The 115,084-nt window shown below is 65.3% G+C and carries 103 protein-coding genes (2 of these 103 only partly in view); 31 read left to right on the top strand and 72 right to left on the bottom strand.

Annotated elements, in window-relative coordinates; translation table 11 throughout:
• From LDO54_RS10875 to gtdA, 6 genes are all read right to left on the bottom strand, one after another.
• Positions 1-585, bottom strand: the 5' portion of a protein-coding gene (locus LDO54_RS10875; protein WP_224010068.1) for a porin. The gene continues 564 nt to the left of window position 1, outside the view; 585 of the gene's 1,149 nt are visible here — the first part of the coding sequence; the start codon lies at positions 583-585; the stop codon falls past the left edge of the window.
• 155 nt (positions 586-740) lie between these two features.
• The gene (locus LDO54_RS10870; RefSeq protein WP_224010066.1) at positions 741-2,099 is read right to left on the bottom strand and encodes an MFS transporter; all 1,359 of its coding nucleotides are present in this window, start codon (positions 2,097-2,099) and stop codon (positions 741-743) included.
• 120 nt (positions 2,100-2,219) lie between these two features.
• The gene (locus LDO54_RS10865) at positions 2,220-3,428 is read right to left on the bottom strand and encodes a 3-hydroxybenzoate 6-monooxygenase (protein WP_224010064.1); all 1,209 of its coding nucleotides are present in this window, start codon (positions 3,426-3,428) and stop codon (positions 2,220-2,222) included.
• A gap of 23 nt (positions 3,429-3,451) precedes the next feature.
• On the bottom strand, positions 3,452-4,102 hold the full coding sequence (maiA, locus tag LDO54_RS10860) for a maleylacetoacetate isomerase (RefSeq protein WP_224010062.1): 651 nt from the start codon (positions 4,100-4,102) through the stop codon (positions 3,452-3,454).
• A gap of 17 nt (positions 4,103-4,119) precedes the next feature.
• Positions 4,120-4,818, bottom strand: a complete 699-nt coding sequence (locus tag LDO54_RS10855; RefSeq protein ID WP_224010060.1) for a fumarylacetoacetate hydrolase family protein — start codon at positions 4,816-4,818, stop codon at positions 4,120-4,122.
• A 44-nt stretch (positions 4,819-4,862) separates the two neighbouring features.
• Positions 4,863-5,909: a gentisate 1,2-dioxygenase gene (gene gtdA / locus LDO54_RS10850; RefSeq protein WP_224010058.1), complete on the bottom strand. Its 1,047-nt coding sequence runs from the start codon at positions 5,907-5,909 to the stop codon at positions 4,863-4,865.
• A 188-nt stretch (positions 5,910-6,097) separates the two neighbouring features.
• Here gtdA and LDO54_RS10845 point away from each other — a divergent pair, with 188 nt between their 5' ends.
• The 5 genes from LDO54_RS10845 to LDO54_RS10825 all read left to right on the top strand — a co-directional run bounded on the left by LDO54_RS10845 (position 6,098) and on the right by LDO54_RS10825 (position 12,430).
• The gene (locus LDO54_RS10845) at positions 6,098-7,012 is read left to right on the top strand and encodes a LysR family transcriptional regulator (protein WP_224010056.1); all 915 of its coding nucleotides are present in this window, start codon (positions 6,098-6,100) and stop codon (positions 7,010-7,012) included.
• A gap of 156 nt (positions 7,013-7,168) precedes the next feature.
• Positions 7,169-7,723 (top strand): sigma-70 family RNA polymerase sigma factor, encoded by a 555-nt coding sequence (locus tag LDO54_RS10840; protein ID WP_224010054.1) that lies wholly within the window; start codon positions 7,169-7,171, stop codon positions 7,721-7,723.
• Complete coding sequence (locus LDO54_RS10835) at positions 7,716-8,867, top strand: FecR family protein (protein ID WP_224010052.1); 1,152 nt, start codon at positions 7,716-7,718, stop codon at positions 8,865-8,867. Before LDO54_RS10840 ends, LDO54_RS10835 begins: the two co-directional genes overlap by 8 nt.
• 252 nt (positions 8,868-9,119) lie before the next feature.
• Positions 9,120-11,432 carry a TonB-dependent siderophore receptor gene (locus LDO54_RS10830; RefSeq protein ID WP_224010050.1) on the top strand — a complete coding sequence of 771 codons (2,313 nt, stop codon included), beginning with the start codon at positions 9,120-9,122 and terminating at the stop codon, positions 11,430-11,432.
• 182 nt (positions 11,433-11,614) lie between these two features.
• A complete protein-coding gene (locus LDO54_RS10825; protein WP_224010049.1) occupies positions 11,615-12,430 on the top strand; it encodes an alpha/beta hydrolase in 816 nt (271 codons plus the stop codon).
• Positions 12,431-12,437: 7 nt separating this feature from the next.
• On the opposite strand, the gene LDO54_RS10820 is transcribed toward LDO54_RS10825, so the two are convergent.
• From LDO54_RS10820 to LDO54_RS10785, 8 genes are all read right to left on the bottom strand, one after another.
• The gene (locus LDO54_RS10820; RefSeq protein ID WP_224010046.1) at positions 12,438-17,279 is read right to left on the bottom strand and encodes an NAD-glutamate dehydrogenase; all 4,842 of its coding nucleotides are present in this window, start codon (positions 17,277-17,279) and stop codon (positions 12,438-12,440) included.
• 189 nt (positions 17,280-17,468) lie between these two features.
• Positions 17,469-18,353, bottom strand: coding sequence for an SMP-30/gluconolactonase/LRE family protein (locus tag LDO54_RS10815; protein WP_224010044.1), 885 nt, complete (start codon positions 18,351-18,353; stop codon positions 17,469-17,471).
• A complete protein-coding gene (locus LDO54_RS10810; protein WP_224010042.1) occupies positions 18,350-19,117 on the bottom strand; it encodes an SDR family NAD(P)-dependent oxidoreductase in 768 nt (255 codons plus the stop codon). Before LDO54_RS10810 ends, LDO54_RS10815 begins: the two co-directional genes overlap by 4 nt.
• Positions 19,118-19,167: 50 nt before the next feature.
• Positions 19,168-21,570 carry a beta-glucosidase family protein gene (locus LDO54_RS10805; RefSeq protein WP_224010040.1) on the bottom strand — a complete coding sequence of 801 codons (2,403 nt, stop codon included), beginning with the start codon at positions 21,568-21,570 and terminating at the stop codon, positions 19,168-19,170.
• Between the two features lie 112 nt (positions 21,571-21,682).
• Positions 21,683-22,813 carry an ABC transporter ATP-binding protein gene (locus LDO54_RS10800; protein ID WP_224010038.1) on the bottom strand — a complete coding sequence of 377 codons (1,131 nt, stop codon included), beginning with the start codon at positions 22,811-22,813 and terminating at the stop codon, positions 21,683-21,685.
• A gap of 37 nt (positions 22,814-22,850) precedes the next feature.
• Entirely contained in the window at positions 22,851-23,702 is an 852-nt protein-coding gene (locus tag LDO54_RS10795) for a carbohydrate ABC transporter permease (protein ID WP_224010036.1), read from the bottom strand.
• A 3-nt stretch (positions 23,703-23,705) separates the two neighbouring features.
• Complete coding sequence (locus tag LDO54_RS10790) at positions 23,706-24,623, bottom strand: carbohydrate ABC transporter permease (protein ID WP_224010034.1); 918 nt, start codon at positions 24,621-24,623, stop codon at positions 23,706-23,708.
• An 80-nt stretch (positions 24,624-24,703) separates the two neighbouring features.
• Positions 24,704-25,984, bottom strand: coding sequence for an extracellular solute-binding protein (locus tag LDO54_RS10785; protein WP_224010032.1), 1,281 nt, complete (start codon positions 25,982-25,984; stop codon positions 24,704-24,706).
• Positions 25,985-26,270: 286 nt separating this feature from the next.
• Here LDO54_RS10785 and LDO54_RS10780 point away from each other — a divergent pair, with 286 nt between their 5' ends.
• Positions 26,271-27,338 carry a LacI family DNA-binding transcriptional regulator gene (locus LDO54_RS10780; protein WP_224010030.1) on the top strand — a complete coding sequence of 356 codons (1,068 nt, stop codon included), beginning with the start codon at positions 26,271-26,273 and terminating at the stop codon, positions 27,336-27,338.
• Positions 27,339-27,456: 118 nt separating this feature from the next.
• Here LDO54_RS10780 and LDO54_RS10775 read toward each other — a convergent pair whose 3' ends face one another.
• The 3 genes from LDO54_RS10775 to LDO54_RS10765 form a co-directional block, all read right to left on the bottom strand.
• Complete coding sequence (locus tag LDO54_RS10775; RefSeq protein ID WP_224010028.1) at positions 27,457-27,846, bottom strand: type II toxin-antitoxin system VapC family toxin; 390 nt, start codon at positions 27,844-27,846, stop codon at positions 27,457-27,459.
• A 9-nt stretch (positions 27,847-27,855) separates the two neighbouring features.
• Positions 27,856-28,236 (bottom strand): type II toxin-antitoxin system Phd/YefM family antitoxin, encoded by a 381-nt coding sequence (locus LDO54_RS39215; RefSeq protein WP_436975547.1) that lies wholly within the window; start codon positions 28,234-28,236, stop codon positions 27,856-27,858.
• A 316-nt stretch (positions 28,237-28,552) separates the two neighbouring features.
• Positions 28,553-29,692, bottom strand: coding sequence for a porin (locus LDO54_RS10765; protein WP_224010026.1), 1,140 nt, complete (start codon positions 29,690-29,692; stop codon positions 28,553-28,555).
• Between the two features lie 463 nt (positions 29,693-30,155).
• Here LDO54_RS10765 and LDO54_RS10760 point away from each other — a divergent pair, with 463 nt between their 5' ends.
• Both LDO54_RS10760 and LDO54_RS10755 read left to right on the top strand, forming a co-directional pair.
• Positions 30,156-30,587: a hypothetical protein gene (locus tag LDO54_RS10760; protein WP_224010024.1), complete on the top strand. Its 432-nt coding sequence runs from the start codon at positions 30,156-30,158 to the stop codon at positions 30,585-30,587.
• A 240-nt stretch (positions 30,588-30,827) separates the two neighbouring features.
• Complete coding sequence (locus LDO54_RS10755) at positions 30,828-31,505, top strand: hypothetical protein (RefSeq protein WP_224010022.1); 678 nt, start codon at positions 30,828-30,830, stop codon at positions 31,503-31,505.
• Between the two features lie 58 nt (positions 31,506-31,563).
• Here the strand turns inward: LDO54_RS10755 and LDO54_RS10750 are convergent, their stop codons facing one another.
• From LDO54_RS10750 to LDO54_RS10695, 12 genes are all read right to left on the bottom strand, one after another.
• Positions 31,564-32,766: a porin gene (locus LDO54_RS10750; RefSeq protein ID WP_224010020.1), complete on the bottom strand. Its 1,203-nt coding sequence runs from the start codon at positions 32,764-32,766 to the stop codon at positions 31,564-31,566.
• A gap of 202 nt (positions 32,767-32,968) precedes the next feature.
• On the bottom strand, positions 32,969-33,970 hold the full coding sequence (gene aroD / locus LDO54_RS10745) for a type I 3-dehydroquinate dehydratase (RefSeq protein ID WP_224010018.1): 1,002 nt from the start codon (positions 33,968-33,970) through the stop codon (positions 32,969-32,971).
• Between the two features lie 191 nt (positions 33,971-34,161).
• Complete coding sequence (locus tag LDO54_RS10740; protein ID WP_224010016.1) at positions 34,162-34,575, bottom strand: DUF4148 domain-containing protein; 414 nt, start codon at positions 34,573-34,575, stop codon at positions 34,162-34,164.
• A gap of 12 nt (positions 34,576-34,587) precedes the next feature.
• Positions 34,588-35,403, bottom strand: a complete 816-nt coding sequence (locus LDO54_RS10735; protein ID WP_224010014.1) for a response regulator transcription factor — start codon at positions 35,401-35,403, stop codon at positions 34,588-34,590.
• Positions 35,321-36,688 carry a sensor histidine kinase gene (locus tag LDO54_RS10730; protein ID WP_224010012.1) on the bottom strand — a complete coding sequence of 456 codons (1,368 nt, stop codon included), beginning with the start codon at positions 36,686-36,688 and terminating at the stop codon, positions 35,321-35,323. The genes LDO54_RS10735 and LDO54_RS10730 overlap by 83 nt, the downstream gene beginning before the upstream one ends.
• Before the next feature lie 5 nt (positions 36,689-36,693).
• Positions 36,694-37,371, bottom strand: coding sequence for a response regulator transcription factor (locus LDO54_RS10725; protein WP_224010134.1), 678 nt, complete (start codon positions 37,369-37,371; stop codon positions 36,694-36,696).
• Positions 37,372-37,715: 344 nt separating this feature from the next.
• Positions 37,716-38,879: a glycoside hydrolase family 53 protein gene (locus LDO54_RS10720; protein ID WP_224010010.1), complete on the bottom strand. Its 1,164-nt coding sequence runs from the start codon at positions 38,877-38,879 to the stop codon at positions 37,716-37,718.
• A gap of 108 nt (positions 38,880-38,987) precedes the next feature.
• Entirely contained in the window at positions 38,988-40,955 is a 1,968-nt protein-coding gene (locus tag LDO54_RS10715) for a beta-galactosidase (protein WP_224010008.1), read from the bottom strand.
• 69 nt (positions 40,956-41,024) lie between these two features.
• Positions 41,025-41,876 carry a carbohydrate ABC transporter permease gene (locus LDO54_RS10710; protein ID WP_224010006.1) on the bottom strand — a complete coding sequence of 284 codons (852 nt, stop codon included), beginning with the start codon at positions 41,874-41,876 and terminating at the stop codon, positions 41,025-41,027.
• Positions 41,877-41,895: 19 nt separating this feature from the next.
• Positions 41,896-42,801 (bottom strand): carbohydrate ABC transporter permease, encoded by a 906-nt coding sequence (locus tag LDO54_RS10705; RefSeq protein WP_224010004.1) that lies wholly within the window; start codon positions 42,799-42,801, stop codon positions 41,896-41,898.
• A 104-nt stretch (positions 42,802-42,905) separates the two neighbouring features.
• Entirely contained in the window at positions 42,906-44,168 is a 1,263-nt protein-coding gene (locus LDO54_RS10700) for an ABC transporter substrate-binding protein (RefSeq protein ID WP_224010001.1), read from the bottom strand.
• A gap of 130 nt (positions 44,169-44,298) precedes the next feature.
• Positions 44,299-45,465: an ABC transporter ATP-binding protein gene (locus tag LDO54_RS10695; RefSeq protein ID WP_224009999.1), complete on the bottom strand. Its 1,167-nt coding sequence runs from the start codon at positions 45,463-45,465 to the stop codon at positions 44,299-44,301.
• Positions 45,466-45,683: 218 nt separating this feature from the next.
• Here LDO54_RS10695 and LDO54_RS10690 point away from each other — a divergent pair, with 218 nt between their 5' ends.
• A complete protein-coding gene (locus tag LDO54_RS10690) occupies positions 45,684-46,718 on the top strand; it encodes a LacI family DNA-binding transcriptional regulator (protein WP_224009997.1) in 1,035 nt (344 codons plus the stop codon).
• Positions 46,719-46,747: 29 nt separating this feature from the next.
• Here LDO54_RS10690 and LDO54_RS10685 read toward each other — a convergent pair whose 3' ends face one another.
• From LDO54_RS10685 to LDO54_RS10665, 5 genes are all read right to left on the bottom strand, one after another.
• Positions 46,748-48,262, bottom strand: coding sequence for an MFS transporter (locus tag LDO54_RS10685; protein ID WP_224009995.1), 1,515 nt, complete (start codon positions 48,260-48,262; stop codon positions 46,748-46,750).
• A 127-nt stretch (positions 48,263-48,389) separates the two neighbouring features.
• The gene (locus LDO54_RS10680; RefSeq protein ID WP_224009993.1) at positions 48,390-49,382 is read right to left on the bottom strand and encodes a porin; all 993 of its coding nucleotides are present in this window, start codon (positions 49,380-49,382) and stop codon (positions 48,390-48,392) included.
• Positions 49,383-49,905: 523 nt separating this feature from the next.
• The gene (locus LDO54_RS10675; protein ID WP_224009991.1) at positions 49,906-52,437 is read right to left on the bottom strand and encodes a glucose/quinate/shikimate family membrane-bound PQQ-dependent dehydrogenase; all 2,532 of its coding nucleotides are present in this window, start codon (positions 52,435-52,437) and stop codon (positions 49,906-49,908) included.
• Between the two features lie 156 nt (positions 52,438-52,593).
• The gene (locus LDO54_RS10670) at positions 52,594-53,697 is read right to left on the bottom strand and encodes a porin (RefSeq protein ID WP_224009989.1); all 1,104 of its coding nucleotides are present in this window, start codon (positions 53,695-53,697) and stop codon (positions 52,594-52,596) included.
• A gap of 553 nt (positions 53,698-54,250) precedes the next feature.
• Positions 54,251-55,186 (bottom strand): LysR family transcriptional regulator, encoded by a 936-nt coding sequence (locus LDO54_RS10665; protein ID WP_224009987.1) that lies wholly within the window; start codon positions 55,184-55,186, stop codon positions 54,251-54,253.
• A 144-nt stretch (positions 55,187-55,330) separates the two neighbouring features.
• Between LDO54_RS10665 and LDO54_RS10660 the strand changes: the two genes are divergently transcribed.
• The 4 genes from LDO54_RS10660 to LDO54_RS10645 all read left to right on the top strand — a co-directional run bounded on the left by LDO54_RS10660 (position 55,331) and on the right by LDO54_RS10645 (position 59,874).
• Positions 55,331-56,551: a M20 aminoacylase family protein gene (locus LDO54_RS10660; protein WP_224009985.1), complete on the top strand. Its 1,221-nt coding sequence runs from the start codon at positions 55,331-55,333 to the stop codon at positions 56,549-56,551.
• A 180-nt stretch (positions 56,552-56,731) separates the two neighbouring features.
• Positions 56,732-57,949 (top strand): porin, encoded by a 1,218-nt coding sequence (locus tag LDO54_RS10655; RefSeq protein WP_224009983.1) that lies wholly within the window; start codon positions 56,732-56,734, stop codon positions 57,947-57,949.
• Between the two features lie 32 nt (positions 57,950-57,981).
• Positions 57,982-58,413 carry a BON domain-containing protein gene (locus tag LDO54_RS10650; RefSeq protein ID WP_224009981.1) on the top strand — a complete coding sequence of 144 codons (432 nt, stop codon included), beginning with the start codon at positions 57,982-57,984 and terminating at the stop codon, positions 58,411-58,413.
• Positions 58,414-58,509: 96 nt separating this feature from the next.
• Positions 58,510-59,874, top strand: coding sequence for an MFS transporter (locus LDO54_RS10645; RefSeq protein ID WP_224009979.1), 1,365 nt, complete (start codon positions 58,510-58,512; stop codon positions 59,872-59,874).
• A 10-nt stretch (positions 59,875-59,884) separates the two neighbouring features.
• Here LDO54_RS10645 and LDO54_RS10640 read toward each other — a convergent pair whose 3' ends face one another.
• The 3 genes from LDO54_RS10640 to LDO54_RS10630 all read right to left on the bottom strand — a co-directional run bounded on the left by LDO54_RS10640 (position 59,885) and on the right by LDO54_RS10630 (position 62,387).
• Entirely contained in the window at positions 59,885-60,562 is a 678-nt protein-coding gene (locus LDO54_RS10640; RefSeq protein WP_224010133.1) for a trimeric intracellular cation channel family protein, read from the bottom strand.
• 32 nt (positions 60,563-60,594) lie between these two features.
• Positions 60,595-61,878, bottom strand: a complete 1,284-nt coding sequence (locus LDO54_RS10635) for a M20 family metallopeptidase (RefSeq protein WP_224009977.1) — start codon at positions 61,876-61,878, stop codon at positions 60,595-60,597.
• Between the two features lie 62 nt (positions 61,879-61,940).
• Positions 61,941-62,387, bottom strand: a complete 447-nt coding sequence (locus tag LDO54_RS10630) for a MarR family winged helix-turn-helix transcriptional regulator (RefSeq protein WP_224009975.1) — start codon at positions 62,385-62,387, stop codon at positions 61,941-61,943.
• A gap of 175 nt (positions 62,388-62,562) precedes the next feature.
• Between LDO54_RS10630 and LDO54_RS10625 the strand changes: the two genes are divergently transcribed.
• On the top strand, positions 62,563-63,024 hold the full coding sequence (locus tag LDO54_RS10625; protein ID WP_224009973.1) for a hypothetical protein: 462 nt from the start codon (positions 62,563-62,565) through the stop codon (positions 63,022-63,024).
• A gap of 22 nt (positions 63,025-63,046) precedes the next feature.
• Here LDO54_RS10625 and benD read toward each other — a convergent pair whose 3' ends face one another.
• The 7 genes from benD to LDO54_RS10590 form a co-directional block, all read right to left on the bottom strand.
• The gene (gene benD, locus LDO54_RS10620) at positions 63,047-63,835 is read right to left on the bottom strand and encodes a benzoate diol dehydrogenase BenD (protein WP_290371072.1); all 789 of its coding nucleotides are present in this window, start codon (positions 63,833-63,835) and stop codon (positions 63,047-63,049) included.
• Positions 63,832-64,881 (bottom strand): benzoate 1,2-dioxygenase electron transfer component BenC, encoded by a 1,050-nt coding sequence (gene benC / locus LDO54_RS10615; RefSeq protein WP_224009969.1) that lies wholly within the window; start codon positions 64,879-64,881, stop codon positions 63,832-63,834. Before benC ends, benD begins: the two co-directional genes overlap by 4 nt.
• Before the next feature lie 40 nt (positions 64,882-64,921).
• The gene (benB, locus tag LDO54_RS10610) at positions 64,922-65,410 is read right to left on the bottom strand and encodes a benzoate 1,2-dioxygenase small subunit (RefSeq protein WP_224009967.1); all 489 of its coding nucleotides are present in this window, start codon (positions 65,408-65,410) and stop codon (positions 64,922-64,924) included.
• Positions 65,407-66,765, bottom strand: a complete 1,359-nt coding sequence (locus LDO54_RS10605) for a Rieske 2Fe-2S domain-containing protein (RefSeq protein ID WP_224009965.1) — start codon at positions 66,763-66,765, stop codon at positions 65,407-65,409. The genes benB and LDO54_RS10605 overlap by 4 nt, the downstream gene beginning before the upstream one ends.
• 116 nt (positions 66,766-66,881) lie before the next feature.
• Positions 66,882-67,817, bottom strand: coding sequence for a catechol 1,2-dioxygenase (catA, locus tag LDO54_RS10600; protein ID WP_224009963.1), 936 nt, complete (start codon positions 67,815-67,817; stop codon positions 66,882-66,884).
• Positions 67,818-67,928: 111 nt separating this feature from the next.
• Positions 67,929-68,219, bottom strand: coding sequence for a muconolactone Delta-isomerase (gene catC, locus LDO54_RS10595; RefSeq protein WP_224009961.1), 291 nt, complete (start codon positions 68,217-68,219; stop codon positions 67,929-67,931).
• 42 nt (positions 68,220-68,261) lie between these two features.
• A complete protein-coding gene (locus tag LDO54_RS10590) occupies positions 68,262-69,398 on the bottom strand; it encodes a muconate/chloromuconate family cycloisomerase (RefSeq protein WP_224010131.1) in 1,137 nt (378 codons plus the stop codon).
• A gap of 197 nt (positions 69,399-69,595) precedes the next feature.
• Between LDO54_RS10590 and LDO54_RS10585 the strand changes: the two genes are divergently transcribed.
• Positions 69,596-70,513, top strand: coding sequence for a LysR family transcriptional regulator (locus LDO54_RS10585; protein ID WP_224009958.1), 918 nt, complete (start codon positions 69,596-69,598; stop codon positions 70,511-70,513).
• Positions 70,514-70,542: 29 nt separating this feature from the next.
• Here the strand turns inward: LDO54_RS10585 and LDO54_RS10580 are convergent, their stop codons facing one another.
• The 4 genes from LDO54_RS10580 to LDO54_RS10565 form a co-directional block, all read right to left on the bottom strand.
• Positions 70,543-71,877: a type II toxin-antitoxin system HipA family toxin gene (locus LDO54_RS10580; RefSeq protein ID WP_224009957.1), complete on the bottom strand. Its 1,335-nt coding sequence runs from the start codon at positions 71,875-71,877 to the stop codon at positions 70,543-70,545.
• 3 nt (positions 71,878-71,880) lie between these two features.
• On the bottom strand, positions 71,881-72,144 hold the full coding sequence (locus tag LDO54_RS10575; protein WP_224009955.1) for a helix-turn-helix domain-containing protein: 264 nt from the start codon (positions 72,142-72,144) through the stop codon (positions 71,881-71,883).
• Between the two features lie 128 nt (positions 72,145-72,272).
• Positions 72,273-73,649, bottom strand: coding sequence for an LLM class flavin-dependent oxidoreductase (locus tag LDO54_RS10570; protein WP_224009953.1), 1,377 nt, complete (start codon positions 73,647-73,649; stop codon positions 72,273-72,275).
• Positions 73,650-73,855: 206 nt separating this feature from the next.
• Positions 73,856-75,403: an MFS transporter gene (locus LDO54_RS10565; protein WP_224009951.1), complete on the bottom strand. Its 1,548-nt coding sequence runs from the start codon at positions 75,401-75,403 to the stop codon at positions 73,856-73,858.
• Positions 75,404-75,694: 291 nt separating this feature from the next.
• Here LDO54_RS10565 and LDO54_RS10560 point away from each other — a divergent pair, with 291 nt between their 5' ends.
• Together LDO54_RS10560 and LDO54_RS10555 are read left to right on the top strand one after the other, a co-directional pair.
• Positions 75,695-76,531: a MetQ/NlpA family lipoprotein gene (locus LDO54_RS10560; protein ID WP_205991658.1), complete on the top strand. Its 837-nt coding sequence runs from the start codon at positions 75,695-75,697 to the stop codon at positions 76,529-76,531.
• Positions 76,532-76,704: 173 nt separating this feature from the next.
• Positions 76,705-77,082 (top strand): DUF427 domain-containing protein, encoded by a 378-nt coding sequence (locus LDO54_RS10555; protein WP_224009949.1) that lies wholly within the window; start codon positions 76,705-76,707, stop codon positions 77,080-77,082.
• Positions 77,083-77,118: 36 nt separating this feature from the next.
• Here LDO54_RS10555 and LDO54_RS10550 read toward each other — a convergent pair whose 3' ends face one another.
• The gene (locus LDO54_RS10550) at positions 77,119-78,489 is read right to left on the bottom strand and encodes an MFS transporter (protein WP_224009947.1); all 1,371 of its coding nucleotides are present in this window, start codon (positions 78,487-78,489) and stop codon (positions 77,119-77,121) included.
• A 400-nt stretch (positions 78,490-78,889) separates the two neighbouring features.
• Entirely contained in the window at positions 78,890-79,888 is a 999-nt protein-coding gene (gene ftrA, locus LDO54_RS10545; protein WP_224009945.1) for a transcriptional regulator FtrA, read from the bottom strand.
• A gap of 99 nt (positions 79,889-79,987) precedes the next feature.
• On the opposite strand from ftrA, the gene LDO54_RS10540 reads away from it, so the two are divergent.
• Positions 79,988-80,431: a rhodanese-like domain-containing protein gene (locus LDO54_RS10540; protein ID WP_224009943.1), complete on the top strand. Its 444-nt coding sequence runs from the start codon at positions 79,988-79,990 to the stop codon at positions 80,429-80,431.
• Here the strand turns inward: LDO54_RS10540 and LDO54_RS10535 are convergent.
• Entirely contained in the window at positions 80,428-80,931 is a 504-nt protein-coding gene (locus tag LDO54_RS10535; RefSeq protein ID WP_224009942.1) for a universal stress protein, read from the bottom strand. The genes LDO54_RS10540 and LDO54_RS10535 overlap by 4 nt on opposite strands.
• Before the next feature lie 202 nt (positions 80,932-81,133).
• Between LDO54_RS10535 and LDO54_RS10530 the strand changes: the two genes are divergently transcribed.
• The gene (locus tag LDO54_RS10530; protein WP_224009940.1) at positions 81,134-81,439 is read left to right on the top strand and encodes an NIPSNAP family protein; all 306 of its coding nucleotides are present in this window, start codon (positions 81,134-81,136) and stop codon (positions 81,437-81,439) included.
• A gap of 95 nt (positions 81,440-81,534) precedes the next feature.
• Positions 81,535-83,055, top strand: a complete 1,521-nt coding sequence (locus LDO54_RS10525; protein WP_436975545.1) for a diguanylate cyclase domain-containing protein — start codon at positions 81,535-81,537, stop codon at positions 83,053-83,055.
• 323 nt (positions 83,056-83,378) lie between these two features.
• Here LDO54_RS10525 and LDO54_RS10520 read toward each other — a convergent pair whose 3' ends face one another.
• From LDO54_RS10520 to LDO54_RS10505, 4 genes are all read right to left on the bottom strand, one after another.
• Positions 83,379-83,690: an HU family DNA-binding protein gene (locus LDO54_RS10520; protein ID WP_161495561.1), complete on the bottom strand. Its 312-nt coding sequence runs from the start codon at positions 83,688-83,690 to the stop codon at positions 83,379-83,381.
• A gap of 143 nt (positions 83,691-83,833) precedes the next feature.
• A complete protein-coding gene (locus LDO54_RS10515; protein ID WP_224010127.1) occupies positions 83,834-85,213 on the bottom strand; it encodes a glutamine synthetase family protein in 1,380 nt (459 codons plus the stop codon).
• A 138-nt stretch (positions 85,214-85,351) separates the two neighbouring features.
• Positions 85,352-85,909, bottom strand: a complete 558-nt coding sequence (locus LDO54_RS10510) for a helix-turn-helix domain-containing protein (RefSeq protein WP_224009938.1) — start codon at positions 85,907-85,909, stop codon at positions 85,352-85,354.
• A gap of 34 nt (positions 85,910-85,943) precedes the next feature.
• Positions 85,944-87,233: an NAD(P)/FAD-dependent oxidoreductase gene (locus tag LDO54_RS10505; RefSeq protein WP_224009936.1), complete on the bottom strand. Its 1,290-nt coding sequence runs from the start codon at positions 87,231-87,233 to the stop codon at positions 85,944-85,946.
• Between the two features lie 76 nt (positions 87,234-87,309).
• Between LDO54_RS10505 and LDO54_RS10500 the strand changes: the two genes are divergently transcribed.
• Positions 87,310-88,164: a LysE family translocator gene (locus tag LDO54_RS10500; RefSeq protein WP_224009934.1), complete on the top strand. Its 855-nt coding sequence runs from the start codon at positions 87,310-87,312 to the stop codon at positions 88,162-88,164.
• Between the two features lie 29 nt (positions 88,165-88,193).
• On the opposite strand, the gene LDO54_RS10495 is transcribed toward LDO54_RS10500, so the two are convergent.
• Positions 88,194-89,078 carry a LysR family transcriptional regulator gene (locus LDO54_RS10495; protein WP_224009931.1) on the bottom strand — a complete coding sequence of 295 codons (885 nt, stop codon included), beginning with the start codon at positions 89,076-89,078 and terminating at the stop codon, positions 88,194-88,196.
• Between the two features lie 157 nt (positions 89,079-89,235).
• On the opposite strand from LDO54_RS10495, the gene LDO54_RS10490 reads away from it, so the two are divergent.
• Together LDO54_RS10490 and LDO54_RS10485 are read left to right on the top strand one after the other, a co-directional pair.
• Positions 89,236-90,777, top strand: a complete 1,542-nt coding sequence (locus tag LDO54_RS10490) for a UbiD family decarboxylase (RefSeq protein ID WP_224009930.1) — start codon at positions 89,236-89,238, stop codon at positions 90,775-90,777.
• Positions 90,770-91,372, top strand: a complete 603-nt coding sequence (locus LDO54_RS10485; protein WP_224009928.1) for a UbiX family flavin prenyltransferase — start codon at positions 90,770-90,772, stop codon at positions 91,370-91,372. Before LDO54_RS10490 ends, LDO54_RS10485 begins: the two co-directional genes overlap by 8 nt.
• A 75-nt stretch (positions 91,373-91,447) precedes the next feature.
• On the opposite strand, the gene LDO54_RS10480 is transcribed toward LDO54_RS10485, so the two are convergent.
• The 6 genes from LDO54_RS10480 to LDO54_RS10455 all read right to left on the bottom strand — a co-directional run bounded on the left by LDO54_RS10480 (position 91,448) and on the right by LDO54_RS10455 (position 96,781).
• Positions 91,448-92,383 carry a dihydrodipicolinate synthase family protein gene (locus LDO54_RS10480; RefSeq protein ID WP_224009926.1) on the bottom strand — a complete coding sequence of 312 codons (936 nt, stop codon included), beginning with the start codon at positions 92,381-92,383 and terminating at the stop codon, positions 91,448-91,450.
• Between the two features lie 102 nt (positions 92,384-92,485).
• Positions 92,486-93,370, bottom strand: a complete 885-nt coding sequence (locus LDO54_RS10475) for a glycosyltransferase family 2 protein (protein ID WP_224009924.1) — start codon at positions 93,368-93,370, stop codon at positions 92,486-92,488.
• Between the two features lie 119 nt (positions 93,371-93,489).
• Entirely contained in the window at positions 93,490-94,212 is a 723-nt protein-coding gene (locus tag LDO54_RS10470) for a GntR family transcriptional regulator (protein WP_224009923.1), read from the bottom strand.
• 134 nt (positions 94,213-94,346) lie between these two features.
• Complete coding sequence (locus LDO54_RS10465) at positions 94,347-95,153, bottom strand: maleate cis-trans isomerase family protein (RefSeq protein WP_224009921.1); 807 nt, start codon at positions 95,151-95,153, stop codon at positions 94,347-94,349.
• The gene (locus tag LDO54_RS10460) at positions 95,150-96,394 is read right to left on the bottom strand and encodes a D-amino acid dehydrogenase (RefSeq protein ID WP_224009919.1); all 1,245 of its coding nucleotides are present in this window, start codon (positions 96,392-96,394) and stop codon (positions 95,150-95,152) included. The genes LDO54_RS10465 and LDO54_RS10460 overlap by 4 nt, the downstream gene beginning before the upstream one ends.
• Before the next feature lie 15 nt (positions 96,395-96,409).
• The gene (locus tag LDO54_RS10455) at positions 96,410-96,781 is read right to left on the bottom strand and encodes a RidA family protein (protein WP_224009917.1); all 372 of its coding nucleotides are present in this window, start codon (positions 96,779-96,781) and stop codon (positions 96,410-96,412) included.
• 352 nt (positions 96,782-97,133) lie between these two features.
• On the opposite strand from LDO54_RS10455, the gene LDO54_RS10450 reads away from it, so the two are divergent.
• Genes LDO54_RS10450 through LDO54_RS10425 form a run of 6 tightly spaced genes read left to right on the top strand, consistent with a single transcriptional unit; the run spans position 97,134 to position 102,913 of the window.
• Positions 97,134-98,228, top strand: a complete 1,095-nt coding sequence (locus LDO54_RS10450; RefSeq protein WP_224009915.1) for an ABC transporter substrate-binding protein — start codon at positions 97,134-97,136, stop codon at positions 98,226-98,228.
• Between the two features lie 31 nt (positions 98,229-98,259).
• Positions 98,260-99,153 carry a branched-chain amino acid ABC transporter permease gene (locus LDO54_RS10445; protein WP_224009913.1) on the top strand — a complete coding sequence of 298 codons (894 nt, stop codon included), beginning with the start codon at positions 98,260-98,262 and terminating at the stop codon, positions 99,151-99,153.
• Positions 99,146-100,033, top strand: a complete 888-nt coding sequence (locus LDO54_RS10440) for a branched-chain amino acid ABC transporter permease (protein WP_224009911.1) — start codon at positions 99,146-99,148, stop codon at positions 100,031-100,033. The genes LDO54_RS10445 and LDO54_RS10440 overlap by 8 nt, the downstream gene beginning before the upstream one ends.
• Positions 100,030-100,812, top strand: a complete 783-nt coding sequence (locus LDO54_RS10435; RefSeq protein WP_224009909.1) for an ABC transporter ATP-binding protein — start codon at positions 100,030-100,032, stop codon at positions 100,810-100,812. The genes LDO54_RS10440 and LDO54_RS10435 overlap by 4 nt, the downstream gene beginning before the upstream one ends.
• On the top strand, positions 100,809-101,528 hold the full coding sequence (locus LDO54_RS10430; RefSeq protein ID WP_224009907.1) for an ABC transporter ATP-binding protein: 720 nt from the start codon (positions 100,809-100,811) through the stop codon (positions 101,526-101,528). Before LDO54_RS10435 ends, LDO54_RS10430 begins: the two co-directional genes overlap by 4 nt.
• The gene (locus LDO54_RS10425) at positions 101,525-102,913 is read left to right on the top strand and encodes an MFS transporter (protein WP_224009906.1); all 1,389 of its coding nucleotides are present in this window, start codon (positions 101,525-101,527) and stop codon (positions 102,911-102,913) included. Before LDO54_RS10430 ends, LDO54_RS10425 begins: the two co-directional genes overlap by 4 nt.
• A gap of 26 nt (positions 102,914-102,939) precedes the next feature.
• On the opposite strand, the gene oxlT is transcribed toward LDO54_RS10425, so the two are convergent.
• The 10 genes from oxlT to LDO54_RS10375 form a co-directional block, all read right to left on the bottom strand.
• Complete coding sequence (oxlT, locus tag LDO54_RS10420) at positions 102,940-104,244, bottom strand: oxalate/formate MFS antiporter (RefSeq protein WP_224009904.1); 1,305 nt, start codon at positions 104,242-104,244, stop codon at positions 102,940-102,942.
• Positions 104,245-104,363: 119 nt separating this feature from the next.
• A complete protein-coding gene (locus tag LDO54_RS10415) occupies positions 104,364-106,013 on the bottom strand; it encodes a gamma-glutamyltransferase family protein (RefSeq protein WP_436975544.1) in 1,650 nt (549 codons plus the stop codon).
• 134 nt (positions 106,014-106,147) lie between these two features.
• A complete protein-coding gene (locus LDO54_RS10410; RefSeq protein WP_224009901.1) occupies positions 106,148-106,930 on the bottom strand; it encodes a GntR family transcriptional regulator in 783 nt (260 codons plus the stop codon).
• An 89-nt stretch (positions 106,931-107,019) separates the two neighbouring features.
• Complete coding sequence (locus tag LDO54_RS10405) at positions 107,020-107,712, bottom strand: pyridoxamine 5'-phosphate oxidase family protein (RefSeq protein ID WP_224009899.1); 693 nt, start codon at positions 107,710-107,712, stop codon at positions 107,020-107,022.
• Positions 107,713-107,833: 121 nt separating this feature from the next.
• Entirely contained in the window at positions 107,834-108,856 is a 1,023-nt protein-coding gene (locus LDO54_RS10400; RefSeq protein ID WP_224009897.1) for a DNA-binding protein, read from the bottom strand.
• A gap of 88 nt (positions 108,857-108,944) precedes the next feature.
• Positions 108,945-110,324, bottom strand: a complete 1,380-nt coding sequence (locus LDO54_RS10395) for an aspartate/glutamate racemase family protein (protein ID WP_224010123.1) — start codon at positions 110,322-110,324, stop codon at positions 108,945-108,947.
• Positions 110,324-111,610, bottom strand: a complete 1,287-nt coding sequence (locus LDO54_RS10390) for a dicarboxylate/amino acid:cation symporter (protein WP_224009895.1) — start codon at positions 111,608-111,610, stop codon at positions 110,324-110,326. The genes LDO54_RS10395 and LDO54_RS10390 overlap by 1 nt, the downstream gene beginning before the upstream one ends.
• Before the next feature lie 141 nt (positions 111,611-111,751).
• Positions 111,752-112,669: a LysR substrate-binding domain-containing protein gene (locus LDO54_RS10385; RefSeq protein ID WP_224009893.1), complete on the bottom strand. Its 918-nt coding sequence runs from the start codon at positions 112,667-112,669 to the stop codon at positions 111,752-111,754.
• 80 nt (positions 112,670-112,749) lie between these two features.
• A complete protein-coding gene (locus LDO54_RS10380) occupies positions 112,750-113,244 on the bottom strand; it encodes a DUF523 domain-containing protein (protein ID WP_224009891.1) in 495 nt (164 codons plus the stop codon).
• Positions 113,245-113,247: 3 nt separating this feature from the next.
• Positions 113,248-113,877 carry a hypothetical protein gene (locus LDO54_RS10375; protein WP_224009888.1) on the bottom strand — a complete coding sequence of 210 codons (630 nt, stop codon included), beginning with the start codon at positions 113,875-113,877 and terminating at the stop codon, positions 113,248-113,250.
• A 191-nt stretch (positions 113,878-114,068) separates the two neighbouring features.
• On the opposite strand from LDO54_RS10375, the gene LDO54_RS10370 reads away from it, so the two are divergent.
• Complete coding sequence (locus tag LDO54_RS10370) at positions 114,069-114,665, top strand: carbonic anhydrase (protein WP_224009886.1); 597 nt, start codon at positions 114,069-114,071, stop codon at positions 114,663-114,665.
• A gap of 109 nt (positions 114,666-114,774) precedes the next feature.
• On the top strand, positions 114,775-115,084 hold the beginning of the coding sequence (locus tag LDO54_RS10365; protein ID WP_224009884.1) for a SulP family inorganic anion transporter. The gene runs 1,268 nt beyond the window's last position; 310 of the gene's 1,578 nt are visible here — the first part of the coding sequence; the start codon lies at positions 114,775-114,777; its stop codon lies beyond the right edge, outside the window.

Genomic DNA, 115,084 nt, shown 5'->3' with positions numbered 1-115,084 from the left:
CAGCGATCCGGCGCAAGTGCCCTGCCCGGGCGAATTGCCGGTGCCCGCCGAATCCCGTCCGCTCGACCAGGTCGCGCCCGCCGTCACGCCCTGCCACGTGCCTTTCCAGGCCACCGTGTTGTCGCTGCGCGCGTTCGGGATGTAGTTGTCGAACGAGCCGGTGCCCGCGTAGATGTCGGGGCCGAGCACGTCGGCATCGGACAAGGCCCAGAAGGTCATCGTGTACTGGCGGCCGAAACTGAGCGTGCCGAGCGGACCTTGCACGCCGACCCAGGCCTGGCGGCCGAACAGGCGGCCGCCTTGCCCCGAATCGCCGCTGCGCACGTTAAAGCCGCTTTCGAGCGTGGACAGCACCGCCCATCCGCCGCCCAGATCTTCGCGGACCCGCACGCCCCAGCGCGAGGGCGCTTCGCCCGTGATGCCGGGCACGCGCACGAGGCTGTCGCCGTTGCGGTTCGCGTGCGTGAGGTATTCCACGCCGGTATCGACAATGCCGTACAGCGTGACGCTGCTTTGCGCGTAACTCGCGCCGCTCGCGGCCACGCCGCAACCTGCCGCGCACAGGGCGGCAACGAACTTCTTCATATCGGATCTTCCAAACGGTGAGGCGACGCGTCTTGCGCGCGTGCGCCGGAAAGAGAGAGCCGCGGCGCGCAGATCGGACATTGCGCGCGCCGCGCATGCTGCACAAATGGCCAGGACTGGCACTGGCCGGTCGGCGCTCGGGTGCGGCCTCCCGCTCAGGACTGCAACGCAGGCGCGGCGGCGACAACCTGCTGCGCGCGCCAGCGGCCCATTGCGACCATGGAGGCGCCCGCGATCACCGCCGGAATCCCGACGAGCATGAACAGCGCCGCCATCGAGAGTCCCATCGAGAGCATCGCGCCGCCCGCCATCGAACCGAGCACCGAGCCCAGGCGGCCGACGCCGTTCGCCCAGCTCACGCCGGTCGCGCGGCAGTCGGTCGGGTAATAGGCGGCGGACAGCGCATTGGCGCCCACCTGCGAGCCCGACACGCAAAAGCCCGCGCAGAACACCGCGACCGCCGCGGCCCACGGCTCGGCCGCGAAGGAGCCGATCAGCGCCGTGAACACGCCCGCCGCCGCGTAGCTCGCGCCGAGCACGTAGTGCGGATTGATGCGGTCCATCAGCCAGCCCAGCGCGATCGCGCCAAGCGTGCCGCCCACCTGGAACATCGCGGTGACGAGCGCCGCCGTGCGCAGCGTCGCGCCCGTGCTGCGCAGCAGCGTCGGCAGCCAGCTAGAGAGCAGATAGATGACGAGCAGGCTCATGAAGAACGCGAGCCACATGAACAGCGTGCCGCGCCGCAGCTCGGGGCGAAACAGCCCGCGCACGGTCGAGCCGCCGAGCGCCGTGGTGGGCGCGGCGATGCGAAACGCGACGCCCGTGAAATCGGTGCCCGGCGCGATCCGGGCGAGCGTGCGGGCGATGCGCGGCGCGTGATTCCCGCGGCTGGCCAGAAAGCGCACCGATTCAGGCAGTTGCCAGGCGAGCAAGGGCAGCAGCGCGAGCGGCGCGATACCGCCCGTGAGCAGCACCGAACGCCAGCCGGCCAGATCGATCAGCGCGGCGGCCGCGAAACCGCCGAGCGCCGAGCCGATCGTGAAGCCGCAGAACATCGTCGTGACGAGAAACGAGCGGCGCGCGGCCGGGCAGTACTCGGACGTGAGCGTGATCGCATTCGGCATCGCGCCGCCGAGCCCGAGACCGGTCAGAAAGCGCAGCGCGAGCAGCCAGGTGAGCGAAGGCGACCACGCCGACGCGAGACTCGCGAGGCCGAACACGGCCACGCAGGCGAGCAGCAGACGCTTGCGCCCCACGCGGTCGCCGAACGGCCCGAACACCAGCGCGCCGAGCATGAGCCCGGCCAGGCCCGCGCCGAACACGGGCGCGAGCTGCGCCGGTTGCAGATTCCATTCGGTATGCAGCGCGGGGGCGATGAAGCCGATCGCCGCGGTATCGAAGCCGTCGATTGCGACGATCAGAAAACACAACACCACGATGAACGCCTGAAACGGCGACACGCGATGATGGTCGATGAACGCCGTCACGTCGACGGCGGACTGGGTTGCTGCCATGATGGGTCTCCTCCAAACCGAAAGCCGTGTTGAACGTGTCGCGCCGCGACACGATCTTTATGTGATGCGAAGCGGCCCGGCACGCCGCCTCGCTGATGCACTGCCCTGAACCGGCCTGCGCTAGATCGCGCCTTGCAGGCAGGTTTCCTCGCGCCAGCCGTAGAGCCACTGCATGGCGTCGTAGAACTGGTCCTGGGTGCGGCCCGCCCACAGCCCGTTGCGCACCAGACGCTCCACGCCCTTGGCGTGATAGATGCGCCCCATTTCGCGCGCGCCCAGCACGACGCGCGCGGTGCGTGCGATCCGCGCCTTTTCGTAGATCGCGAAGGCCTTTTCGAAGTCGCCATCGGCGGCTCGATAGGCCGCGCCGAGCGTGACTGCGTCTTCGAGCGCCTGGCAGGCGCCCTGCGCGAGGTACTGCGTCATCGGATGCGCGGCATCGCCGAGCAGCGTCACGCGGCCGAAGCTCCAGCGCGCGATCGGCTCGCGGTCGGCCGTCGCCCAGCGCCGCCACGAGGTCGGACGGTCGAGCATCTGGCGCGGCTTCGGATGCACGCCCTCGAAGTACGAGAGCACTTCTTCCTTGCTGCCGTCGCGCACGCTCCACTCCTCCTGGTCGCGGCTGTGGAACGTGACGACGAGGTTGTATTGCTTGCCGCCGCGCAGCGGGTAGTGCACGAGGTGGCAATGCGGCCCGGCCCACACCACGGGCGCGTTGATCTGCAGATCCTCGGGCATGTTCTCGACGTCGACGACCGCGCGATAGACCACGTGGCCGGTCACGCGCGGCGCGTCGCCCACGAGCGTCGCGCGGATCACCGAGCGCACGCCGTCGCAGCCGATCACGGCGTCGGCCTGATAACGCTCGCCGTGCTGGTCGGTCAGCGTGACGCCGTGCTCGTCCTGCTCGATCGACTTCACCTGCGTGCTGGTGCGGAACTGGATCAGCGGATTGCGCTGCACCGACTCCAGCACCGACAAATGGATATCCGCGCGATGGATCACCGCGTACGGATTGCCGAAGCGCTCGCGAAAGCGCGCGCCCGTTTCGACGCGCACGATCTCGCTCGCGTCGGTGGCGTCCATCAGATTGAGCCAGTCGGTGTAGACCGCGCGTTTGCGCGAGGCCTCGCCCGCGCCCAGCGAATCGAGCGCGTTGAAGGCGTTCGGGCCGAGCTGGATGCCCGCGCCGATTTCGCCGATCTTCTCGGCCTGTTCGAGCAGCAGCACCTGGACGTTCTGGCGTGCGAGCGCGAGCGCCGCCGCGAGGCCGCCGATGCCGCCGCCCACCACGATGGCGCGCGGTCCGGTTTGACGGGTTGTGTTCATGATCGAGGTCTCCTCTAACTGGCTCAGGCCGTGAAGTCCGGCTGCCGTTGCGGCTGAGCCTGAATGAATGCGGGGTGCTGCTGCGCGTGCGCAGAAATCGCGAGCGCGCGCGGATAGCGGGAAAGATCGCAGCCCATGCGCTGTGCGTTGCCGATCTGCGGAATCAGGCAGCAGTCGGCGAGCGTCGGGTGCGCGCCGAAGCACCATGGGCCGTCGTGCTGCACAGCGGCGCGAACGAGCAGGCGCTCGACGCCCGCCATGCCCTCGGCGATCCAGTGGCGATACCACGCGTCCTTCTGTTGCGGCGACGCCTGCAACTCGTCCTGCAGATAACGCAGCACGCGCAGGTTGTTGACCGGATGCATGTCGCAGGCGATCAGGTAGGACAGTTCGAGCACGCGCGCACGCAGGGGCGCATCGCCGGGAATGAGGCGCGGTTCGGGATGGTGCGAATCGAGCCAGTCGATGATCGCGAGCGACTGGCCCAGATGCATCGCGCCATCCACGAGCGCGGGCACCGCAGCGGACGGATTGACCTCGCCCACGTACTGCTCGCTGCGATGCGCACCGACGCGGATATTCACCGGCAACGTGTCGTAGTCGACGCCCTTGAGCGCCAGCGCGATGCGCACACGCCAGGACGTCGAACTGTTGAAGAAACTGTAGAGCTGCACGGTCGTCGCCCTCCTGGTCAGACCACGCGCACGGTCAGCTCGCCCAGACGTTCGACGCCGACCTTGATGGTGTCGCCGCGCACGACCGGGCCCACGCCTTCGGGCGTGCCAGTGAAAATCACGTCGCCCGGTTCGAGGCGGAAGAACTTCGAGAGATACGCGACGGTTTCGGCCACCGACCAGATCAGATGCGAGACGTCGCTTTTCTGCTTCGTCGCGCCGTTGACGGTCAGCCACAAACCGGCCTCGCCGAAGTGGCCGACCTTGCTGGCGGGATGAATCGGACCGATGGGCGCCGAGCGGTCGAAAGCCTTGCCGATCTCCCACGGACGGCCCATTTCGCGCATCTTCATCTGCAGGTCGCGGCGCGTCATGTCGAGGCCGACCGCATAACCCCAGACGTATTCGAGTGCGTCTTCCACGGCGATGTCCTCGCCGCTCTTGCCGATCACGGCGACGAGTTCCGCTTCGTAGTGGTAATTCGCGGTCTGCGCGGGATACGCGAGGTCGAGCGTTTCGCCATAGGCGACCGGCACGATCGAGTCGCCCGGCTTGCAGAAGAAGAACGGCGGCTCGCGATCGGGATCGAAGCCCATTTCGCGTGCATGCGCGGCGTAATTGCGGCCGACGCAGTACACGCGGCGCACGGCGAACTGGTCGGACGAACCGGCCACGGGAACGGCAACAGGTTGCTCGGGAGGGAAAATGAAGGCCATAGCGGTCGATAGATCCGGAACGTGAAATTAATCAGGAGTACGGCTTAGATGCGCGATTCGCGCAGCAGATTGAGTGCGGCCATGACCGGGCGGTCGGAGTAGCTGAAGAGGACGGTGTCCGCGTCGGCGTCGAGTCGCACCGGCACCCACGAAGGCGCCACGAAGATGTCGTGCGGCGCGAGCGTGAAGGTTTCGTCGCCGACATGCGCCGTGCCCTGGCCTTCGACCACGCAATAGACGGTGGCGTCGGTGCTGCGATACGTCTTGCCGCGGAATCCCTTCGGCAGGAACTGCATGAAGGTCGCGAGGGTGGGCATCGGCCAGCCGCCCGTGGCCGGGTTCACGTAGCGCAGCTTCACGCCGTCCCACGCGTCGAGTTCGCCGTTGCGGTACAGCGTGTCGAGCGCTTCGCGGCTGCGCGCATACGGGTAGCTGAACACCGGCGAGGTCGGGTCGCTGACCGTGTGGCGCACGGGCAGCATGTTGCTGCCGTAGCGCGCGAAACTGTCGCCTTCGGCGCGCGAGATCGGCTGGGTGGCTTCGGGGTAGTTCTCGGCGAAACCGGCGTCCAGGTGCGCGACGAGCGGTATGTCGAGACCGTCGAGCCAGACCACCGGCTCGCCGCCCGCCTCGATCGACGGATTGCCGTGGTCGTGCCACGTCCACGACGGCGTGATGATGAAATCGCCCGGATGCATGGTGGTGCGCTCGCCGTTCACGGCGGTCCAGGCACCCTCGCCCTCCACGATGAAGCGCATGGCCGACTGCGTGTGCCGATGGCTCGGCGCGATCTCGCCCGGCAGGATCAGTTGCAGACCCGCATAGAGATTCGGCGCGACCGCCGACTTGCCGGGCAGGCCCGGATTTTCCATCACGAGCACGCGGCGCACGGCCTCGGCGGCGCTGATCACCGAACCCGCTTCCATGACCAGATCGCGGATGCGCGCGTATTGCCAGAGGGCCGGCACGGCCTTGGGCTTCGGCTCGGGCACCACCAGCGCATGCAGCGATTCCCACAGCGGCGCGAGCCGTTCGCGGGCGATCTGTTCGTAGTACTGAGCGCGATTGGATGTGGACTGAGTCGTGGACATGAGAGGTCTCCGTTTTTTGAGAAGCGCGCCGGCCATCAGGCCAGCCGTCACACCGCAAAGCGCGCTTCGGGCACAGGACAATGTGATCTGGAGCATGGTGTCCCAGCAGACATCGCCTGTAAAATTCTCAATTCATCTCATGTATATGGTTCGGGATATACCTTGATGCAGATCACGAGGGCAGGCGAATGAGCGACTGGACCCAGCGGCTGCGTCTGAGGCATCTCGAATTGCTGATGAAAGTCGGCGAAACCGGCAACCTCAGTCACTCGGCCGCGGCGCTCAACACCACGCAGCCGGCGCTCTCGAAGTGGCTCAAGGAACTGGAAGAAGATATCGGCCTGCCGCTGTTCGAGCGGCACGCGCGCGGGCTGCGCCCCACCTCGTATGGCGAGGCGCTCATGGAGCACGCGCGGCGCATCACCGGCCGGCTCGACAACGCGCGCGACGACATGGCCGCGCAGCGCGAAGGCGGCAGCGGCCTCGTGGCGATCGGCACCTCGGGCGTGGCGGCGGCGGACACCGTGCCCACGGCGGTCGCGCGGCTCGTCAAGGAACTGCCGCGCGCGCAGATCCGGCTCGTGGAAAGCACGATGAACCTGATGATGCCGCAACTGCTGCACGGCGAACTCGACATCGTGGTGGGCCGCTCGTCGAACGAAGCCGTCGATCCGCTCTTGAGCGCGGAGCTGCTGTATCGCGAGCGCATTGCCTTCGTCTGCGGCCTCGATCATCCGCTGGCCGAACGAAGCACGCTCGGCTGGGACGATCTGTTCGCCTGCAACTGGATCGTCTGGCCCGCCGGCACGCCGGTGCGCAAGGCGCTCGAAACCGCACTCGACGCGGCAGGCCGTGGCATGCCGCAGCATTGCATCGAGTCGAATTCGTCGATGCTCAACGTCGCCCTGCTCAATCAGACGCAACTGCTGGGCGTCGCCTCCGGGCGCGCGGCGCAGCGTTTCGCGCAGCTTGGGGCGCTGCGCATCCTGCCGATGACGCTCGAAAGCATCGGCTCGGTCTCGATGTACTGGCGCTCGGACAGCGCGAACCGGCTGGCGGTCGCGCGGGCGCTGGCGCATCTGCGGGGCTGCGCGCAGGGCTGACAGCTGACCGGAGACGGGCGTTTCCCTTTCAGAAGCTTTCCTGCTCAACCATCTTGCATCAAATCCAATAAACGATAATAATTCTCATTCGTAAATTAAACGTAAGTGACATGAAACCGGCCGCCCGCGCGGCACTGGTGCCGTGCAGACCCATCCGTGCAGCCGTCTTCCAGTCTCGCCCACGCCTTCGCCGCGCATTACCGGACGCTCGTCGCGTTCGCCGCGCGCCGCATGCGGTCGGCGGAAGCGGCGGCGGACCTGGTCCACGACGCCTTCGTCAAGGTGGCGTCCCTGCCCGGCACCGCCGAGGTCCGGCAGCCGCGCGCCTTCTTCGTGCGCGTGATCGAGAACCTCATGATCGACCGCTTTCGCGAAAGCCGCGCGTGGTCGCACGCGCGCATCGACGTGACGCCGCTCGACGACGATAATGACGCCTTCGCCGATCTGGCGATCGATCCCGTCGATCCGAGCCAGCTCGCCGAGGCCACGCAGACGGCGCGCGCGCTCGAAAGCGCGGTGAACGCGCTGCCCGCGCGCTGCCGCGAGGTGTTCGTGCTGCGCAAGGTGCATGGGCTCTCGCACGAAGCGATCGCCGAGCGTCTGCAGATCAGCAAGAACATGGTCGAAAAGCATTTGCGGCGCGCCTTGCTGGGTCTCGTCGAGTTCGACCGCGGCGCGCACGGCGACGACGCCCCGCCGGCCCATGACTAAGGAATTCCCGCAACCGGCCATGTCCGTTTCTTCTTCAGCCGACACCCCGAGCGACGCGCGGGCGGCCGCGCATGCGCGCCGCGTGCGCGCCGAGGCCGCCGTCTGGGTCGTGCGGATCGACGCGGGCCGCGCGACGCAGGACGACGCGCGTCTCGCGCGCTGGCGCGCTCGCTCGCCGCTGCATCGCGAGGCTTTCGACGGCGCGCTCGCGCAATGGCGCGGCGCCGATGCGTTGCGCGCCGCGCAGCACGCGCCATTACGTGCTGCTGGCGCCGATCAACGCAATGAACAGCGCAACGATCAACGCAACAGCGAGCACGCCGACAGGCGCAACGATAACCGCAACGATCACCGCCCAATCGAACGCCCCGCCGCGCGTCCGCGTCCGCCTGCGCGTTTCGCCTTCAGCTTTGCCGCGCTATTCACGCCGCCGCGTGCCGCTTTCGCTTCGCTCTGCGTGGCGTTCGGTGTGGGCGCGGCGTGGTATCTGCATGCGCCCGATCTGTCGACATCGGCAGGCGAAGTGCGCACCTTCGCGCTCGACGACGGCAGCATCGTGAAGCTCGACGCCGACTCGGCCATCGACGTCCGCTACGACGCGCACGAGCGCCGCATCGTGCTCGCGCGCGGCCGCGCCGCCTTCGACGTGAAGCACGGCGACGCGCGCCGCTTCGTCGTGCACGCGGGCGACGGCGAGGTCGTAGACATCGGCACCGCGTTTCAGGCGAGCTTGCCCGGCGACGGCACCGGCCACGGCGGCGATGCCGTCGTCACGGTCACGCAAGGACGCGTGGACGTGCGCAACGCGTGGGGCGATCTGGAAGCCGGCGCGGGCCAGAGCGTCGCGTATGGCGATGCGGTGCGCCCGCCCGCGCTCGCCGCCATCGACGCGTATTCGGCCACCGCGTGGCAGCGCGGACGCATGGTGTTCACCGACGCACCGCTCGCCGATGTGGCTGCCGCGCTCAACCGCTACTGGAAAGGCCACTTCATCTACGTGCGTGGCCGCGCGGCGACGCTGCGCGTGTCGGGCAACTTCGCCATCGGTGCGCCCGCGCAGGCGCTCGATACGCTCGCCGAAACGCTGCGTTTGCAGGCCACGCGCATCGCGGGTCGCGTGGTGATTCTGTCCGCGTCGTCGTGAGTCACGTGGAGTAATCCGTCGCGCGAAAATTTTTTTACGCGCGACGTCCGGTTTTTTCTTCGCACAACGTCTATTCCCTCAGTAAGACAAACAATCAGGGGAATGTCGTTGTTTACGCAAGCATCACTTCGTCCGCTCGCGATTAGCGCGGCGGCTGCTGCACTCTTCGGCGCTTCGTTGCCCGCGCTCGCTCAACAAGCCGCGCAATCCACGGGGCAATCCACGAGTCAATCCACTTCAACGGCGGCTGCGATGTCGCGCGATGCACGCATCGACTATCGCATCGCGCCTTCGGATCTCAACACGGCGCTCAACCGTTTCGCCGAAGCGAGCGGCGTGCAGCTCGCCTATGCGAGTTCGCTCGTCGCGGGCAAGCAGTCGCCGGGCTTCACGGGCCGCGCCGATGCCGGCAGCGCGCTCGCCCAGGTATTGCGCGGCACCGGTTTGCGCGCCGTGCGCGGCCAGAACGCGGCCTTCGTGCTCGAAGTCGATCCCGAACCGCCCGGCCCCGACGCGAGCGCCGAAACATCGTTGCCCGCCATGACGATCCGCGCGCAAAGCGAAGCCGATGCACACGATCCGACCGTCGCCACCGCCGCGCTCAAGTCGAGCACGCCGCTCACGCGCACGCCGCAATCGGTGTCGATCATCGAGCGCAAGCAGATGGACGAGCAGAACGTGCAGTCGGTCGCGCAGGCGCTGCGTTACTCGGCGGGCATCGTGCCGGAAACGCGCGGTATCGGCGACCGTTACGACAGTTTGCAGATGCGCGGTTTCGGCGGCTTCGGCGGCAATGCGGTCTACGTGAATTTTCTCGATGGCCTGAATCTCGGACGCGGTCTGTCGTATGCCGTGCCGCAGATCGAGCAATACGGTTTGCAGCGCATCGAAGTGCTGCGCGGCCCGAGTTCGATTCTGTATGGCCAGGCGAATCCGGGCGGCGTGGTGGTGCTCGAAAGCAAGCGTCCCGAAGCCGATCACGTTAACGAGGTGATGCTCGGCGCGGGCACGCATAACCGCTGGGAAGGCGCGTTCGATCTGGGCGGCGCGGTCGATGCGGACAAGCGCGTGCTGTATCGCTTCGTCGGCCTCGCGCGCGATGCGGATACGCAGGTGTCCGGCACGAAGGAGCAACGCATTTACGTGGCGCCCTCGCTCACGCTGCGTCCCGATGCGAACACCGAACTCACGCTGCTCGCGAGCTATCAATACGATCCGAACAACGGCTATTACGGTTTTCTGCCGCGCTACGGCACGGTGTCGTACAACCCGAACGGGCAGATCGGCACCGGCTTCAACGACGGCGAACCCGATTACGATCACTTCCGCCGCGCGCAGGCCAGCGTGGGTTATGCGTTCACGCACCGCTTCAACGACACCTTCACGGTGCGTCAGAACGCGCGCTACATGCATATGTGGAGCGATTACCAGACGGTCTATTCGAGCGGCTACACGAATTCGAGCAACCGTTACCTCAATCGCCTGACCACCGCCTCGCTCGAACATCTCGACGCGCTCTCGACCGACACGCAGCTCGAAGCCGACTTCAACACCGGCGCGGTGCGCCACGCGGTGCTGATGGGCCTCGACTATCAGATGACGATGTCCGACCGCCGCCTTTCGTCGGGCAAGGCGCCTTCGCTCGACATCACGAATCCGGTGTACGGTCAGACGCTGACCGCGCCCAAACTCGCGAGCTACACGCGCCAGCGCACCGACGATCTCGGCCTCTACATGCAGGATCAGATGACGATCGGCAAGTGGTCGTTCGTGCTCGGCGCGCGCGAGGATTACGCGTCGACCAGCGCGAACGAATACGTGAAGCACACGTCGTCGTATCAATTCGATCGCGCGTTCACGTGGCGCGCGGGCGTGCTCTACGCGTTCGACAACGGCATTTCGCCGTTCGCGAGTTTCTCGCGCTCGTTCCAGCCGGTCACCTCGGGCACGACGGCGGATGGCAGTTCGCTCAAGCCGTCGACGGGGCGTCAGTTCGAAGTGGGCGTGAAGTATCAGATTCCGGGCACGACGAGCTTCACGACGCTCTCGCTCTACGATCTGCAGCAGACCAACGTGTCGACGCCCGACCCGAACAATTCGAACTACCGCGTGCAGACCGGCGCAGTGAAAAGCCGTGGCGTCGAAGTGGAAACGCATTTGAATATCACGCGCGATCTCTCGCTGATCGCGGCGTATAGCTACACGAGCGCCTATGTGGCGAGCGCGAACGACAGCTCGCTCGGCCACACGCCCGCCGCCGTGCCGAAGAATACCGCTTCGCTGTGGGCCGATTACACGCTGCATCGCGGCACGTTCAAGGGCCTGGGCATGGGCGCGGGCGTGCGCTATATCGGCAGCACGTATGGCGCCGCCGACGATTCGTTCAAGGTCGGCTCGTTCACGCTCGTCGATCTCGCCGTGCACTACGAGTTGCGCAACTGGCGCTTCGCGCTCAATGCGTCGAATCTGTTCGACCGTCAATATGTGGCCGCGTGCGCGAGCGCGACGCAGTGTTTCTGGGGCGTGCGCCGTGAAGTGATCGGCACCGCGCGCTATCAATGGTGAGGCCGACGATGAAATCTTCACGCGCTTTTGCAAGGCGAACGGTATGTGCAATCGCGGGCTTGTCGATGGCGGCGGCTGCGTGGGCGGCAACGCCTGTCGCTGCCTCGAATGCCGCGATTAATCATTCGGATATCGAAGCATCGAATGACGTAAGCGCCCTGCTTCCCGATACCGAATCGTTCGTGATCGACGCTACGCCGAATGGTCCGCGTTATCGCGTCTGGCTGTATCACCCGAAGGCGACCGCGCCTGGCGCCGCGCCGCCCTTGCTCGTACTGCTCGACGGCAACGCGACCTTCGCGCTCGCGGTGAGCGCGGCGCGATTGCAGGCGAAGCTGATCGGCCCCGTGACGATCGCCGCCATCGCCGCCGACAACGACACGCTGTTCGACGAACACCAGCGCTTCCGCGATTTCACCACGCCCGCGCGCGATGGCTGGGGCGTGCCGCGCGACGCGCAAGGCGCACCGCTCGAAACCGGCGGTGCGCTGGCCTTCGAGACCTTCGTCAACGAGACCTTGCCGCGCGCCATCGAAGCGCGCACGCACGCCGCGCCGCGCTCACGCATGTTGTTCGGGCATTCGCTCGGCGGTTTCTTCGTGCTGAACGACGCGCTTGCGCATCCGCAGGCGTACTCGCGTTACATGGCGGCGAGTCCGTCGATCTGGTGGAATGGCGCTGAGTTACTGGCGAGCGCTCGTGCGAGCGCGCGTTCGGCATCGACAAAGGGCAGCGCGACCCACGCGACCGTTCCGCTCGCGATCCGCGTGGGTGGCGACGAACAGAAACTCGCGCTCAATGCGCCGCCCGCACGCGTCGAACGCGTGACGCACGCGGCGATGCTCGACAACGCGCGCGCAATCGCCGACTTGCTGCACGCAACGCCCACGCTCGGTTTCGACGCCGATTTCCAGATCTACGCGGGGCAGAATCACGTGTCGTATCTGCCCGCCGCGATCAGTGAAGCTGTCGGCCTGGCCGCGCGAAGCTTGCCCTGAGCGACGCTTACGCGCGTTCGAGCGCCGCCATCGCCCGCACGATCACGAGCAGCACCGACATGCTCACACCGCTCGACGCACGCAATTCGGTGAGCAAATGGCCGTAGCGTTCGAGCGCCGCTTCGTGCTGTGCGCACCAGGCATCGACGATGGCTTGTGCATCGGCCGTGTCGGGCGACTGCGCGAGCGCGCTGGTCGTGAGCGCGCGTTTGAGCCTCGCCACCTCGGCGAGCGCCGCCGCGCGCGCCATCGTGTCCCAGTGCGTGGGCGTGGGCAGCGTGGCGGCGCGTTCACTGATCCAGCCGTAATTCAAGCGCGTGCCGAGCGCGAAATACGCCGCCGCGACCAGTTCGAGCGGACGCCCGCACGCCGCCGCCACTTCGGCGATATCGAGCAGCGCCACCGAAATTTCGCCGCTCGACACCCGCAGCGCAAGCGTGCTTTCCACGCCCGCATGCACGAGTTCGCCCTGGCGCACCGAGAGCGCTTCGAGATCGGCTTCGGGTAACAGCGCGGGCAGTTGTGGCGCGAGCCGTTGCGCCGCGTCGCGGCAGCGCGCGAGCAGCGAACCCACGTCATCGCGATCCACCGCGCCCGCTTGCAGATGACGCAGGAACCACAGCGCCGCGCGTTCGAGCAGACGCGCGATATCGACGAACATGCGCGCCTGCACGTCGTCGGGCACGCGATTGTCGAGCGCGTCGATGGCGCGCCAGATCTCGTCGAGATCGAATACGTCGCGCACCATGATGCAGGCGCGCACGATCTCGTCGGGCCGCGCGTCGGTCTCCTCCATGAGCCGGTGAATGAACGCACAACCCACGCGATTGACGAGCGCATTGGTCAAATGCGTCGCGAGAATTTCGCGGCGCAGCGGATGCCGCTGCATCGGTTCGCTGAAGCGCTGCTGCAAAGGCTTCGGGAAATAGTCGATCAGCAAGGCCGCGACGAGCGGATCTTCGGGCACCTCGGAATCGAGCAGCGCATCGTAGAGCCACATCTTGCTATACGCGAGCAGCACCGCGCGCTCGGGCGACGTGAGGCCGAGTTTCGACGCCTGGCGCTCGGCCACTTCCTCGTCGGTCGGCAGGAATTCGATCACGCGATTGAGGCGCCCCGCGCGTTCGAGCCAGCGCATCACGCGCGTTTCCGCATCGAGCAGCGGCACGGCATAGCGGCCCGCGATCGAGAGCGCCTGAGTCTGGTAATAGTTGTCGCTCAGCACGAGCAAGCCGACTTCATCAGTCATTTCGGCCAGCAGCGTATTGCGCTGTTTGGTGGTCATCTCGCCGTCGCCCACCACGAGACCGAGCAGGATCTTTATATTTACTTCGTGATCCGAACAATCGACGCCTGCTGAATTGTCGATGGCATCGGTATTGATGCGGCCGCCGCGCTGCGCGAATTCGATGCGCCCGAGTTGCGTCACGCCGAGATTGCCGCCCTCGCCCACGACCTTGCAGCGCAGGTCCGTGCCATTCACGCGCACCGCGTCGTTGGCGCGGTCGCCCACTTGCGCGTGCGTTTCGCGCGACGCCTTCACATAGGTGCCAATGCCGCCGTTATAAAGCAGATCGACCGGCGCCTGAAGGATCGCGCGAATCAGTTCGTTCGGCGTGAGCGCCACGGCGTCGATGCCCAGCACCTCGCGCACGGCGGGAGAAAGCGGAATCGTCTTGACGGTGCGCGGGAAAATGCCGCCGCCCGCCGAGATCGCGGCCGGATCGTAATCGGCCCAGCTCGATCGATCGAGTGCGAACAGCCGCTGGCGCTCCGCGAAACTGCGCGCCGGATCAGGCGCCGGATCGAGAAACACATGGCGATGATCGAAGGCCGCCACAAGCTTGATATGCGGCGACAGCAGCATGCCGTTGCCGAACACGTCGCCCGACATGTCGCCGACGCCGACCACCGTGAAATCGCTCGCCTGGGTATCCACGCCCATTTCGCGGAAGTGACGTTTTACCGATTCCCACGCGCCGCGCGCGGTGATCGCCATCTTCTTGTGGTCGTAGCCCACCGAGCCGCCCGACGCAAAGGCGTCGTCGAGCCAAAAGCCGTATTCGGCGGAAATGGCGTTCGCGTAATCGGAGAATGTGGCCGTGCCCTTGTCGGCGGCCACGACGAGATACGGGTCGTCGGGATCGTGACGCACGACGTCGGGCGGCGGGACGATGGCGTTGTTCACGAGGTTGTCGGTGAGGTCGAGCAGCCCGCGCAAAAAGGTCTGATAGCAGGCCACGCCTTCGCGCATCCACGCTTCGCGGTCGCTCGGCGGCGGCGGATTCTTCACCACGAAGCCGCCCTTCGAACCCACCGGCACGATCACGACGTTCTTCACCATCTGCGCTTTCATCAGGCCGAGCACTTCGGTGCGGAAATCTTCGCGCCGGTCGGACCAGCGCAGGCCGCCGCGCGCGACGCGTCCGCCTCGCAAATGCACGCCTTCCACGCGCGGCGAATACACCCAGATTTCGAACATCGGTTTCGGCTCGGGCAGCCCTGGTACTTTCGACGGATCGAATTTGAACGACAGCGCCGGACGCAGCGCGCCATTCGGCTCGCGGCGGAAATAATTGGTGCGCACCGTTGCGTTGATTACGCCGAGAAACTGCCGCAGAATGCGGTCCTCGTCGAGATTCGGCACCTGGTCGAGCGCGGCCTCGATCGCTTTGAGCGCGAGCGCCGTGCGTTCCTCGCGCGCCGCTTCCGCGCGCGGATCGAAACGCACAAGGAATAATTCGACCAGTTGCCGCGCAATCGCCGGATTGCCGGTCAACGCGCGTTCGATATAGGCGTCGCTGAATGTCGAGCCCACCTGCCGCAGATATTTCGCATAGGCGCGCAAAATCGTTACTTCGCGCGCGCCCAGATACGCGCGCAATACGAGCCGATTGAAATCGTCGTTCTCGATGCGCGCGCTCCATACGCCTTCGAACGCTTCCTCGAACAGATCTTTCACGCGCTCGATATCGAATTCCGCGTCGTCGGCGAGTTCGAGACCGAAGTCGTGCACCCACGCGGGATCGCAGCCCGGCACCTGAATCACGTAAGGCCGTTCTTCATCCACGCGCACGCCGAGATGTTCGAGCATCGGCAAACTGCGCGAGAGCGCAATGGCTTCGCCCGCGCAATAGACCTTGAAACGAAATGCACGCGGCCCCGATTCGATCGGCCGATACAGATTCATCGCGATGCCCGCCGTACCCTGCACGCGCTCGATCAATTCGATATCGCGAACGGCCGTGCGCGCGGGATAATCGTCGCGATAACCGGCGGGAAACGAATCGGCGTAACGATGCAGCAGGCGCGTGCCCTGCTCCTCGCCGAAAGCGTCGAGCAGCGCGTCGGCGAGATCGTCCTGCCAGCGCCGCGTGACCTGCACAAGCCGCGCTTCCAGTTCGCGCGTGTCCACGTCGGGCATCGTGCCGGGTTCGGCGTGCACGACGAAATGAATGCGCGCAATCGCCGATTCCGAAAGCAGCGGCGTGAATTCCACCGAAATGCCGTTGAAGGCTTCCGCGAGCAGATTTGCGATGCGCCGCCGCAAATCGGTATTGTATTTATCGCGCGACACATAAACGAGGCACGAGACGAATCGATTGAAACGATCGCGCCGCACGAATAGACGCGTGCGCTGATGCTCCTGCAAACGCAATACGCCGAGCGCGATATCGTAAAGCTCGTCTTCGGCGGCCTGGAATAACTCGTCGCGCGGATAGGTTTCGAGCACGGTCACGAGCGATTTGCCGAGATGCCCTTTCGGCAGAAAGCCCGCGCGGCGCACGATATTCGCGCATTTGCGGCGCACGATCGGAATATCGGCGGCGGGGACCATATAGGCCGTCGAAGTATAAAGCCCGACGAAGCGGCGCTCGCCGCAGACCTTGCCGTCCGCGCCCACGAGCTTCACGCCCACATAGTCGAGATAACCGGGCCGGTGCACGGTCGCGCGCGAATTCGCCTTGGTCAGAAAGATCGGCCATGCTCCCGTGACGATGTCGGCGGCCGCGGGCGGCAGCGGCGTGACGTCGGGCGTGCCGGGCGCGCGCAAGGCTTCACGCAGGATGCCGAGGCCCGAGTTGTCCACGCCGCGCAGCGCGAAGCCGTCGCCGTGTTCGACGAGCGCATAGTCGCGCTGGCCGAGAAAGGTGAAATGGTCGGCGACCATCCAGTCGAGAAACGCGCGCGCTTCGATATCTTCCGCGCTCGTTTCGCGCGCCTTCATGCTCTTGATGGTCTCGCGCGCGACGTCGAGTATCTTCGGCCAGTCCTCGACGGCGGCCCGCACGTCGCCGAGCACCTTGGCGATTTCGCGGCGTAGCTCGTCGAGTTTTGCTGCATCGCCGCAGCGGTCGACTTCGAAATGAATAAACGAGGCCAGTTGGGACGGGCCGTCGTCCGCGCCGGCGGCTCCCACGTCGATGCGCTCGATGCCGCCTTCCTTGCCGCGCCAGACGCGAAACACCGGGTGCATGGCCGAATGCAGCGCGAGCCCGAGCTTGTTGACGGCCATCGACACCGAATCGACCAGGAACGGCATGTCGTCGTTGACGATTTCGATGACCGTGTGATCGGAATGCCAGCCGTGCTGTTCGAGAATCGGGTTATAGACCCGCATGCGCTCGGTGCCGGGCACGAAGCGTTGCGCCGTTTGCCAGTGCGCCATGGCGGCGCCATAGAGATCGGCGATGCTGCGGCTGCGCAGATCCTCGGCATCGACGAAATCGTAATAGTGGCGCAGGAACGGTTCGACCGTTTGAAAGGCGGGTTCCGGCAATCGCGCTCGCGCGAATGCCAGAACATCGGAGAGCAGATGGGCGACGAATTCCTCGTTCCTCGCTTGCATGGCGGACTCCTCGACGGATGGCCATCGACTGCATCGGCGGTAAAGCCATTATGCACCGGCGAGGTGATCGAACGATGAATGCGTGCGCGTTCTTTGAATGAAAAGCGGCGAATGAAAAGCGCAGAGGTTTACATGTTTTAAAACGTATTCATGCGAGAAAGTCTGATTAAACGCCGTTAGACAATATCGTCACTCGGGCCACACGATCCGGCACAGCGATTGCGGCTGCCCGGCGGCCGGCGCGCGAAACGAAAACAGCGCGCCTGCGAGCGGCTCGCGGGCGAGCGCGGCTGCGTCGAGTCCTTTGCGCGCCGTGGTCACATACGCCGTGCGCAAATCGTCGCCGCCGAAGGCGAGCTTCGTCACGTTCGAGCAAGGGAACACAACGTGCGCCACGCTCAAGCCGTTGGGCGCGTAGCGCTCGATGCGTGCGCCGCCAAACGTCGCGACCCAGACGAAGCCCTCTGCATCCACGACCAGGCCGTCGGGGTCGCCCGGCGGCGCGTGCGTGGTGAACAGGCGGCGCGCCGAGAGTTCGCCGTCGTCGCCCACATCGAATGCGTAGATGGCGCGGCGCAGCGAATCCACGTGATACAGCGTGCGTGAATCGGGGCTCATCGCCGGGCCGTTCGTGATGATGTAGCCGCTGTCGTGCACGCGCGGCGGCCGGTCGTCTTCGGCGCGCCAGAGCGAGCCGGTCGGCTCCGTTTCCGCGTCGTCCATCGAGCCGAACCATAAGCGGCCTTCGCCATCCACGTGCGCGTCGTTGAGTCGGTTGCCCGGCAGCGCGGTTTCGACCGGCACGCGCAGCACGAAGCGCCCGTCTTCGGGCGTGAAGCGGTGCAAGCCGCCCTGCAATCCACAGACAAAGCCGCCATCCGCGTGCGGCAGGACGAAACCGGTTTGCGCGGGCGCGTCCCAACTGCTGCGCGCGCCGCTTTCCGGCACGTAGCGATGCACGCGCCGCTGCTTGATATCGACGAAGTACAGCGCGCGTTCGCGTTCGACCCACACGGGGCCTTCGCCGAGCAGCGTGCCCACGTTCCATTCGACTTCCGGGATCGTTGTGTTCATGCGCCGTACCATCCGGCATCGACGAAATAATCGCGGCCCGTGCAGCGCGCGGCGTCGTCGGACGCGAGAAAGAGCACCATGCGCGCGACGTGCTCGGGTTCGATGCGCGCGTGCAGACATTGCTGGTCAAGCAATTCCGATTCACTCTCGCTCGACTGCCAGAGTTTCATCTGGCGCGGCGTGCGCACCGCGCCCGGAATCACGCAATTCACGCGTATGCCGTGCTCGCCGAGATCGCGCGCGAGTCCGCGCGTGAGGCCTTCGATGCCCGCTTTGGCCGTCATATAGACGCTGAGATTCGGCGTGGCGAGATGCCAGGAAATCGAACCGAGATTGATGATCGCGCCGCCGCCCTGCTTGCGCATGCCTTCGCTCACGGCTTGCGCGCAAAAGAATTGATGGCGCAGATTCACGGCGAGACGGTCGTCCCAGTAAGCGGCGCTCACGTCGCCAACGCTGTGGCGGTCGTCGTTGGCGGCGTTATTGACGAGGATCTGCGCGTCGCCGGACGCTTGCGCGATGGCGTCGAAACAGCGTTGCAAGGCGTCGATATCGCGCAGATCGCAGCGATGGTAGACGGGTTCGTATTTCGTGTGGCGGCTCGCTTCGACGAGCGCGAGCGACGCTTCGTCGGCCACGTCGAGAAAATGCACGCACGCGCCCTGAGCGCTAAAGGCCGCCACCATCGCGGCGCCGATGCCGGTGCCGCCGCCCGTGATCACGACCACCTTGTCGCTCAGGCTCGGATAAATTGCGTAAGACATGGATAATTTCGCTTTCGGTTCAATCGTTGCGTCAAGGGTCGCGCGGGGGTTTATTCGACGGTCACGTCGCTCGTCATGCGCCAGTCGCGCGGCAGCGTGCGCGTCGCATCGCCGGTGACGGTGAGCGTCGCTTGCAGATGAATATCGCGGCTCGAACTGCCGATCATCAGATCGAAATCGCCGGGCTCGACGATGCGTTCGCCGCGTCCATCGGTGAAATTCAGCATGTCGACAGGCAGGCGAACCTGCACGCGCGCTGCGCCGCCCGCTGCCACCGTCACGCGCGAAAACGCCTTCAATTCACGCACCGGACGCGCACTCGACGCCAGCTTGTCGCGCAGATAAATCTGCACGACTTCCACGCCGTCGCGCGCGCCGATGTTCTTCACCGTGAACGCCAATTCGAACGTGCCGTTTTCGATGGGCGCATCGGACGCGGCGAGTTCGAGCGCCTCGTAAGCGAAGCGCGTATAGCCGAGACCGAAGCCGAACGGGTAGCGCGAACCGAAGTGCCAAGCAACCGGCGTGCCCGCGCTTTTGAGCCGATGGTTGTAGACGTAGGGCACCGCGCCCGCGCTCGTCGCCACGGAAAGCGGCAGGCGTGCGCTGAAATTCTCGCGGCCCGTGAGCAGCGCCGCGAGCGCTTCGCCGCCCTTCTCGCCAGGCGCGAACGCCATCACCTGCGCGGCGACGCGCTCCTCCTGACCGCCGAGGTTGTACGGGCGGCCGCCCGTCATCACGACGACGGTGGGTGTGCCGGTCGCGAGCACGGCGTCGAGCAGCGCCTGCTGCACGCCGGGCAGCGCGAGGCTGTCCGTGTCCGAGCCTTCGCCCACGGTGCCCGACTGGAACAGGCCCGCGAGGTCGCCGACAAACACGATCGCAACATCGGCGGCGCGCGCCGCTTCGACGGCGGCGGCGATGCGCGACGTGTCGGTGCTGATGAGCGCGTCGCGCGTGCCGACTTCGCGCGTATCGAGCGAGACGTCGCCCGGAAATACCGGTGCGCCCGCACGGCGTTCTTCGATGATCGCGCAACCGGGCGCGTAGCTGACGCGCGCTTCGCCGAGCACATCGCGCAGCGCGTGCAGCGGCGTCGTCATCGACGAATGCGCGCTCTCGCCGCTGTTGATCAGATGCACGGGGAAGCTGTAGCCCGCGAGCAGCGCGAGCGGATCGTCGGCGGTCGGGCCGATCACGGCCACGTTCTGCGTGCCGTCGTTCGCGAGCGGCAGCACGCCGTCGTTGCGCAGCAGCACCACCGATTCGAGCGCCACGTCGTAGGCCACATCGCTTGCGGCTTCGCTGCGCACGTTCACGCGCGAGACATCGGCATAGGGCTGCTCGAACAGGCCGATGTCGAACTTCACGCGCAACACGCGCTTCACTGCTGCATCGATGGTCGCTTCGCTGATCTCGCCGCGCGCGAGCGCGTCCTTGAGATGCAGCGCGCACTCGTGGCCCGGCAACTCGATATCGAGCCCCGCGTTGAACGACTGCGCGGCGGCGTCGGCCGCGTCGCGCGCGATGCCGTGATGCGTATAGAGCAGATTCACGGCCGCATAATCCGCGACGATCAGGCCGTCGAAGCCCCATTTATCGCGCAGCACGCCTTGCAGCAAATCGCGGTTCGCGTGGCACGGCACGCCGTCAATGTCGTGATACGCAGGCATGATCGAGCCCGCGTGCGCGAGCTTCACGGCCATCTCGAACGGCAGCAGGAACGTATCGTTGAGTTCGCGCGGGCCGACGTGCACGGGCGCGTGATTGCGCGCGCCTTCGCTGGCCGAGTGCGCCACGAAGTGCTTGAGCGTGGCGAGCACGTCGCGCTTCTCGCCTTGCAGGCCCTGCACGTAGTGACACGCCATCACGCCCACCAGATACGGATCTTCGCCGAAGGTTTCCTCGGTGCGTCCCCAACGCGGATCGCGCGATACATCGAGCACAGGCGCGAGCCCTTGATGACAGCCGATCGAGCGCGCCTGTTCGCCGATCACCTCGCCCACGCGGCCAACCAGCGCAGGATTCCACGTGGCCGCGTAATTGAGCGGCGACGGAAACAGCGTGGCGTCCTTGATCATCAGCCCGACGAGACATTCCTCGTGCGCCATCACCGGAATGCCCAGGCGCGTCTGCTCGATCATCTGCCGTTGCAGCGCGTTGAAGGCCTCCACGCCCTCTTGCGGATCGACCGTATGCGTGCCGAGCGGACGCGTCACCTGACCGAGCCCGTGTCGCAGCAGCGTGTCGAGCGGCACACCCGTATCGCGCTGCGCGAAGTCCTCGGTGCGCCATTCGTGACGGCCATGCGCGCGCAGCTTGAGCCAGACGGCGTGCAGCTGCGCGATCTTTTCGTCGATCGTCATGCGCGCGAGCAGGTCGGCCACGCGCGCTTCGGTGGGCGCGTGAGCGCGGCGGTAAACGGGCACCTCGCTTTGATGGTCAAGCGACATCACAACACTCCTGTTGGGTCGTGTGCAAGGCGCGCGTCGCGTCCCGGCACGTTAGTTATCCTGCTTATTTTTCAAGCGTGTGTTCAGACTGCCGAAGCGCCGCGCGACGTGATTAATGCATGCGCTTGAACGCCATGTCGCGGTCGTCGAACAGATGGCAGGCGTCGGGCGGCAGCGCGAGATGGACGTTCTCGTCGTAGGCCAGCGCGCTGTCGCCGGGCAGCTTGGCGATCAGCGTGGGTGCGTCCGCGTGCTGCTGGCCGATATGCACGTAGCTGTGCTCGCCCATGCGCTCGACGAGGCGCACGCGGCACGCGAGCGTCGGCTCGTTGCGCGCGGCATCGGCGAGACGCAGGTGCTCCGGGCGAATCCCCAGCGTCACCTTCATGCCAGCATTCGCATGGCCCGGCTCGACGCGCGCGAGCACGCGCTCGCCGCTGTCCAGCACCACGTGCACGCCGCCTTCGTCGGCGCCCGTGACCGTACCGGGGAAGAAGTTCATCTTCGGCGAGCCGATGAAACCGGCCACGAAACGGCTCCTGGGATGGTGGTAGAGATCGAGCGGCGCGCCCACCTGTGCGATGCTGCCGTGCCGCTCCATGTCCTTGCCGGCCTGAAGCAGCACGATGCGGTCGGCCAGCGCCATCGCCTCGACCTGATCGTGCGTCACATACACGGCGCTCGCCTCGCGAAACTCGCGATGCAGGCGCGCAATTTCAGTGCGCGTCTGTACGCGCAGCGCGGCGTCGAGATTCGACAGCGGTTCGTCGAAGAGGAACACGCCCGGCTCGCGCACGATCGCACGGCCAATCGCCACGCGCTGACGCTGGCCGCCCGAGAGCGCCGCGGGACGGCGTTCGAGCAGCGCATCGAGTTGCAGCGCGGCGGCGGCGCGGCGCACTTTCGTGTCGATGGCCGCCTTGTCGATCTTCGCCTGGCGCAAGCCGAACGCCATGTTCTCGTACACGCTCATATGCGGATAAAGCGCGTAGTTCTGGAACACCATCGCCACGCGGCGCTTCGCGGGCGCGACGTCGTTCATGCGCTGGCCGTCGATGCGCAATTCGCCGTCGCTGATCGATTCGAGCCCGGCGATCATGCGCAGCAGCGTAGACTTGCCGCAGCCGGACGGCCCGAGAAACACGCAGAACTCGTTCTTGCCGACTTCGAGCTGCGCGTTGCGGATCACCGCCTGACCATTTGCGTAGGACTTCTGTACGTTTGCGAGAGAGATGCTTGCCATGTCGTGATGTCGGTATCAGTGCGGTTTGAAACGTGGCTCAGCCCTTGAGCGAGCCGGCCATCATGCCCTTGATCACGCGCTCCTGACCGAACGCGTAGGCCACGATCAGCGGCAGCGAAGTCAGCGTGACGACCGCAAGCATCGCGGGCACGTTCGACGAATACTGGCCCTGAAAATCCCACACCGCGAGCGGCAGCGTGCGATGCTCGGAGGTCGAGGTGAGCATGTAGGCGAAGATGAATTCGTTCCACAGGCCAATGCCGTTGTAGATCGCCACCGTCGCGAGGCCGGGACCGGACAGCGGAAAAAACACGCGCCAGAAGATGCCGAACGGACCACAGCCGTCGAGTTGCGCGGCCTCTTCGAGTTCGCGCGGAATCTGCCGCATGAATTCCGTGAGAATGAAGATCGACACCGGCAGGCTCAGCGCCACGTACGGTCCGAGCAGCGCGAACGGCGTGTCGTAGAGGCCGAGATTGCGCGTGAGCAGATAGATCGGCACGAGCGTCGCGTGCAGCGGCACGATCATGCCCGCGACCACGAGCGCGAACAGCGTTTTGTTGAAGGTGAAGCGCAGCCGCGCGAATGCGTACGCAGCCATAGCGCTCACGATCACGATCAGCACCACGGACACGCCCACCACGAACAGGCTGTTGCGGAAGTAGGTGAAATACGGGCCTTCGAGCACGGCGGCGTAATTGCCGAAATACAGATGCTTCGGCAAGGCCCAGACCGGCGAGGAAAAGGTTTCGTCCTGCGTTTTGAGGCTCGTGGCCACCACGAAGATGAACGGCACGGTGGTGACGGCCAGCCAGATCAGCGCGAGCAGCGGCACGCCCACGCGGAGCTTGCGCAGGCCGAACCCCGGTTGATGCGGAAGCGTCGACATCGCTCAGACCTCCGTTGCGTAGCGGCGCGTGAAGCGCAGCGAAATAGCCGCCACCGCGCAGACGATGATGAACATCGCCGAGCCGATGGTGCTGCCGTAGCCGAGCTGGAACGAGCTGAACACGGTGCGGTACATATAGGTCGCCATGAGTTCGGACGAGCCTTCGGGACCGCCGCCCGTCATCACGTAGATCAGATCGAAATAGCGCAGCGAGCCGAGAATGGAGAGCAGCACGGCGGTACGCACGGTGCCTTGCAGATGTGGCAGCTTGATGCGCCAGAAAATGGTCCATTCCGATGCGCCGTCGAGGCGCGCGGCTTCGGCGATTTCCTGCGGCAGCGAAGACAGCCCGGCGAGAAACAGGATCATGTAGAACGGCGTGTTCTGCCAGCAGATCACGGCGATGGTCGAGCCGAGCGACAGATGCGGATCGCCGAGCCAGTCCTGTGCGAGCGCATCGAGTCCGAGCGCATGGAGCGCCGCGTTGAGCGGGCCGAAGTTCGGATCGTAGACGTTCTTGAACAGCACGCCGATCGCCACGCTCGACATCAGCAGCGGCAGGAAATAGAGAATCTTCAACAGACGCAAGCCGCGCCCCGCTTTTTCGAGCAGCACGGCGAGCGCGAGCGCGATCGGCAGTTCGACCACGATCGACGCGGCCGCGAGCAGCGCGTTGTTCGCGAGCGATTGCCAGAACACGCCATCGTGCGCGAGCTTTGCCCAGTTGGCGAGCCCCACGAAGCGCGCATTGCTGCCGAGGCCGTTCCAGTCGAGCAAGGAAAGCCGCAGGCTGGAGACGAGCGGATACAGCAGGAACACGGCGAGCAGCAGCACCGCGGGCGCGAGAAAGGTGGCGGCGACGAGCCACTGCGCGGAGAATCGCAAGCGGCGTTCGGGAACGGCGGAAAGTGCGATGTTCACGGATAGGCCTGCCGGCGGCGTCCTCGCGGACGCCCACCGGTCTTGATGAAAAGATTGATCAGGATGGCGAATCGTTTCGATCAGCCGCCCGACTTCGAAGCCGCTTCCATTTGCTGCGCGGCGGCCTGCGGCGTGACCGAGAGGCCGAACAGCGCCTGGGTCGTGTCCTTATGCAGCTCGCCCAGACGCGGCGGCAGCGCCTGGTCGTACCAGAGCTGCACGTTCGGCGCTTGCACGATGAGCGCCTGCAAGCGCTTGAGGAACGGATCGGGAATCGCCACGTCCTTGACCGGCGGCACCTTGTGGTCGGTCACGCGCGCGCGCATCGATTCGTCGTCGGTGAGTGCCTGGATCAGCTTGAATGCCTGGTCCGGGTACTTGCACGCGCTGGAGATGCTCAGGAAGCCGTCGCCGACCGTGCCGATCACGTCGCGCGGATCGCCCTTGCCGCCCGGCACGCTCGGGAACGGGAAGAAGTCGAGTTTGGCCGAGAACGCGGGGTTTTCGTTGGCGATGGTCGAGGCTTCCCAGCCGCCCATCAGTTCCATGGCCGCGCGGCCCGAATACAGCAGACGGCGCGAGGCGCCCACGTCGTAGTCGAGGCCGTTGTAGCCCTGCGCGAACGCGCCGGCCTTCACGAGATCCTGAATGTACTTGCCCGCTTCCACGAAGGCCGGATCGCCGAAGCCCTTGCCGCCGCCCTCCACCGCGCCGCGCACGACCTCAGGGCCGCCGATGCGGTCGACGAGGTACATGTAGTACATCGAGCCCGTCCACTTGTTCTTGTTGGCGAGCGCGAACGGCGCGATGTCGTGCGACTTGAGCACCTGCACCACGTGCATCAGCTCCTCCCAGGTCGCGGGCGGCTTGAGGCCGTACTGCTTGAAGAGGTCCTTGTTATAGAAGATCACGGCGGCCGACGCGTTTTCGGCGGCCACGCCGTAAGTCTTGCCGTCGAAGGTCACGGCCTTCCACGAGGCAGGCAGGAAGCGGTCGCGATACGCGGGGTCCTTCTGCAGATACGGCGTGAGGTCGGCGATCTGCCCGGCCTTCACATATTCGTTGAGCGTGCCGCCACCCCATGACTCGAACACGCACGGCGGCTGGTTCGCACCGAACGCCACCTTCAGCTTGGTCTTGTAGGCGTCGTTGAGGATGTGCGAGTTTTCGACCTTGTAGCCGGGGTTTTTCTGCTCGAAGCGATCGGACGCGTCGCGCAGAATCTTGCTGGAACTGGCATTCGTTTGCTGATCCCACGTCGTGATCACTTTCGCGTCCTGCGCGTGCACCACGCCCGCCGCCGCGAGCGCGGCGAACAGCACCGCCGCGCCCGTCGTTTTCGCTACCGCCGCGTACGCCATCTTGGGTGTCTCCTGTCGTTGGTTTTGTTTGCGACCGTTTAACGTTAGCCTTAACGTTACGAGATCGTAGTCATAACGTTCTACCGTCGCCAGACCGTGTTAACCCTCAAGCTGCCGTCTGCGCGACGTATCCGTACAACGCTTGACAGGCGGCCCGTGCGCGCCTGAATTGTCGGGCTGCGCGGTTCTGTTAGAATGATTTCCACTGTAACGATAGCGTTACCAAGATCTCTCCAGATCGCGGTTCGGGTCGCGCTGCCTCACTCCTTCATAACAAGCTAGTCGCATGACCAAGCAAAATCCCACGCTGGCAGACGTCGCGAGGCTGGCCGGCGTGTCGCAGATGACCGCGTCGCGCGCGCTCAACGGGCGTCCGGGCGTGTCGCGGGAAACGCGCGACGAAGTGCTGCGCATCGCCTCCGACATCGGTTACGTCGTCAATCGCACGGCCCAGAAGCTCTCGGGCGGACGCAACGGCATCATCGGCATCATGACGCCCACGCTCGACACGCAGTTTTCGAGCGAACTGATTCTGGGCGCGGGCCGCGCGGCGCGCGCCGCAGGTTGCGAAGTGCTCGTCTACACGGTGTCCGACGACAGCCACGCGCATCAGGAACTCATCAAGCTCGTGCGCCAGTTTTCCGACGGACTGCTCGTGATCCTGCCGCGCGAGACCATGTGTCTCGACTCGCTCGCGGCCGCGCACGTGCCCGTGGTGGTGGTCGATCAACGCGGCACGCTCAATCGTTTTCCCTCGGTGTCGGTCGACAATTACGGCGGCGCGCGCATGGCGGTCGAGCATCTGGTCTCGCTCGGCCACAAGCGCATTGCGTTTCTCGGCGGCGACGAAGCGATCGAAGGCGTGCGCGACCGGCAGCGCGGCTATCACGACACGCTCGTGCGCCACGGCATCGCGCTCGATCCCGAACTCGTCGTGACCGGCGATCTTTCGCAGATGACCGCGTTCGAAGTGGCGACGGGCCTCGTGAACCTGCCCGATCCGCCCACGGCCATCTTCACGGCCAACGACCAGAGCGCGTTCGGCGCGATCGCGGCCGCGCGCGAAGCGGGCCTGCGCGTGCCCGACGACATCTCCGTGATCGGTTTCGACGACATCCCCATGGCCGAGCAGTTTCATCCGGCGTTGACCACGGTGCGCCAGCCGTTTCAGCAGATGTCGAGTTCGGCGGTCAATGCGCTGCTCGCGCAGATCGCGGGCAACGACGCGGTCGCGCAGCGCACGACCTTCCCCGCCGAACTGGTGGTGCGCCAGTCCACGGCGCAGGCGCCCGCCGTCGCGCGGCGGCCTGCCGAGGCCGCGCGGCGGGCGGGCAAGCAGCGCGCGAAAGCGTGAATGTGAGCATGAGCATTGGCGCGAGCGACTTCGCGAGTCGAACGCGTAAATAAAACGGGGCGCCTTATCCGCGATAAGGCGCCCCGTTGGTGTTTTCAGCCGGCGCTTCGCGCGGCTTTCACCAGATGGTGTCGAGATGCGTGAGCGCGCGCACGCGTGCGTCGGGCGTGACGAGCGGCACGCCGAGCGTGCGCGCGGTGGCGGCGACGAGCCGCTGCGACGACGGCAATTCCGGCGAGAGCGTGGTGGCGCGCACCGCGATCGCGGTATCGACGGGCACCATGCGCACGCCTTCGAGCGACGCGAGCGTGGCGAGCCAGCGCCGCGTGTCCATCGCCAGCGCGAGCCGGCCGTTCTCCACGAATTGCGCCAGTTCCAGCACGCTGATCGTGGAGATCAGCACTTCGCCGCCGTCGAGCGCGCCGTCGATGGCCGCGCGCGCGGGCTCGCTCAGCGCACGGTCGCCGCGCAGCCAGTAGATCAGCGCGCAAGTGTCGAGCGTGACCATGGCCGTGGCTTACGTGTCGATGGCCACAGCGCGGCGCGTGCCGACTCGCTCACCCTCGCCCGCTATTTCGCTCAAGGCCTCGCCCAACGCATCGCCAGGCGCATCGCCAGGCGCATCGCCGGGCGGATCGAAATCGCAGTGGACGATCGCCGCGCGCAGCGAGTCGAGCGGACTCTTGCGCTTGGCGCGATACGGACGTATTTCGATGGTCGGCTGGCCGCGGTCGGTGACCACCACGCTTTCGCCGAGCATTTCGACTTGCCGGAACAGTTCGCAGGCCTTGGCCTTGAACATCGCTTTCGATACCCGTTTTTCCATTGAAGGATCTCCACCCATCGTGATCGGCGCGCTGTAGTTTTGTATGGAACCGCGTTGCGAGACGTCGCGCACCGTGGACGTTATCGCTAACGTCTGCAAGATAGCATGGTCATCGGGCGTCGTTCAAGGGCGGGCAAACGCGGAGTTTCCCGGGTACGCCAAAAGCGCCGGGACCCTATTAAATACGAGGGATTGTGATCGGATGGGTTTGAAGCGGAGACTGAAAAAAGGGACGCCGGCGTGTCAGGGTGGAGGAGGTTGACCACGCCGGCGCGGCCCGGACCAACGTCCGGCCGGGCCTGTCCATGCGACTTGCTACTGCTGGTAACTCACTGGAGATACAGTCGATGCTGCGTTGATGATGCAGGCCGCATCTGTTCCGCCCGAATCAGAACAGATGCATGACGCCTGCGAACACGCCGAACTGGCCCTGGCCGTAGTTCGGATTGCCGTTCGCCGACGAACCCGTGGTCGGATCGTAGTCGTTGTTGCCGTACGAGCCGTTGCCGAGGTTGATGTTCGACGTCGAGCTGTTATGCACGTAGCCCGCTTCCGTGTAGAGGAAGGTGCGCTTCGACAGGTTGTACGTGCCGCCCAGCGTGTAGAGCGTGGCGTTGCCGTTGCCCTTGTTCGCGTTGGCGTGGAAGACCGCCGCCGTGATCGCCGCTGCCGCGTTGATCTGCCAGGCCGCGCCGATCCACTCGTGATCGACCGCCGTCGGCGCGGAGACACCGCCCGGCTGCGAGGCGTCGGTCACGCCCACGCTCGCGTTGGTCGCGTTCGGCGCGCTCAGATGCTGGTAGCCCGCGTAGAACTTGACCGGGCCGAACACCAGCGTGCCGCCCGCGAGAATCGAGCGCGAGTGCTGGTAGACGTCGTTGAAGGAGCCGTCGGCGCCGCGCACTTCGTCGTAAATCACGCGGAAGTCGCCCATGCCGAAGGAGTAGACACCTTCGATGCCGTCGGTGCGGCCCTGGCCCGTGGGCGTCGAGGCCGCGTTCCACTTGGTGTTGTTGGTCAGCGCGTACTGGCCGCGCATGTAGAAGCCGCCCCAGCTCGGCGTCTGGTATTCGAAGCCGTTCGAGGCGCTCGCCCAGTTACGGCCGCGCACGAGCGTCGAAATCGCGTAACGCTGCATCAGCTGCGGGTCGGCGCCCCAGCTGTCCTGCGAGATTTCGCCCGCGCCGAGGTTACCCATCTTGAAGGTACCGTAGCGGTCGTTGTCGAAACCGACGATCGCGTGACGGCCGAACAGCGCGCCCGCCGACTGGCCCGTCTGCGTGTTGAGCTGGCCTTCGAGCTTGAAGATCGCCTTCGTGCCCGCACCGAGATCCTCGTAGCCTTCGAGGCCGAACCACGAACAGCCCCAGTCGCCGCTCTGGGCGCTCACGGCGTTCTTGTTGCCCGGCAGGCCCGTTTCATACTGGATGCCGTTGTCGATACGGCCGTACAAGGTGACCTGGCTTTGCGCCTGGGCGGCGGACGATACCGCGGCCAGCACGGCGAGGCCAATCAGCTTCTTTTTCATCAGGTATCCTATCTTTTTGCGTGTGTCTCCAAACCACGTCCCGGCTTCGTGGGGTAGCCGGCGCAGCGTCCCGAAATGCGCAGGGATCACGTCCCATGCACTTCGGGAGCTGATTATAAAAACGTGCCGCGCGCTCGCGCAGACGGAAAGCGCCAGGGAAAATGCGCCCCAGTTCTAACGTTGTTTCCACTCGGGAGTTGCGCTAGCGCTAACGTTATGGCCACGTTATCTGGTCAGATCGCGCGGCGAGGCCGGTATTTGCGTGGGCGGCGCGTGCGCCCGCATGGCGCGGCGGCGTGAAAACCGCTGTGGAAGCGCGTTCCACCGTTTAACCGTCCAGACGGTCGTGCTTAACGTTGCTAACGCGGTGTCGCGCTCACGCGACGCTGCGGGCATGCGTTCTGCGGCGCAGCCAGTACCGGGTGGCGCGTGCGCGCCCTACTCCCGCTCGACTCCCTTTGCGATGAACGCTCATTCGTCCTCGCCGGGAAGCACTCCGGCTCCCGTTTCCCTGCGTCCGCTGCGCGTGGCCATCTGGCTCGCGCTGGTGGGCGGACCGCTGCTCTGGCTCGTGCAGCTGGCGCTGGCGGTCACGCTGGTGTCGGCGGCCTGCGGCGACGGCATCCAGCATCAGGCCGACATGCCCTGGCCACACGTCGAGGGCATCGTCGGCGTGGCGTCGGGCGGCGCGTTCGTGATCGCGCTGGTGCTCGCGATCATGGCGGGCCGCGCGTGGCGCCGGACCGTCTCGCTCGCCCCCGACAAGCACGACGCGCTGCGTTTCGTCGCGTGGTGCGCCGCGGCCATTTCTGTGCTGTTTCTGGGGCTCATCGCGTTCTCCACCTGCGTGCTGGTGATCGCGCCGATCGAGCGTCTGTGTACCCCGTTTCAGTGAACGCGAACGGCTTGCGCCCGCTTTTTAAACCATCGGTTAAACGAAATATTTACCGCTTTTCACCCCTGAAAAAACGGGGTCACGGCGATGAAGCGCAGACGTGCGGATTCATTTCAATTGCGTTTTGATTTGCGATGCCAAATGCCCGCAACTCGTGCAATTGATTCGTGCGCGTGAACCGTAAAGTCGAAGCCGTCGGGGAACCCATAGCGAGCGTTTCCCGGTTTCAGGGAGAAAGCAGTGGCTTCGGTATTCGGTGGTATGGGTTGGACGCTGCGCGCGACGGTGATGGGCGCGGCGATGTGGGGGGCGGCTTCGGCGGTACAGGCGCAGGAAGTGTATGTGACGGGCGGCACGCTGGGCGCGGGACTGGGCGGCGCGCTCAATCTGGGGCCGCATGTGGGCCTGCATGCGGAGGCGGCGGGCTTCGGGCTCAGCCACACCGTGACGGTAGACGACAACCGCTACGACGGGCATCTCACGCTCGCCCAGGGCGGCACTTACCTCGATCTGTACCCGTTTGCGTCGAGCGCGTTCCGCCTCACGGCAGGCGCCCTCTTCAACGGGGATTCGCTCTCGGCGACGCTCTCGCCGAACGCGCAGGGCAACTATCAGATTGGCGGCGAGACGGTGCCGGCGCTCGGTCCCGCGCCGAGCGCGAAGGTGACGCTCCCGCATGTGATGCCTTATATCGGCATTGGCTATGGTCACAAGAAGCCCGCGCTCGGTCTGGGCTTGTCGTTCGATCTCGGCGTGGCGTATGGCCGTCCGCGCGTCGCGTATGACGTGCCGTCGATTTACGATCCGTACGTTTCGCAGCAGGACATCGCCAACGAAGAACAGAAGTTCACCGACAAGGTCACGCGCTACCACTGGTATCCGGTCGCGCAGGTGGCGTTGACGTATCGCTTCAATTGAGCGGCCAGGCCCCGTGCGGGCCAGGCCACCTCTGGCGAGCGACGGTGCTGCTCGCCCCTCAGAACTTCATGTCGATGCCGAGCATGGCGACGATTTGCGTCGGCGTCGACGATCCCGTCAGGTTTTGCGAATCGCCCACAGCCGGGGCGGCATTCACGACTTCACCCGCACTGCCCAGCGTTTGACCGCTGGCGTGCTGCCACGCCTCGAGCGCGTAAAGCGCCGTGCGTTTCGAAAGCTGATAACCCTGCTTCAGTGAAAACTGCGTGTAACGCGCCGCATGCGAAATGCCGTTGGCTTTCGATGCCTGCGTGTATGAAAAGCCCGCCGCCAGATCGACGGGCGCCGTGACCTGCCAGCGCGCAAACGTGCCATACGTGTTGAACGAAGCGGTATCCTTGAACAGCGAACGCGCGCCAGGCAAATAGCGCACATTGGAATACATGAGGCCCACGCGAGCGGCGCCGAAGGTGTAGTTGCCGGCGATCGCGACGTCGCGCATCGATCGCGCCGTGACGTAGCCCTGATTCACCACCGACTCGCCGAACGAGCCGCTCGACGACGAGTCGAACGCGGCACTCGTGGTGCTCGCGAATGCGTTGTCCATCCGCAGATAACCGGCCGCAAGCGCAAGCGGCCCCTGCGAATAACGCAGCGCGACGCTGATCGTCTGGCCGCGTCCGGCGCTGCCCGCCATGCCGCCCAGCGCATACATGCCCGCCGCCTGGAGGCCGTGCCATTGCGGCGACACGTACAGGGCCGCATTGCTTGCGCGCACGGTCGTGTCCATGCCGTCGAGGTCGCCAGGATGCGCGCCCGCTGCACCGGTCAGCGCGGCCACGGAAGAAAGCGGCCCGACAAACTGGAAATACGGCGTGTATTGACGCCCGAGCGTGGCGCTGCCGTAGCGTTCGCTGGAGAGTCCCACATACGCCTGCCGGTTGAATATCGATCCGCTCGACGCCTGCGTGCCATTGTTCAGGTCGAAGCCGTTTTCGAGAACAAAGACCGCGCGCGTGTCATCGCCGAGATTCTCGCTGCCTTGCAGGCCGAATTTCGAGGCGTACAGATTGCCCTGTCGAAGATAGAGATTCGCGTGACCGTTCTGGTTGTTGACGTAGCTGATGGCGTCGTCGGCGACACCGTAGAACGTGAGGCTGCTTTGCGCGTGCGCACCGGGTGCCGTCATCGCTGCTGCTGCCGCCGCGATGACGCGCAGCGCATTCGCGGACGCGCCGCCAAAGTAACTTTTCTGTTTCATTCTAAATAGGTGAGGCCTGCGCGTAATAATAATTGGCAATCCAGAATGATCTGGAGAAAACCCAATTCAGCGCAGGCTTGCTGCGTTGCTGCCGCATTGCATAAAAAAACGCGCGCACCGCTCAATAGCGCGGTGCGCGCGTTCGGTTTCGAGCGGCAAACACGGCCGTGCTTGCGACGAACCGTGCCGCCCGGAACGTCGTTTAATTGCCGCTGACGGCGGTATTGATCGTGTCGAGCACTTGACGCAGTGCCTTGGCATCGACCTGCCCCGGCGCGGACGCCTGGCCGATCATGCCGAAGGTCAGATCGGAGCCGAACACCTGGCCGGAGAAACGCGACACCGCGCCCAATCCGCCCATCGACATCGTCAGCAGCGGCTTGCGCGAATAGCGGTCGCGAATCTGCTCGGTGGCGTCGAGCAGTTTGAGCACGTCGGCGGCGTTATGCGGCATGACGGCGATCTTCAGGATATCCGCGCCCATCGTGTCCTGCTTGCGCAGACGCGCAACGATCTCCGCCGTCGACGGCGTCTTGTGGAAATCGTGGCTCGACATCACAACCTTGATGCCCGCCGCGTGCGCCGCCGCGACGACTTCGCGCACGACGGACGGATCACGGAACATTTCGACGTCGAGGATATCGATGAAATGCGCCTTGATCAGCGCGAGATACAGATCGCCGTATTGCTTGTCGCTGATCTGCTTCGAGCCGCCTTCCGACTTGGTGCGGAACGTGAGAATGAGCGGCTTGCCGTTGGCCACCGACGCGACCTGCTTGCCCAGTCCGGCGATCTGCGTGGCGTCGGTATCGAAGTTCAGGTAGTCGATGCGATATTCGATGATATCGACATTGGGGTTATTGCCGATCGCGCGCGCCTGGGCCAGCACTTCATCGGCGGTTGCGCCCGTGGTCGGAACGATGATCTTCGGCGCGCCTTGCCCAATCACGACATTGCGGATGGTGATCGGCTCGGCATGACGCTGGGTGACGGCCGCAGCCGGGGCGCTGGTCGCCGCCGACGCGGTCGCGGCCATCGCGAGACCCTGCATACCCAGCAACATCGAAAGCGAAATCACCGTCTTGCGCATCTTCATCGTTTGAAACTCCTGGTTCATGTATTCGGGTGGTTCGCGGACTCGCTGTGTCGTGCCGCGCGGCGGCGAGAACGGCAATAGTCTCGGCCCGTCACTCGATTCGAGCAACGGGCCGCACGCCATGCGAGAAAAGATCAATGATCAGAACGACCCGCGAGAAAACGAGCGGTATCGTAACAAGGACGCTGGCGAAACGCCGCCGCGAAAAATGAAGGTTTCTTTAGGAAACGATGGACGATGCCACGCCGGTCATGGCGACCGGCGTTTAAACGGGCGATCAATTCCGCGCGAGCGCGCGATTAACGATGCGAGATCTGGCAATCCTGCTTATAGTCGACCGCGAGTTTTTGCTCCGCCGAATTCAGATCGGCCGGAAACACGCCATTGTCCGAACCGGGTTGATAACCGCGCGCTTCCAGTTCGCCGAGTTCTTTCATCAGATCGGCGTGCGTCACTTCTCCCGATGTTTTCATGAAGGGATAGGAGACGCATTGCTGATGTGAAAGACGCGGCGCGGCGCTGGCGGTGAAACTCGCCGTGAGAACAACGATGGCCATCGCGAGATGAGGCAAGCTTGATTTGAAATTCATGGGCGGCTTTTTTATCGGTTGCGCGGTGCGCTTAATTCGAACCTCTAGCCTAGCCGACCACCCCTCTCCAATCGTCGCCCAAAAGGTTAAAGATAATTTAGGCACTCGATTGGAGCGACTCAACGACCTGCCCTTTCAGCTTTGATGTTCGTATGGCATTTCCACATCGGCCCGATAGCCGACACGCGGAATGCCGATCAAACTCACCGGCGCGCGAGCCTTTAGAAAACGTCCGCGCAATCGCGACACCAGCCTGTGAAGCGAAGTCGGATCCACTTCGAGTTCGCCGAACACATAATCGACCAATTCCGCGTGACGGACCGCCTCGCCGGGATTGCGCAGCAAGCGATCCATCAGCAGATACTCCCTGCGCCGCAGCAGCAGTGCGCTGCCGTCACGGCATATCAGGCTGCGCGTGGACAGCGACAGCAGCGTCTGACGTGACGTGTTGCCTTGCGCAGCCGAATTCGTCTCGCTCTTGCCTGGCCGCGTGATGGCATGCAGGCGCGCATGCAGTTCGGTGTAATCGTAAGGCTCGTCGAGACAGATATCCGCGCCCGATTCGAGCAGTTTGACGCGCGCTTCCGTCGTGCCGCGCAGGTCGACGATCACCAGCACGGTGTGTGCCGGTCGGGCCGCGAGTGCTCGCGTGACGTGTTCGGCCTCGCCATTGGTCAGGGCGATGATCGCGTCGATATGTTCCGTGCCGGCGAGCCAGGCGGCGTCATCGGCGCCGTCGAGTTCGACGACGCTATGGTTCGACTCCTCCAGCGCTCTGGCGAGATAACGCCGCCGCCGCTCGGCGCCGATGCAAAGGATGCGCATGCAACGTCTCCTCGGTTTAGATCGGGGTTGGCTCGGGTTAGGTTCAATCGCGCTTGAATTGCGCCCAGCAATCGAGCCTGACGCACAGGCCCGGACGCGCATCCGAAAGCGCCAGGCCGAAATCATGCAGCCGCACCACCGCCTGCACCACCGAAAGTCCCAGCCCCGAACCCGGGACCACGCTCGTCAGATCGCTGCGATAAAAACGTTGAAAGACCGCCGTGCGTTCGGTGTCGGGAATGCCGGGGCCGGAATCCGATACCACGATGGTCGGGCCTTCACTGCCGTCCACGAGACTCAGTTCGACCGTTCCGCCTTCGGGCGTGAATTTGATCGCATTGTCGAGCAGATTCACGAGCACCTCGAACATCAGCGGGTAATCGGCGCGAATGGTCGCGCGCGTGCGCAGATCCACGCTGAAAACGAGGCCATTGGCGGCGGCAACCGGTTGATAAAGATCGGCGGCCTTGCGGCACAACGCATCGATTTCGACATCGCTGAAACCCTTTTTTCGTTTCATCGATTCGATTTCGGAAATGCGCATGATGGCGGCGAAGCGTTGCAGCACGTCCTCGGTTTCTTCGCGCGCCTGCTCCAGCAGTTGCGCGTGCGATGCGGACAACTCGTCGCCCTGAATTCGCGCCAGCAGCGAGCGAATGTGAATCACGGGCGTGCGCAAATCATGCGCGATGCCGTCACTCGCGCCTTTCACTTCGTGCATGAGCCGCGAGACTTCGTCGAGCATGTGATTGACCATGGTGGACAGCCACGCAATTTCGTCGCGGCCCGCCTCGGGCAAGCGCGCCTCGAAGTCGCCGCGCGTAATCTGCTGGACGACGCGGCGCACGTCGCTGACACGGCGCAATTGCGTCGTCGATACGAGTATGCCGATCGCGAGGCCACCCAGCACGACGATGGCCGCGCTCCATGCCAGTCCGCCCAGCATATAGGCCCGCAATCGTGACATTTCGTCGACGTCGCGCGAGACGACGAGAATGTCGCCGTTTTCCAGTTTCATCGCCTTGGTGCGCATATACTCGGGACGCGCGGCGGCCTGCTCGGCGAGAATCGGTTTGCTCCAGACGCCGTCGCCGTCGGGCTGCACGTTGGCGGGAAACGCGAGAATGTCGCCCGCAATGTGCCGGTGATTGCCGTTGAACAGCCCGTAGAAATTGACCGGGCGACGCATTTCGCTGCGAATATGCGCGGCAATCTGCATCGGTACTTTATCAGCGGGCAGCGCGGAGAAATAGGCGAATTGCCAGGCGATGTTGTAGTCCGCCTGCGTGGCCGTATAGGAAGCCGAATTCCAGTAATTCATATACACGACGCCGGACATCGAGCCTGCAAACACGAATCCGTAAATCAACAGCAGCCGGAAAATCGCGCTGCGCCAAAGGCTCATCTTCATACGGCTCATCCAAGCATATATCCCGATCCGCGGATCGTCTTGATCAGCGGCTTGAGGCCTGGCTTGTCGATCTTTTTGCGCAAATTGCCGATATAGACTTCGATCAGATTGGTGCCCGGATCGAAATGCATGTCCCACACCGACTGGAAAATCATGGTGCGCGTGACGACTTGCCCGGAATTGCGCGCGAGATACTCAAGCAGACGGAATTCCACGGGCGGCAGATTGACTTCGTTTTCCGCGCGGCTCACCGATCGCGCGATCAGGTCGATTTCAAGGTCTTCGACTTTCAATGTCGTGACGACCTGTTGCTGAAGCCGCCCTCTTCTGCGCAGCAGCACCTGAATGCGGGCGCGCATTTCCGTTGCGGAAAACGGCTTGGCGATGTAATCGTCGCCGCCTGCGAGCAGGCCGGTCACGCGCTCGTCGACGTCGGTGAGCGCACTGATCATCAGTACCGGCGTTTCGATTCCCACACTGCGTATCGTTTTGACAATCGTGAGGCCGTCGATACCGGGCAATACGCGATCGAGTGTGATGGCGTCGAATTCCGGGCTGAGCGCGCGTGCAATTCCTTCCGCGCCCGTACGCGCCCATTCGACTTCGAACCCGGCGTTGGTGAGTTCTTCCGTGATGTCCCGGCCGACGATGGGATCGTCTTCAATGGTGAGAATTTTGCTCATGATCCGACCTGATTGAAATGGGCGCCGATCACCGCCCGCTTTGCGATCAGTATCGCAAAGGCGCAATGGGCAAGAATGAAGAATCCTTTAGGTTGACGCGTGGGGAGATCGGCGGGCGTCGCGCGGGCGCAGTATGCCATCGAAGCGCAGGCTCGATGGCTGCGGAACAGCGCCGGAATCGGCGTCGTGCCGTCGTGACGCGGGTGCGGGACAGCAGCGGGCGACAAAACGTCGCAATGGAAGGGGCGAATTGACGGAATTGACGGCCAACGCGCGCGTCCGTCAAGGACGCGCGCCAGCCATTGGAGAAAAGAGGGAGAAATGCGGGCAGGCGCCCCGCTACGCTAGCGCGTCTTGAACACGTCGATCGACGAGAGCGCGTGGCCGTGGAAATCGAACAGCGTGTTGTTGTCCCACTGATCGCCCGCGCCCACCTTCCAGCCCACATTGGGCGTGGGAATCCACTCGGGCTCCCACCAGAAGATGCCCTTGCCGCGCCCGTTCGGAACGCTCTTGACCACATTCGTCAGCGCCGCGAAGAATTGCGCCTGACCTTGCGGCGAAGGCGGGAACGTGACGGTGCCCGTATTCGTCATCGCGTTGGGCTCCGAATCGCCGTCGCTCGTGGTCCACGGAAAAGCCGTCTCCACCACGATGATGTCCTTGCCGTAGCGCGCCGAAAGATCGTTGGCGTTGTTCTGCAGATCGTCGAGCGAGCCTTGCCACTGCGGATAATACGAAAGCCCGATCAGATCGAAATTCACGCCGCGCTGCACGGCGCTGTCGAACCACCAGCGGCTCTTGGCGTTGTCGCCGCCACTATCGATATGCAGCATGTGCTTGATGTCGGGATCGACGGATTTCACGGCGTCGTGCGCCGTCTTGAGCAGCGTCGCGAGATTGTCCCACTGATCGTACTTGCCGAGCGGCCAGAGCATGCCGCCCGTGATCTCGTTGCCCGTCTGCACCCATTCGGGCCGCACGCCCTCTTCGCGCAGCATGCGCAGCACGCTCGTGGTGTATTCGCCGAGCAGATCGCAGGTCTGCGCGAGATCCTTGCCCGCCCACGCATGCGGCGGATATTGCTTGCCCGGATCGGCCCACCAGTCGCTGTAATGGAAGTCGATCAGCACGCGCAGGCCGAGTTCGGCGGCGCGGCGCGCGAGCATGCGCACATGCTTCGCGTTGTTGTAACCCACTGCCGGACTCTGGTTCGCCGGAAAATAATCGGGATTGCCAGGATCATTCCAGACCTTGATGCGGATGGCGTCAAGACCGTGATGCTTGAAGATGCGCAGGCAGTCGTCAGCCTTGCCATGATCGTAGAAGCGCGCGCCGTTCGCTTCGAGTTCGAGCAGCGTCGATACGTCGGCGCCCATCGCGAGGCGTTCGCCATGTTCGCCGCGCGCCTCGCTGGCCGCTTCGGCCGCCCGCGCAATGGCAGGAAGCGAGGCGCCCGACGCAAGCGCGGTGCAGGCCAGCCAGGACAGCATGTCTCTTCGATTCATCTGTGCTCCTCCTTGGTATGCGGCGGGCCATGCGAACGCTGCGACGGTCCGCCTGATAGTCAGGGCACGCCGGCCAGCATTCCGGCGTGCCCTGCGTGATGAATCAGCTCATCGCGGATCGCGCCACGCGCAGACGTCGCCGCGCGCGAGTTCCGCCGCGCCGAGCACGAACTGCGCGCCTTCGGGCGCGGGAACGCGCACGCGCGCTTCGCCGAAGTTGAACGCGAAGCTCAGACCGCCGCGTCGTGCGAGACGCACGCCTTCGGGCAGCGTCTGCGTGGCGAGCCCGGCGGCACGTGCCGCGTCGCCCAGCAGCGCGCGATGCAGATCGTGCGTGAGCCATGCGGTGGCGTATTGCACGCGGCCATTCGACAGCAGCGCGGGCCAGCCGTCTTCGAACGTGGCGTCGACCTGCGCGCCCGCATTCGCACGCACGTGCTCGCGCCAGTGCAGCGCGGCGCCGCGCACATCGCCGAGCGCTAGCGCGGGGGCGAGCGTGGGCCGCAGCGATTCGGCTTCGAGCACCTGCAGCGGCAGCACGCGTTGCAGCGGCCCCGGCGGCAGATTGCCGGGAATCGCGAAGTGCGTGGTCTTCGAGCCGGTACGCGGACCGAATACCCAGCGCGCGCCGCTCTGCTCGACCTTGTCGATGAACGCGTCGTCGAGCACGGCCAGCGACGGCACCACGACGAGGCGGTACGCCGAAAGATCCGCGTGACGCGAGACGATATCGACGTCGAGGCCCTGCTCGCGCAGCGCGCTGTAATAGTCGAACGCGAGCGTCTGATAATCGAAACCCACGCCGTGGCGCTGAATCTCGAACATCCATTGCGTCTCGTAGTCGAACACGAGCGCCACGGCGGCGCGCTCGGGCGCGGCGAGCGTGCGCAACGTATCGCTTTGCGCGATTTCACGCGCAGCCTGCTCCACTTCCTGACCGCCCGGCGACAGTTCGTTATTCGGCAGATTCAGGCCCGAATGCATCTGCTCCTGCGCATACGGGCACTGACGCCAGCGGAAATACGACACGAGTTCCGCACCATGCGCGAAGGCCTCGTAGGCCCACAGGCGCACCATGCCCTTCGCGGGCACCGGATTCCACGGCGCCCAGTTCACGGGACCGGCCTGCTGCTCCATCACCCAGAAACGGCCCGCGCCGATCGCGCGATAACGGTCGTGATCGAAGGCCGACACATCGGGATGCGCGGTGCGCGCATAACGCGCCTTGTCCGCTTCCGGCACGCCGATCACTTCGGTGCGCGCGATCGGATAGCTGTCCCACGTCGCCACGTCGATGGCCTTGTTCGCCGCGAATTCGTAGTGATCGAAGGTCGTGAAAAAGCCCATGAAGTTGTGCAGCACGTCCGCGTTCGGCGCGTGACGGCGCAGCACGTCGGCCTGCTCGCGATGGAAGCTCGCCACTTCGTCGGACATATAGCGGCGGAAATCCAGCAGATGCGAGGGATTGGCGTCGGTGGGCGTGAGCACCGGCAGGCCGACCGTCTCGAACGACGGATACTCCATGCTCCAGAACACGTTGCCCCAGGCTTCGTTGAGCGCCTCGATGCTGCCGTAGCGCTGCGCGAGCCACGCCTGGAAACGCTGTTGCGCGGCGGGCGAATAGCTCGGCACCGTGTCGTGGCAACCGAGTTCGTTATCGGTCTGCCACGCGACCACGGCGGGATGCTTGCCGTAGCGTTGCGCCATCGCTTCGGTAATGCGCACGCATTCCTGGCGATAGGCCGCGCTCGCGATGTCGTAATGGCGGCGCGAGCCGTAATTCCAGCGCGTGCCGTCCGCGCGCACGGGCAGCATGTCGGGAATCGAATCGACGAGCCACTTCGGCGGCGAAGCCGTCGGCGTGCCGAGCACGACCTTCAGGCCGCGCGCCGCGAGCGTTTCGACCGCTTCGTCGAGCCACGTCCAGTCGAATACGCCTTTGCGCGGCTCCATGCGGCTCCACGCGAATTCGGCGATGCGCACGTGCGAGATGCCGAGTTCGGCCATGCGCCGCGCGTCGTCGGCCCACATCGTGCGCGGCCATTGTTCGGGGTAGTAGCAGACTCCGATTTGCATGATTAAAAACCCGGTACGGTTAAACGTTGAACAGCGGAAAAAGCACCTTCGACACCTGCGAGGATTCGTTTAGCCCTTGCTGGCGCCGAAGGTGAGACCCGCGACAAAATGCTTTTGCATGGCGAAGAACATCAGCACGGAAGGCAGCGCCGCGAGCACCGAGCCCGCCGCCACGAGATTCCATGCCGTGGTCCACTGGCCTTTCAGCGCGGCCACGCCCACGGTGATCGGCGCGGCGTCGTCGCCTTGCGTGAGACAGAGCGCCCAGAAGTAGTCGTTCCAGACGAAGGTGAACACCAGAATGCCGAGCGCCGCGAGCGCGGGCCGCACGAGCGGCATGACGATGCGCCAGTAAATGGTCCACTCGCTCGCGCCTTCCACGCGCGCCGCCTCGATCAATTCAAACGGCAGCTGCTTGATGAAATTGCGCAGAAACAGCGTGCAGAAACCCGTTTGAAACGAGACGTGAAAAATAATCAGCGCCCACACGGTGTTGTAGAGCCCCACGCGCAGCGCCATGTCGCGCACCGGAATCATGAGAATCTGGATCGGCACGAAATTGCCCGCGACGAAAGCAAACAACACCGCCGTATTGCCGCGAAATTTGTAAGTCGAGAGCGCGAAGCCCGCCATCGACGCCAATACGATTGCGCCAATCACCGAAGGCACGGCAATCAACACGCTATTGGCGAAGTAATGCAGCATCGGCGTTTGCGTGAGCGCCGCGCCGTAGTTATCGAATAAGGCGAAATGCTTCGGCCAGCCCCAGTAATCGCCTTGCTGGAGTTCCTCGGTGGAACGGATCGAGGTAATCAGCACGGCGAGCATCGGCAGCAGCCAGATCACCAGCGCAATGGGCAGCGAGAGTTTGTAGAGCGCGCGATTCGCGGGTTTCCAGCGTTCGACGGGAAGCGGATACATAAAGACAACTCCCTTGAATTCAGTGTTCTTCGCGCAGCATGCGGCGCAGATGGAACACGATGTAGACCAGCATGATGGCGAACAGCACGACGGCGATCGAAGCCGAATAGCCTTCGCGGTAATACTTGATGGCCTGGTCGTACATGTAATAGGCGAGCACGGTGGAGCTGTCGAACGGACCGCCGCCGCTCATCACCGCGATCAGGTCGAAACTGCGCAGCGCGCCGATCACGGTCAGCACGATCGCCATGAAGGTCACCGGGCGCAATTGCGGCAGGATCACGTGCCAGAAAAGCTTGAAACCCTTCGCGCCTTCCATGCGCGCGGCTTCCACGATTTCCGGGTTGATCGACGTGAGGCCGGTGAGATAGAGCACCATGCAGAACGGCGTCTGCGGCCAGAGCGCGGCGAAGATGATGCCGTAGGTGACGAGCTTCGGATCGCCGATCACCGGCACGCCGTGGCCCAGAATCAGGCGCAGCAGGCCGAACGTGGGGTCGTAGAACCACGAGAACACGAGGCCCACCACCACGCCCGAAAGCACGAACGGCGCGAAGAACAGCGACTTCACGATACGGATGCCGCGCACGGTCTGATTCAGATACAGCGCGAACATCAGCCCGACGGGCGGCGCGAGCTGGAACAGCACGAGCCAGAGCAGATTGTTCTTGAGCGCCGTATAAAACGTGTCGGTCTGGAATAACTCGATGTAGTTCGCGAGGCCCACGAACGTCTTTTCGGTCATGCCATCCCAGTTGTAGAAACTGAGCGCGATGCTGCTGAAAATCGGGTAGATCACGCACAGCGTGAACAGCACGCCGCCGGGCAACAGGAAATACAGCGCGGCGCGATTCTGCTGGCGCCGCGCCGTGGACGCGCGACGCGGCCGCGCCGCCCCCATGGGGCGCGCTACGGTATCGGACATGTTCAGGCCTCGACTTTTATTACGGATTGCGAATCAAGCGGAAAACAATCTCCGCAATGGACCGGCGGATGAGCACCGCCGGTCGTCACACCAAGACGCGCGATTTACTTGTGGTAAATGCGCTGACGCGTGGTTTCGAGGCGCGCGAGCAGCGCGTCGATCTGCGTCGGATCGGAATAGAACTGCTGCATGGCCTTCATGCCTTCGTCGGCCATTTCCTTCTGCATGTCGCGGTCGTAGAACTGCGCGATGCCGCCCTTCGTGTTCGCGAGCGTCTGGAAGCCGACCTTCGAGATCGCGTCTTCCGGTTCAGCCGCCTTGTTGTTCGACGGCAGCTGGCCCCAGCCGCGCGCGAGATCGGCGTTGATCTGCGGCGACTCCATGAAGGCGAGCAGACGGCGCGCGTCGGCCTTGTTCTTGGCCTTCGCGGGCACCAGCAGCACGTTCACCGGGCCGTCTTCGGCGGTCGGCACGTTGGCGTCGATGATCGGGAAGCGGAAGAAGCCCACGTCCTGCTTCATGTTGGCCGGGAAGCTCGCCGAGAAGAACGTGCCCATCAGCATCATCGCGGCCTTGCCGTTCACGAGCACCGGCGCGATCGAGTCGACGTCATAGGACAGCGCGTTGTCCATGAAGTAGTGGTTGTCGATCAGCGTCTTCCAGGCGGTGAAAACCTTCTTCACGCGCGGGTCGGTGTAGGGAATCTCGCCGGCCATCAATTGCTGATGGAACGCGTTGCCGTTGATGCGCAGGTTCAGATAGTCGAACCAGGCGGCGAGCGTCCAGCTATCGCGCGCGGCCACGGCGATCGGCTGCACGCCGCTCGCCTTGAGCTTCTTGCAGGCGTCGAGGAACTCGTCCCAGGTCTTCGGTTCTTCCTTGATGCCGGCCTTCTGGAACAGGTCCTTGCGATAGAAGAAGCCATACGCGTCATAGCCGAGCGGCGCGGCGTACTGCTTGCCCTTGTACGTCGAGGCTTCCCTGACCGAGGCGTATTGCTCGTTCCAGCCGTTCTTCGCCCAGTCGGACGACAGGTCTTCGAGCAGGCCGCGTTGCGCGTAATAGGCCATGCGCTCGCCGTCGTGCCACGACACCACGTCGGGCGGATCGGTCGCGAGCCAGCCGCTCATCTGCACCTTGTAGGCTTCTTCGGTGACATACGCGACCTTGAGGTCGACGTCGGGATTGGCCTTCTTGAACTTGTCGAAGGCGTCTTGCCAGGTCGAGCGCTGATTGCCGCGCGCCGACACGTTGACGGTGAGCGTGGCCGCGTCGGCGCCGGCGCTCGCGAGCGTGGCGGCCACCAGCGTCACGGCCGCCGTGGCGCGCGCGAGCGTGCCGAAGCTGCGGAAGCGTTGTGCGAACATGTTGTTGTCTCCAGATGTGCGTTGTTTGCCTGTCCTGCGTGGTTTTACTGCTGACCTGCCTGTGCTGCCTGTCGTGCAAACCGCCCGCTCTGATGGCGGGGTCAAGCTGAAATCTCGCGATGGCGTTGTATCAGATCAGCGCCGCAGCCGCAGTCGAACCCGCATCGGCGTTCGTGCGCGCGACGGCCAGACGTTTGAGCGCGAGTCCCGCCGAGTCGAACAGATGGCAGGCCTCGGCGGGCACGCGCACGCGCAGCCGCTCGCCCACGCCGATAAGCGTGTCGCCGGGCGCTTTCGCGACCAGCGTGCCGCCCGCATGATCGGCGTGCAGATAGCTGTGCTCGCCCAGACGCTCCGCGAGCACGGTCGCGCCCGCGATCGACTGACCCTCGCCGTCCAGACGCAGATGCTCGGGCCGCACGCCCAGCGTCACGCGTTCGCCGCGTTGCAGGCCGCGTCCGTCGACGCAGGCGAGCAGCGTGTCGCTGCCGCCCGCGAGCGCGACGCGCACGCCCTCCTCGCTCACGGCGTCCACCGTGCCGTCGATGAAATTCATGCGCGGCGAACCGATGAAGCCCGCCACGAAGCGCGACTTCGGATGGTGATAAAGCTCCAGCGGCGCGCCGCTTTGCGCGACGCTGCCGTACTTCTCCATGTCCGCGCCCGCATGCAGCAGCACGATGCGGTCGGCGAGCGTCATCGCTTCGACCTGATCGTGCGTGACGTAGACCACGCTGGCGTTTTCGAAGCGTTGATGCAGACGCGCGATTTCCACACGCGTGTGGCTGCGCAGCGCGGCGTCGAGGTTGGAAAGCGGTTCGTCGAACAGGAACACGCCGGGCTCGCGCACGATCGCGCGGCCAATGGCGACGCGCTGGCGCTGGCCGCCCGAGAGCGCCTTGGGATGGCGGTCGAGCAGCGTGTCGAGTTGCAGACTGCGCGCGGCGTCGAGCACGCGGCGTTCGATTTCGGGCTTCGGCACCTTGGCGATCTTCAGGCCGAACGCCATGTTCTCGAACACGGTCATGTGCGGAAACAGCGCGTAGCTCTGGAATACCATCGCCGCGCCGCGTTGCGCCGCCGGCACGTCGTTGACGACGCGCCCGCCGATGCGCAACTCGCCCTCGGTGACTTCTTCGAGGCCCGCGATCATGCGCAGCAAGGTGGATTTTCCGCAGCCCGAGGGGCCGAGGAACACACAGAATTCGTGGTGGCCAATGTCGAGATCGACGCGCCGGATCACGGGCGCGTGGTCGCCGTATTGCTTGCCGACGTTTGATAGCTGGATCGTCGCCATGTTGTCTCCTCCAGATTTAAGCGCTTAAATTCTACGCTATAAATATGGCCGGGGGCTTGTGCGTTGGGGATTTAACCGCTTAAATTGCTGAACGGTATTATCCTGCACGCATCGCCTTCCCGGCGCGGTGTGGGTGAAAATTATCAAATTCCCCCGGCGGCTTGCAACATTTGAGTCGCAGTCCCTGAATGTGGGAAACGAGACACTAAAGGCTGCACATGGTCACCTTGTCAGAAGTCGCGCGACGCGCCCGCGTCACCGCGGCCACCGTTTCGAACGTGCTGCGCAACCGCGAGAAGGTCCGCCCGGAGACGGCGGAGCGCGTGCTCAAGGCCATCGCCGAGCTGGGTTACCGCCCCAACCTCAACGCGCGCGCGCTCGCGCAGGGCCGCTCGTCCACGCTGGCGCTGATGCTCTCGAACATCGCCAACCCGTTCTATCCCGAGTTCGTGCTGGCGGCCGAGCGCGCGGCGCGCAAGGCCGGCCATTTCCTGATGGTCTGCAACACCGACGACGACGCGCAGATCGGCCGCGCCTACCTCAACCAGATCGCGGGCACCTTCGCCGACGGCGTGCTCGTGATGAACACCGACATCGCCATGAACGAACTGTGCATCTCGGCGATGCACAACGGCCCGATCCTGCTGGCGATGTGGGAGCACCCGGAAAAGCCGCCCGCGCTGCCCTGCGTGGCCGTCGACTTCGCGCGCGCGGGCACGCTCGCGGCGCAACATCTGCTCGAACTCGGTCATCGCAAGATCGGCATGCTGATCGGCGACGGCTGCGGCGGCTTGCAGGACGCGCGCTCGGACGGCTTTCGCGCGGCGCTCGCCGAAGGCGGCGTGCCGCGCGCGCTGGCTGAAATGCAGGTGCGCGACTCGATCGACGCGGGCCACACGGCCTGCATGACGCTGATGGCCGAGCATCCCGAACTCACGGCGATCTTCGCGTCGAACGACCTGCTCGCGATTGGCGCGATCCAGGCGCTGGTGGGCATGGGGCTCGCGGTGCCTGGCGATGTCTCGGTGATCGGCATCACCGATATCCAGCTGGCGCATCAGGTGCGCCCCGCCCTCACGACCGTCGCGATCCAGACCGAAGCCGTGGCGGAGCTGTCGATCAGCAGCCTGATCCGCTTGATCGGCGAGCCGGTGCAGGAGCCGTCGATGGCGATCGGGCCGCCGCCGCAACTCGTCGTGCGCGATTCCACCGGGCCGGTGCGAAAGCGTACGCGTCGTGCGGCGGCGAAATAGTACGGATACCGAATGATGTGGTTTGAAGGCTAGCCAGCGGGATCCGTGCGCCAGCGAATCACCAGCGCAATGACCGCCACGCCGCCGCAAAAAACCGCTAGCCAGGACAGCAGATTCGCGCTCGCCACGAGCGTCGCCTGGGTTTCGAGCGCGGCGGCCATGCGCATCATCTCGGGCATCGGCGGCATGCCGCCGAGATCGAACGGCGTGATGCGCTCGACGAGCCGCGTGCGCGCGATCGCCTCGCCGTATTGCAGCCACAGGCTGGCCGCGCCCGTGCCGCTCGCGGTCGCGATCTGCCGCACGATGTTCTTGAACGCGTAGGCGTGCTGGAAATCGTCCTCGGCGAAATCGACGAAGGTCATGCCCGCCACCTGCGCCATCACGAACGGCACGGTCAAGCCCTGCAGGAACAGCGCGGGCAGGATCACATCCATCGACGCGCCGGTCATCGTGCGTAGCGAAAGCATCAAGAGCGCGACCGAAAACAGCACGTAACCGAGCGCGATATAGCGGCGCTGGCCGAACAGCTTGGGCGCGATCAGCGAGAAGCACAGCATCGCGCCGAGACTCAAGGTGGACGCCCACGTCAGCACTTCGCCCGTGACCTGAAAACCGAAACCGAAGCCGCTTTGCAGCAGCGTCGGAATCAGGTAATTCCAGAGGCCGTTGAGGAAATAGTAGATCGCGTAGAACAGAATGCCGACGAGATAGCGGCGGCCGAGCAGCGCGTGCGGATCGAGCCAGAGTTGCGGTTCGCGATGCAGCCGCAGGAAAGCCGCGCCGATCAGCGCGAAGCCCGCGAGCGGCGTGAGCGCGACCGAGGGCGAACTTGCGAATTCGTAAAAGCGCAGGTCGCCGAGTCCGTGCATGAGCACCATCGCGCCGAGGCCGAACAGGATCACCACGGGCCAGTCCATCGGATCGATATCGAGTTCCCAGAGGCCGCCAGCCGGCGTCACGCGATGCGGATACGTGAGCAGCACGAGCACCAGCACCACGAGCGAGAGCACGACCTGGATCGCGAAGACCATCTGCCAGGCAGCGCTTTCCACGAGTAAGGCGGCGAGCCAGGGCGTGATCGCCGAAAGCCCCAGCGAGCCGATATTGAAGCCGATAAAGAGCGGCCCGCGTTCGTCGCGCGCGGCCACCAGTTGAATGAGGATGCGCGAGGCCGCGAACAGGCCGCCCGCGCCGAAGCCCTGCACGCCGCGCGCAATCGTCAATTCGAGCGGCGTTTCGCAGAGCGCGCACAGCAGTGAGCCGAGCGCCGCCACGAGCAGACCGGCCACGGTGTACGAACGATAGCTGGTGTGCCGCGCGATGCGCGCGAGCATGAGATTCGCCACGCTCGCCATCGCTGCGTAGGACGTCATGCTCCAGAGGAAATCTTCGGGCGAGGCATGCACGCCGCCGCGAATATGTGTGCCGGCGATGCCCATCATCGACGAGGCGACGAAGTCCACGCCTGCCGCGCCGCCCAGCGCGACCGTGAAGAAGAACACGCGCAGCGGCGAGAAGTCGGGCAGCGCGCGCAATCTCATCGGCGCGCTCCGTCATGGACGCGTGCGCCGCATGAAGCAACCGCAGACCCGCCGACGATGGTGTGCGTCACGCTTTCCCCTGGACGCCTCTCGCGGCGCCGCGCTGAAAAGAAGTGGCTCGAAGTGTCTAGAAGTGGTCGATCATGCCGAACTGCACGCCGCGCACCGACGCGCCCGGCCACGATGGCGTGAGGCCCGTCACGTTCACGCCGCGCAGCGTCATCTCGCCTTCGCCGTGATTGCGCAGCCAGCCCGCGCTCGCATAGAGCAGCACGCGCTTCGAGAGATCGTACTCGCAGGCCGCGCTGAACTGGTCGGCGTTGTTGTCGCCGCCCGAGCGGTCACGCATGTAAGTGTAGCCGAGCGAGGCGCGAAAACGCGCGCTCACGGCATAGCGCGCGGAGACCGAAACGCCGTCGTTGTGATAGCGCGGCGTGCCGCCGTCGCCGTTGAAGAACGACAGGAAGCCCGTGACCGAACCATACACGTAGGACACGCCGCCGAGATTCGCGCGCAGCGCGCCCGAGCCGTGCGTCTGCTGATGCGCGTAGGAGATGCGGAACGGGCCGTCGTGGTACGCGAAGGTTTCGATGTGGCCGGCGAGGCCATTGCCGTCACCGTCGCTCGCGTTGCGCAGCGCGGCCATGATCGTCGTGGAGAAGCCGTGATATTCCGGCGACAGATACGTGATCGCGTTGCTCTCGTACGGCGTGATCTTCGAGAGATTGTTCAGACCGGAGGCGATCGTGCCTGCGCCGAACGCATCGAGCCCGCCCTTGAACGGGATATAGATCGGCGAATACTGGCGGCCCATGCGCACCGTGCCATACGGCGTGCCCACGCCGATCCACGCCTGGCGGTTGAAGATCGTATTGGCCACGGCATAGCTGCCGTCGGTGGAGCCAAAGCCATTCTCCAGATCGAACAGGATCTTCACGCCGTTACCGATGTCTTCCGCGCCGCGCAAACCGAAGCGCGAGCCGCGATACGCGCCCGAATCCATGCGCGCGACATAGCCCGCGCCGGGATTGGTGACTTCGATGCTGGTGTCGATCGAACCGTACAGCGTGACCGAGCTTTGCGCGTGCGCGGCGCCCGCGTGGACCGCCAGCGCGGCCATGACGATGCCGGCGCGCGGCGCGTTCCGTGCCAGGCGAGCGAAAGGTGCGAGCGGCATCAGGCGGCGCCCGAAAAAGCGCGCGCGTGAGGCAGACCGGTGCGGGCCGAAAGGCGCACGGAAGCTTGAATGCATACGGGAAAAAACGGGAAAAATACGGGGAAAACAGAAAAACGGCGCGTGCGTGTGGCTGCGCGGCGCGCCGTGAGCATGGTGGGCGCGGCGGGTGAAGCCGCATGTCGGGCCGCGCGATTCACGCGGCCGGAGATGCTGCCTGGTCCAGCGGACTCATCGTATCAAACGACTCGTTTCGACTACTGAATAGTGGCATCGGCTCCCGGAAGTCCTTCGGGAAAGCGCCGCATTTTACCGCAGCATTTTCGCGTCGAGACTCGCGAATTAACCGTTTGGTACAAATACCACAATTGCGGAATAGCCCACAAAAAAAGGCGCGGCGCGCCCGGCCGGTCACGCTCGACGAGCGTTCCGGCCGGCTCGCGCCGCGCCTCACATCACTGCCCTGCCCTTACTGCGGCAGCGCGTAAGCGATCACGTAGTCGCCCAGCTTGGTGCCGAACGAACCGTGGCCGCCCGCGGCGATCACCACGAACTGGCGGCCGTTGACCGAGTAGGTCATCGGCGTCGCCTGGCCGCCTGCCGGCAGGCGGGCTTCCCAGAGCTGCTTGCCGTTGTTCACGTCGAACCCGCGGATGAAGTTATCCGCCGTCGCGCCGATGAACGCCACGCCGCCAGCCGTCACCATCGGGCCGCCGAGCATCGGCATGCCCATCTTGAACGGCAGCGGGATCGGCGAGCTGTCACGCACGGTGCCGATACGCTTCTTCCAGACGATCTCGTTGGTCTTCAGATCGACGGCCGAGATGTAGCCCCAGGCCGGCTGCTTGCACGGCAGGCCGAACGGCGAGAGGAACGGGTTGAGCGTCACGCCGAACGGAATACCGTATTGCGGCTGGATGCCCGATTCCGTGCCGCTGCCCTTCGCGCCCGGTTCCGGTTCCTGCGGATTGCCCGGACCACGCGGGATCAGGCGCGAGACGAACGGCAGCGCGATCGGGTTGGCGATGGCGATCTGACGATCCGTGTCGAGCGCAATGCCGCCCCACTCGAACATGCCCAGGTTGCCCGGGAACACGAGCGTGCCTTGCAGCGAAGGCGGCGTGAACGTGCCTTCATAGCGCAGCTTGTGGAACATCACGCGGCAGACCAGCTGGTCGTACATCGTCGCGCCCCACATGTCCTTGTCCGTGAGGAGATTCTTCGGACGGAACGTGAGTTCGGAGAACGGCTGCGTCGGCGACGTGTGATCGCCCGGCGCGGCGCCTTGCGGCACCGGCAGTTCGGGCGCGGGCACGACGGTCTCGCCGGTGCGGCGGTCGAGCACGAACAGGTTGCCGGTCTTGGCCGGTGCGTACACGACCGGCACGGTCTTGCCGTCCTTGTCGGTGATGTTCGCGAGCGTCGGCTGCGACGGCATGTCCATGTCCCAGAGGTCATGGTGCGCGGTCTGGTAGAACCAGGCGAGCTTGCCGGTCGAGGCGTGCAGCGCGAGCAGGCCGCTCGCGAAGCGCTCCATCTCCGGCGTGCGGTCGCCGCCCCAGATGTCCGGGGTGCGTACGCCCATCGGCAGATAGACGATGTCGAGCTTGGCGTCGTAGGCGGCCGGGGCCCACGAGTTCGGCGAGTTCCACGTGTAGTGCTCGCCCGGACCCGGGATCTTGTTCGGATCGGTTGCGCCCGGATCGAAGGCCCACAGGAGCTTGCCCGTGCGCACGTCGAAGCCGCGGATCACGCCCGACGGTTCGCGGTTCGAGAAGTTATCCTCGACCGCGCCCGCCACGACGATCACCTTGCTGGTGACGACCGGCGGCGACGTCGGTTCGTACATGCCCGGCGTGGTGACCGGCATCGCGTGTTGCAGATCGAGGTCGCCGTTATTGCCGAACTCCGAGCAGCGCTCGCCCGTTTCCGCGTCGAGCGCGTACAGGTGGCCGTCGTTGACCGGCAGATAGATGCGTCGCGTGCAGGCGGCGTTCGCGGCCGGCGCAGCGGCAACCGTGGCCGGTGCGTCGCTGGCCGGAGCAGCGGCTTGCGTGGCTTGGGCAGCGTCGGTCGCCGAAGCGCCCGAAGCGGCCGCCGTCGTGGCCGATGCAGCAGCATCCGAAGCGGCCGCGGCTTCAGCCGGTGCCGCCGCGTCCGCCGTCGCGTTGCTCGCCGACAGGTCGACATACGACACGCCACGGCAGGTCACGTGCTGGAAGGACGGGTCCGGCTGGAGCTTCGGATCGAACTTCCACTTGAGCTTGCCGCTTTGCGCGTCGAGCGCGAACAGGATCTGGTGCGGCGAGCACAGGTAGAGCAGATCGCCGATCTTGATCGGCGTGACCTCGTTCGTGATCTCGCCCGGATCGTTCGGGCCTTTCATGTCGCCCGTGCGGAAGGTCCAGGCCACCTGCAGGTTCTTCACGTTATCGGGCGTGATGGTCTGCAGCGGCGAGTAGCGCGTACCGCGCTGGTCGCGGCCATAGGCGGGCCAGTCGGACGCGGGGATGCCGTCGACGTGCGCGGCCGGCGTGCCGGTCGACGCATTCAGCGTGCCGTTGATCGTCTGCGGATCGTTGAAGCAGGCGTACACGAGCACGCCCGCCCAGATCACGAGCGAGCCGACGAGCGTCTGCACGCCGAGCTTGCGCGGCGCTTCGAGACGCCAGCTCACGAGCAGCAGCAGCCACACGCCGAACACGACGAGCACGCCCGAACGCGGCGCGAGCGCCCAGAAGTCGGGACCCGACTCCCACAGCGACCAGATCGCGGTGCCGACGAGCACGAGCGCGTAGAGCACGAGCGCGGAGGCGCGGCGGCGATACAGCAGCCACGTGACGGCCAGCAGCACGACGCCGGTCACGACGTAGTACGCCGAGCCGCCGAGCGAGAGCAGGTACGCGCCGCCTATCAGCAGATAGAGCGAAGTGAGCGCAATAAATAGCAGGGTGATGACGCCGATGAACCCCGGCGATGATGATTCTCTGGATCTGGACATGATGATCTCAACCTTCTTTTGAGGACGCCGCCCACAGCGTCTGTCACACGATGCCGGCGGCGAGGCGCGCCGGCGCGAACACCGGCGAGTCGTCCAGCCGCTGCGCTACGCGCGCAGTGGCTGGCAATGCGGAAAAAACCTCCGCGAAATAAGCCTTTAGAAGACGTGCATCATCCCGATGTACGCGCCGGTCTGCGACTCGCCCACGTTCGGGCTGGTCGGCGAACTCGAATCGCGCGACGTCGCGAACACCGAGAAATTGCCGTTCTTGCTGTTGTCCACGTACGCGACGGTGCCGTACAGGAAAGTGCGCTTGCTCAGGTTGTAGGTCGTGCCGAGCGCGTACAGCATCGCGTGGCTGCCCGGGTCGTGCGAAATGTCGCCGCTGCCCTCGCCCACGTGAATGTAGAAGCCCGCCGCCGTGACGGCCCACTTCGGCGTGGCCTGATAGGTGGCGCCGAGCCAGTAGTGATCGGCCGTATCGGCCACGCCCACCGGCGAATCCGGCGCGCTGTAGTGCGTGTAGGCCGCCTGGATCTTCCACTTCTCGAGATGCAGGTTGCCGCCCACGAAGTATTCGCGCGACGAAGTGAAGATGTTGGAGAAGCGGCCGTTGGAGTCGCGCAGCTCGTCGTAGATGCCGCGCACGTCGAACAGCGTCGAGTGGTACGAGAGCATCACGCCGTCCGAGCGGCCGAAGTCGCCGTCCGCGCCATTGTTGAAGCCGCTCGTCTGGTTGCCGAACGCGTACTGGCCTTGCACGTCGAAGCCGTTCCACACCGGGCTGTGGTACTCGACGTTATTGCTGGTCTGCTGCCAGTTGCGGCCGCGCACGAGCGAGGCCGACGACACGGCCTGCTGCACGAACGGATCGAATTCCCAGACGCCGTCGCTGTCGATAAAGAGGTTGCGACCGGCCTGGATTTGCCCCCAGGTGTCGTTCTTCAAACCGACATATGCGCGGCGCGAGAACAGCTTGCCGCCGCCCGAGGTGCCGTTCATGATCTGCAGCGCGGTTTCGAGGTCGAACAGCGCGGTGGTGCCGCCACCCAGATCTTCGGTGCCCTTCATGCCGAGCATGCTGGTGCCCCAGTCGCCGCCTTCCGCGCTCCATCGGTTCGACGAGCCGCCGCTGCCGTTCGCGATGTGATTCAGATATTCGATGCCGCCGTCCACGCGGCCGTACAGCGTCACGCTCGATTGCGCCGATGCAGCCGAGCTCGCTGCGAGCAGCACGAGTGCGCCCAGTTGATATTTCACGTCAGCTCCCAGGTGGATTCTTCTTTCGTTTGTCGTTTGTCCGTGCCGTCCGGGCGCTTCCCGCCGTGCCTGAGCAGGCAGGGGCGAGAGACGCAAACAGGCCGATTCATCCGCACCGCAGGGTTGCTTTACGCGGCGCCCGGCGGCAACGCAGGGGGTGCAATGCGAACCGGCCAGGCACATGGCGTCTAAAAAATATAGCGCGTCATCCGGAAAGGTGCTTTCTGGCGGGTTGCAGCGGGGCGCGACTATAACAGCCTGCGGCAAAATGTGCATTGAAAATTGCGCAATTGGGCAAAACCCGCACGCAGCGGGCGTGCACGGACATACGGACGCGCATGTATGGCGCGTCGCGAACCTTACTTTTTGATTTCAATAGCGGTGAGAAAGCGCGTGTCGCGAAGCCGTGGCGGCTCGCGATACGTCATGCGAATGGCGCGAATGAAGCAGATAAGACTGATTGAGCGGCGTAAAAACGCGGCGTCTAGCCAAGTATCGATTTAGCTAGCGAATTAAATAGCAGTGCGATTGCAGCGGAATATCGGCCGGGATTTCAGGCCCCGCTCAGGCGCGTGCCGCCCTTGCCCGTGCGGGCGCGCTCGGCGGCCACGGTGAGAATGCAGTCGACGAAATATTCCGCCGGCTTCGTGAGCTGCGCCTCGGGCGGCGAGTACAGATACAGCTGCAACGGCGGCGGACGCTGCGGCAGCGCGAGCTCGACGAACGCGCGGCCCAGTTCCACCGTTTCGAGCGTGTGGCGCGTCCAGGCGAATACGGCGTCGTTGCTCAGCGCGAGACCATACAGCAGACCATACGACGTGCAGCGCGTGACGCGGCGCGGCGGCGCAAGCCCTTCGTGCTCGAACATCGCGCGGATGCGCTCGGGGTAATGATCGGTGGCGTCGGCGTGGATCCACTCGGCGTCCTGCAATTGCGCGAGCGAAGTCGCGTGCGCGAACGCGCCCTGCGCGCGCGTCACGAACACGGAATCGAAGGCGAACAGCGTCTTGACCGCTTCAGGGTCCGGCTCGGCGGGATTGGCCGGAAACGCCGCGAACGCGAGATCGAGCGTGCGGTTGCTCAGTTGCTCGCGCAACTGGTTGAAGCCGAGTTCGCGAAACTCCACGGTCACGAGCGGCCAATGCCGCCGGAAGTCGACGAAGGCATCGGCGAGACCGGCCGTGCCCGCGATCGGCGTCACGCCGATCACCAGCCGCCCTTCGCGCTGGCCCTTCAACTGCGCGAGATCTTCCTCGGCGCGCTCCAGTTCGCGCAGCACCGTGCGCGAGCGCCGCAACAGCGCCTCGCCCTCGGCCGTCGGCACGACGCCCCACGGATTGCGCTCGAACAGGCGCACGCCGCATTCATCCTCCAGATCGCGCACGGCCTTGGTGATGGCGGGCTGCGTCACGTGCAGCCGCCGCGCAGCGCCGTTGATGGTGCCCGTGGCCGCGATCTCGACCAGCGCTCTCAGTTGGTGGATTTTCATGATGCGGTTGATATTACCATCGGTTATCGACATGCCGATTTTTGCTTTTTTATTTCGATCGATCGTCCTTAGTCTGTGGTTCCAGAGGCCGGCGCATCGCGCGGCCGCCCGCACCGGAACACCAGTAAAAATCAGGACGAGACCATGACGCAGCCGATTCAACAGGACCTCCCGACCACGACCGCGCCCGCGCGCGCCGCGCTGATCGACGCCATCCGCGCGCAACAGCAGCCATTCGTCGCGATTCGCCACGATATTCACGCGCATCCCGAACTGGGCTTCGCGGAGACGCGCACGGCGCGCATCGTCGCGGAAAAGCTCGCCGAATGGGGCTACGACGTGACGACGGGCGTGGGCGGCACGGGCGTGGTCGGGCGTCTGCGGCGCGGCGGCTCGGCACGCACGATCGGCCTGCGCGCCGACATGGACGCGCTGCCAATCCAGGAAAGCACCGGCCTGCCCTACGCGAGCACCGTCGAGCACACCATGCACGCCTGCGGCCACGACGGCCATACGGCCACGCTGCTGGCGGCCGCGCATCACCTCGCCACGGCCGACTTCGACGGCACGCTCAACGTGATCTTCCAGCCCGCCGAGGAAGGCCTGGGCGGCGCCTCGAAAATGATCGCCGACGGCCTGTTCGAGCGCTTCCCCTGCGATCAGGTGTTCGCGCTGCACAACGCGCCGGGCGTGCCCGTCGGTCACTTCGCGCTGCGCCACGGCTGCATGCTCGCCTCGTCGGACTCGGTGACGATTACCGTCAGCGGGCGCGGCGCGCACGGCGCGATGCCGCATCTGGGCTTCGATCCCGTGGTGGCGGCGGCGAGCATCGTGATGGCCTTGCAGAGCATCGTCGCGCGCAACGTCGAGCCCACGCGCGCCGCCGTGGTGACGGTCGGCGCGATCCACGCGGGCAAGGCGGGCAACGTGATTCCCGAAACGGCCACGCTGCAATTGTCCGTGCGCGCGCTCGACAGCGAGACGCGCGATCTGCTCGAAGCGCGCATTCGCGCGATCGCCGAGTTGCAGGCGCAGTCGTATGGCGCGACGGCCACCGTCGACTATCAGGCGATCTCGCGCCCGCTCGTGAACGAGCGCAACGCCACGCTGCTCGCCATCGACGCGATCGAGTCGCTGGTCGGCCCGCGCGGCCTGACGATGATGACCGACGCCGTGATGGGCAGCGAGGACTTCTCGTGGATGACCGAGGTGCGTCCGGGCTGCTACGTGCTGATCGGCAACGGCGTGGGCAGCGTGGGCGGCTGCTCGGTGCACAACCCCGGCTACGACTTCAACGACGACGCGCTCGCCTACGGCGCGGCGTGGTTCGTCGCGCTCACGCAGCGCTATTTGCGCGCGGGCTGACCTTACCCGCGAGGCAGCGTATGAGGCCGCGTTCGCGCGGCTCATCCGATATCGCTATGGATTCCTGATCGATGAACCGAAGGTGGCGCCGCGCCCTTCTTCTCGCTTGCGCGCGCCGCTTTCCCGCCGTTTCCCCGAAGTTCCCCCGCAGTTTCTGACCAACCTGAAGAGTTAATAACAATGTCAGCAAGCAGCAATACGTCGCCTTCCCGCGAACCACGGCGCGCGCGGACCACGCGCGCCGCGCGGATTCTGGCCTGCGCCACGGCGCTCGGCGGCGCCTCGCACGCGGCGCACGCGCAGACCTCGGATCTGTTTCTCCTCGACTATTTCCAGGGCGTTCCGTACGCGACGACCGGCGCCTACACGCCCGGCGTGCGCCTCTACGGCACCGTCGACCAGGCGATCGGCTTCACCAAGGGCGCGCAGACGGCCTACGTGCAGCAAAGCGGCGGCGAGTGGACTTCGAAGATCGGCCTCTACGGCGTGGAAGATCTGGGCGGCGGCTATCGCGTGCGCTTCGCGCTCGAAAACGGCTTCGACGCTGCCACCGGCAAACTGGGCACGGCGAACACGATCTTCAACCGCGAGGCGTGGGTGGGCATCGGTTCGTCGAAAACGGGCGAGCTGAAATTCGGCTTGCAGGACGATGTGGGCGTGCCGCTGTTCGTCGACGTGTTCGGCCAGGTCGGCACCGTTTCTACGGTCGCGTATCTCACGGCGTGGACCTACGATCTCGGCCCCGGCGCGAGCTACGAGGCAAGCCGCCTCACCAACGCGGTCAGCTATTCGTCGCCGTGGTTCGGGCCGCTCAACGCGCAGGTGGCGCTCTCGCTGCACGACTCGGGCTCGACTGCGCCGACCATCCAGACCAAGGCGCTCGCGCTCAATTACTTCGACGGCCATCTGTTCGGCACGCTGAGTTACGTCGGCAACTACGCGCTGAACGCGCTCACGACCTCGCAATACGTGCGCACCGATAACTTCGCGGCGGGCCTGCTCTACGACCGCGGCAACTACGTGCTGTCGGCGGGCTACAGCTTCCTCGCGCCGCGTCTCGAAGGCGACCGCGTGGCCTCGCTCTACACGCTCGGCGCGCTTTACCGCTATCTGCAACGCAACGACTTCCGCATGGAACTCGCGTATCGCGGCGTGGCCGGCGCGGGCAGCCATTCGTATGGCGTGACGCTCGGCTACGACTACAACCTCTCGAAACGCACCGCGCTCTATGTGCGCGGCGCGCTGATCCACAACACCGGCACCACGCCGACCTACGGCAAATATCCGACGATGCAGCCGACCGTCGACAACATCGCGACGAGCTATACGGGCTCCGAGGGCACGACTTCGTATCAGTCGCCGCACCTCGTGCTCGTGGGCATGTATCACAAGTTCTGAGCGCCGATCGATAACAACCGTGGAGAGATGAGATGAAACAGCGAACCCTTGCGCGCGTGGCTGCCGCCGCATTCTGCATCGCGACGATAACGGCGAGCCTGAGCGCCCACGCCCAGGGCGGCAGCGCGGCGCAGGCCGATGCGGCTTCGACGAATCCGCAGATGAATCCGCACACGCACCCGCAAACGCCGCAAACCCAGACGAACGCGGCATCGACCAAAGCCGCCGACCGCGCGCTCGCCAACGACGTGCGTCACGCGCTGCGCGCGGCGCGCAAGCAAGGCCTCAAGGCGAGTTTTATCCGCGTGCGCGCGCACGACGGCGACGTGACGCTCACGGGCGTGGTCGCCGACGCGAAGCAGATCGACTTCGCGGTGTCGATCGCGCAAGGCGTGAGCGGCGTGCGCTCGGTGACGACGAAGATCACCGTCCGCGACGGCGAAAGTATCAAGGGCAGTCAGTGACGTAGTCGCCTCAACGGCGCGGCGTACGCACCGCGCCGGCTTCAACCCGGCGGCCTCGCCGGTCTTGTCATCCGGTCATCCGATCAAGGTTTCATCATGAACGTCGCACACGAACGCGCGTCCGGCGCGGCCAGCGCCACGCCCGCCACCTCAGCCACGCCCGCCGCGCGCACGAGCAGCACGAGCCGCACGATGGTGCTCGCCGCCGCGCTCGGCAACGGCCTGGAGTTCTTCGACTTCACCGTCTACAGCTTCTTTTCGGCGCTCATCGGCCAGTTGTTCTTCCCGGCGCACGACGCCCTCACCTCGCTGATGATGTCGCTCGCGACCTTCGGCGTGGGCTTCGTCGTGCGTCCGCTCGGCGGCGTGCTGATCGGCGCGTATGCGGACCGCGCGGGACGCAAGCCCGCGCTGATCCTCACCGTGCTGCTGATGGCGCTCGGCACCGGGCTGATCGGCCTCGCGCCCACGTATGCGCAGATCGGCCTCGCCGCGCCCGCGCTGATCGTGCTCGGACGCTTGCTGCAAGGTTTTTCGGCGGGCGGCGAAGTGGGCGCGGCGACCACGCTGCTGATGGAGTCGGGCCGCGAGGGCCGGCGCGGCGTGCTGGTGAGCTGGCAGATGGCGAGCCAGGGCGGCGCGGCGCTCGCGGGTGCATTGATCGCCGTGCTGCTGTCGAAGTCGCTGACACACGAGCAACTGGTGACGTGGGGCTGGCGCGTGCCGTTCCTGATCGGCCTTGCGATCGGGCCGGTGGGCTTCTGGCTGCGCGCGCGTCTGGACGATACGTTGCCTGCCCATGCCGCTGCGTCTGCTTCATCTGCTGCGGATTCGAACGCCCAGGCAAAATCCCACGCCGCGCCGGTGCGCCGCGCACTGCCGCTGCGCCAGATCGTGGCGGGCACGATGCTCGTGATCGGCGCGACCGGCACGATGTACACCATCGTGTTCTTCCTGCCCGCGTTTCTCGCGCTGACGCTGCATATGCCGACGGCGGCCGCCTCGGCAAGCGGCTGCGCGGCGGGCGTGGTGCTGCTGGTGGGTTCGCCGTTCGCGGGGCGGCTCGCGGACCGCGTGACGCGCCGCAAGCCGCTACTGGCGGCCGGTTCGCTCGTCTCGCTCGCGCTGCTGTTTCCGGCCTTCGCGGCGATTGCCGCGTGGCCTGCGGTGGGTACGGTGCTGGCAGTCGTGCTCGTACTGATCGGCCTGATGACGCTGACGAGCCCGGCGGGCTTCCTGATGATGCTCGAAGCGCTGCGGCCCGAAATACGCGCGACGTCGCTCGGCATTATCTACGCGGTGGGCGTGACACTGTTCGGCGGTTTCGCGCAACTGGCGGTCGGCGCGTTGTGGCGCGCGACGGGCAGCTTCTACGCGCCCGCGTGGTATGTGTTCGGCTGCGGGATCATCAGCCTCGTGGGTTTGATGCTGTTCGAGGAAAAGCCCCGCACGGCGCGCTGAACGCGCCGCTTCACCTCGCGTCGCGCGACGCCTCGTCGGCCGCCGTGTTGCGCGACGGCTTCTTCACCAGATCGCGTGTCTGAAACACCGGCAGACGCCAGCCGTAGTAAAGCGACGCGAGCCGCAGCGCCACGCAGGCGATGGTTGCCACCCACGGCGTCCAGAACGACGACCAGTCGAAGTACGTGAGCCCCATCTGCACCGCCGCGCCCAGCAGCGCCGCCGACGCGTAGATCTCGCGTTCGAGAATCGCCGGCACGCGCGAGAGCAGGATGTCGCGCAGCACGCCGCCGCCCACGGCGCTCACCATGCCGAGCACGATGGCGGTCTCCGCGCTATTGGTCCAGATCCACGTTTTCTGCGCGCCCGCGACCGCGAACAGGCCGAGCCCGATCGCGTCGAAGAACAGCACCGGATGGCGCAGCCGCCGCACCTGCGGATAAGCGGCGATGGTCAGCCCCGCCGCGGCCAGCGAGACCGCGAGATAGGCCCAGTTCGACAGCCCCGCAGGCGGAATCGCGCCGATGCAGACATCGCGCACGATGCCGCCACCGCACGCCACCATGAACGTCACCACGACGATGCCGAACAGGTCGAGCCGCCGCTGCCGCGCGGCCACGGCGCCCGAGATCGCAAAGGCGAACGTACCGATCAGATCGAGCACCGTATACGCCGTGTGGGCGTTCATATGCGCACCCACGTGCGCGCCCAGCGCCATGCTCACGCGGCCTCGCTTTCGTGGCCGAGCCACGCGGCGGCCGCGCACAACATCGCTTCGAGGCCGGTGCGCAAGGTGCCGTCGAGCACCGGCGCGAACTTCGGCGAGTGGTTGCTCGGAATCTCGTTGATTTTCTTCGCGGCCTTCGCCTGCTCGAAGGTCTCGGGATCGGTGCCGCCGATGAACCAGAACGCGTACGGCACGCCCCATTCGCGGCCGAACACGCTGAAGTCCTCGCTCGCCGCCGCGGGCTGCGTTTCGTAGGCGCGCGCGCCGAAACGCGCTTCGAACGCGGTGCGCAGACGCGCCGTGGTGGCGTCGTCGTTGACGGTCAGCGGATAGCTCGACAGCGTCGTGAATTCCGGCTCGCGCGGCGCGTTCGAGGCCATGCACTCGGCGCAGCAGATGCGGCGGATCGCGCCCAGCATGTATTCGCGCACGTCCTCGTCGTAGGTGCGCATGTTGAGCTTGAGCGTGGCGTCGTCGGGGATGATGTTTTCCTTCGTGCCCGCCTGCAGCGCGCCCACCGTGAGCACGGCGCTGTCGCGCGGCGAGATCTCGCGCGAGACGATGGTCTGCAGGCGCAGCGTGGTCGAGGCCGCCATGATGACGGGATCGATCGAGGTCTGCGGCTGCGAGCCGTGCGAGCCGCGCCCGAACAGCTTGACCTTGAGGCTGTCGCCCGCCGAAAGAATCGTGCCGCTGCGATAGCCGACCGTGCCCGCCGCGCCCACCATCACATGCTGGCCGAGGATCACGTCGGGCTTCGGGAAGCGCGCGATCATGCCGTCGTCGATCATGCTGCGCGCGCCGCGCCCGACCTCCTCGCCGGGCTGGAACACGCACATCAGCGTGCCGCGCCACGCGTCGCGATGCTGCGCGAACAGCCGCGCCGCGCCCATCAGCCAGGTCACGTGCAGATCGTGGCCGCAGGCGTGCGCGACGCCCACCTGCACGCCCTCGTCGTCCTTTGCGGTGACGCTGCTCGCATACGGCAGGCCGGTCGCTTCGGTCACGGGCAGCGCGTCCATGTCGGCGCGCAGCATCACGGTCGGGCCTTCGCCGTTGCGCAGGATCGCCACCACGCCGGTCACGCCCACTTCGCGCGTGACCTCGTAGCCGAGCGCTTCCACGTAATCGGCGGCGATCTTCGCGGTGCGGAATTCCTGCATCGAGAGTTCGGGATGCTGGTGCAGATCCTTGTAGACGGCTTCGAGCTCGGGCAGCAAGGCGTCGACGGCAGGCGCGACGGTTTCGACGAGCGGGGTGGCGACCGGAATGGACATGGGCGGCTCCTTCAATGACGGCTTCGGATACGGGATGGCGGATGGGGACGCAGCGTGGGGCGTCAAGCGGATGCGCCGTCGAGCAGGCTGTCCGACAGCTTGCCGAGCAGGCGGTCGAGCGTCTTGCGCTCGGCCTCGGTCAGCGCGACGGCGAGTTCGGCTTCGAGCGCGGCCCCGGCTTTCGCCGACGCCTTCGCGACCTTCTGCCCTTCTGGCGTGCCGTGCAGCGCGACGCTGCGGCGGTCGTCGGCGTGCGTGTCGCGGCCGATCAGGCCGCGCGACTCCAGTTCGGCGAGCGTTTTCGACAACAGGGTTTTTTCGATCAGCGCGCGCTGCGAGACGGCTTTCGGCGTGACGCCCGGCTCCGCGCAGACGATGCGCAGCACACGCAGCGCGCGCACGTCGAGCCCCCAGCGCTCGCGATAGACCGCGTTGGCGCGCTCGCTGAGCAGCGCGCTCGTGAGGTCGAGCCTGAAGGTGAGGAAATCGGAATACTGACCGGATGACACGCGCGCTCCCGCTGCATGGCCGGCGAACCGGCAACGCATCGGAGTATAGTCAAATAGTTGAAAATTTCAACTATCTGGATGAGCGGATTAAAGTGTCGGATGAATAACGCCGATGCAGCGGCGAGGCATGGCGATTGCTGACCGGATAGATTGCCTTTCCCGATGCGAGGTCGCCATGAAAGCGTCCTGGAAGCTGGCGCTGAGCGCATGCTGGTGCGCGAGCGCGGTTGGACTCGCCATCGCGCCCGCGTGCGCCGCCGAACCGCCCGGCACATCTGGCGACGCCACGCCCAACACCACCACCGCGCCGCCGTGCGGCAAGCTCAGTGGCCCGGGCGGCCCCGACGCGCACTTCGTGCTGCGCGACGGCGAGGCGGTCGATTTCAATAGCGGCGGCCAGACCGCGCACGGCAAATTGCTGCTCTTTCACGACGGCGCGCTCTATCGCGCGTATTGGCAGCCGACCGGGCAACCCGCCGGTTCACCTGCCGCGAGTGCGGAAAAATACGCACTCGCGAACGCCGCGCCGAATGGCGTGCGCCTGATTTCGACGCCGCCGCAAGGCACACCCGCGAACGACGGCAAACCGGGCATCGATACGCCGCCTTTGAACGTGTTCTCTTGCCCGAAGCTGTAGCGCTCGCGGCTATCAGGCGCGTTCAACCGTTATCGCCGCCCGCCACCGGCAGCACAGCGCCGGTGATATAGCTGGCCTCGTCCGACGCGAGAAACAGGATCGGTGCGATCTGCTCGTCGAGCGTGCCGTAGCGCTTGAAGAAGGTCGATTCCGTGACCTGCTGCACGGCCTCGTCCATCCATGCCTTTTCCTGCTCGGTATCGCCCGCCGCGTTGCGCGGCACGCGGCGCGGCGACGCGCTGGTGCCGCCCGGCGCGGCGGCGACCACGCGGATATTCTGCGGCGCGTACTCCATCGCCAGCGATTGCGTCAGGGCGTTGACGCCGCCCTTGGCCGCCGAATACGGCACGCGCCGGATGCCGCGCGTCGCGTTCGACGAGACGTTCACGATGGTGCCGCCGCCGCGCTCGAGCAAATGCGGCAGCACGGCGTGGCAGGTATAGAGCGTGGGCATCAGCGAGCGGCGGATTTCCGCGTCGATCTGCGCAGGCTCGAATTCCGCGTACGGACGCATGCGGATCGCGCCGCCCACGCCGTTGATCAGAATGTCGATGCCGCCGAACCGTTGCGCGGCGAACGCCATCGCCGCGTGCGCGCCCTCGTAGGTTTCCAGGTCGGCGACGAAAGCCGCCGTTTGCGCATCGGCCCGTTCGGCTTGCGCCTGCGCCGCCACTTCGGCGACGAACACCGCGCGATCGACGAACACCACCTTGCCGCCCTCCGCGGCCGCACGCAGCGCCACGCCCATGCCGATGCCCTGCGCCGCGCCCGTGACGACCACGACCTTGCCTGCGAATCGTTGTCTCATCACGCCGCCTTCGCCGTAACGTTCGTGTCGGTGGTGGCAGCGCTGGCATTGGGCGTGAACTTCTCGTAGTGGAAGCTGTGGGGCTTCACGCCTTCGTCGTCGAAATACTTGCGCACGGCGTCGACCATCGGCGGCGGCCCGCAGAGGTAGACGTCGACATCGCCATCGTTGAGCGCATTGGCCGGAATATGCTGCGTGACCCAGCCTTTGCGCGGATGCGTCGATTCCGCTTCGGCCACGACGGTCGAATAAGTGAAATTCGGCAGCTTCGCGCGATACGCTTCGATCGCCTCGACCTGCACGAGATCGAGATCACGCGTGACGCCGTAAATCAGATGCACCTGCTGTTGCGCATGCGTGCGCGCCAGCACTTCGAGCATCGAAAGGAACGGCGCGAGTCCCGTGCCGCCCGCGAGAAACAGCAGCGGGCGCTGCACGTCGCGCAAATAAAAACTGCCGAGCGGACCTTGCAGATTCAGTTTATCGCCCGCTTGCGCGCTTTCGAGCCACGTGCTCATCACGCCGCCGGGAATCTTTTTGATCAGGAAACTGATTTTCGATTCGCCAGGCGCGGAAGAAAACGAATACGAGCGATGCTGGCCGCTGCCCGGCACGTCGATATTCACATATTGACCGGGCAGGAATACGGGCGCATTGGCGTCCACGTCCATTTCGAGCACCACGGCGGCGTCATTATGTTGCTCGACTTTCGTGACCGTGGCGGCGAACTGGCTCTGCCCCGTCTTGCACGCCGTGGACGACGAGGGAATCGCAATCACGCAATCGCTTTGCGGCACCATCTGGCACGTGAGCACGAGGCCGCCGTCTTTTTCGTCGTCGCTGAGCGCGTCTTCGATATAGTCGTCGCCGAGATCGTAGCTGCCGCTTTCGGCGCGGCATTTACAGGTGCCGCAAACGCCATCGGAACAATCCATCGGCAAATTGATCTTCGCGCGAAACGCGGCGTCGAGCACTTTTTCTCCGGCCTTGCAGTCGATGAACCGCGTGACGCCGTCTTCGAAATTCAGCGCAATCTTGAAACTGGACATGGGAACCTCCTTTACTGCCTCTGATACGTTGCGCCCGACATCACACGTGATAGACGTCGAGCACTTGCCGGATATAGTCGTTTTTCAACACGATCTTTTTATAGGCAATCAGTAATTGATCGCCCGAGCGGCGCAAGGTCACGAACATGGTGCCGAAGAAATGATCGGTGACCTTGTAGCGATGATTGAGCGTGTGAAAGTTGTAGCGCACGTCCACTTCGTCGCCGCGATCGGCCAGCACTTCCACGTTCGTGACGTTGTGGCCCGTGCGCGGCTCCGGCATCGAAGCGCCGCTGCGCTCCGTCTTGATGCGGAACACGCGATCTTCGAGTCCGCCTCGATCCGGGTAATACATCAGCGACACCTGGCTTTCGTGGTCGTCGGTCAACTGATCGTCGTCGTCCCAGGCGGGCATCCAGTAGGTGACATCGTCCGCGTAACAGGCCAGCCATTCGTCCCACTGCCGGTCGTCGAGAAAACGCGCTTCGCGATAGAGCGTCGCGCAAATCGTTTGATAATCGATGCTCATACCGGCAACTCCTCGCTTTCCTTCTTGAGCGCGTCGCGCATCACGCGCACCCAGTATTCGTGCTGCACCACGAACAAACCTTCGTCTTCGCTGCGTTCGCCGGAAATCAGCGGATTCAGGCCCATCTTTCTGGCGTTATCGTCGGCGCCTTCGACCCACAGCGGCGCGCCGCGCGAGAGATCGTTCCAGAGCGCCGTGGTGCCCGCATAACCGTTCTGGCAGGCGCGAAACTCTTCCAGATCGTCGGCCGTACCCATGCCGGAGACGTTGAAGAAGTCTTCGTATTGACGAATGCGCGTGGCGCGGTCTTCGGCGCTCTCGCCTTTCGGCGCGAAACAGAAAATCGACACCTCGGTTTTATCGACGCTGATCGGACGCACCACGCGAATTTGCGTGCTGAACTGATCCATCAGAAACACGTTCGGATACAGACACAGATTGCGCGTTTGATTGACGATGAAATCGGCCTTCGTTTCGCCGACGCGCGCCTTGATTTCGTCGCGCTGACGATAAACCGGGCGCACTTCGGGATTCATCGTGTTGGTCCACAGCAGAATATGTCCGTGATCGAAGCCATACACGCCCGCGATCGATTTGCTCCAGCTATTCGCGTCGACGGCCTGCGTGCCGTCTTCCTTGCGGCGGCCCATCGTGGCGGCGTAATTCCAGTGCACGGTGCTGACGTGATAACCGTCGCAGCCGTTTTCCATCTGCATTTTCCAGTTGCCTTCGTAGACATACGAGGAATTGCCGCGCAGCACTTCGAGCCCTTGCGCGGCCTGATCCACGATCTGGTCGATGATCACGCGCGCTTCGCCGAGATAATCTTCGAGCGGCATCACATCCGCGTTGAGACTGCCGAACAGGAAGCCGCGATAGTTCTGGAATCGCGCGACTTTCTTCAGATCGTGCGAGCCGTTCTTATTGAATTGCACCGGATATTCAGTGGTCTTTTCGTCCTTCACTTTCAGCAATTTGCCGGTATTGGCAAACGTCCAGCCGTGGAAAGGACACGTAAAACTGCCCTTGTTGCCGTGCTTGCGGCGGCACAGCATCGCGCCCTTGTGCGCGCAGGCATTGATGATGGCGTTCAGCTCGCCGGTTTTATCGCGCGTGACGACCACCGGCTGGCGGCCGATCCACGTGGTGTAGTAATCGTTGTTGTTCGGCACCTGGCTTTCGTGCGCCAGATAAACCCAGTTGCTCTCGAAGATGTGTTTCATCTCCAGATCGAACAACGCGGCATTCGTGAAGATATCGCGACGGCAACGGTACACACCGGCTTGCTTGTCGTCCTGCACCGCAGTGGCTAACAGGTGTTCCAGTTCGTTGGCTTTGTCGATGGTGGCGGACATGGTTTCTCTCCGTAGGCGCGAGCAAGCTCCTGCACGGCTTTCGCGCATCGGTGTGCATTGAATCTCGCGGGAACCCGGCGGCGACGGTGGCGTGGCACCGTCGCGCTGGCGGGCGATTACGCCGTCGCGGCTGCGCGCGGGCGGTTGACGATCTGGTTGTCCTTACCCTGCACGAGCGTGGTCAGGGAAAAGTCGAACGCAATCGACTTGTAGGCATCGGCCTTCAGGCCCAGCGACGCGCCGCCGGTCTTGTCGACGACGTGAGGAATCAGTTCCTCGCGCGTGGCGTAGGCGAAGTCGTCCCAGATCAGCGGATCGCCTTCGATATTGAATTGCGTCGTGAGCTTGCGGTGGCCTTCGCTGGTGACGAAGAAGTGCACGTGCGCCGGGCGATTGCCGTGACGCGCGACGGCGTCGAGCAACTGCTGCGTCGCGCCTTGCGGCGGGCAGCCGTAACCCACGGGCATCAGCGTGCGGATTTCGTACTTGCCGTCCGCGCCGGTGCGCACCGCGCCGCGCAGATTGAAGTCGTCCTGCGCGCCCGTCGGGTCGAAGTGCGAATAAAAGCCCTTCGAATTGGCGTGCCAGCATTCGACCACCGCGCCCGCCACCGGCTTGCCGTCCGGGCCGGTCACGGTGCCGTGAATGACGAGCGGGCCGGCTTCGGCGTCGGGGTTCAGGTCGATCTTCGAGACGCCCTCGCGCACCGGTGCGCCGGCCACGTAGAGCGGGCCTTCGATCGTGCGCGGCGTGCCGCCTTCGATGCCGGCCGCTTTATCGGCGGCGTCCATGCGGATGTCGAGATACTTTTCCAGACCGAGGCCGGCCGCCAGCAGCGCCGCCTCGCCGTCCTGGCCGAGTTTGTTCAGATAATGGATACCGGCCCAGACTTCGTCGGGCGTGATGTCGAGGTCGTCGATGGCCTTGAACAGATCGCCCAGCAGGCGGCTGAGCACCTGCTTGAAACGCGCATTGCCGCCTGCGCCTTCCGCGTTGGTCGCGGCCTTGAGGAGGTCCTGCACTTCTTTCGTGTCGAACACTTTCACGTTCATGATCACTGTCTCCACTTAATCTTTTAGCGGGGGAAAATTTTCAATGGGGCGTGGTCGCCCTCTAATAAGGAATGGGGCTATCGATGTTGCAGCCCGGTCTTCAACTCCGACTCAAATATCGTTATCGCGAATCGACGACGGATGACGGCACAGCGGCGTCACCGAAATGTCCATATACGGAAACAGCGGCAAGGCGGTGAGAATGTCGTGCAGTTCCGCATTGCTTTCGACGTCGAAAATGCTGTAATTCGCGTATTCGCCCACGACGCGCCAGATATGGCGCCACTTGCCGCTACGTTGCAGATCCTGCGAATAAGCCTTTTCGCGCGCCTTGATTTCGTTGGCGACGTCGGCGGGCATATCGGCCGGAATCTTCACGTCCATGCGTACCTGGAAAAGCATCGTTGAATCCTTTATCTGCAATCTGTAACGGGATAGCGCGATTTAGCGCGTGACTTTGATAAGACCGTCGCGCGTGAATCGCTTGACCTTCGCTTCGTCGAGTTCGATGCCGAGTCCCGGGCCGGTCGGCACGGTCAATTCGAAATCGCTGTAATCGAGCGGCTGGGTCAGAATTTCCTCGGTGATGAGCAGCGGGCCGAACAATTCGGTGCCCCACTGCAAATTGGCGAAACTGGCGAACAGATGGGCCGAGGCCGCCGTGCTGAACGCGCCTTCGAGCATGGTGCCGCCGTACAGTTCGATGCCGGCCGCGTCAGCGATCGTCGCCACGCGTTGCGCCGCAAAGAGCCCGCCGCTTTGTTCGATCTTGATCGCGAAGACGTCCGCGCCGTGCTGCTTCGCGATCTCGAAGGCGCTTTCCGGGCCTTGCAGGATTTCGTCGGCCATCAGCGCGACCGGGAAGCGGCGCATCAGGCGCGCGAGCGCCGCTGCCGAAGCCACCGGCTGCTCGACCAGTTCGCAGCCCGCGTCGGCAAGCGCCGGAATCGCCCAGGCCGCCTGCGTTTCGCTCCACGCCATGTTCACGTCGACGCGCACCGCCGCGCGGTCGCCGAGCGCGCGCTTGATCTGCGCGACGTGCTCGATATCGGTCTTGAGCGCCTTCGCGCCGATCTTCAGCTTGAACACGCGATGACGGCGCGCTTCGAGCATCGCTTCGGCTTCGGCGATGTCCTTGGCCGTGTCGCCCGACGCGAGCGTCCACGCCACCGGCAGACGATCGCGGCGGCGGCCGCCGAGCAGTTCGCTCACGGGCACGCCGAGGCGCTTGCCCTGCGCGTCGAGCAAGGCGGTTTCGAGCGCGCTCTTGGCGAAGTGCGTGACCTTCACGAGCTTGCCGAGATGCGCCATCAGGGCCTGAATACGCGTGGCGTCCTGGCCGATCATGGCGGGCGCGAAGTACGCATCGATCGCGAGCTTCATCGCCTCGGGGCTTTCCGGGCCGTAGGCCATGCCCGCGATGGTCGTGCCCTCGCCCACGCCGATCACGCCGTCGCTGCAAAACACCTTGACGAGCATCAGCGTCTGGCCGTGCATGGTGGCGACCGAGAGCTTGTGCGGGCGGATCGTCGGCAGATCGACGAGAGAGGTTTCGATACGTTCGATCGTCGCGTAATTCATGGCGGCAACGGCAGGAGTGGAGTTCATGGAATGGATTTATACGCGTCGCCCAAAGGGACCGTCCAATACTTTTCGGGCTGCGGCTTCATACCTTTGAGGTATAGTAGTTATCGCAAATACGAGGGAAAACCCGTATATGACAGGTAAATTCATGCTCGCGAGGTATGGCGGGCGAGCAAATCAGGCAGGCGGGCAATATGGAACTGAGACATCTGCGCTACTTCGTGGCCGTGGCCGAGGAGCGCAATTTCACGCGCGCCGCGCAGCGGCTGCATATCGCGCAACCGCCGCTGTCGCGGCAGATCCAGCAGCTTGAAGAACTGCTCGGCGTGCAACTGTTCGAGCGCGACTCGCGACCGCTCAAGCTCACCGACACCGGGCGCTTCTTCTATCAGCACGCGGTGCAGCTGCTCGCGCAAACCACCGAACTCGAATCGATGACGCGGCGCGTCGGCAAGATCGAGCGCGGGCTCACGGTGGGTTTCGTCGGCTCGACGCTGTACGGCATGCTGCCGAAGATCATCCGGCGCTTTCGCCAGGAGAATGGCGCGGTCGAACTGAGCCTCGTGGAAATGTCCACGATGGATCAGATCAAGGCGCTCAAGGAAGGCCGTATCGATGTGGGGTTCGGGCGCATCCGGCTCGAAGATCCGAGCATTCGCCGCGTGGTGCTGCGCGAGGAGCGCATGATCGTCGCGCTGCCGCTCGGGCATCCGCTGATCGACGCGAAGCCGGAACTCTCGCTGCACGACCTGCTCAACGAGACCATCATCATCTTTCCCAAGCAGCCGCGTCCGAGTTACGCCGATCAGGTGCTCGCGGGTTTTCACGATCGCGGGCTCGAACCGATGCGCATTTACGAAGCGCGCGAACTGCAGATCGCACTAGGGCTCGTGGCGGCGGGCGAAGGCATTTCGATCGTGCCGAGCAGCGTCTATGGACTCAAGCGCGACGACGTCTCGTACAAGGATCTCGACGACAAGCAGCTCGTTTCGCCCGTCATCATGAGCATGCGCATGCTCGACGAATCGGAGGATATTCGCCGCATGCTCGAACTGATCTACGTGCTCTACGGCGAAGCGAAAATGGAGCACGTGGCGCCGGCGGCGCGTTGAGCGTGCGGGCGATTCTGTGAATCAGTGAATCATTGCGCAAGCCGTTGCGCGGAAAAACGCAGGCCGTCGAACAGTTTCGTGGCGACGCGCTCGGGAAAGCCCGCGGGCAGCGCGGCGCTCACGGTTTCGATCGCTGCGGGCGTGCGCTCGATCAGACGCTCGATAATCGATTCGGCATCCGAACCATAATGACAAAGCTGCGCCGTGGCGTTGAAATGCGCGCGCTTCACGTCGCGCATGCGGTAGTGACGGCTCTTGCCCCACACCGCCATCGCCAGCGACGCCTTGTGCCACGACCACTGATTGCCGCCGTCACCGGCCACGGGCCAGATCGACATCACGTCATAAAGCGGCGCGAGCTGAAAACGGCCGCCCGGCAGCAGGCGCAGGCTGAAATTCTTCGCGTGGCCGTCGGGCGCGGCCATCATCCAGTAGACGATTTGCGCGGCGAGAAAGGTTTCGATATCCGCGCGCGCCTGCTGGGACTGGCGCAGCAGATCGGCGATCTCGCGCACGCCGGGACCGCCTTCGGCTTCGTACTTGAGATGCGGCGCGACGCCGAGCGCCTGGCAGAAGTCTTCCTGCGGCAGGCGCAACAGCGCGCCCGTGCGCGACACGGCGCGGTCGAAGCGCTCGACCGCGAGCACCTTCTGCGCGCCGAACGTGACGATGCGCGCCGACGAGGCCGGCAGCCCATACGCCGCGAGCAGCGCGAGACACAGCCACTCGTTCTCCACCGAGGTATTGAAATCGACCTTGCGATGGCCGATCAGGCCGAGCGGCAGCTTGAGGATGTGCGTGGTGGGCGTGGCGCCGTGCGGCAGCAGCCAGCGGCCTTCGTGATGGAGCAGCGCGGTCTTTTCCTGCGCGCCCGCAAGCGAGATGCGCAGCGGCTCGTCGTTATCGCCGTCATCGTCGGCACGCGCGGGCAGCGCGCCCGAGGCTTCGAGCAGCAGCCGTTCGATGTCGGACTCGTCGAGCGGCGTGCCTTCGATACGCCCCGGCGGCACGGGCGTTTCGTCCTCGTCGAGCAATTGCACGGCGCCCACGCAATCGCGCCCGATCGCCTTGAGCAGATCGAATGCGTCGACCGAGCCGGTGCGAAAGCGCGCGGCGATGCGGCGGCGGATCGGCAGGCTGTCGGGCAGCAGATTGTCGAAGTAATGATGGACGCGCTCGCCGCGCAGCGGCCGCTCGCCGATACCGAACGGCAGCGACAGCGAGAGCGGCCGACCGGCCTCCGAGACCTTCCAGGCGGCGTCGTAGCGCAGTTCGGCTTCGCCCGTGACGCCGAGCGTCCAGGTGCCGACGCGCTCGCCGTTGGCCCAGATCGACAGGCTGCGTGAATGCGATTTGCGGCCCATGCGCTACCACTCCAGCCGGTCTTCGCGCGCCTCCAGCACCCCGCTGTTGTCGCGCGACTGCACGCAGAGTTCGAGGCCGTAGAGCGAAAGCAGCGCGAGCATCTGCGCCAGCGAGATGCTGGCCGTGCCGGTGGTTTCGAGCGCCGACAGGCGCGGCTGGCCGATGCCGAGCGCGCTCGCGGCCTGCGCCTGGGTCAGTCCGTACTCTTTTCTGGCCGACAGCAGAATTTCGGCGAGCGCCGCCGGCGTATTGACGATGATCTTCATGGGATATTCCTGTGAAGCATAAAGCGAGTATATGCCTCTGAGGCATAAATCACAAATATCGCTTATACGCATAAACAGGAAATATCGCCGTCACCGATATTTTGAGCACGACCGCGCACCCGCCCAACTCAAATGGACGCCGTCTCCTTGTGCCGGAAACCCGCGCCGGTATGGCGCTCGGGCAGCGTGTCGCCCTCGCCGAACAGCTTGTGGCGCAGCGAGCCGGGTTCGTAGGCGGTCTTATACAGCCCGCGATTCTGCAACTCGGGCACGATCAGATCGACGAAATCCTCGTAGCTCTCGGGCACCACGGTGCGGCTCAGATTGAAGCCGTCCACGCCCGCCTCCTCGACCCACGCCTGCAACTCGTCGGCCACCTGCGACGCGCTGCCGACGATGGCCGGATAGCGTCCGCCCAGTTCGAACATCTCCAGCAGCGAGCGGCGCGTCCAGCCGTGCTGCTGCGCCGTGCGCGTGGCCGATTCGATGGCGTTGCCCGGCGTGTAGTCGACCGGCGCGTCGAGATCGTATTGCGCGTAGTCGATGCCCGTGCTCGCCGCGAAGTGCGCGAGCCCCGCCTCGCGGCTCGCGTACTGGCGATAGTCCGCGTACTTTTCGCGCGCCTCGCGCTCCGTCGCGCCCGGCACGACCGCCGCGCCGACGAACACCTTCACGTCGTCGGGACGGCGCCCCGCGCGCACGAGCTGCTCGCGCAAGGCACGTACCGTTTCGCGTCCGACCGCGCGATTGGGCGGCGAAATGAACACGCACTCGGCGTGACGCGCAGCGAAGCGCTGGCCGCGTCCCGAACTGCCCGCCTGAAACAGCACCGGCGTGCGTTGCGGCGACGGCTCCGCGAGATGGTAGCCGTCGACGTCGTAATAACGCCCCTTATGCTGCACGCGATGCACCTTCGCCGGATCGGCGTAAACGCGCCCGGCCTTGTCGCGCCGCACCGCGTCCGCTTCCCAGCTGCCTTCCCACAATTTATACAGGACTTCCAGGTATTCGTCGGCGCGCTCGTAACGCTCGTCGTGCGGCAGCTGTTCGCGCACGCCCATGGCGCGCGCCGCGCTGTCCAGATAGCCGGTGACGATATTCCAGCCGATGCGCCCCTGCGTCAGATGATCGAGCGTGGAAAAGCGCCGCGCGAGCAGATACGGCGCTTCGTAAGTGAGATTCACCGTCACGCCGAAGCTCAGATGCTGCGTAGCCGCCGCCATCGCGGGCACGAGCAGCGTGGGATCGTTCACGGGCAACTGAATCGACTCGCGCAGCGTGACATCGACATTGCGCTGATAGACGTCGTAGACGCCGACGATATCGGCGAGAAACAGCCCGTCGAACAGGCCGCGTTCGAGCGTACGCGCGAGATCGGTCCAATAGGCGAGTTGGCGATAATCGGCCGAGCGGTCGCGCGGATGCGTCCACAGGCCGTGATTGATATGGCCCACGCAATTCATGTTGAACGCGTTGAGCAGAATCGGTTGCTTCGTCTTCGGCATGACAGGATGGCTTCGAATGGACCGGTGAGCGCCTCGCCCGCGCATCGCGGCGGGCGAGTCCTGCGGTCATTTGAACAGCCCCTGCGGCAATCCCCTACTAGAAAATCCGCGATTGCATATGAGGTTTTCGGCTATGGAGCAAGCACACCGATGCGTGCCGCCATGCTCAGCCGCTCAGCCGCTCAACCACTCAACCGCTCAACCGCTCAACCGCGCAGGCACGCGGGGCAATCGTCGGCGCGTCGCGCGGCCTCGCTCGCTGGCGGCGCGTAATCCTCGCCGTCGATGTCGTAGCCCGACGGTTCCCAGCGAATCGCGAGCAGCACGAGCAGCGAGGTCAGCGGCGCGACCGCGATCACCCAGAACACTTTCGTGCCGAGCGCCGCCGCCAGCACCGGAAACAGAAACAGCGAAATCGTCGACGACGAACGCACGAGCGTCTGATTGAAGCCCACGCCGATGCCGCGCAGCGAAGTCGGATAACTGAGCGACGCATACGTCATCGAATGCGAGCCGGGGCCGAAGCCCTGCCCGAACAGATACGCGCCCAGCAGCAGAATCGCGAGCGCGACGAACACGCCGCTCGACGGATGGCCGATCAACGCCAGCCCGATCAGCGCGGTGACTTGCAGCGCGTGCCCCGCCACCGTCATCTTCCAGGCGCCGACGGTGGGCGCGGTGCGCACGCCAATCAGGCCGCCGACAAAAGCGAACAGCAGATTGAGCAGCAGCGAAGCGACGATGGTCGTGAGCGGCCCCTGCTTCAGAAAACTCGCGATGATGACCGGCAAGCCGAAAATGATCGCGTTATAGCCGAACGACGAAGCCGCGCCGATGGTCGCCGCGAGTATCGTGCGGCGACGGTAGGTGGCGTTGAACAGCACGCCGTAATTGCGCCACGACGCGGCGCGCGGCGTGTGTTGCTGCGCGGTGGTGCTGTCGTCGCGCTCGACCACGGCGTCGACGCCCCACGAGCGTTTGAGAATGCGCGCCGCGCCTTCGAGATCGCCCTGATTCGCGGCCCAGACCGGCGACTCGCTGATATACCGGCTGCGCACCGCGATGATCAACAGCGCCGGCACCGCGCCGAACGCGAGCGTCAAACGCCAGAGCCAGTCCGCGTGATGCGCGGGCAAAATCGCGTAGAGCGCGAGAATCAGCAGATAGCAGGTGCTCGTGGCCGCGTACCACGCGGGGCACCAGGCGGCCACGCTCGCGGCCTTGTTGCCGCGTCCGGCCACGCGCGAGAATTCGGCGAGAAAGGCCATCGCCACGGGCAGATCGAGCCCCACGCCGAAGCCCATCAGAAAGCGCGCGCCGCCGAGCACCCACGCGTTGGGCGCGAGCCCGGCCGCGATGGCGGCGACCACGAAGAACAGCATGTCGGCCATGAAGACGCGATAGCGCCCGATGCGGTCGGTCAGATAGCCGCCGAACAGCGCGCCCAGAATCGCGCCGAACGTGATCGCGGCGGAGACGAAACCCACCTGCACCGGCGAGAGCGCGAATTCGCGCGCGATGTCCTTCACGCCATAGGCGAGCGAGGTGAGATCGTAGGCGTCGAGAAACACGCCGCCGAGCGCGATGGCGATCACCACGCGCGCCTTGCTGCCCGTCTGCGCCCCTTCGTTGACGATGCGCGCGACGTCCTGCGCCGAGCGGATGACGGGCCGCGTGGGCGGCGCGGCGGCGTCGGTGCGCGCATCGAGGCGATCGGCAGGATCGGCGTGCGCGGGAACGGCGAGAGTCGACATGAGCGGAATCCGTGCGGAGTGACGATCGGTGCATCGTAGTCATCGCCCGGTCCGCCGCAAAACGACGAATACGCATATGCTTCGCGCGAGACGTGCATTGCGCGCATTCGGCGCGTTCCGTGTGCTGGCCGCATCGCGCCCCAGATACGCCAGTCGGTCCAGCCATAAGCACGCGCCGCGATGTGCTTATCAGCCTGCGTGCGATAAGCAACGTGTGCGAAATTGGTTGGGCGCGGCCCGCCCGCGTCCTAGCATCGCCCCATCTTTCACTCCGCCACGGGCGCCCTCACTATGAACAAGAACAAAAGAACCCTGATCGCCGCGGGACTCGCCTCGCTCACGCTCGTCGCCGGTCTGTTCGGGCCGCTCGCCTCGGCGGCGCAGGCCGCGCAGACGCTGCGCGTGGGCATCATGTCCGGCGAGGACGAGGACGTCTGGCGCGTGGTGGCCGCGAACGCCGCGCAACACGGCCTCGACATCAAGGTGACGACGTTCTCCGATTACACGCAGCCCAACGAGGCGCTGTCCGAGCACGATCTCGACGCCAATTCGTTCCAGCACAAGCCTTATCTCGACGCCCAGGTGGCGGCGCGCCACTACACCATCGTGCCGGTGGGCTTCACCTATGTGCAGCCGATCGGGCTCTACTCGCGCAAGTATCCGTCGGTCGCGGCGCTGCCGCAGGGCGCGACCATCGGCGTGCCGAACGATCCGAGCAACGAAGGCCGCGCGCTGCTGCTGTTGCAGGGCCAGGGGCTCATCAAGCTGCGTAGCGACGTCGGCCTGCTGCCCACGGCACGCGATATCGCAAGCAATCCGAAGCAAATCAAGATCAAGGAACTCGATGCGGGAATCGTCGGACGCGCGATCGGCGACCTCGATGCCGCCGTGGTCAATACCGACTGGGCGATCAAGGCCGGCATCCGCATTCCGCAAGAGCGCATCGCGCAGGAAAAGGTCGATGGCAGCCCGTACCGCAACTTCATCGCCGTGAATGAGAAGGACGCGAACGCGCCGTGGGTGAAGACGCTCGTCGCCAGCTACCAGCAGCCGAACGTGGCGGCGAAGATTCTCGCCGTCTATCACGGCGTGACGCTGCCCGCCTGGAACGGCGCGCCGCAGCAGTAAATTCTCACCGGCAGTCATCAATCTGTCATGACCAGGCGGCGCCCTGCCGCCTGACCTTGCAGCGCGGCGCGGCGCGAGCGGCATTTGCGGCTTCGCCCTACACTGTCGAGCGAGCGCAGCACGCGGCAACCGCCACGGCCGTGCGCCGAATGCCGACCGCAAGGAGCCGCGTCATGCCAACGAAAACCGTGAAAATCCCCGGGCCGGATCATCCGATCACAATCGAGCCCACGTCGAAACGCGTGGTCGTGAAGATCGCGGGACACACCCTCGTCGACACGCGCCACGCGCTCACGCTGCGCGAAGCGAACTACCCGCCGGTGCTCTACGTGCCGCGCGAGGACACCGACATGTCGCTGCTCGCGCGCACCGATCACAGCACCTGGTGCCCGTACAAGGGCGACTGCGCGTACTACTCGATCGTGCCGGGCGGCGAGCGCTCGGCGAACGCGGTCTGGACCTACGAGCATCCGCACGCGGCCGTCGAGCCCATCAGAAACCTTCTGGCGTTCTATCCCGACCGCGTGGACGCAATCGAGCAGCTGGACTGACTGCGCGACGGCTGAACGCGTGCCGGCCGCCGCCGCTCAACGCGCCTTGCGCGGCGCGGGCACGCCGATCAGCAGCGCCGCGCCGCTCGTCACGAGCAACGCCGCCAGCACGTAGAGCGCGTTGTCCATGCTGCCCGTGTGCGTCTTGATCAGGCCGATGGCCCACGGGCTCACGATGCCGCTCGTAATGCCGATACTGCTGATCAGCGCGATTCCCGCCGCCGCGGCCTTGCCCGAGAGATACGCGGGCGGCACGGACCAGAAGATCGGCAGCGCGGCGAAGATCAGCACGGCGGCGATCGACAGTATCGCCATCATCGCCGCGAAGCTCGCCAGATGCAGCGTGAGCAGCGAGAGCGCGAGGCCGCCGCCGACCGTGCAGGCCGCGAAGTGCCAGCGCCGCTCGCCGCGCCGGTCCGAGCGCCGTGCGATCAGCATCAGGCCCACCGCGCCCACCGCATTCGGAATCACGGTGTAGAGGCTGATCGCCAGCACGTCGTGCACGCCGAAGTCGCGGATCATCAGCGGCATCCAGAAGTTGAGCGTCAGCGACGCGCAGGTCAGCGAGAAGTAGATGAACGCGAACAGATAGACGCGCGGATTGCGCAGCGCGGCCCCGAACGAGCGCGAATCGTGCGAGGAATGCGACGCGTGCGCCGATGCAGCGTGCGCGTCATCGCGTTGCGCGATCAGTTGGGACTTTTCCGCGTCGCTGAGCCAGCGCGCCTGCTCGGGACCGTCGACGAGCCAGAACGCCGCCAGCAAACCGAGTAGCACGGCGGGCAGCCCTTCGATGGCGAACATCCAGCGCCAGCCTTCGAGTCCGAGCACGCCGCCCATGTCGCGCATGATCCAGCCCGAGACGAGCCCGCCCAGCACGCCCGCCACCGCGACGCCCGCGAAGAAGATCGAGAACACGGCCGCCCGCCGGCGCGGCGCAAACCAGTAGGTCAGATAGAGCACGATGCCCGGAAAGAAGCCCGCCTCGAACACGCCGAGCAGAAAGCGCAGCGCGTAGAAATGCGTGGGCGTGTGCACGAACATCATGCAGGTCGAGGCGATCCCCCACAGCAGCATGATGCGCATGAAGGTGCGGCGCGCGCCGAACCGCGCGAGCAGCATGTTGCTCGGCACCTCGCAGAGCACGTAGCCGATATAGAAGATTGCCGCGCCGAGCCCGTACATCGCATCGCTGAAACCGAGGTCGTGCTTCATCTGCAACTGCGCGAAGCCGATGTTGATGCGGTCGAGAAACGACACGACATAGCAGACGAACAGAAACGGGATGACGCGCCACGCGACCTTGCGGAACAGCAGGTCGTCGCTGGCGCTGGCCGCGCCCGAAGCGTGGGCGGCGGGCGCGAGCGGACGCTCGGACGCGCGGTCCGTGATGATCGATTGAGGCATGAGCCTGTCTCCAAACATTGTGGCGAATCCCGCGCGGCGGGCTTTCGGTCGCCGGCGTCTGACGCGCCGTGGCGGTTCACAGTCGCCCCACCCCGTTCGGCGAGACGCGCGCGATGCGAGGTGGAGACTGTGGGGCCATCATAGGAGCGGCCCAATTTGTTTGTCAATACCAAATCAATTCGCCCAAAGCTAATTTTATTGATCGGATGAATGGGCGAAGCGGCGGACGCCGTGTCCCGCAGACGGTGACGGGCAGGCGCGCGCGCCGTTTTCACGGCGCTGGGCGTTGCGGCCAAAGCGTCGGGCTGGGCGGAATGGAGAAACGCGGAACAGACGAAACAGGCAGCGCAAGCGCGAGCGAGCGTTGGCGTCTTCTGGTCGGATTACTTTGGAATGCTGATTACCCAGCTGAGCGACGCCGCGCGCCGCGTGCGAACTGCTCGCGATACGCCGCCGGACTCGTGAGCGCGATGCGCCGGAAATGCCGCCGCAGCGATTCTTCCGAGCCGAAGCCCGCGAGTTCGGCCACGCGCTCCATGCTCAGCGTCGGCCGCGCTTCGAGCAGATCGCGCGCGACGCTCACGCGCTCGCGCACGACCCATTCGTATGGCCCCATGCCGGTCGCGTCGAGAAATTGACGTTGCAGCGTGCGCGGGCTCATCGCCGCGCGCGCCGCCAGCGACGCCACGCTATGTTCGAGCCGCGGATTCGCGCGCACCCAGTCCATCAGCCGCGCGAGCGGACTGCTCTCGGCGCGCGGCATCGGACGCGGCACGAACTGCGCCTGTCCGCCCTCGCGATGCGGCGGCACGACGAGCCGCTGCGCGACGCGGTTGGCGACCGCGCCGCCGTGGTCGCGGCGCACGAGGTGCAGCAGCATGTCGATGCCCGCCGCCGATCCCGCCGAGGTCAGCACCTGCCCTTCGTCGATATAGAGCGCATCGGCTTCGACCTGAAGCTGCGGATAGCGCTGCTGCAACTTGTCCGCGTAACGCCAGTGCGTCGTGACGCGCTTGCCGTCGAGCACGCCCGCCGCCGCCAGCACGAACACGCCCGAACAGATCGAGCACAGACGCGCGCCGCGCGCGTAAGCGGCGCGCAGCTTGCGCAGCAGCGCCTCGGGCGGACGCTCGTCGGCGTCGCGCCAGCCCGGAATCACGATGGTCTGCGCGCGATCGAGCATCGCCAGCGTATAAGGCGCCGACACGGTCACGCCACCCGCCGCGCGCAATGGTCCGCGCTCCGCCGCGCACACCGCGAAGCGATACCACGCGACGTCGAGTTCGGGCCGTTCGAGCGCGAACAACTCGGTCACGCAGCCGAATTCGAAGGTGCAAAGCCGGTCGTACGCGAGCGCGACGACGAGGTGAGGAGCGGATTGAGGAGCCGGTTCGGACATGGCGCGATGTTACCGGAAAATGACGATCGCGCCACTGTCGGCACAGTCGCTTCGCACGCGACAATGCCTCGCATCGACACTCGAATACGGAGCGCAACCATGACTGTTCAGACGCAGCTTTCTTCGCAGCCGTCCTCCTTCGTCAGCGAAATTCCCGCCGCCGCGAGCGCGGACGCGCTGGCGCATTTCGGCGCCTCGCTGGCCTTCGAGACCGATTGCTGGGACGTACACGCCACGCTCGCCGATCGCAGCCGCCCGCCCGATTTCGTGCTGCTCGACGTGCGCGGCCCGGCGCTCTTTGCCGAGGGGCATGTGCCCGGCGCGGTGAATCTGCCGCACGGCAAGATCGTCGCCTCGAAGCTCGACGCGTATGCGCCCGATACGCTGTTCGTGACGTATTGCGCGGGCCCGCACTGCAACGGCGCGACGCGCGGCGCGATCCGTCTCGCGCGGCTCGGCCGCCCGGCGAAGGTGATGATCGGCGGCATCACCGGATGGCTGGACGAAGGCTTCGAACTCGAACGCGGGATCGAACCCGGCTAGCCGCCAGATTCGGTCGATTCACCGTTCGATTCGCCAGGCGCATCGGCTGGCTCGTCCCCGACGCGCACCAGCAGCACCGGACACGGCGCCTGACGCGCGACCCGCTCGGCCACGCTGCCGAGCAACGCGCGGCGCATCCCGCGCCGCCCGTGCGTACCGATCACGACGAGCCGCGCACCACACGCCGCCGCATCGCGCGCGACGCCGCTCGCGATGTCGTCGTTCAGGCTCGCAAGCTGCATCAGATCGGTCTCGCACGCCACGCCCGCGATCCGCGCCTGTTCATCAGCGTCCTTCAGCAAGCGCCGCGCGTCACCGCGCCAGGCATCCAGCAGATCGGCGGGCACGTAGCTCGCGCCCAGCCCGAACGGCGATGTGGCGTCGAGCACATGCAGCACGCGCAGCTCCGCCCCGCAGATATCGGCGAGCCGGATCGCATGCGTCAGCGCCGCGCGCGACGTCGCGCTACCGTCATAGGCGACCAGAATCCGTTCATACATCGCGCATCCCTCCTCTAGCGTTGCGGCCGTTGTCTTTACACTTTTTGACTTTAGAGCCCGACGAAAAGAGGACGTTGACAGGTATCAAACGGTTATTGAGCCAGCGTCCGGGATCGCTACAATCGTGCCCATCCGTCACAGGAGGCGCGCGCAACGATACGCTCCCTGCGCGCCACGCCACACGCCAACAAGGACCGCCGTCATGATCACCTGCAGCCTGCGTTACGTCATCGACCCTTACCGTCTGGCCGAATTCGAGGCCTACGCCAAAATGTGGATTCCGCTCGTCGAGCGTTTTGGCGGCCAGCATCACGGCTACTTTCTGCCGTCCGAAGGCGCGAACAACATCGCGCTCGCGCTGTTCTCGTTCCCGAGCCTGGCCGCCTACGAAACCTACCGCGCGCGTTCGATGGACGATCCCGACTGCCAGGCGGCCTTTCAGTACGCCAACGAGACCCGCTGCATCGTGAGTTATGAACGCAGTTTCATGCGGCCCGTATTCGGGTAGGATGCGGGATAGCGCGCGCCTGGCACCCGCCGCCGCGCCCAGCCGCTGCGCGCCGGACCGCGCGCGCCCCAACCTCGCCACCACACCGCACCGACATGCAACAAGGCACCCCGGCCACCGCCGCCAGCTTTGCCAATATGGGCGTCGACCTGCTCGACTTCTTCGACGTCACGCCCACTTCGCTGTGGCTCGAGGACTATAGCCAGCTGCGTGCGCTGTTCGAGCGCTGGCGGGCGGCGGGCGTCGTCGATATTCGCGCCTGGCTGCTGGAAGATCCGCGCCGCGTCGCCGAATGCTCGGCGTGCATCCGCGTGCTGAAGGTGAACCAGCACACGCTCAAGCTCTACGGCGCGATCAGTCACGAGGAGCTCACCGCGCGCCTCGCCGACGTGCTGCGCGACGACATGTTCCAGGCGCACGTCGGCGAACTCGAACGGATGTGGGCCGGCGAAACGCGCTTCCAGAGCAAGAGCGTGAACTACACGCTCGGCGGGCGGCGCATGGACATTCTGCTGAGCGGCGTGATCCTGCCCGGCCACGAGGACGACTGGAGCCGCGTGCTCGTGGCGATCGAGGACGTCTCCGCGCTGGAGGACGCGCGTCAGCGTGCGGCCGCGAGCCAGCTCTACGCGCAGGGCATTTTCGAGCACTCGCCGGTGTCGCTGTGGGTCGAGAATTTTTCGGCGATCCGCGAGCTGCTCGAAGAAGCGCGCATGCAGGGCATTGTCGATTTCCGCACGTTCACCGACGTGCATCCCGAGTTCGTCGAGCGCTGCATGAGCGAGATTCAGGTGATCGACGTGAATCACTACACGCTCGGCATGTATCGCGCGCCCGACAAGGCCACTCTGCTCGCGCGCCTGCCCGATGTGTTCCGCGACGAGATGCGGCCGCATTTCCGCGAGCAGCTGCTCGACCTCTGGGAAGGCCGCCTGTTTCAGCAGCGCGAGGTCGTCAATTACGCGCTCGACGGCAGCGAACTGAACGTGCATCTGCAATTCTCGGTGTTTCCCGGCCACGAGGAAAAGTGGGATCTCGTGCTGCTCGCGCTCACCGACATCACCGCGCGCAAAAAAGCCGAGGCTTACCTCGAATTCCTCGGCAAGCACGACGTGCTCACGAAGCTCAAGAATCGCTCGTTCTATGTCGACGAACTGAACCGTCTGCAGCGCAAGGGGCCGTTCCCGGTCAGCGCGATCGTCGTCGACATGGACAATCTGAAGACCGTCAACGATCAGCTCGGCCACGCGGCCGGCGACGCGCTGCTGCGCCGCGCGGGCGAAGTGCTCGCGAAGGCGATCCAGAAGCCCTATCACGCGGCGCGCATCGGCGGCGACGAATTCGCCGTGCTGATGCCGGGCGCGGACGTGCGCGACGCGGAAATCGTCGCGGACAGCATCACGAAACTCGTTGAATTGAACAACCAGTTTTATGGCGGGCCGCGTCTGAGCTTTTCACTCGGCTGGGCCAGTTGCGAGGAAGGCGAGAGTGTGGAGGCGATGCTGCGCGAAGCCGACGCCGCAATGTACGAGGCCAAGCGCCACCGTTATGAACTGCACCGCAATGGCGCGGCGAATGGGGATTTGCGCGCTTCGGCGGGCAAGGGCGAGGCGTAATGGAATGTAAAACTGGAACGTAAAGCGGGAACGTAAAACAGTGGCGCAAAACGCGCGACGTCGACGCGTGATGCCGTGATGTCACGCGCGCTGCGTAATAAAGCGCAACGCAAAAACGCAACGAAAAAGCGCAGCGCAAAACCCGCGCCAGAAATGCACACCGGGAGCAAGGCGCGACGCGCCCTGCTCCCGGCTTGAGATGCGTTGCCGCCCGAAGGCGTGCCACGCGGCGGAGGCGGGCGGTGTGTTACCGCCCGCGCCCGCCCGGTTCGACGACGCGGCTAACCGGACCTTGCGGAACGGTCAGCCGGCGGCAGACGACATCACGACGCGTTGACGGCGTCCTTGAAGGCCTTGCCAGCCGTGAACTTCACCGTCTTCGCCGCAGCGATCTGGATTTCCGCGCCCGTGGCCGGGTTACGGCCGACGCGAGCGGCACGTTGGCCGGTCGAGAACGAACCGAAGCCGACGAGCTGCACGGAATCGCCCGACGTGACCGCCTTGGTGACCACTTCGAGGATCGCGTCGATTGCGGCTCCCGTGGCTGCCTTGGTCTCGCCCGTGCTTGCGGCGACTGCGTCAATGAGTTCCTGTTTGTTCATCTGCTTCCTGTGTTGAGTTGAGAAAACCTGCATACCCTACCGCACAAGGGCGAAACAGGCAAATCGCGTTGCATATCGAAACCTCCGGCACACGGGGCTTACACCGCCTTGTCACAAACTGGAACGATTCGTGCAGAGCGATTTTCTCGCTTATTTTGTATCTATTTCGCTTATTTTCACAAAAACCACCGATATTCGCGTGCGTGGATGGCGTTCATGAAATCGAGATGGTCTTGACGTTTATTTTCGCAAAAGACCATCGTAAAGTCCTCGCCGAGCCCTTCGCGCACGCCCGAATGCGTGCGCATGGCGGCCACCGCCGCGAGCATGTCGCCCGGAAAATCGACGCCGCTGGCGCGGTTTTCGTTGAGCGGCGCAATGGGTTCGCGCTGCGCGTCGAGGCCATGTTCGATGCCCGCGAGGATCGCGGCGAGCACCAGATACGGGTTGGCGTCGGCGCCCGCGAGACGGTGTTCGATGCGCAGATTCGCCTCGTCGGACTCCGGAATGCGGATGCACGCGTCGCGATCCTCGAAGCCCCAGCTCGCCCGGCTCGCCGCGTTGACCATCGCGCCGTAGCGGCGAAATGCGTTGTGATTGGGCGCGAACACCGGCATGCAATGCGGCAGCAGCGCGAGGCAGCCGGCCACCGCGTGACGCAGTTCGCGCCGGCCGTCCGCCGCGAGCGCGTTGCGGCCCGCCTCGTCGTAGAGACTTACGTGCACGTGCATGCCGCTGCCCGGCGCGTCGAGCCACGGCTTCGACATGAAGCTCGCGCGATAACCGTGCTTCGTGGCCACGCCGCGCGTGCTACGGCAAAAAAGCGCCGACCAGTCGGCGGCGCGCAGCGCGTCGTCGCAATGACCGAAGTTGATCTCGAACTGGCCCGGCCCGAGTTCCGCCGTGATGACGGTCGCGTCCACGCCCTGCTCGCGCGCCGCGTCGACCATCTCGTGCAGCACCGGCGCGAACCGCGAAAGGCGCTCGATATGCATGTTCGGCTGATCGTCCTCGTCGCCGCCGAGCGGATCGCGCGCGTGACGCGGCACGCCCTCGCTGAGCTTCGCATCGAACAGATAGAACTCCAGTTCGAACGCGACCACCGGCTTCAGTCCGCGCCGCCGGAAACGTTCGAGCACGCGCGCGAGCACTTCGCGCGGTTCGAAGCCGATGGGCGCCGCCGTGCCGTCCGAGGTGATGAGCATCTGCGCGAGCGGCTGCTGTTCCCAGCGCACGCGCTTGAGCGTGCCGGGCACGAGACGGCGCGGCGCGTCGGGGTCGCCGTCGCGAAAGCAATAATCGCCGATCGGATAGACGCCGCCTTGCGCGCCGAGCAGGATGCAGTTCTGCGGCAGCTTGAGCATCGCGCCCGCGGCCACCTTTTCGAGCATGTCGATCGGATAGCGCTTGCCGTAGAAATGCCCTGGAAGATCGAGGCAGATCAGATCGACGTAACGCACGTCGGGATGCGCGGCGCGAAAGGCGCGGACTTCGCCCAGCAGGTCGCTTTCGTGTGAGTTGGCGCTGGTGTTGGCGTAGGCGTTTGCATTGGCAATCACTTCGATTTCCTTTTGTGTCGCGTTTCGTTTCGCGAGAAGTCGGACGTCTTGCTTGCTTTTAATTCGGATTCCGTAAAATCATCAATGCGCGTGCGACGATGCGCGCCGTTCAGACGCGCGTCTGCAAACGTCAAACTACGCGAACACCCAGAGCACGCGCGCGTTCTGTTCCGAGCGGTTCGCGTAGCTGAAACGGCAGCGCGACGGCAACTGGAAGCTGTCGCCGGTGCGCAAAGTGACCGCGTCGTGTTCGCCGTCGACCCAGATCGTCAACTCGCCTTCGAGCACGAAGCCGCCCTGCTCGTCGCTGTCGTCGACGGGACGCTCGCCGCTCGTCGCGCCCGGCTCCAGCAGGCTCTCCAGCATCGAAAAGCCCGACGACATCGTCGGCGACACCAGCACGTCGGTGATGCCGCCGCCGTAATACAGCGTGCGCCGCTCGCTGGGCCGCGTGACCCACGGCAGCGCGCGCGGCTTGCTCACGCTGTAGAAGTACGTGGTGGGCGTCTGCAGCGCCTCGCCGATGGCGGTGAGATCCGCCACCGTGGGCCGCGACAGGCCGCGCTCGACCTGCGAGAGAAAGCCCACCGAGCGGCCGATCCGGCTCGCGAGGTCGGACAGCGTCACCTTCTTGTGCTTGCGCAGATCGCGAATCAGGATCGCGAGACCTTCGATTTCTTCCTGTTTGTCCATGTGCGTTCGATTCGGTCGGAGCGGGGCCGGGTCGCTAAACGACGTCGCGCAATCGATACCAGAGCTTGCCGAGCGCCTCCAGCGGCGCGGCGAGCGCGTCGCCGCCCGGAAAGCGCGGATTATGAATGCCCTCGTAATGCGAGAGCAAGCGCGTGTCGCCGAGGATCGCGTCGCTGACGGCGCGCGCGGCGGCCAGCGTCGGCAGCACGCCGTGCCCCGAAAAACCTTGCAGCCAGTATCGCCCGCGCGCGTGACCGACATCGGGCGTGCGCCGGATGCTGATGTCGATATGGCCGCCCCACGCGTAGTCCAGCGTCGCGCCGCGCAATTGCGGAAACGCGCGTTCGAGGCTCGGCCGGATCGCCGCGCGGATGTCCTTCGGAATGCCGCCGAGATAGGAACACGCGCCGCCGAACAGAAGGCGATGATCGGGACTCAGCCGGAAGTAGTCGGGCACGAACTGGTTGTCGATCACGCAACTATTGCGCGGCAGCAGCGACTGCGCGAGCGCCGGATCGAGCGGCTGCGTCGCGATCTGATACGTGCCGACGGGCAGCACGCGGCGCGCGAGATCGCGGTCGAGGCGGTCGATATAAGCATTGCAGGCGAGCACGAGCGTGTCCGCGCAGAGCGTGCCATGCGGCGTCGCGACGACGAAACCCGCGGGCGTTTCGCGCCACTCGCGCACGCGCGTCTGCTCGAAAATGCGTCCGCCCGCGCGCTCGATGGCCGCCGCGAGGCCGAGCGCGAGCTTGAGCGGATTCAGATGCCCGGCCTCGGGATCGTAAAGCGCCGCGCGATAGCGGCGGCTGCCCACCCACCCGGGCATCTCCGCTTCGTGAATCACGCGCAGCGCGTCGTAGCCCCACTTGCGCGCGGCTTCGTCGCGCGCCTCTTCGAGCAGGCCGACGCGCCCGCGTTTCACGGCGGTCCACAAACTGCCCGGCCGGTAGTCGATATCGAAACCATGACGCGCGGGCAGTTCGCGCACTTCGCGCGCCGCCCAGCGCATGCTGTCCCACAGTTCGCGCGCGCCCTCGACGCCGATCGCCTGTTCGAGCGGTCCCATATCGCACGACCAGCCGAGCAGCGCCTGGCCGCCGTTGCGCCCGGACGCCGCCCACGCGACGCGGCTCGCCTCCACGACCGCCACGCGCTTGCCCGCCAGCGCGAGCCGCAGCGCCGTATGCAGCCCGCTGAACCCGGCCCCGACGACCGCGACATCCACATCGTGCTCGCCTTCCAGCGCCGGCCGCGCGGGCAATGCGCCGGGCCAGGTGCGGGCGTAGTAGCTCTCAACATGCTGGGTCGATTCGACGAACATGGCGGAATCCGTGAAATTTTACGTCACTATTTTCATGAAAAATTAGCACGACATTTTCACGGATGCAAATGGGGAGTTGCCCGATAAGGCGGCGAGGCGCCCGTCAAGCCGGGATTGGCGCGCAGTCGAAGCAGCGCGCAATGAGCACAATGAGCACACGGAATCGAGCGCAAAGCCGGGAGCAAAGCCGACGCCACGCGATCGGCTTGTCGAAGTTTGTAAAATATCGCGCTCGACTTCCGTTACCGCCGCCACCTTCAACCGCCGCCCTGCGATGCCCACTGCTGCCACCTTCCTGACCTTTCTCGCCGCGCTCTGCCTGTTCGAACTGTCACCTGGCCCCGATATGATGCTGGTCCTGGCGCGCGGGGTCGGCCAGGGCCGACGCACCGCGCTGTTCACGGTCGTCGGCATGGTGTTCGTCGCGGGAATCGTTCAGGTATCGATGCTCGTACTCGGGCTCGCGACGCTGATCCACACCTACCCGACCGCCTTGAACGTGCTGCGCTGGGCGGGTGCCGTCTATCTGATCTGGCTGGGCGTGAAAATGCTGGCGGCCAGCGCGTCCGGCCACACGCGGACGAAAGGCGAAGCGCCCGTGTCCGACTGGAAGGCGGTTCGGCAAGGCGCGCTCAACAGCCTGACGAACCCGAAGTCGCTGCTGTTCATGTTCGCGTTTCTGCCGCAATTCGTCGATCCGGCGCGCGGCCCGCTGTGGTCGCAGTTCCTGATCCTCGGTTCGATCCAGAAGCTGACCGGGATCGTTTCGCTCGGTGGCGTTGCGTTCGCCTCGGGCACCGTCGGCGAGTGGCTGCGCCGCTACCCCAGATTGATTGCCTGGCAGGAGCGCTTTACCGGCGTGGTGATGATCGCGCTCGGCGTGCGGCTGTTTTTCAGCGGCGGCGCGCCGGCGCGGCCTGTGAATCGCTAGAGGCGAGCTAGAGGCGGCTCAGGCCCGCCTCACGCCTTCCCCACCATATCGAGCAACGCGCGCGTCCCCGCAGACCGATCGTACATGCGCGTCGCGATCACCACTTCGCTGTAGCCGTTCGCCATTTCGAGCGGCTTGAACACCGCGCCTTCCACCTGAAAACGCGCGAGCGTGCGCGGCACCACGCCCACGCCCAGACCGGCCGCCGCAAAACTCAGCACACCCAACGAATCGGTGGTGCGCAGCACGTTCTTCGGCACGAAACCGGCTTCCAGACACAACTCCTGCACCCGATGACCGACGCCCACGCCGGGCGGATCGTCGACCACGATCAGGCGATCGTCGCCGACATCGCGCAACGCCATGCGCCGCCGTTTCGCGCAGCGATGATCGTGCGCGAGCACGAGATCGAGCGGCGTGCGCGAGAACGGCGTGATGCGGATCGAGATCGGCAGCGGCCCCGGCGGCGAACGCAGAAAGGCCACGTCGATGCGCTCGTCGGTCAGCGCGTTCATCTGCGCCTGAACCGGAATGCCGCGCAGTTCGAGTTCGACGTCCGGCCGCTCCTGCGCAAAACGCTTGAGCAGCGCAGGCAACTCCGGCTCCAGCGCCACCGAGTTGGCGTACGCGATACACAGCTTGCCCAGTTCGCCGCGGCTCGCGCGCCGCCCCGCCAGCACGGCGGTTTCCGCCTGCGCGAGCGCCTGACGCGCGTAATCGAGGAAAACCGCGCCCGCCGCCGTGAGTTCGATGCCGCGACGCACGCGCTGAAACACCTTGAAACCGAGCTGCGTTTCGAGCACTTTCATCTGCTGCGTGACCGCCGGTTGAGCGATGCCGAGGCGCTCGGCGGTGCGCCCGAAATGCAGTTCCTCGGCCGCGATCACGAAGGTGCGGAAGTAACGGAAGTCCATGGCCGCCCCGTTTAAAAATAAGATTATCTTATCAAAATCGCCGGTTTTGATTGATTGATTCAATCTACTTCAGGGGGTCAAATAGAGCCTGTCCCAGCGATGACGCACGCTCGCCGTACCAGCGTCAGCGGGTCAGCCGTTAAAAGAGAGCCATGCCATGAATCAACGAATCGAATCCCCCCGCCCCTCCACCATCGAACCGAACGCCACCGCGCCCGTCGAAGATCTGCGCTCCGCGCTTGCGCGCCTCGCGGCGACGCCGGGGCAACTGATCGAAACCGATCGCGAAGTCGACCCGCACGCCGAACTGGCTGGCGTCTACAAGCGCATCGGCGCGGGCGGCACCGTCGAGCGTCCGACGCGTCTCGGACCCGCGATGATGTTCAACGCCGTCAAGGGTTATCCGCAGAGCCGCGTGCTGGTCGGCCTGATGGCGAGCCGCAAGCGCGTCGGCCTGCTGCTCGATGCCGAACCGCGCCGCCTCACGCAACGCATGGCCGACGCCGTGCACAACGCGATCGCGCCGACCACCGTGCCGCGCGACCAGGCGCCGTGCCAGCAGGTCGTGCATCTCGCGAGCGACGCCGATTTCGATCTGCGCAAGCTGATCCCCGCGCCCACGAATACCGAAAGCGATGCCGGCCCGTTCCTGTGCCTCGGCCTCGTGCTCGGCAGCGATCCCGATACCGGTCACGCCGACGTCACGATCCACCGTCTCTGCGTGCAGGGCCGCGACGAACTCTCGATCTTCTTCGCGCCGGGCCGCCATATCGACACGTTCCGCCAGAAGGCCGAAGCGCGCGGCGAACCGCTGCCGGTCTCGATCAACATGGGCCTCGACCCGGCCATCCATATCGGCGCGTGCTTCGAGGCGCCGACCACGCCGCTGGGTTTCGACGAACTTTCGATCGCGGGCGGCCTGCGCGGCAAGCCGGTCGAACTGGTCGAATGCGTGAGCGTCGCGCAGAAGTCCATCGCGCGTGCCGAGATCGTTATCGAGGGCGAGATTCTGCCGAACGTGCGCGTCGTCGAGGATCAGAACACGAACACGGGTCACGCGATGCCGGAGTTTCCGGGCTATAACGGCCCCGCGAATCCCTCGCTGCCCGTCATCAAGGTCAAGGCGGTGACGATGCGTCACGGCGCGATCATGCAAACGCTCGTCGGGCCCGGCGAGGAGCACACGAGTCTCGCGGGCATTCCGACCGAGGCGAGCATCTACAACGCAGTCGAAGCGGCGATGCCGGGCTTCGTCAAGCAGGTCTACGCCCACACGGCCGGCGGCGGCAAGTTGCTCGCCGTGCTCCAGGTGAACAAGCAATCGGCGTTCGACGACGGCCGCGCGCGTCAGGCCGCGATCATCGCGCTCGGCGTGTACTCCGAACTCAAACACGTGATTCTCGTCGACACCGACGTCGATCCCTTCGACACCGAAGACGTGATGTGGGCGATGACCACGCGCTTCCAGGGCGACCTGTCGACGATGTTCCTGCCGAAGGTGAACGGCCATGTGCTCGATCCGTCGCAGACGCCCGACTTCAACCCGGCGCTGCCCGCGCGCGGCGTGACCTGCAAGACCGTGTTCGACTGCACCGCGCCGTTCCATCTGCGCGGCGAGTTCGAACGCGCGAAGTTCATGGACGTCGATCCGCGTCCGTTCGCGCCCGAACTGTTTGCCGATGCGCACGGCGATGCGTGAGCGTTCGCCTCATCGCGCGCGTCACGGCCACCGGCGGCTGATCGTCGGCGTTACCGGCGCGACGGGTTTCGTCTACGCCGAGCGCGCCCTGCGTCTGCTGCGCGAGATGAAAGTCGAAACGCATCTCGTGATGTCGCGCGCCGCCGAACTCACGCGCGAATACGAGTCGCCGCTGTCGCGCGACGAGGTTCACGCGCTCGCCGATCACGTGCACCCGATCGCCGATGTGGGCGCGTCGGTGGCCTCGGGTTCGTTTCGCACGCTCGGCATGCTGATCGCGCCGTGCTCGATGCGCACGGTCGGCGAGATTGCGTCGGGCGTGACGAGCACGCTGCTCACACGAGCCGCCGACGTCGTGCTCAAGGAGCGCTTGCCGCTCGTGATGATGGTGCGCGAAACGCCGTTGAACCTGATTCATCTGCGCAACCTCACGACGCTGACCGAAGCGGGCGCCACGGTATTTCCGCCGGTTCCGGCCTTCTACGCGAAGCCCGCGAGCCTCGAAGAAATGGTCGATCATTCGGTGAGCCGCGCGCTCGATCAGTTCGGTCTCGACAGCGGCCGCATCGACGCCTGGCGCGACGGCGCAGACTGATCGTCACGCACGCAGGGCGCGAGTTCACGCAGATCGAGGCGTGGCTCGCGCCATGCGCATTTCACGAACGCCGCTTCAATGCGCCCAGCGCAGCACCTGGGCGTCCAGCCGCCGCGCGATCTCGATCAGCCCGGCCCGCGTGCCCGGATGGAGCGGCACAAGCGGGCGGCGCACCGCGTCCGACGCGATCACGCCGCCCTCCTTCATCAGCGCCTTGCAGGCGATCAGCCCGCACTGGCGGTTTTCGTAGTTGATGAGCGGCAGCCAGCGCGCGTAGCCCGCCATCGCTTCGTCGCGATCCCCCGCCAGATACGACTTCAATATCGGTTGCAGACCATCCGGGTAGCCGCCGCCGAGCACGCTGCCGGTCGCGCCCGCATCGAGGTCGGCCATCAGCGTGATCGCCTCTTCGCCGTCCCACGGACCCTCGATCGCATCGCCGCCCAGTTCGATCAATTCGCGCAATTTCGCCGCCGATTGCGGCACTTCGATCTTGAAGTACGACAGGTTGCGGACCTCGCGCGCGAGCCGCGCGAGGAACGCCGCCGAGACCGACGTGCCGCTCATCGGCGCGTCCTGATACATGATCGGAATCTCGATAGCCTCGGACACCTCGGTGAAGAAGCGCTCGATCGCGGCCTCGTTGCAGCGGATCGTCGCGCCGTGATAAGGCGGCATGATCATCACCATCGCCGCGCCGCCGGCCTGGGCCGCGCGGCTGCGCGCCGCGCAAATCGTCGGGCTGAAGTGCGTGGTCGTTACGATCACCGGCACGCGTCCGGCCACGTGATCGAGTATCGTGGAAGTCAGCAGCGCGCGTTCGTCGTCGGTCAGCGAAAACTGTTCCGAATAATTCGCGAGGATGCACAGGCCGTCCGCGCCCGCATCGATAATGAAATCGACGCAACGCTTCTGCCCTTCGAGATCGAGCGCGCCCGTCTCGGTGAAAATGGTCGGCGCCACGGAGTAGGCACCCGTATAGCGACGCTTGATCGGCCTCGTTCCATTCATCTCGTTTCCCTTCCGCATTAAGTTAGGATTACCTACTGAACAACCGATTCCCGTATCGTGCTTGGGGTTCAAACAAAGGAATCGGACTGGATCGCCGCGAATTCAGACGCGGCCGCATTTGCCGCGCAGGCCGTCGCCGATACCGCACAGAATGGCCTGGAGTTTCATGCGCTTTTGCCGTGCGTGCAGCAGCACGAACGCGAGATGTTTCAGCGTGATCAGATTGATCAGCAACAGCGCCGGATAGCTGTGCCAGTAATCGCGCGCGACGAGAATGCAGTTGCGCGCCGCATAGTAGTGCCGCAAGGCGCTCTGATCGAAGATATCGACGCGCGGCCAGTGCTGTCCCGGCGTTGCCTTGCCAAGCTCGTGCGGCAGCGAGACATCGGCGTTGACGCACACGGGCACGCCATGCGCCTGGGCGCGCATGCAGTACTCGGCGTCGACGTGGTCGATGAAGAAGTCTTCGCGAAAACGTCCGAGCGCGCGGTAGGCTGCGAGCGAAATCGCGGTGCCCGACGAGATGATCACCGAGCACGGCAGCAGCCCGTGCGCGCCGTCGCGGATCGGCGCGATCCGTGCCGACCAGCGCCGCACGGTGAACAGCGGCAGATCGCGCCGCACATTGAGGTTGAAGATGCGCGGACCGACGAGAAAACGCGGCTCGCCCAGCGAGGCGCAGCCGATCAGCATCCGGTCGAAATAATCGTCCGGCACCGTCGAATCCTGATCGAAGATGAAGAACACATCGCAGCCGCGTCCAATCAGGAATTCGAGGCCCGCGTTGAATGCGCCCGCAATGCCGCCGCGATTGTGATTAGAGATCACGCTCACGCCGTGCGCCGCGAGACGCGCATGCAGCACGGCGTCCGCCTGCGGAGAATTATCGACCGCGACCACCTCGGGGCTCAGCGCGGGCAAACGCAGCAGATGCTCGGCCTGCCCCGCGTCCGGTTTGTACAGCGTAATCAACGTGCCATGTTTCATGACGACGCCTCTTCGCAAAAGTGACGATCGGACCGCGCGGATCGCGCACGGCCGGTTCCTCCTTTTGATTGCCGCTGTCTCGTTCGAACGCGTCGGGCCGATCAGGCCAGGCGCACCCGTTATTTTGCGTACAGCTTGACCACGCTCGCGTGCACGACGCGCGTGATTTCCTCCATGCGCCAGCGAATATGCGTGTCGGTCAACGCCATGCAGCGCGCGGTATCGCGTTCGGCCAGCGCGTCGAGAATCTGCAAATGCTCGGTGAACGCTTCGTTGCGGCGCTGATCGACATCGACCCAACGCACGTAATGAATTCGCGCGTTGATGCCCTGCAAAACACGCCCGATCTCGCCGTTGCCCGACATCGCGGCCAGTTCCAGATGGAATTCCTCGTCCTTCACCACGAGTTCGTCGGACGGCATCCGCTCCGCGCTTTTCATCACCTGCTTCCAGAAGCGGCGCAGCCCCTTGATATCGTTGTCCGACGCGCGCTCGCAAGCGAGCATGACCGCCGTCGATTCGATCGAGCAGCGCAGCTCGAACAGATCGAACACGTCCTTGCCGTCGAGTTCGCGGATGAAGAAACCGCGATTCGGCACGAAGGCCAACAGGTTTTCCGCCACCAGCCGGTTGAGCGCCTCGCGGATCGGCGTGCGGCTCACGTCGAGCCGCTCCGCCAGTTCCAGTTCGTTGACGCGCTCGCCCGGCCGGATCTCGTAGAGCACCGCCATCTGCTTCAACTGCTCGTAAATATCGTTCACCGTCATGCCCGTGCGCCTGGGCGCGGCGGAGTCGCGCAAACCGGGACGCACGTTCCGCGTCATCACGGAATTCGCTGCCATCTCGTCTCCTGAATCGATCTGTGACTGCACATTATCGCCTACCCTGCCTGTGTTGCCGCGCGTGAAAGCGTGCGTTGAAACCTGCGCGGGATCGCACGTTGAATGACGCGTTAAATGGCGCGTTCAGCCGCGCGTCAAACGGTAAACAAGCGCCCGAATTGCGGCATCGAATCGTCCACGCCCGCGAGCCGCAATGCGTGCCACGCCAGCGCATGATTGCTCGACAGAATCGGCTTGTCGAGCTTCGCTTCGAGATCGGCGATCGCTGCGGCGAGACGCAGGCTCGTGCACGACACGAACACCGCGTCGACGGCCGGATCGCTCGCCAGTTCGGTCACGGCGCGCTCCAGCGAGGCGCGGTCGATGCGCGCGACTTCGTTGTCGTCGCGATGCTCGAACGAGCCCATCCGCACGATATCGACGCCACGCTCGCGCAGATAACGCGCCATCGCCTCGTTAATCGGACGCTCGTACGGCGTGAGCAGCGCGACGCCGCGCGCGCCCAGTGCATCGAGCGCCACGCGCGCCGCCGTGATCGGCGTCGTGCACGCGATGTCCGGACGCGCCTCGCGGATCCGCTCGAACACGCGCTCCTCGCCGAGCACCATCGACGCCGAGGTGCAGCCGAACGCCACCACGTCGAGATGCTCGCCGGGCCGGATCAGCGCCACGCCCGGCGCGATGCGGTCGTCCATCTCGCGCAGCGTGGCCGGCGTAATCTCCGCCGAATTCTCGACGCGGCTTTCGTAGAACGCCACGCCCGGCAGCGCGAGCAGGCTGCGCCATTCGTATTCGATCGTGTGATCGGTGGCGAGCACGACGAGGCCGATCGCCGCGCGCGAAGAAATGCCGTCGTCGAGCGCGAAGTCGAAGCGCGTATACGCGTCGTCACCCGGGGCATCGACAGCGGGCTCGATGCGGTTCGTTAGAAGTTCGCTCACTGTAGTGTCATCCCTGTGATGTCGATCTCGGGTTGCCGGCCGTTCATGACGTCGGCGAGGATTTTCGCGGTGCCGCACGACATGGTCCAGCCCATATGTCCGTGGCCCGTGTTCAGAAACAGATTGCGATGGCGCGTCGCGCCGATCAGCGGCGTGCCCTCCGGCGTCATCGGGCGCAAGCCGGCCCAGTACGACGGCCGCGCATAATCGGCGCCATTCGGGAACAAGGCGCGCGCGGTCGCGAGCATGTGCGAGAAGTCGGCGGGCGCATGCGCCGTGTCGTAGCCGCAGAACTCGGCCGTGGCCGTGAGGCGCAGACGCTGCCCGAAACGCGCCCACGCGACCAGCTGATTCTCTTCGACGCCGCCGAGCATCGGCGCATCGTGCGAATCGTCGACCGGCAGCGTGACCGAATAGCCCTTGACCGGATAGATCGGCAAGCGATAACCGAGGTCGCGCGCGAGCAACGGCGAGTACGAGCCGAGCGCGAGCACGTAACGGTCGGCGTTGAGCCGCCCCGCCGACGTCTGCACATAGTCGATGCCGTCGCCTGACGCGCGGATGCCCTCGATCGCGGTGCCGAAGCGAAAATCGACGCCCAGCTCGCGGCAACGCTGTTCCAGTGCGCGCGTGAACAGATGCGCGTCGCCGCTCTCGTCGCTCGGGCAATAGATCGCGCCCGCGATATCGTCGCCGCCGCTTTTGAGCGCGGGCTCGCGCGCAATCGTGGCCTGGCGGTCGAGCGTTTCGAGCGGCAGGCCGCTGTCCGAAAGAATCGACATATTGGCCACGCCGCGCTCGAACGATGCAGGATCGCGATACAGATAGAGCAGCCCGCCGCTGATGCGGTCATAGGCCAGCCCTTCGTCGCGCGTGGCCTGCTGAAGCTGCTGCTGCGCGTAGCGGCACAGGCGCACCTTGATCGAGGTATTGCGGCGCGAACGTTCGGCGGTGCAGTTTTGCAGGAACAGCCAGCACCACGCCCACATGCGCCAGTCGGCCTTCGGCTTGAGCCGCAGCGCCTGCCCTTCCATGAACAGCGACTTGAGCAGGATCTTCGGCGCGCGCGGCGACGCCCACGTGTACGAATGCCCCGGCGCGATCAGGCCGGCGTTCGCGAAACTGGTTTCGAGCGCGACGCCGTCGCGGCGATCGAGCACCACGACTTCGTCGCCGGCCTTCGCCAGAAAGTAGGCCGTGGTCACGCCGACGATTCCGCCACCGAGCACGATGGTTTTCATGCGCGTTCTCCGGGGTCAGCCAGCCGTGGACGTCGACTCTGCGATGGCGGCGATCGCGCCGATCTCGACCGTGTACTGCTCGAACGCGAGCTTCGATTCGACACAGGCTCGCGCAGGCGCATGGCCCTTCGGCACCCACGCATCCCAGACGCTGTTCATCTCGGCGAAGCTGCGATGGTCCGCGAGCCAGATGTTCGCGGAGACGATCTGGCGTTTGTCGCCGCCCGCGATTTCGAGCAGACGGTCGAGCTTGTCGAGAATCTGGCGGGTCTGGCCGGCGACGTCGAGCGACGTATCGTCGGCCACCTGTCCCGCGATGAAAACGAGCCCGCCTGCGACCACCATCTGACTCATCCGCTCGCCGGTTTCATATCGCTTGATTTCCATCCAGACGCCTCCGTTAGGCAGGTATGTTGGAGCCGATCCTAGCATCGCTTATTCAGAAGTGTATACACATTTTCAATAAAAAACGGCCTCGCGCCAAGCACGTGCAAGACCGTCCAAAACGGTGCGGACGCAAGCCCAATAAATGCGAGAACATGCGCTTTTTAAGGGAATTTATCGAAACAGCAGCGCGTTTCACAGCGCACGATTCGTGCACCGAAGAAATGCCTAAAAATTTCTCGCACAACTATTTTTTTTCAGGAATTCTGTAGACACTTTTGTATATCGATATCGTTCAAACCGCACCAAAAACCCATCTGAAAACCCAACAAAGAACTGCAAAAGGAGAACCACGATGAGCCTGTTTCGCTGGAGTGTCGGGGCCGCCGTCGCGGCGCAGCTGTGCGTGTCGACTGCGTGGGCGGACGTCGAGCTCGGCGCCGTGTTGCCGTTGAGCGGATCGAGCGCGTCGATCGGCGAGGACCAGCGGCGCGGCATCGAACTGGCGGTCGCGAAGATCAATGCGCAAGGCGGCGTGCTCGGGCAGAAGCTCAAAGTGCGGGTCGAGGATTCGGGCGGCACGGCGAACACCGCGCTCGACGCCACGCGCAAGCTGGCCACGGTCGATCACGTGCCGGTCGTGCTCGGAGAATTCTCGTCGTCGGTGACGATTCCGATCGGCCAGTTCCTCGTGCGGCAAGGCGAGGTGCACGTCAATATCGGCTCGTCGAGCCAGCAGGTGCGCAAGATCGGCGCGGGCTCGTTCAGCGTGATCGGCCTGGACGATCTTTCGGCGCGTTTCGCCGCGCAGGACGTCTACGCGCGCAACCTGCACCGGGTGGCCTTCATCGCGCCGAACAACGGCTATGGTCAGGGTCTTGCGGGCGAGTTCAAGAAGCGCTTCGAGGCGCTCGGCGGCACGGTGGTCTCACAGGTGCTCTATACAGAGGGCCAGTCGACCTATCGCCGCGAACTGGAGCAGGCGGCGCGCGCGAAGCCCGATGCCTACGTCTACAGCGCCTACGGCCAGGAAGCCGCGACGCTCAATCGTCAGGCGTACGAAATGCAGCTCAACAAGACGCCGTGGTACGGCATCTATCTGACGATGTGCACGAGCGATACGCCGCCGCAGATCGCGCAAGGCCAGATCGGTCTTGAAGTGGGCGCCCTCGGCGGCACCGCGAAAGCCTACGCCGACGCCTACCAGAGCGCCTACAAGGAAGCGCCGCGCTCCGCGTTCGGCAGCTACGCCTACGACGCCACCATGCTCGCGGCGGCGGCGATCAACAGCGCGCATTCGGCGGACCCGGCGAAGATCCGCACTGCGATGGCCGCGATCGGCAAAGGCTACGACGGCGTGACGGGCGACATCGCCTTCGACGGTGACGGTCAGCGCGCGGTCCAGCCCTACGAGAAAGTGGTCTTCAAGCAGGCCGTCGTCGCCCAGTGAGCGTCCTCGTCTGACTTCCACGGAGAACGCCATGCTGCAGTTCCTGCTCGACGTCCTGATCCGCACGTCCGACTTGCTGCTCGTTTCGATCGGACTGTCCACGCTTTACTCGCTGATCCGCTTTCCCAACATCGCCCACGTGCAATACGCGATGCTCGGCGCGTTCGCCTCGCTCGGTTTCGAGCGCGCCGGTCTGCCGTTCGTGCTCGCCGCCACCGCGTCGTGCGCCCTGGTCGGTCTGCTCGCGGTGCTGCTCAACGCCTTCGTGTTCGCCCGGCTGCTGCGCTCGGGCAGCGCGGTCGCGATGATCGGCTCGCTTGCGGTCTCGCTGATCGCGGTCGCGCTCGTGCTCGGTACCGCGGGTTCGCGTCCGCTCCAGTATTCGCAGGATCTGACGCCGCCGCTGCTGATCGGCGAGGTCGCCGTTTCGCACGCACAGCTCGACTCAATCGTCTGCGGCGCGCTGACCTTGCTGCTGTTCGCCGTGCTGCTGTATCGCACGGATATCGGCCGCTCGATGCGCGCGCTCGCCTCGAACCGCCCGCTCGCGCTCGCGACCGGCATCGACGCGCAACGCGTCACGAACATCATCACGTTCGCGAGCGGCGTGCTCGCGGCGCTGGGCGGCACGATGCTCGGGCTCACGGAAAGCGTGCACGTGAATCTCGGCAACAACCTGCTGATCCCCGTGTTTTCCGCGGCGATTCTCGGCGGCCTCGGCAATCCGCTCGGCGCGGCGGCGGGCGCGCTGCTGATCGCGCTCGCCGAAACCGTGATGCTCGACACCGATCTCGGCGCGCTGACCGGCCACGGTTCGCTGGCGTTTCCGGTCACCTACGTCAGCGCGGTGTCGTTCCTGATCCTGCTGGTCGCGCTGATGTTCAGGCCGTACGGGATCTTCGACCGGGAGGTGCGGCGTGTCTAGTTTCCTGATCCATCTGCTGACCTCGGCCTGCCTCGCCGCGATGATGGCGCTCGGGCTCAACCTCCAGGCGGGCTATGCGGGCATGGTCAATTTCGGCTTCATCGCGTTCGCCGGGCTCGGCGCCTACGCGGCCGGGATCGCGTCGCAACTGGACTGGCCGCTGCCCGCGGCCCTGCTGCTCGCGCTCGCGGCCGCCAGCGTGCTGGCCGTCGCCATCGCGCGGCTGGGCCGCATGTTGTCGTCGGACTACTGGGGCATCGCGACGCTCGCGGTCGCCGAAATCCTGCGCACCGTCGCGCTCAACGAGAGTTGGCTCACGGGCGGCGCGCAAGGCATCGGCGGCATCGCGCCGCTGTTCGGCGGGCTCGCCGCGCCGTGGGCCGATCTGGCGTTTCTCGCGGTCGCGGCCGGCTGCCTCGCGCTCGTCTATCTGGCCTACCGGCGCATCGTGCGCAGCCGCTTCGGCCGCGCGCTGAAGGTCATGCGCGAGGAACCGGCGCTCGCCGTCTGCTTCGGCTACGACCCGCTCTCACTGAAGACGCGCGCGAGCGTCGCGGCCGCGCTGCCCGCCGCGCTCGCGGGCGCGCTGCTGACCTGGTACATCAGCTACGTCGGCCCCGACACGATGCTCTCGTCCGAGACCTTCGCGCTCTGGACCATCGTGATGGTCGGCGGCCTGGGCAGCAATGCGGGCGTGCTGGTCGGCGCCGTGCTCGTGCAGGCGGTCTATTCGCTCGCGCCCTTCCTGAAGGACTGGTTCGGCGTCGGCAGCGATCTCGCGGGCGCCGTGCGGCTCGGCCTCGTCGGGCTGATGCTGCTCGCCTGTCTGCTATGGCGGCCACGCGGGCTGCTGCCCGAACGTCTGGAGGTCCAGCCATGAGCGCGCTTCTCGAACTCGACGGCATCGCCATTCACTACGGCGGCAATATCGTGCTGTCCGGGCTCGCGCTGACGGTCGGCAGCGGCGAGATCGTCGGCCTGCTCGGGCCGAACGGCTCCGGCAAGAGCACGGTGCTCAACGCCGTGACGGGTTTCGCGCCGCTCGCGAGCGGCGAGATCCGCTTCGACGGCCAGCGCATCGACCGGTTTTCCCCGCAGCGCATCGCACAGCTCGGCATCCGCCGCACGTTCCAGTTGCCGTCGATGCCCGCGCGCATGTCGGTGCTCGAACTGACGATGGCCGCGTCGTCGGAGCGTCACGGCATCGGCGCGGCGCTGCTGCGCGGCCCCGCGATGCGCGCGCTCGAACAGAAAACACGTGATCGCGCGAGAGCCTTGCTCGACGAACTGAAGCTCGCGGCGGTCGCGCATCTGCCCGCCGCGTCGATCTCGGGCGGCCAGAAGAAGCTGCTCGGCATCGCCTGCGCGATGATGACCGAGCCGAAGCTGCTGCTGCTCGACGAACCGACGGCGGGCGTCCATCCGAATCTGCGCGGCGAACTGGTGGCGGAACTGCGGCGCATTCACCGGCTCGGCGTCACGCTGATGGTGATCGAGCACGACATGCATTTCATCCGCGAGCTCTGCGACCGCTGCGTCGTGCTCGACCGCGGCGCGGCCATCGCCAACTGCAAGCCCGCCGAACTGGAGCGCAACCGGCGCGTGCTCGACGCGTACCTCGGCCGCGCGCACGGCCGCCGCTCCCTGGAGGCCTCATGATCGAAGTCGATGGACTCGTCGCCGGATACACGCCGGGCGTCGACATTCTGCATGGCGTGACGCTGCACGTGGGCGCGGTCGAGATCGTTTCGATCCTCGGTCCGAACGGCTGCGGCAAGTCCACGCTGCTCAAGGCGATTGCGGGCTTTCTGCTGCCGCGCGCGGGCACGGTGAAACTGCAGGGCGCCGACCTCGCGCGCGAGCCCGTGCATCGCAAGGTCCGCCTGCACGGCGTCGGCTTCGTGCCGCAGACCGACAACGTGTTCGGCGCGCTCACGGTGCGCGAGAACCTGATGCTCGGCGGCCAGGGGATGTCGTCGTTTCCGCGCGAGGCGCGTATCGAGGAACTGTGCGAGCAATATCCGGTGCTGCGGCGGCGCTACCGCTCGCCCGCCGCCGCGCTCTCGGGCGGCGAACGCCAGATCGTCTCGCTCGCGCGCGCGCTGATGCCGCGCCCCGCCATGCTGCTGCTCGACGAACCGTCTGCGGGCCTGTCGCCGAAAATGGTCGATGAGGTGTTCGACGCGATCGTGCGCATGCGCGACACCGAACACATCGGTGTCCTGATGGTCGAGCAGAATGCGATCGAGGCGCTGCGCATCTCCGACCGTGGCATCGTGCTGACGATGGGCCGCGTCGCGCTCGAAGGGCCGGCGGCCGATCTGCTCGACAGCGACGAAATGCGGCGGCTTTATCTCGGCGGGAGAGCGGCGTGAATCCGGTCTCGGCCGACACGGCAGAATCCCGCGCGGCGCTCGCGCCTCCGGGCGCGCGCCCGGCGACGATCATGGTGGCGCTCGCCTGCGGCTTCGTCATGGCGATGCTCGACGTCACGATCGTCAACGTCGCACTCAAGGCGATGCAGACGAGCCTCGCGATCTCGCTGACGACGCTCGTCTGGGTCGTCGACGCCTACGCGCTCAGCTTCGCCGCGCTGCTGCTGTTCGGCGGCGCACTGGCGAACCGTTACGGCTCGAAGAACCTCTATCTGATCGGTCTCGCGCTGTTCGTGGCGGCCTCGGCGCTGTGCGCGAGCGCCACCACGCCCGCCGCGCTGATCGCCGCGCGGCTGCTGCAAGGCGGCGGCGCGGCGCTGTTCATGCCGAGTTCGCTGAGCCTGCTGACGCTCGCCTTTGCGCCCGGCCCGCTGCGCACGCGCATGATCGGCATCTGGGGCGCGCTGGTGTCGGCGGCGATGGCGCTCGGTCCATGCGTCGGCGGCGTGCTCGTCGATGCGATCGGCTGGCGCAGCATCTTCTGGGTGAACCTGCCGGTGGGCCTCGCGGGCCTGTGGCTCACGCAGCGCTACGTGGCGCGTTCGCCGCGCCATACGGGGCCGCTCAACGGCGCGGGCCACCTGCTCGCCGCGCTCGCACTCGGCGCGCTGAGCCTCACGCTGATCCAGGGACCGAGTCTCGGCTGGACCTCGCCCGCGATCGTCGCGAGCGCGCTGACGACCCTCGCGGCCACGGCCGCGTTCGCGCTGCGCGAGCGTTTCGCGCGCCACCGCATTCTGTCGCGCGCGCTGCTCGGCGAACCGCGCTTCGTTGCGGGCAGCCTGCTCGGCCTCGCGATCAACTTCGGCATCCTCGCCGAGATCTTTCTGATCAGCCTCTACCTCCAGCAGGAGCGCGGTTCGAGCGCGCTCGTGACCGGCTTCCAGCTTTTCCCGCTGATGGCGATGTTCGGCATCGGCAATCTCGCTTCGGCGCGCGTGAGCCGGCGCGTCGGTCCGCGCGGCACGCTGCTCGCCGGGCTCGCGCTCGCCACGCTCGGCAGCGCCGCCCTGCTCGGCATCGACGCGCTGCCTTACTGGGCGCTCGCGGTCTGTATCGGCGTCGCGAACTTCGGCGCGGGCCACGCGATCCCGGCGATGAACCTCGTCGTCATGCACGCCGCCCGGCCCGAGGACGCCAATCTCGCCGCCGCGTCGCTGAACGCGAGCCGCCAGATCGGCTCGCTGATCGGCGTGGCGATTGCGTCGGTGGTCCTGCATAGCATCGCGGATTCGGGCCGCGCGACGGCGGCCGGATTCGCGATCATCGCGGCGGCGTATGCAGGCGGTTTCGCGATCGTGGCGCGCGCCATCAAAACCATCTGAGCGCGCGCCGTATCACGTGGGCCGTATCAGTTGGCCGCAACCGCCGCGCCCTTCTGCAGAAAACGCGCGCGCATCGGCTTGAGCACGAACAGCGCGAGCACGGCGGTGACGATATCGAGCGTGATCGCCGAGGCGAACACCGGCACCCAGCTGCCCGCGTGCAGATGCAGCAGCGCGGCGAGCGGCCCGCCGAAGATCGAGCCGATGCCCTGCGAGATATAGAGCCAGCCATAGTTTTCGGTGGCGTGACGCGTGCCGAAGGTATCGGTCAGCGTCGACGGGAACAGCGAGAAGATTTCGCCCCAGCCGAAGAACACCACGCCCGAGAGCAGCACGAACAGCACGGCGTTATCGCGCGTCAGCAGCCACAGCGCCATCGCCACGCCTTCGAGCGCGAATGCGAAAAACATCGTGTTTTCGCGGCCGAATCGATCCGAGACCCAGCCGAACAACGGACGCGTGAGGCCATTCGTGAAGCGGTCGATGGTCAGCGCGAGCGGCAGCGCGGCCATGCCGAACACCACCACTTTCGTGATGCCGAAATCGGCCGCGAAGGTCGCCATCTGCGACGTGACCATGAGGCCCGAGGTCGACATCATCGTCATCATGGCGAACATCAGCCAGAACAGCGGCGACTTCATCATCTGCGAGGGACGCAGGTTCGGCACATTGGCGGCAGCATGCGCCGCAGCAGCCGCGCCGGACGGCGCGACGTCGCGCGGCACGCGCAGGCCTTGCGAAGCGAGAAAGCCCACGACCGCGAACGCGATGCCGTAGATCCAGAGCGTGGCGTCGAGGCCGCGCGTCGCGAGCGAGGCCGCGATCGGGAACGTCGTGACGATCGCGCCCATGCCGTAACCGGCCGCCACCGCGCCCGCCGCGAAGCCGCGCCGATCCGGGAACCAGCGCACCATCAGCCCGACCACGCCGACATAGACGATGCCCGTGCCGAGACCGCCCACGAGACCGTAGGTGAGATAGAGCATCGACGTGCTCGTGACCATCGAGGCGAGCACCCAGCTCAGGCCCGACATCACCGTGCCGAGCGAGATCAGCAGACGCGGGCCGAAGCGGTCGATCAGCTTGCCCTGAAACGGCGAGAAGAAGGTCTGCAAAATGATCAGCAGCGAGAACGTGACCTGCAATTCGGGCAGCGGCACGCCAAGCTTCGCGGACAGCGGCTTGGTCAGCAGCGTCCAGACATATTGCGGGCTCGAAATCGCCATCATGCACAGCAGGCCGAGGCCGAGCTGGAGCCAGCGGTTATGCGTCGCGACGGCGTTCGCGCCGTCCGTGGTCTGAGCGTGCAGCGTCTGAGTGCGTGTGTTCATGTGTTTTCCCCGTTGAATGCGGATGAAAAAGGACGAGAGACGCCCTCCGGTTCGGCAAGCCGCCGAACCGGATATAAAAAAACAGTCGATCAGTCGATTAGGTGGAGCGCTGGCTTGCGCTACCAGCCCGCGGCCGCGCCGTCGCTGCGTGGATCGTGGCCCGCCTCGAACAATCCATTCGGATACCGAACGATTGCACCGGCATGCCCCATCGCTTCGTCATACGCGGCGAGCACTTCCACGTCGTGGCCCAGCGCGCGCAACGCGTCGACGGTCTCCGCCGGAAAGCGCGCTTCGAGCTTCAGCGAATCGGTCGACTGGCCCCACGTGCGGCCGAGCAGCCAGCGCGGCGCATCGATCGCGGCCTGCGGATTCCAGCCGTAGCGCGCGATGCGCGAGAACACCGCGCTTTGCGATTGCGGCTGGCCGTCGCCGCCCATGTTGCCGTAGACCATCGTGCGGCCATCGGCGAACTGCGCGAGCGCGGGATTGAGCGTGTGGAACGGACGGCGTCCCGGCATCAGCGGATTCAGCGACGCGGGATCGAGCGAGAAACTACAGCCACGGTTCTGCCAGTTGATGCCCGATTCCGGCAGCACGATGCCGCTGCCGAACTCGTGATAGATGCTCTGGATAAAGCTCACGGCCACGCCCTCGTTGTCGACCACGCCCATCCAGACCGTGTCGCCGGGACCGCGTCCGTTGCCCCAAGGCATCGCGCGCGACATCGACACCTCGCGCGCCATCGCGTCGAGCGCGGCGGGTGCGAGCAGCGCGTCGGGATCGACGCGCATATGGTCGGGATCGGTCACGTACTGGTCGCGCACCTTGAACGCGAGCTTGGTCGCTTCCACGCACGCGTGCACGAATTCGGGGCCGAGCGGGTCCATGCCGTCGGTGAGCACGCGGTCGAGCACGCCGAGAATCAGCAGCGAGACGAGTCCTTGCGTCGGCGGCGGCATGTTGTAGACCGTGCCGAGCGTGTGTTCGAGCGCGAGCGGCGTGCGTTCGCGCGCGCGATGGCGTTCGAGGTCGTCGAGCGTGATGAGCGTTTCCAGCGACGAGAGATCGCGTGCGATGCTGCGCGCGAGATCGCCGCGATAGAAGTCGTCGAGGCCCGCATCGGCGAGTTGTTGCAGCGTCGCCGCGAGCCGCGCGTTCGCGAAGCGCTCGCCGGTACGCGGCGCGCGCGCGTCGGGCATGAAGGTGGGTGCGAAGCCCGCCACGTTGTGCAGTTCCGCGCCCTTGCCCGCGACGCAATCGGCGTGGCTGCGCGTGACCGGCACGCCGTGCTTCGCGTAGTGAATCGCGTCTTCGAGCAGGCGCGCGACGGGCAAGCGGCCGCCGAGTGCGGCTTGCGAATAGCGTTGCGCGAAGTCCCAGCCGGAGACCGTGCCCGCCACCGTATTCGCGGCGAGCGGGCCGCGTGCGGGCACGGCGGAAAGACCGAGCGCGCGATAGGTGGCGATGTCGGCGCGCATCGCCGCCGCGCCGCACGCCTCGATGCCGATGGGCGCGTGGCCAGGACGCGAGATCAGCCAGAAGCCGTCCCCGCCGATGCTGTTCATATGCGGATACACCACGGCGATGGTCGCGGCGGCGGCGATCATCGCCTCGACCGCGTTGCCGCCTTCGCGCAGGACAGCGAGCGCGCTCTGCGAAGCGAGCGCGTGCGGCGCGACCGCCATGCCGCGCGAACCGCGCGTGGGATTCAGTGTGGGGGCTGCGTGGAGTTCAGCAAAGCGTTCGGCAGTGTGTTCGAGAGGCATCGACGTTTCCTTGTATACAACGAAAACGTTAATGCGAAATCCGTGCCAAGTCTTGGTAAAAACCCTGAGAATGCCGATTGGATAAGGCTTTCAGCCCGCCTACGCGGCCTTTCGCGGGCCGCCTCGCCGTGCCGTCAGGTGGTGCGCCGAGGCCGGGCTGGTGCGTGCGCAACGGCATCGCGCCCCGTCTCGGTGCGCACGGCGCGCAGCCGTTGCAGCGTGAGACCGTTGACGCTCGCCTGACTTCCGCCGATGTGACGCGAGACGAGTTCGACGCTCAATGCGCTGTCGCCACGGCGAATCGCGTCGAGAATCGCGGCGTGCTCGTCGTAGGTTTCGGCGATGCCGTCGCCGTGCACGAGATCGAGCCGCCGCACCACGCGGATGCGGTCGGTCACGCGCTGCATCGTCGCGGTGAGTTCGTCGTTGCCCGCCGCCGCGACCAGCGCGTGATGCAGCCCCTCGTCGAGTTCGACGAGCTTGCGGCCATCGGCGATGCGCTGCGCGCGCCCGACTTTCCAGATGCGGTCGAGCGCGTCGAGCAGCAGATGCAGCTCGGCTTGCGGCGCTTCACCGGAGCACAGCTTGCGCACCGCGAAGGTCTCGATCATCTGGCGCATTTCGTAGAGATCGTCGAAACGCTTGTTGTCGATCGGCACGACTTCCCAGCCGCCGCGCACGTAGCCCTGCATCAGCCCGTCGCTTTGCAGCCGCTGCAGCGCTTCGCGCGCGGGCGTGCGCGACACCGCGAAACGTTCCGCGATCGCGCCCTCGGTGAGCCGGTCGCCCGGCAGCAGGTGCATGTCGAAGATTTCGTTGCGCAGCGTGTAATAGACGCGGTCCGCCCGCGTCAGCGCGGCGTCTGGCGCGATCGGCGGACTGTCGTCGAGCGTGATGTTCAGCTTGATGTCGGGCATGGTCGGAGCTTATCAAAGGCGCATGCCCGGAAGAAAACAATTGCGCGGATGCGCCCGCTATCCAGCAGGCGCTGACTTCGTGCCCCGCTTCAACGCGACGTCACCGACGCACGCCGTGCCCACGCCTTCACATAATCCGGCTCGGATTCCTGGCCTTGCGCGCCCTCGACGCGCTCGGGCGGCAGCGGCGTGAGCGCCATCGGCAGCACGCCGGCCCAGACCGGCAACGCGAGATCCGCTTCGTCGTCGCTCGGACCGCCGGTGCGAATCTTCGACACGGCTTCATCGAGCGGCAGACGCAGGATCGTCGTCGCGGCGAGTTCGTTACGATCGCCGCGACGGACTTCATGCACACGGCCGCGCGCGATGTGTTCGAGAAACGCGTCGAGCGCGGCGGCCTTCTGCTCGGCGGGCACGACGTCGAACGCGCCGTAGATCATCGCCGAGCGATAGTTCATCGAGTGATGGAACGCGGAGCGCGCGAGCACGAGGCCGTCGAGATGCGTGATCGTCACGCAGCACTGCGCGCCTTCGGCGGCGAGCTTGAGCATGCGGCTGCCGTTCGAGCCGTGGATGTAGAGATGATCGCCTTCGCGCCAACACGCGGTGGGGATGCAGTGCACGCCGTGATCGTCGGCGAATGCGACGTGGCACACATAGGCCGCGTCGAGAATCGCGTACAGCGTGGCGGTCTCGTAGTCGGCGCGCTCGGCCATGCGGCGCACGCGCGTGCGCGGCGACGGCGGCGTGGTCTTGCTCGCGGCGTTATCGGTCTCGGACATCCTCGGCATCTCCTGGTTGCGATGAAATGCCGATCAGACTAACGAAGCGGTGGCTCCAGCGCTAGACCCAGAGAGTGCCATGCTCGTAGGGCCACGAAAAGCCAGCGCCTGCGTGGAGCAATTACGATTTCGCGGCGGTCTTGCGCGCGGGACGCAGCGGTTTCGCAGCGGCTTCGGCGGGTCGCCCGGCGCGGCGCGGCGCACGGCGCGCGGGTGTCGGCGCGCTGCCCGTACCGGGCTTGTTGCGGGCCGCGCTGAGTTCCTTTGCCTGCGCCGCATGCGTGGCGCGCAGCGCGTCGAGCCGCCCTTCGAGCACGCCGGCCTGATGCCGCAGATCGCCAAGCTGACCTTGCAGCGACTGAATCTCGGCACGCGCGCTTTCCTCGGCACGCGCGGCGCGCTTCGCGGCGGCCTCGCTATCGCGCTGCACGCGCGCCGCAGCCGCGCGCTCGCGCTCGATCTCCAGCAACGCGCGCTTTTCAGCGGCTTGCAGCCGCGTGTCGGCAAGCTCGGCGCTGGTGCGCAACTTATCGAGTTCGGCGCCGAAGTCCGCGCGCGCCTGCGTCAATGCGTTGTCCCGCTCGCGATTGCCCTGCTGAAGCCGCTCGACTTCGCCCTCCAGCGCCTCGCGCGTGGCCGACGCCGCCGCCTGCGACTGCTCCAGGTCCTGAATACGCACTTGCGCCGCGAGCAGGGCAGCGGTGCGCTGCTCCAGCGCGGTTTCGGTGCGGGCGAGGTCGTTTCGCAAACCGGCGACGGCGGCTTCGGCCTGCTGCCGCGCGGCCTCGACCTCCTCGCGCAGCGCCGCGAGCGACGCCTGCGCGGATGCCGTAGCGCGCTTCCAGAGCGCCCCGATCAGTTCGCCCGCCGCGCCTTGCAACTCCTCGGGCAAGTCCGCGTGCTCGATGCGCACACGGCTTTTCTCGCGCAACTCCGCCCAGAATTCGGACAGCACGGCCGTGGGCGTGCTCATGCTGCCGCGCCGAACGAGTTGATAAAGCCGGTTCGCGGTAGGCGTGACGCCGAAGCGGAAGAACAACAGCGCGCAGACTTCGCGATACAGCTCGCGCGTCTTGGGAAAGTCGGCTTTAAGACGCTCGATTTCCGCGGCGATGCGGACTTCGTCGGGGGCGATGTCGGACATGGTGAATTTTCACGGCTACGATTTGATAAATAATACTACGTAAACCGTCGACTTTCTACCTTATCCATCTAGAGATTTGACATTAACCTTATAATGTCGCTATCTGATCTCGATGCCCTTTCGCAAACTCGACACAGCGCTTCGCCAGCACATCCGTCGGGTCGATGAGCGTGACGCGCCCGCCTGCCGCCGATTCGTACGTCGCGCACGAGAGCAACAGCGGCAATTCGGTGCAGCCCAGAATGACGACTTCCACGCCCTCGGCAATCAAGCCATCCAGCGCGGCGCGGATATCGTCGAGACACGGCCCGGTCGTGAAGCCCGCCTTCACGCCCTGCTTGCCGTAAATCGCCGCCATCACGCGCGCCTGTAATGCGGCACCCGGCGCGACTTCGCGCAGCCCCTGCGATTCGAGCGCCTTTCGATAGACGCCGCTTTCGATCGTCCCCGAAGTCGCGAGCACGCCCACATCGCGCAGCGCAGGAAACGCCGCGCGCAAATAACGCGCGGTCTCGGTCAGCATATTGACGATGGGCACGCCGAGATGAGGCTGAATACGCTCGACGAATGCGTGCGCCGTATTGCACGGCATGGCGATGACGCCCGCGCCGCCCTCCTCCAGCCGCTTGCAGGCCGCGTAAAGCGAGAGCGTGGGATCGGCGCCGTCGCCGATCAGGTTTTCCGTGCGATCGGGAATTTGCGGATTCTGCTCGACCAGCATCTTGATGTGATCCTGATCGCGCGCGGCGGGCGTATTGCGCACGATCTTTTGCAGAAAATCGACCGTCGCCGCCGGACCGATGCCGCCGACCACACCTACTTTGACGTCGGGCGCCGGCCAATCGTGACGGCCTTCAATCGCATAGCGCGCGTAGGCGAGATTCACATCGATCATCGGGACGTTCGGCGCGGCCTTTTGGGCGTCGGCAAGCGAAACGGCACTCAGGTCGTGCACGATCACTTGCGCGCCCTGCTCGATCAGGCTTTCGCACGCGGCCAGCCAATCGTCGCGTTGATCGTCGCGTCGCTCGCTCTGTACGCGCGGATAAAGCCACGCAAATGGCGACTGCATACGCACGTCATCCGACATCAGCAAACCCACGCGCCTCACATCAGGAAACGATTCCAATACCGCAAACTGCATCGCCTCGAATTTGCCGAGCACAGCCAGACGCGTATTCGCCTTCAATTCATCGATCAACGCCTGATTCGCGAGCGACGGCAACAGCACCGTCGTCACGCCGCATTTTTCGAATTCACGTATCGTTTCGAATATCCGCAGTTTGCAATCCGATGAATCGAACGCTTCGAATGGCATCGGCAATTGGCGGAAAATCGCATCGAAATATTGCGCATCCGCTCGCGCCGCCGCCACCTTCGCCAGCACGCTATAAAACCGGGCGCTCGCGAGCGGCGCAGTCCCGCCAATCACGCCGAATTTCAGCGCCTTCAACCCTGCGCCTTGCATCACTGCGCGTCTCCCTGCGCTTGCGGAAACAGCGCTTGCGCAGGCGTCTCACGCTGCGGCTCACGCGCCGCTTCCCACTTCGCGATCACGGCGGTCGCCACGCTGTTGCCGATCACATTGGTCATCGTGCGGCCCATATCGAGAATCTGGTCGATCGCGAGCACCATCGCCACACCGGCGGCCGGCAGATGAAACATCGGCGCCACAGCGGCCACCACGACCACCGATCCGCGCGGCACGCTCGCCATCCCCTTGCTGCTCAACATCAGCACGAGCAGCATGAAGACCTGCTGCGAGACCGGCATCTCCACGCCAAACGCCTGCGCGATGAAAATCGCCGCGAACGCCTGATACATCATCGAGCCGTCGAGATTGAACGCGTAGCCCAGCGGCAGCGTAAAACCAACCACTTTCTTTTCCACGCCGAAACGTTCGAGTTGTTCCGTGAGGCGCGGATACGCCGCTTCGCTGCTCGCCGTCGAGAAGGCGATCATCGCGGGTTCCCGAATCACCTTGAGCAATGTCCCCACGCGACGTCCGAGAAACAGATAACCCACCACGACGAGAATCGCCCACAAAATCAGCAGTCCGAGATAAAACGAGCCGATCAATTTACCGTAGGTGTAAAGCACGTCGAGCCCACGCAGCGTCACGGCCGAGGCAATCGCACCGAACACCCCGAGCGGCGCGGCCCGCATCACGTAATTCGTCACGCGCAGCATGACCGGCACCATGCCGTCGATACATTCGATCACAACGGCCAGGCGCGACTGGCGTTTGAGCGCGCCGAGCGCGAGGCCGAGAAAGACCGAGAACACGAGAATCTGCAGAATGTCGTTGCGCGCCATGGCGTCGAGCAGACTCGTCGGAAACGCGTGCGTAAGCACGTCCTTGACGTTGAGCGCCGCCGTGTTGAGACCGGTGTCGACCTCGCCCGCGCCCGCCGTCATATGCAGCCCCGCGCCCGGTTGCAGCAGATTGGCGAGCACGAGTCCGAGCGCGAGCGAAATGAGCGACGCGCACACGAACCAGCCCACCGAACGCAAACCGATCCGCCCGACGTCCTGCCCGCTTTCCATGCCCGCCAGGCCCGAAACGAGCGTGACGAATACCAGCGGCGCGATAATCATTTTGATGAGCCGCAGAAAGATATCGGTGACGATCGAGAAATAACCGGCGATGGTCTTGGCGCTCGCGGCATCGACTGCATGCGTGTGGCACACGTAGCCGGCCGCCACGCCCAGCAGCATGCCGACGCCAATATTCAGAGTGAGGCGATTCTTCATATCCGTCCTTGAATGGCGCGCGACGAGGGCCGCGCAGTCAGAACGGATGGTAGGGAGCAGAAAAAAGACGTCGATGCCGGTCTGGCATATGCGTATGCGGAACTCGCATAACGCGGGAATACCCTGACGATCGGGCTTGCTTTATGCGTGGCCGCCTGGCGCCGCCGCGCGCAGATGCTGCCAGAGCGTGTCGAGAAACTCGCTGCGATTCGAGGCGTCGCGATACACGCGCAACTCCACGTCGAGATGCCAGGCGGACGGCCCGGCCGGCACCAGTTCGCCCTCGGCCAGTTCGCGCGCAATGGCGCTTTTCGGCAGCCACGCAACGCCCTCGCCTTGCATCACGAGTTCCTTGAGCACCGCCGCCATGTCCGATTCGTAGTGCAGGCGCAATAACGGTTTCGTGGCCGCGCGCCCAAGCAGCAGCGCCACGCACCGGCCGAAATAACTGGTTTCCGTATAAGCGATATGCGGTAAAGGCTGTTTCGCGGTGCCGGGCAAACGGTAAATCGGCGCGGACCGCGCATTCGGGCGGCTAGCGGGCAATAACGTGTCGATGCCCACGGTCACATGCTCGTATCGCGCGGGATCGAGATGGAGCGGCAGTTCGGGATGGTGATACGCGAACATGAGTTCGCAATTGCCGTTCACGAGCATCAAAATCGAATCGTGCACGTTGGTCGGCACCACGCGCGCGGGAATGTCGCCGACATGCCGCGCCAATTGCTTGAGCCACGCTGGCAGAAAATTCAGCGCAATCGTATGACCCGCCGCGATTTGCAGACTCTTGCCGCCAATCCGCTGCTCGGTGCGAATAATCGCGCGCGTATCGAAGAGTTTGCTGAGCACGTCGTCCGCTACTTCGCGAAACAATTGCCCGGCGGGCGTCAGAACAGGCGGAAAACTGCTGCGATCGATGAGTTCCGCGCCCACCCATTGTTCGAGCGATTGAATGCGCCGGCTGAATCCCGATTGCGTGACATTGCGAAATTCAGCCGCGCGCGAAAAACTCTGATATTGCGCGAGCGCGATGAAGTCCTCGATCCATTTGATTTCCATGCGCTGGGCCGGCGCGCCATTCGCCGCGTGCTGTGATTGAATCGCGCCATTGTACGCTCGCGTATTGGCGCGGCAATGCGCTAAGCGGTTTGCGCGAGACGCGCCGCGAGCGCGTCGATTTCCGAATCGGCGAACACTTCAATGCCGTGCGCGCGCAGCAATGCCGCCGTCACGCCCGCACCCGCCAGCTTGCGGCCCGCGAATGTGCCGTCGTAAATAAAGCGGCTGCCGCATGAGGGACTGCCGTCGATCAGCAGCGCAAACCGGCAATCGTGTTCGCGCGCGAGATCGAGCGCCGCCTGCGCGCCCGCGATAAAGAGCGCGCTCACATCGGCGCCGTGTTCGTCGATCACGCGCGCGGCGCCCGCGAGCACCGCGTCGCCCGATTGCGCGAGCGCGATTTCCGCGGCGGGGCGCGGCACCGGAAATCCCCCGCTTAGTTCTGGACAGATCGACACGACGCGGCCTTCGCGCTGCCAGGCGTCGAGCGTGGCATGCGCCAGCGTTTTCGCCGAGCCGTTGTAACGCACGGGACGCCCGAGCAAACAGGCACTGACCAGAATCTTTTGACTCATCGCTTATTCGAGCAGCGCGCCATCCATTTCATCGATCGATTCGCCGTCCGCACGCGCCACGCGTGCGTAAAGATCGTGCCAGTCGACCGCAAGCAGCGGCGCCGTCAAATCGCCGCGCGCGCGATAAGCGAGAAAGCGCATCCAGCCGTCGAGAAACACGCCCACGCCCGGCATCAGCAAACACGGCGGCCGCGCGACCGTGGGATAGCGCACGGCGTTTTCTTCGAGTGCGGCGCGCAATTCCAGCGATTCGGCACCGCGCGGACTCTGATCGGCCATTTCCGTGCGTACCGCCGCATCGACAATCGTCATCGGCAATTCAACATACGCAACGCGCACTTCCCCAATTGTGCATTGTGTCGATTTTGTGGATTTCGCGCCCGGTTCAATCATGCACAGTCGATTAAATACGACCGTTCGCGCCTGAAGCGGTAATGCGTTCAATGAAGTGGCGCCATGCCGGAGCGCCTCGCGGAAAAGCGGATAACGGCCCAACCAGGGATCGATTTCGGACATGCATGACTCCGGCGCCAGGCCGCGAATGCTGCGCCATGAAAATGCGCGCGCCAGCGGGCCTGGTTCTCTCAGGTTATTTTGTCCGAAAACTATAACGTTGCGTCTTGCATAGCACAAGGGAAAGGTTCCGCATCACGCCTTTTCATGCATTCTTCATAAAATACACAACCGGAATTATTTTCGATTTTTTTCTGCCGGGAAGCCGATTTATTTTCGGAACCAAGCCACAGAAAGCAATTCGTAAACATCGATCGCAACGCCGGCCTCGCGGGACCTTCTTTAGCCGGCTCATTCTGGAGCCTCGATCGATGAATCATCCGAAACGCTTTCTGCTTGCCAATCTCGCGTGGTCCTCGGAGGTCGCCGCGCGCGAGCCCGAATTCTTTACGCAGCTCGCGCAAGGCCAGCGCCCACGCGCGCTCTGGATCGGTTGCTCGGACAGCCGCGTGCCCGCCGAGCGCATCGTGAATGCGCAGCCGGGCGAGCTGTTCGTCCATCGCAACATCGCGAACCTGTTCACCGCCGACGACGCCAACGCGTCGAGCGTCGTCGAATACGCCGTGCATGCGCTCGAAGTCGAGCACATCATCGTCTGCGGCCATCACCATTGCGGCGGCGTGCGCGCGGCGCTGTCCGCGCCCTCGGACGCGCTGCCGAACGTGAACCGGCGCATCGCCGGACTGCGCGAGCTGGCCACGCGGCACCGCGCCGAACTCGACGCCATCGACGATCTCGATGCACGCGTCGACCGCCTCGCCGAACTCAACGTGATCGAGCAGGTGCAGCGTCTCGAAGACTCGCCGATCGTGCGCGCGGCGCAGCGGCCGCCGCAGATTCACGGCTGGGTGTTCGGTCTGCGCGAAGGCCGCCTGCTGCAACTGACCGAGGCCGGCTCAACGGCCTGAGCGGCCTGAACGGCCTGAACGGCAACCCTTGCCGATATCGATATCAATATCGATCCCCACGCTGCGCGCCGCGCGCTTGCCTCATTCACTTCACCTTAGTGGACCTCACATGCCGAACTCCCGCCTCATCGATTTCGCGAGCCTGCGCAGCGACCTGCTCGCGGGCATCGTTGTCTTTCTCGTCGCGCTGCCGCTCTGTCTTGGCATCGCCACCGCGTCCGGCGTCGAGCCGTTCGCGGGCCTGCTGTCCGGCATCGTCGGCGGCCTCGTCGTCGCGCTGCTCAGCGGCTCGCATCTGAGCGTGAGCGGCCCCGCCGCCGGGCTCGTGGTGATCGTCGTGTCCGCCATCGCCTCGCTTGGCAGCTTTTCCGCGTTCCTCGCCGCCGTGCTGATCGCGGGCGTGCTGCAGTTCGTGTTCG

It is taken from the genome of Paraburkholderia tropica, from assembly GCF_914484835.1.
Lineage (GTDB): Bacteria > Pseudomonadota > Gammaproteobacteria > Burkholderiales > Burkholderiaceae > Paraburkholderia > Paraburkholderia tropica_A.
The sequence above is the reverse complement of the archived record's forward strand: the minus strand, read 5'-3'. Positions and strand labels throughout refer to the sequence as shown.

Coding starts and splice junctions, on each gene's coding strand:
- LDO54_RS10870 (WP_224010066.1), bottom strand. CDS start 2,099: ATGGCAGCAACCCAGTCCGCCGTCGACGTGACGGCGTTCATCGACCAT.
- LDO54_RS10865 (WP_224010064.1), bottom strand. CDS start 3,428: ATGAACACAACCCGTCAAACCGGACCGCGCGCCATCGTGGTGGGCGGC.
- LDO54_RS10855 (WP_224010060.1), bottom strand. CDS start 4,818: ATGGCCTTCATTTTCCCTCCCGAGCAACCTGTTGCCGTTCCCGTGGCC.
- gtdA (WP_224010058.1), bottom strand. CDS start 5,909: ATGTCCACGACTCAGTCCACATCCAATCGCGCTCAGTACTACGAACAG.
- LDO54_RS10845 (WP_224010056.1), top strand. CDS start 6,098: ATGAGCGACTGGACCCAGCGGCTGCGTCTGAGGCATCTCGAATTGCTG.
- LDO54_RS10835 (WP_224010052.1), top strand. CDS start 7,716: ATGACTAAGGAATTCCCGCAACCGGCCATGTCCGTTTCTTCTTCAGCC.
- LDO54_RS10830 (WP_224010050.1), top strand. CDS start 9,120: ATGTCGCGCGATGCACGCATCGACTATCGCATCGCGCCTTCGGATCTC.
- LDO54_RS10820 (WP_224010046.1), bottom strand. CDS start 17,279: ATGCAAGCGAGGAACGAGGAATTCGTCGCCCATCTGCTCTCCGATGTT.
- LDO54_RS10815 (WP_224010044.1), bottom strand. CDS start 18,353: ATGAACACAACGATCCCGGAAGTCGAATGGAACGTGGGCACGCTGCTC.
- LDO54_RS10810 (WP_224010042.1), bottom strand. CDS start 19,117: ATGTCTTACGCAATTTATCCGAGCCTGAGCGACAAGGTGGTCGTGATC.
- LDO54_RS10805 (WP_224010040.1), bottom strand. CDS start 21,570: ATGTCGCTTGACCATCAAAGCGAGGTGCCCGTTTACCGCCGCGCTCAC.
- LDO54_RS10800 (WP_224010038.1), bottom strand. CDS start 22,813: ATGGCAAGCATCTCTCTCGCAAACGTACAGAAGTCCTACGCAAATGGT.
- LDO54_RS10795 (WP_224010036.1), bottom strand. CDS start 23,702: ATGTCGACGCTTCCGCATCAACCGGGGTTCGGCCTGCGCAAGCTCCGC.
- LDO54_RS10785 (WP_224010032.1), bottom strand. CDS start 25,984: ATGGCGTACGCGGCGGTAGCGAAAACGACGGGCGCGGCGGTGCTGTTC.
- LDO54_RS10780 (WP_224010030.1), top strand. CDS start 26,271: ATGACCAAGCAAAATCCCACGCTGGCAGACGTCGCGAGGCTGGCCGGC.
- LDO54_RS10775 (WP_224010028.1), bottom strand. CDS start 27,846: ATGGTCACGCTCGACACTTGCGCGCTGATCTACTGGCTGCGCGGCGAC.
- LDO54_RS10765 (WP_224010026.1), bottom strand. CDS start 29,692: ATGAAAAAGAAGCTGATTGGCCTCGCCGTGCTGGCCGCGGTATCGTCC.
- LDO54_RS10760 (WP_224010024.1), top strand. CDS start 30,156: ATGAACGCTCATTCGTCCTCGCCGGGAAGCACTCCGGCTCCCGTTTCC.
- LDO54_RS10750 (WP_224010020.1), bottom strand. CDS start 32,766: ATGAAACAGAAAAGTTACTTTGGCGGCGCGTCCGCGAATGCGCTGCGC.
- LDO54_RS10735 (WP_224010014.1), bottom strand. CDS start 35,403: ATGATTTCGGCCTGGCGCTTTCGGATGCGCGTCCGGGCCTGTGCGTCA.
- LDO54_RS10730 (WP_224010012.1), bottom strand. CDS start 36,688: ATGAAGATGAGCCTTTGGCGCAGCGCGATTTTCCGGCTGCTGTTGATT.
- LDO54_RS10725 (WP_224010134.1), bottom strand. CDS start 37,371: ATGAGCAAAATTCTCACCATTGAAGACGATCCCATCGTCGGCCGGGAC.
- LDO54_RS10720 (WP_224010010.1), bottom strand. CDS start 38,879: ATGAATCGAAGAGACATGCTGTCCTGGCTGGCCTGCACCGCGCTTGCG.
- LDO54_RS10715 (WP_224010008.1), bottom strand. CDS start 40,955: ATGCAAATCGGAGTCTGCTACTACCCCGAACAATGGCCGCGCACGATG.
- LDO54_RS10710 (WP_224010006.1), bottom strand. CDS start 41,876: ATGTATCCGCTTCCCGTCGAACGCTGGAAACCCGCGAATCGCGCGCTC.
- LDO54_RS10705 (WP_224010004.1), bottom strand. CDS start 42,801: ATGTCCGATACCGTAGCGCGCCCCATGGGGGCGGCGCGGCCGCGTCGC.
- LDO54_RS10700 (WP_224010001.1), bottom strand. CDS start 44,168: ATGTTCGCACAACGCTTCCGCAGCTTCGGCACGCTCGCGCGCGCCACG.
- LDO54_RS10695 (WP_224009999.1), bottom strand. CDS start 45,465: ATGGCGACGATCCAGCTATCAAACGTCGGCAAGCAATACGGCGACCAC.
- LDO54_RS10690 (WP_224009997.1), top strand. CDS start 45,684: ATGGTCACCTTGTCAGAAGTCGCGCGACGCGCCCGCGTCACCGCGGCC.
- LDO54_RS10685 (WP_224009995.1), bottom strand. CDS start 48,262: ATGAGATTGCGCGCGCTGCCCGACTTCTCGCCGCTGCGCGTGTTCTTC.
- LDO54_RS10680 (WP_224009993.1), bottom strand. CDS start 49,382: ATGGCCGCGCTGGCGGTCCACGCGGGCGCCGCGCACGCGCAAAGCTCG.
- LDO54_RS10675 (WP_224009991.1), bottom strand. CDS start 52,437: ATGTCCAGATCCAGAGAATCATCATCGCCGGGGTTCATCGGCGTCATC.
- LDO54_RS10665 (WP_224009987.1), bottom strand. CDS start 55,186: ATGAAAATCCACCAACTGAGAGCGCTGGTCGAGATCGCGGCCACGGGC.
- LDO54_RS10660 (WP_224009985.1), top strand. CDS start 55,331: ATGACGCAGCCGATTCAACAGGACCTCCCGACCACGACCGCGCCCGCG.
- LDO54_RS10655 (WP_224009983.1), top strand. CDS start 56,732: ATGTCAGCAAGCAGCAATACGTCGCCTTCCCGCGAACCACGGCGCGCG.
- LDO54_RS10650 (WP_224009981.1), top strand. CDS start 57,982: ATGAAACAGCGAACCCTTGCGCGCGTGGCTGCCGCCGCATTCTGCATC.
- LDO54_RS10645 (WP_224009979.1), top strand. CDS start 58,510: ATGAACGTCGCACACGAACGCGCGTCCGGCGCGGCCAGCGCCACGCCC.
- LDO54_RS10640 (WP_224010133.1), bottom strand. CDS start 60,562: ATGAACGCCCACACGGCGTATACGGTGCTCGATCTGATCGGTACGTTC.
- LDO54_RS10635 (WP_224009977.1), bottom strand. CDS start 61,878: ATGTCCATTCCGGTCGCCACCCCGCTCGTCGAAACCGTCGCGCCTGCC.
- LDO54_RS10625 (WP_224009973.1), top strand. CDS start 62,563: ATGAAAGCGTCCTGGAAGCTGGCGCTGAGCGCATGCTGGTGCGCGAGC.
- benC (WP_224009969.1), bottom strand. CDS start 64,881: ATGTCCAGTTTCAAGATTGCGCTGAATTTCGAAGACGGCGTCACGCGG.
- benB (WP_224009967.1), bottom strand. CDS start 65,410: ATGAGCATCGATTATCAAACGATTTGCGCGACGCTCTATCGCGAAGCG.
- LDO54_RS10605 (WP_224009965.1), bottom strand. CDS start 66,765: ATGTCCGCCACCATCGACAAAGCCAACGAACTGGAACACCTGTTAGCC.
- catA (WP_224009963.1), bottom strand. CDS start 67,817: ATGAACGTGAAAGTGTTCGACACGAAAGAAGTGCAGGACCTCCTCAAG.
- catC (WP_224009961.1), bottom strand. CDS start 68,219: ATGCTTTTCCAGGTACGCATGGACGTGAAGATTCCGGCCGATATGCCC.
- LDO54_RS10590 (WP_224010131.1), bottom strand. CDS start 69,398: ATGAATTACGCGACGATCGAACGTATCGAAACCTCTCTCGTCGATCTG.
- LDO54_RS10585 (WP_224009958.1), top strand. CDS start 69,596: ATGGAACTGAGACATCTGCGCTACTTCGTGGCCGTGGCCGAGGAGCGC.
- LDO54_RS10580 (WP_224009957.1), bottom strand. CDS start 71,877: ATGGGCCGCAAATCGCATTCACGCAGCCTGTCGATCTGGGCCAACGGC.
- LDO54_RS10575 (WP_224009955.1), bottom strand. CDS start 72,144: ATGAAGATCATCGTCAATACGCCGGCGGCGCTCGCCGAAATTCTGCTG.
- LDO54_RS10570 (WP_224009953.1), bottom strand. CDS start 73,649: ATGCCGAAGACGAAGCAACCGATTCTGCTCAACGCGTTCAACATGAAT.
- LDO54_RS10565 (WP_224009951.1), bottom strand. CDS start 75,403: ATGTCGACTCTCGCCGTTCCCGCGCACGCCGATCCTGCCGATCGCCTC.
- LDO54_RS10560 (WP_205991658.1), top strand. CDS start 75,695: ATGAACAAGAACAAAAGAACCCTGATCGCCGCGGGACTCGCCTCGCTC.
- LDO54_RS10555 (WP_224009949.1), top strand. CDS start 76,705: ATGCCAACGAAAACCGTGAAAATCCCCGGGCCGGATCATCCGATCACA.
- LDO54_RS10550 (WP_224009947.1), bottom strand. CDS start 78,489: ATGCCTCAATCGATCATCACGGACCGCGCGTCCGAGCGTCCGCTCGCG.
- ftrA (WP_224009945.1), bottom strand. CDS start 79,888: ATGTCCGAACCGGCTCCTCAATCCGCTCCTCACCTCGTCGTCGCGCTC.
- LDO54_RS10540 (WP_224009943.1), top strand. CDS start 79,988: ATGACTGTTCAGACGCAGCTTTCTTCGCAGCCGTCCTCCTTCGTCAGC.
- LDO54_RS10535 (WP_224009942.1), bottom strand. CDS start 80,931: ATGTATGAACGGATTCTGGTCGCCTATGACGGTAGCGCGACGTCGCGC.
- LDO54_RS10530 (WP_224009940.1), top strand. CDS start 81,134: ATGATCACCTGCAGCCTGCGTTACGTCATCGACCCTTACCGTCTGGCC.
- LDO54_RS10525 (WP_436975545.1), top strand. CDS start 81,535: ATGCAACAAGGCACCCCGGCCACCGCCGCCAGCTTTGCCAATATGGGC.
- LDO54_RS10520 (WP_161495561.1), bottom strand. CDS start 83,690: ATGCAGGTTTTCTCAACTCAACACAGGAAGCAGATGAACAAACAGGAA.
- LDO54_RS10510 (WP_224009938.1), bottom strand. CDS start 85,909: ATGGACAAACAGGAAGAAATCGAAGGTCTCGCGATCCTGATTCGCGAT.
- LDO54_RS10505 (WP_224009936.1), bottom strand. CDS start 87,233: ATGTTCGTCGAATCGACCCAGCATGTTGAGAGCTACTACGCCCGCACC.
- LDO54_RS10495 (WP_224009931.1), bottom strand. CDS start 89,078: ATGGACTTCCGTTACTTCCGCACCTTCGTGATCGCGGCCGAGGAACTG.
- LDO54_RS10490 (WP_224009930.1), top strand. CDS start 89,236: ATGAATCAACGAATCGAATCCCCCCGCCCCTCCACCATCGAACCGAAC.
- LDO54_RS10485 (WP_224009928.1), top strand. CDS start 90,770: ATGCGTGAGCGTTCGCCTCATCGCGCGCGTCACGGCCACCGGCGGCTG.
- LDO54_RS10480 (WP_224009926.1), bottom strand. CDS start 92,383: ATGAATGGAACGAGGCCGATCAAGCGTCGCTATACGGGTGCCTACTCC.
- LDO54_RS10475 (WP_224009924.1), bottom strand. CDS start 93,370: ATGAAACATGGCACGTTGATTACGCTGTACAAACCGGACGCGGGGCAG.
- LDO54_RS10470 (WP_224009923.1), bottom strand. CDS start 94,212: ATGGCAGCGAATTCCGTGATGACGCGGAACGTGCGTCCCGGTTTGCGC.
- LDO54_RS10460 (WP_224009919.1), bottom strand. CDS start 96,394: ATGAAAACCATCGTGCTCGGTGGCGGAATCGTCGGCGTGACCACGGCC.
- LDO54_RS10455 (WP_224009917.1), bottom strand. CDS start 96,781: ATGGAAATCAAGCGATATGAAACCGGCGAGCGGATGAGTCAGATGGTG.
- LDO54_RS10450 (WP_224009915.1), top strand. CDS start 97,134: ATGAGCCTGTTTCGCTGGAGTGTCGGGGCCGCCGTCGCGGCGCAGCTG.
- LDO54_RS10445 (WP_224009913.1), top strand. CDS start 98,260: ATGCTGCAGTTCCTGCTCGACGTCCTGATCCGCACGTCCGACTTGCTG.
- LDO54_RS10435 (WP_224009909.1), top strand. CDS start 100,030: ATGAGCGCGCTTCTCGAACTCGACGGCATCGCCATTCACTACGGCGGC.
- LDO54_RS10430 (WP_224009907.1), top strand. CDS start 100,809: ATGATCGAAGTCGATGGACTCGTCGCCGGATACACGCCGGGCGTCGAC.
- oxlT (WP_224009904.1), bottom strand. CDS start 104,244: ATGAACACACGCACTCAGACGCTGCACGCTCAGACCACGGACGGCGCG.
- LDO54_RS10415 (WP_436975544.1), bottom strand. CDS start 106,013: ATGCCTCTCGAACACACTGCCGAACGCTTTGCTGAACTCCACGCAGCC.
- LDO54_RS10410 (WP_224009901.1), bottom strand. CDS start 106,930: ATGCCCGACATCAAGCTGAACATCACGCTCGACGACAGTCCGCCGATC.
- LDO54_RS10405 (WP_224009899.1), bottom strand. CDS start 107,712: ATGTCCGAGACCGATAACGCCGCGAGCAAGACCACGCCGCCGTCGCCG.
- LDO54_RS10400 (WP_224009897.1), bottom strand. CDS start 108,856: ATGTCCGACATCGCCCCCGACGAAGTCCGCATCGCCGCGGAAATCGAG.
- LDO54_RS10395 (WP_224010123.1), bottom strand. CDS start 110,324: ATGCAAGGCGCAGGGTTGAAGGCGCTGAAATTCGGCGTGATTGGCGGG.
- LDO54_RS10390 (WP_224009895.1), bottom strand. CDS start 111,610: ATGAAGAATCGCCTCACTCTGAATATTGGCGTCGGCATGCTGCTGGGC.
- LDO54_RS10385 (WP_224009893.1), bottom strand. CDS start 112,669: ATGGAAATCAAATGGATCGAGGACTTCATCGCGCTCGCGCAATATCAG.
- LDO54_RS10380 (WP_224009891.1), bottom strand. CDS start 113,244: ATGAGTCAAAAGATTCTGGTCAGTGCCTGTTTGCTCGGGCGTCCCGTG.
- LDO54_RS10370 (WP_224009886.1), top strand. CDS start 114,069: ATGAATCATCCGAAACGCTTTCTGCTTGCCAATCTCGCGTGGTCCTCG.